The following is a 113144-nucleotide window of genomic DNA, read 5'->3' as shown; positions in this document are numbered from 1 at the left end:
AGGTCAAAATTAAGACAAAAAATAATGGAGAAAATAAGAATATTTTGTGAAAGTCAGGAGAGGAAAATATAACGAAAGCCTGTGCAACTGGAGAAACTTAATGGCTCTAATAATTACAAAAAGCATTAATCCCGACGATCAACAAGAATTGTTTGCCGGCCTACGGCAGTATAATCAGCAGTATCTCGACGCAGATCAGTTTGGCGATCTGGGCATTTACTCCCGCGATGAGCAAGCGGTGATGCGCGGCGGGCTTATCGCCAAACGCAAAGGCAACTGGCTGTGTATCGAATACCTGTGGGTGAGCGAAGCGACGCGCGGCAGCGGTCTGGGCCGCGAGCTTATGCAGGAAGCGGAACGGCAGGCGCAGGCGTTGGGCTGCAGCCATCTCCTGGTCGATACCTTCAGCTTCCAGGCGCTGCCGTTTTATCAGAAATTAGGCTATCAGTTGCAGATGTCGCTGCCCGATTTCCCGCACGCGGGTATGCAACGCCACTATTTATCGAAGACGCTGTAACGATAACCGTGGATAAGGCGCGACTTTTGCGCCGGATGGCGGCTACGCCTTATCCGGCCTACAGTTCTTTGGTAGCCCGGACAAGGCGCAACGCGCCGCCTCCGGGAAAATCCCTGCGCCAGGAGAGCCATAAGGCAGAAGCAGTATCAGCATCTGAATTAACACAAAATCACGCCTTAACCGCCGACCCCGTGGCCCATTAACGCCAGCGCGTGGCTAACAATGGTCTGCCGGGTTACCGCCTGTAAACGCGGGTCGCTATGGATGCGCGAGAACGGCACCAGCACCAGGCTAATCACCGTGGTAAACAGCAGTTCCGGCGCCAGCGCCGGGTTAATTTTCCCCTCCTGCTGCCAGCGGCGAACCGTCTCCAGCATCACCTGAAAACGCTCCTCGCCGAAGCGCGCATCCATGTGCTGGCGCAGCATCGGCATCTCGCCGATGATCTCCTGCATCCACAGCGGCGCGAACCAGGCATTTTGCTCCGCCATGTCCGCCAGCGTCTCAACCATCATCGTCAACGCCGTCACCGGATCCTGCGGATGGTCGACAAAAATGCGGCTGATATCGTTGCGCAGAGGCATAAAGCGCTCTTCCAGCAAATTCTCAATCAGCGCTTCCCGCGACGTAAAATAGTAATTCAGCATCGCCGGCGTCACCCCGGCCTCTTTGGCAATGGCATTGAGCGACACGCGGGCCGCGCCGTGACGAGCAAACAGCGCCAGGGCGATATCTATCAACTGCTCGCGGTTAGTGGTTCCCGGTTTTTTACCGCGTGGCCGACCGGGGCGGCGCGGCGCTTCATTAGCTTTTTGTGCTGGCATATGTTGGCGATCTCTTGACCCGATTCATCATTTCCCTAAATATTAATTATGCATTTAATTAATTTCAAGCGAGTGATGCAATGACATCTGAAGTCGCAAACCAACCGGCGCCCTCAATCCGCCTGCTGTTCAGCGCCCTGCTGCTGGTGATGCTGCTGTCGGCGCTGGACCAGACCATTGTCTCCACCGCCTTGCCTACTATCGTTGGCGAGCTCGGCGGGCTGGATAAACTCTCGTGGGTGGTCACCGCCTATATCCTCAGCTCGACCATCGTGGTGCCGCTGTACGGTAAATTCGGCGACCTGTTCGGGCGTAAAATCGTGCTGCAGGTGGCGATCGTGCTGTTTCTTGCCGGTTCCGCGCTCTGCGGGCTGGCGCAAAACATGACGCAATTGGTACTGATGCGCGCGCTACAGGGGCTCGGCGGCGGCGGCCTGATGGTGATCAGCATGGCGGCGGTCGCCGACGTTATCCCACCAGCCAACCGCGGACGCTATCAGGGGCTGTTCGGCGGCGTCTTCGGCCTGGCGACGGTTATCGGCCCGCTGATCGGCGGTTTCCTGGTACAGCACGCCTCGTGGCGCTGGATTTTCTATATCAACCTGCCGCTGGGTCTGTTCGCGTTGCTGGTCATCGGCGCGGTATTCCACAGCAGCAACAAACGTAGCCAGCATCAGATTGACTGGCTGGGGGCGATTTACCTCAGCATGGCGCTGTTGTGCATCATCCTGTTTACCTCCGAAGGCGGCAGCGTCCATGCGTGGAATGACCCGCAGCTGTGGTGCATTCTGGCCTTCGGCATCGTGGGGATCATCGGCTTTATCTATGAAGAACGGATCGCCGCCGAGCCGATTATTCCGCTGTCGCTATTCCGCAACCGCAGCTTCCTGCTGTGTAGTCTGATTGGCTTTGTTATCGGCATGTCGCTGTTCGGTTCGGTCACTTTCCTGCCGCTCTATCTGCAGGTGGTGAAAGAGGCGACGCCAACCGAGGCCGGGTTACAGTTAATCCCGCTGATGGGCGGCCTGTTGCTGACCTCGATCATCAGCGGCCGGGTGATTAGCCACACCGGGAAATACCGGATTTTCCCGATTATCGGTACCCTGCTCGGCGTGACCGGCATGGTGCTGCTGACCCGCATCACCATACATTCGCCAATGTGGCAGTTATACCTGTTTACCGGCGTGCTCGGCGCGGGCCTGGGGCTGGTGATGCAGGTACTGGTGCTGGCGGTACAGAATGCGATGCCGGCGCAGATGTACGGCGTCGCCACTTCCGGCGTGACTCTGTTCCGCTCGATTGGCGGCTCCATCGGCGTGGCATTGTTCGGCGCGGTCTTTACCCATGTGCTGCAAAATAACCTGCAGAAACTGCTGCCGGAGGGCGCGGTGCTGCCGCCAGCCATGAACCCGGTGGCGGTACAGCATCTGCCAGCGGCGATCCGTCTCGATTATCTCGACGCCTTCGGCGCGGCGATCCATGCGGCATTCCTGATGGCGGCCTGCATTATGGCCGTCGCGTTTGTCCTTTCCTGGCTATTGAAGGAGGCGCCGCTGAAAACCGCGGCGCATTAAGCGGCCCCGGCAATGCGTAGCAAGGACTGGCGCAGCGCCGGCGCGGCAAAATCGATAAATTTCCGCAGCTTAAGCGGAGCCAGCTCCCGCGCGGTATATAACAAATGAACCGGCGCGGGCTCCGGCTCGACGCTTTCCAGCAGCAGACGCAGTTCCCCGCAGCGCAGGCCATCCAGCGCCTGGTAGTGTAGCAAGCGGGCCACGCCAACGCCCAGCCGCGCGGCATCGGCGGCGCTCTCCGGCGTGGTGACGGCTAACACCGGCGGCAGATGAATGAGCTGGTCCTCGCGCTCAACGGCGCGAAAGCGCCAGCCGCGATAGGGCATCGGCGATTCAATACGGATGATCGGCAGCGCCGCCAGATCGCGCGGACGCTGCGGTTCGCCGTATTTCGCCAACAGCGCGGGATGGGCGCAGGCGACAATGCGCATCGCGCCGAGCCGGGTCGCCACCATGCTGCTATCAGCCAGTTCGCCAATCCGTACCGCCAGATCGATATGGTCGTCGACCAGATCGGCATTACTGTCGCTAAGTAACAAACGTACGCGAATTTGCGGATAACGGGCAATAAATTCACTAATGACTGGCAGAACGTGCTGGCGACCAAACATCGTCGGCGCGGAGATCACCAGCTCGCCCTTCGGCTCCTGGTATTCACCCGTTGCCCGGCGTTCGGCGTTTTCCACCTCTTCGAGGATTCGCCGCGCGGCGGCGACATAATCGACGCCGGCATCGGTGAGGGTGAGTTTACGGGTGGTGCGCGTCAATAAACGGACTCCCAGCGCGCTCTCCAGCTCGCCGATATTACGGCTCACGGTAGTCAACGGCGTATTCAGCGCCCGCGCCGCCGCCGACATACTGCCCAGTTCAGTGACTTTCACCAGCAGCGCCATAGCGCTTAATCGGTCCATTATTCTCCCGCTTTTCGGAAAGATGATTACCAGATAAGCAGTATTATCATTTTTCACAGCACAGTCCATGATAGCCCCCTACCTTCAGGAGGCGTTATGGCAGCAACCTTTCTCGATATCGCTATCACCCCGGATGTCATGGATGTGCAACATGAAATGGGCAGCGACCAGCTGTGGCAAACGCCGCACAGCCGCCGTCAGGCGGATCGCTTCGGCGCCAGCGAAGAGGGGATGATCGCTACCCGCGACAGTTTTTATCTGGCGACGGTGTCGCAAAGCGGCTGGCCCTACATTCAGCATCGCGGCGGCCCGCCGGGTTTTCTGCGCCTGCTGGATGACACCACGCTGGCCATGGCCGATTTCGGCGGTAATCGCCAGTACATCACCACCGGCAACCTGCGCGGCAGCGACCGGGCCTGCCTCTTTTTGATGGATTATCCGCGCCGTGCCAGGCTGAAAATCTACGCCACCGTCGAGGTGCTGGCGGCGGAAGAGCAGCCTGAGCTGCTGGCATTAGTGACGCCGACAAACTATCGCGCCCGCATCGAACGCCTGTTTCGTTTTCATCTGCAGGCTTTTGACTGGAACTGCCCGCAGCACATTACGCCGCGCTACAGCGCACAGCAGGTCGCGGAATACAGCCAGAGCCTGCAAGAGCGTATTCATGAACTGGAGCAGGAGAATCAGCGCCTGCAGCAACAATTATCCCCAAAAGGAGAGTTTTGATGAGCGAACAACGTCCCCCGTTACCGCCGTTTACCCGCGATAGCGCCGCGCAGAAGGTGCGCGCCGCCGAAGATTGCTGGAACAGCCGCGATGCGCAAAAAGTCGCGCTGGCTTATACCGTGGATAGCGAATGGCGCAACCGCAGCGAATTTGTCCACGGACGGGGGCAAATCGTGGCGTTTCTGCAGCGAAAATGGCGTAAAGAGCTGCAATACCGGCTGATTAAGGAGCTTTGGGCGTGGCAGGATAATCGCATCGCCGTACGCTTCGCCTACGAGTGGTGCGACGACAGCGGCAACTGGTTTCGTTCATACGGCAATGAAAACTGGCAGTTTGATGAGCACGGGCTAATGTCCACGCGCTACGCCTGCATCAACGATTTGCCGATCGCGGAAAGCGAGCGCCTGTTCCACTGGCCCCAGGGTCGCCGCCCTGACGATCATCCGGGGCTAAGCGAATTGGGACTGTAAACAGGCGCGCGACGACGGGTTAATCGGCTTTCGGGAAGTCCACTACCGTGTCGTTAACCCGGTTCACCATGTTGGTGAACAGGATGGCGCTGACGGCACTGATGATCTCAATCACCTGCTGGTCGCTAAAACCGGCGTGACGCAGCGCGGCGACATCCGCTTCCGGCAGCGTACCGGTGGTGGTCACCAGGGTTTGGGCGAATTTCACCAGCGCGTCCAGGTGCGCATCTTCCGTATACTCGCCGCGGCGCAGGGCGTGGATTTGCTCGCCGCTGAAGCCCGCTTTTTTGGCCATCAGGGTATGGGCGGCCAGGCAGTAATCACAGCCGGTCGCTTCGCTGACCGATAAATTAATCGCCTCCAGCTCCTGCGCGCTAAGGCTGCTTTTATGCAGCATCGCGTTGTGCGCCAGCGCCTGCTGCAGCGCCGCCGGCGAGTGGCCGCCGATGGTCAGATAGGCATTCGGCACTTTACCCATCGCTTTTTTAATTCCGGCGAAAATATCGGCGGCTTTACCGGTGGCCTCTTGTTCACGGATATCGGCTAAACGGCTCATGGTGTACTCCTGTTATTTGAGGGTATGTTGTGGCAATGGAGACATCTTAGTGGTCGGCGACGTGCTAGACTGGCGCTCTTCGTCTCATTTTTTTGTCTTATCGTCTCAGGAGTCGCATGGATAGTTTGAGCCATCTGTTGACGCTGCTGGCCCCGCGTTGCGAAGTGAATCTGCATTGCCGTTTCGGCGGCCGCTGGCAGGCCGGACACGATCAAATGCGAGCGGGCGTGGTGCCGTGGCACTTTGTGTTGCGCGGCGAAGGGCGCCTAACCGTCGGTCATCAAACCCGCCACATGCGCGCCGGCGACGTGATCCTGCTGCCGCACGGTTCGCCGCATCTGATGGAGAGCCTGGTGGAGTGGGGTCAGGTACTGCCCGTCGCCCACCGCTTTAACGGCACGCTGACGGAAGTCCGCACCGCCGAAGAGAGCGATGCGCTGGAGATGCTGTGCGGCGAGTTTTACTTCGGCCCGCACGTCAACTGGCTGTTCGCCGAAGAGTCGGCGCTGATCCATTTACATACCGATGAGCGCGAAGATTGCCCGGAACTGGATATTTTGCTTAACGTGCTGGTACGCGAAAGCCTGGCGGAACATCCCGGCGGCAGCGCTATCGTACGCAGTCTTGGCGATACGCTGCTGGTACTGCTGTTACGTACCCTGCTCGGCGCGCAGGAGCCGCCGGGCGGCCTGTTGCGCCTGATGAGCGATGCGCGGCTGATGCCGGCCGTTCTCGCGGTGCTGGCCGCGCCGGAACAGCCTTGGACTATCGAGAGCATGGCGGCGCGGGCGTTTTTATCGCGCGCCACCTTCGCCCGCCATTTTGCCCGCGTCTATCATCTGACGCCGCAGGCGTGGCTGTCGCAACTGCGGATGGCGATGGCCGCTCGCCTGCTGCATCTCGATCGCCAGGCGCGGCTGGAAGTGATTGCCGAACGCTGCGGTTTTCAATCACAGGCTTCGTTTGCGAAAACCTTTAAAAAACACTACGGCATGACGCCGGGCGAGTGGCGTCGGCATTGACATCCTCTCCGCCCTAAAGGACGGGGATTCCTACAGCTAGACGGCAATGTCCTGCCGCGAGAATGTTCTTTGCGGCGTTAACGTCGCGATCATGAGCGGTTCCGCACTCACAACAAGTCCATTCTCTTATTCGCAAACCTGCTCTACCTTTCGGACTGTTGTTGGAGATAGCCCCGCAACACGAACAAGCCTGGGTGGAATACCTTTCGTTGACCACTTCGAACACCACTGAGCGCGCAATCGCTTTATATTCCAGTTGTGTTTTGAGCATCGCCCAGCCAGCGTCCAAGACGCTTTTAGCCATTTTGGTTTTGGCTAACTTGCTGCTGCTCACATCGCCTACGAATATCGCCGCATGGCTGTTTACCAGCGCCGTGCTGAACTTGTGCAGGGCATCTTTGCGGCGATTCTTAATTTTGGCGTAGATGGCGCGTACACGGGCTTTTTTGCCTGCCTGTTGCGCCTTGCCTAATGCTGGTTGCAGGTCGCGATAAAAACGACCGGCGATCAGTTTGCTGCCATCGGATACCGTGGCGGTATCCTTTAACCCGAGGTCTATGCCGACAGCGGTCGCGCCCGTGGTATGGACGGTCGCAACCTCTACGCAGATATTGAAGTACCATCGCCCCCGGCTATCTTCGGAAAAACTGCCTGCGCGGAATTTGTAGCCCGCAAGACCGTAGCTATCCCAAACTTTAAAGTAGTGCCCGGCGAACTTAACGCAGCCGTTTTGCCACTGCGCCTGCTTTGATTTGAACGGCACCCAGCCCAGCGAACGGCGAGCGCCGCCACTGACGCGCCAGCGCAGGCGGGAACGCTTGAACTGTTTCCGCGCCTTGCCGTGGTGAGCGATCACTTCCTGCACTGTAGCGCTGCCGATGGAATAGCCGCGCTCACGCTGTATGCCGGTTGTCATCTTCTGAACATCAAACGCGGTTAACCACTTTGGAACCTGCGCACCAAAAACGCCAGCGTTGCTGTATGCCTCGCTGGTTATCTCGTTTGCCAGATTAAAGACCTGATTGACCTCAAAGGCCATCTGCCGCAAAACGGCGGCGTGGCGGTCTTTAACTCTGACTGATAAAGTTTTGGTCTGAATGCTCATAACGAGCTACGCTACTCGCATAAAATCACTTTTGCAAGGTTGGTCTATGGACTTAACATATCGAACGGGGCGACATTGCGTTTTCATGCTGCACTGTCATTTAATCTTCATAACGAAGTATCGCGGGCGTGTCTTTAATGAAGCGCACCTGGAAACGCTTGAGGGGATTTGTCGCAACGTTTGCGAGCTGTTTGAATGCGAACTGGTGGAGTTTAACGGTGAGTCGGATCACGTTCACATGCTGCTTAACTTCCCGCCGAAGGTGTCAATCAGCAAGCTAGTTAACAGCCTAAAAGGGGTTAGCAGCCGCAAGATGAAGTTGCATCATCCAGACCTGCATAAACCCGCCTGGAAGTCAGACGCTCTATGGTCGCCGTCTTATTTCGCTGGCAGCGTGGGCGGTGCGCCCCTTGAAGTGATTAAGAAATACATTGAGGATCAGAACCGGCCTCATTAGCGCCCTGGCGGGCGCTTCGCTCTACATCCCCGACCTCAAAGGAAGGGGCTTTCCGCGAAACCCCTGGTAAAACACGCGCCGCGTCGCCGCCATGCTATGATTCCTGCTTTGCGCTATTTCACGCGAGGGAAAAATGGGTTCCAGCAAAAGAGGGATGTTGAACGTATTGATCGCCGCCGTCCTGTGGGGCAGTTCCGGGGTCTGCGCGCAGTACATTATGCAGCAAAGTCAGATGTCATCGCCCTATCTGACCATGATCCGCCTGCTGTTCGCCGGGCTGATTTTGCTGATGCTCGCCTTCGTTCACGGCGACAAAATTTTCCGCGTTATGCAAAACCGCAAAGATGCCCTCAGCCTGCTGTTTTTCTCGCTGGTCGGCGCGTTAACCGTGCAGTACACCTTCCTGATGACTATCGAGAAGTCGAACGCCGCCACCGCCACGGTGCTACAGTTTTTGTCGCCGACGATTATCGTCGCCTGGTTCGCGCTGGCGCGTAAGGCGCGGCCCAGTCCCTTTGTGCTACTGGCGATTGGCACCTCGCTTGCCGGCACCTTCCTGCTGGTCACCCACGGCAACCCAACCTCGCTCTCCATCTCGCCGGCGGCGCTGTTCTGGGGGATCGCCTCAGCCTTCGCGGCGGCGTTTTATACCACCTATCCCTCAACTCTTATCGCCCGCTACGGCACGCTGCCGATCGTCGGCTGGAGCATGCTGATTGGCGGGGCGATGCTGTTGCCGTTTTATGGCAGCCAGAGCGCGAACTTTGTAGTGAACGGCCGTCTTCTGCTCGCGTTTTTCTATCTCGTGGTGATCGGCACCTCGCTGACCTTCAGCCTGTATCTCAACGGCGCTCAGAAAATTGGCGGCGCGAAAGCCGGGATCCTCAGCTGCGCCGAGCCGCTGAGCAGCGCCCTGCTCTCTCTATTGCTGTTGGGCATTACCTTTACTCTGCCGGACTGGCTGGGGACGCTGTTGATTCTCTCTTCGGTCATTCTTATCGCGGTGGATTCCCGGCGGCGGGTACGCGCGGCGTAATAGCAATCGTCTGATTTTAAACAACAAAAAGTGTCTAACATTTGCGCAATTCACCTGCTGCGCATATAGTTGACTGAAGCGAAAAGTGAAGGAGAAGCGCCATGAAAGCGTGTTGGATGTTGTGTCTGGTTACTGCCCTTAGCGCCAGCGCGGCGTGGGCCGAATCGCCGCTGCAAAGCCTGCAGTTTGAGCAGCAAAAACAGCAGGTGTTGAAAGCGGTGAAGGAAAAATGCGCCCCGGCGAGCACCCTCAGCGATACCGATTTCGCCAATAAAATCCTCGCCTCGAAAGACAACCAGAGTTACGTTCGCGAAGCGACGCTGGCGAAAGAGCGCAATAATCAAAAAGGCTATCTAGCCGCCATTGATAAAATTCGCTGCCCGGAGAAATAACGGGCTGAATTATCAGGAAAACCGTTGCCTGCCGCGACGGTTTTTTTATTTCCCCCAACGCTCGGGAATAATTAAGTCGCCGCGCAGCAGGCTGCCGCCGGGCTGCGGGCTTTTGCCGATCAGCCAGTTGACGATCCGCGAAGCCATCGCATCCATCGAATACTCAATCGCCGGGATGGTCGGAATACCCGGCATCTGCAGCGAACCCGCGAGACTGAAGACCATTACTTTTTCCGGCACCGCGCGGTTAAACGCCTGCAGCTGCGGCACTACCCGCTGCGCCTGCAGTTCATCGCTCACCAACAGCGCATTAAAGTTCAGGGTAGTGGCGTTATTCATCAACTCCTGCACCGCCACCGACGACGAGGCGCAGTCCAGGAAGACCAGGTTGCGATTAAACGGCAGGAAATTCTTCTCCAGCGCATGCTTATAGCCCAGCAGCACCTGATCGGCAAAGCCGCTCCCCTGCGGATGGATCAGCGCAATCTGCCGCCGCCCCTGATTAATCAGATAATGACAGGCGGTTTCCGCGGCGAAGGCGTGATCAAACTGAATACTGTTCTCGCCATCGCTGTCCAGACAATCAATCAGCACCACATCGGGGCGCTCGATCTGCAGCGGAAAGCGCGCGCCGATGATCAGCACGTCATCGCACAGGCCACAGGTGAGTTCATCCAGCGCGCTTAATACGTCGCCGCGGTTATTGGCGAAGCGCAGCAGTAGATGCTTCTGATGCTGGCTGAGCTGTTTTTCCAGGGCGTAGAGATAGCTGGTGGTCTGATTGATGTTGTCCTGCGCGCAAATCACGCCGATACAGCCCGTCGACTGGCTCAGTAAGGATTGGGCAATCATATTGGGCCGGTAGTTCAGCGTTTCCGCCGCCTGAAGCACCGCCTGGCGGCTGGCTTCTTTTACCCCGCGCGAACCGCTCAGCACGCGCGAAACCGTGGCTTTCGATACCCCGGCTAACCGTGATACATCATTGATTGTCGACATCTTTTTTCCCCTGGCAGGTGCGGCTTAGCCCCTGTAACGCTGTGTCCTGAATCGCTTCAATTATAACCAGCGGCAGTATAGCCGTTTCCTTTTTTATTTGGAAACCGATTTTCCATTTCGGCAAAAAACCACGCCAAATCGACATTATTTTGTGAGCGAAATCTAATTAGTAAGCCCGCTAACGGTGAGTTATTGACCGCGCTCACAGTTCTGTTTTTTATAAATGGAAACCGGTTTCCGTCTGATATCAAATCATCCTCGCAATAACTTTTTACATATGAGGAAAGCCGTCGATGTACAAGATTATGCTGTGTTGCTCCGCCGGGATGTCCACCAGTCTGCTGGTGAGGAAAATGGTGGATGCCGCAAAGGAACGCGACCTGCCGGTGCAGATTGACGCCTATGGCGTTGCCGAATTTGATATGCAGTTTCCACAATACCAGGTGGTGCTGCTTGGCCCCCAGGTCAAATACATGCTGAAAATGCTTAGCGAGAAAGCCGCTCCCCTGAATATTCCCGTCCAGCCTATCGATACGATGGATTACGGAATGCAGCGGGGAGATAACGTTCTGAATTATGCCCTGTCGCTGATCGCCGCGGCGCACTAAGAGGTGTTCAAATGAGTTCTCTGTATCAGTCGATGATTGCCGTGATCGAGCAGTCTATTACTCCGCTGGCAGGACGCCTTGGGCAACAGAAATATGTTATCGCCATCCGCGATGGCTTTACCGCCGCATTGCCGTTCATGATCATCGGCTCTTTCATGCTGGTATTTATCTTTCCGCCTTTCTCGCCGGAGACCACTAACGGTTTTGCCCGCGGCTGGCTGGATTTTTCCCAGCAGTACCGTGAACAGCTGATGCTGCCGTTTAACCTCAGCATGGGCGTTATGACCTTCTTTATCTCGGTCGGCATCGGCGCCAGCCTCGGACGCCAGTTCCAGCTCGATCCGGTCATGTCCGGCCTGCTGGCGTTTATGGCCTTCCTGCTGGTCGCCGCGCCCTATGCCGATGGCAAAATTTCTACTCAGTATTTATCCGGCCAGGGCATTTTCACCGCGCTGATCACCGCCATCTACTCCACCCGCGTTTACGCCTGGCTGAAGCAAAACAACGTGACCATTCGCCTGCCGAAAGAGGTGCCGACCGGCGTCGCCCGTTCGTTTGAGATCCTCATTCCGGTACTGGTGGTCATCGGTACTCTGCATCCGCTCAACCTGTTCATTGAGGCGCAAACCGGCATGATCCTACCGCAGGCGATTATGCATCTGCTGGAACCGCTGGTCTCCGCCTCCGATTCGCTGCCGGCGATTCTGCTGTCGGTGCTGATGTGCCAGATTTTCTGGTTCGCCGGTATTCACGGCTCGCTTATCGTCACCGGCATTATGAACCCGTTCTGGATGGCCAACCTGTCGGCAAACCAGGCGGCACTGGCGGCCGGCGCGGCGCTGCCGCACGTTTACCTGCAGGGCTTCTGGGATCACTATTTGCTGATTGGCGGCGTCGGCTCGACCCTGCCGCTGGCCTTCCTGCTGCTGCGTAGCCGGGTCACGCATCTGCGGACTATTGGTAAAATGGGCATCGTGCCGAGCTTCTTTAATATCAATGAACCGATTCTGTTCGGCGCGCCGATCATCATGAACCCAATGATGTTTATCCCCTTCGTCTGCGTGCCGATGGTCAACGCGGTGCTGGCTTACGGCGCAACCCGCCTTGGCTGGCTGAGCCAGGTGGTGTCGCTGACGCCGTGGACGACGCCCGCGCCGATTGGCGCCTCGTGGGCGGCTAACTGGACTTTAAGCCCGGTGGTGATGTGCGTTATCTGCATGGTGATGTCGGCAGTGATTTATCTGCCATTCCTGCGCGCCTATGAGCGTTCATTAATAAAGAATGAAGTCGAAAAGGCGAAAAGCGTTGCACCGGTCGCCGGGGCCGTTAGCCAGTAATTCCTGTATTACCTGAAAATATGTATTTATGCGGAAAAGGGATTTTCGCCAAATAATCTGATTATAAACGCAATAACCTCAGGAAATATATTTTGAGAAAAAATTAATACATCTGCATTTGTACTAGCCGTTAAATTTCGCCACTGAGAGTAAGATATTTATTCTCCGGCGTAGCTGTACCCTGAAAAAACAAATCAGCTTATTTTGGTTATTTTTATTTTAACCAGAATGGGGCGGTTATTGTCTGCATATATTAATTATTAAAGTGAGATAACCATGAATACAGTTAAAAAGCTGCCATTGGCCATGGCGGTTATCGCCGCGCTGTGCCCAATTTCCGTACTGGCGCAGGATTTTACCCAGGAACAGATCGACGCCATCGTCGCCAAAGCGGTTGATAAAGCGCTGGCCGACCGCCAGGCTAAAATTGATGCCGCGGCCGATAAAAAGGTCGACGTGATGACCAACCCGCAGACCACCGCCGCTTCGCCGGATATGGCGATCCCTTTCGGCCTGAAATTTAGCGGCTACGCCCGCTATGGCGCCCATTTCCAGACCGGCGACCAGAAATATGTCGGCGTCGACGGCTCCTATAACGGCGCCTCGGCGATTGGCCGTCTCGGTAACGAAAGCAACGGAGGCGAATTCCAGATCAGCAAAGCATTCAAAAGCGCGCAGGGAGCCATCTGGGATCTCAACGTCATGTTTGACCACTGGAGCGACGAGGTTAACCTGAAAAAAGCCTACGTCGGCGTCACCAACGTCCTCGAATCCAACCCCAACGCCTATATCTGGGCCGGCCGCGATTTCCACCAGCGCCCGCAACAGGGGATCAACGACTACTTCTGGATGAACCACGACGGTCAGGGCGCGGGGGTGAAGAACTTCGATATCGGCGGCGTGCAGTTCGACGTGGCGACGGTGTCGCAGGTGAAATCCTGTAGCCCGGAAGTGATGGCCGATGAGACCAACCCGTCGCGCATCACCTGTACCGGCAGCTCGGATACCGGCGATAACGGCCACTACGCGCTGACCACCAAAACCCACAACATCAAGGCCGGGCCGATCGACGTCGAGGTGTACGCCAACTACGGCTTTGACTCAAAAGCGGTGGACAGCGACGCGCGCCTCGATGCCTGGCAGGGCGGGCTGGTGCTGAGCCATAGCAACGACAGCGGGGTGAATAAGGTGATCCTGCGCTACTCCGACAACTCGGATAACAGCGTCTACAACAAAACCGACGACCTGACCACGGTCTACGCCAGCTTCGAGGGCAGCCATAAGTTCACCCAGCAGGCGCAGATCGAGTATCTGCTGGCCTTCCACGACTACGACAACGGCAAGGATAATACCGATAACCGTAAAAACTACGGCGCGATCGTCCGGCCAATGTACTTCTGGAACGATGTGCACTCGACCTGGCTGGAAGCGGGCTACCAGCGCGTTGACTACGACCAGGGCGGGGATAACCACGGCTGGAAGCTGACGCTGTCGCAGAACATCGCCATCGGTATGGGTCCGGAGTTCCGCCCGATGCTGCGCTTCTATGTGACCGGCGGCCAGGTGGATAACGAACACACCGCGAAAGTAGACGGCACCAGCGACGAGCGGCTGGATTCGCTGAACATCGGCGGTATGTTTGAGGCGTGGTTCTGAGGCAATCCGATTCCCGGCTGGCGCTACGCTGAGCCGGGCTACAGCTCCGGGTACAACTTATCTCTGGCTTAATCGGCGGGCGATGCGCTCAAGCTTCATCATCAACAGCAGCGTGACGCCCACCAGCACAATGGTCAGCGCCGAGCCATCGGCGATATTGCCGCGATCGGTGAGGCTGAAAATAGTCACCGGCAGCGTCGTCCAGCCCGGCGGATAGATCATCACCGTCGCGCCCAGTTCCCCCATCGACAGCGATAAGCTCAGCGCCAGCGCTGAAATCATCCACGGCGTCATCAGCGGCAGCGTCACATGACGCAGGCGATACCACGGCGAGGCGCCAAGACTGGAGGCGACGTTTTCAATATCGGCGGAAATCCGCGCCAGCCCGGTCGTTACGTTGCTGAAGGTAAAGGCGGAAATCAGTACAAAGTGCGCCGCCAGGACGATCCAAAAAGTACCATTCATCTGCAGCGGCCCCTGGCTGAACGCCACCAGAATGCCCAGTCCGACGGAAACCGAGGGGATAGCGCTGGGCAGATAAAACGCCAGGCCAAGATATTTCTGTAACTTCGCACCATACTGGCGCAGCGCCAGCGCCGCCCACATCCCGCACAGCAGCGCCAGAAGGCTGGCGCAGAAGCCCACCATCAGGCTCGAAAACAGCGAATCCCACGCCGCGCCGCGAAAGGCGTTAACAAAGTGGGTAAAGGTAAAGCCGGTGGGCAGCAGGCCGTTCCATTGTTTACTCAGGCTGGAGAGTAAAATCACCGCCAACGGCAGCAGGAAAATGCCGGCAAAAAGCGTCACCGCCAGCGCGCCCGCCGCCGCGCGGCCTTTACGCGACCAAATCAACATCGTTAACTCCTTACGCCAGTGCGCGCCGCCGCCAGCCGATAGAGCATAAACAGCCCCAGCGACAGCAGAATATTAATCAGCGCAATCATGCAGGCCACGCTGTAATCCGACTCCAGAATCGCCTTGCTGTAGACCATCATCGGCAGGGTATTAACCCCTTTGGCGCCAATAAACAGCACGATACCGAACTCGTTAGTGGTCAACAGCAGGCACAGGCTGCCGCCCGCCATCAGCGCCGGTAGCGCCGCCGGGAAGATAACCTGGGTAATCACCCGTAGCGGATGGGCGCCGAGAATACTCGCCGCTTCCAGCTGGCTCTTATCTATCTGCCGCAGTCCCGCCATCAGCGGGCGCATCACCAGCGGCGTAAAGACGGTAATCTCCGCCAGAATCACGCCGTTTATTGAATAGAGAAAGTCTACCGGCGGCAGTTCAAAAGCAAACAACGCCATCAGGGTGCCGTTGAGCAGCCCCGCCGAGCCGTAAATAAAGGTGAATGCGAGGGTAATCAGGAAGGTCGGCAGCGCAATAAAAGTATCAATGACCCGGCTCACCAGTTGGCTGCCGGGGAACGGAATAAAGACCAGAATCAGCGCCAGCACGCTGCCGAGCACCAGGCAGCCAAGGGTGGCGAACACTGCAATCTGTAAGGTATTGAGCAGCGCGCCAATAAAGCGTTTTGAGTCAATCACCTGCCAGAAAGTCTCGAGGCTCAGGTTGCCGCTGGCGTCACGTAATGCCTGTTCGGCGATCAACAGTAGCGGATAGAAAAATAGCGTCGCCAGCACCAGCAGCGGCAATGCCAGCCACAGGTAAGGGCGTAAGTTTCGCGCCGGACGCGCAAGCGTGAGGGTTTGCGCCATTATTGCACCTCGATCAGAACCGCATCGCCAGGTTCGAAGTAGAGCGCCAGCTTGTCCCCCGCGCGCGGCAGCGGGTTCACGTGGGTCATGACGATCCGCACCGCTTCGCCGGCAACATCGCACAGCAGATGCGTCAGATCGCCCTGCCAGTGTACCGAGGTCAGGGTAGCATTGAGACGATTACTGGTTGCCGATCGCGGCGCCAGGCTCATGTGCTGCGGGCGAATGCATAACAGCTTGTTGTTACCATGCAGGCCGCCCCGGCTGAAGGCGTTAATCAGGCCGCCGCCACAGCTCACGCTAACCAGCCCCGGCTCGGTGCTGTCTTTCAGCGCCGTCGCCTGCAGGATATTGGCGCGGCCGAGGAATTCGGCGCTAAAGCGGTTCGGCGGATAGTGATAGAGCTCGTGCGTTTCGCCGTGGGCGATCAGCGAACCGTCTTTCATGATGCCGATTTTGTCCGCCAGGGTCAGCGCTTCGGTCTGATCGTGGGTGACGTAGAGAATGGTCAGTTCCGGCAGTTCGCGATGCAGACGGGCAATCTCTTCCACCATGTTATGACGAATTTGCGCATCCAGCGCCGACAGCGGTTCATCAAGCAACAGTACCCGAGGACGCACGGCAATCGCGCGGGCTATCGCGACGCGCTGCTGCTGGCCGCCGGAAAGCTGATGCGGGTAGCGGGTGGCGTAATCCGCCATACCGACGATTTTTAAGGCTTCGGTCACCCGCTCGGCGATAAGCCCCCTGGGCTGCTTCTGCGCCCGCAGGCCGAAAGCAACGTTATCTTCCACCTTCATATGCGGGAACAGCGCGTAGTTCTGCACCACCATCGCCAGCCCGCGTTTGTACGGCGGCAGCTGGGTGACGTCAGTATCGCCGATCAGGATCCGACCGCCAGCCGGTTGCACAAAACCGGCAATCGCCCGCAGCACCGTGGTTTTCCCGGAACCGGAAGGGCCTATCAGCGCCAGCACCTCACCGGGTTCAATGGTCAATGACAGCGGTTTTAAGACCACGTTGCCGTGGTATGAAACACGCAGCGAGTCCAGGGTGATCCCGGAAGTCCCCGCCAGCGACGGGGAAGAAGTGACGGTGGTTTTCATCAACATCAGGCTTACTCGCTATCGGTCACTTTATGCCAGCGGGCAATGTCAGCCGACAGCGATACCGCGACATCATCCCAGTTCGGCTCCCAGCTCTTCACGCCGTCGAGCGCCGCTTTCGCCGCCTTAAAGTTAGCGTCATCCGGCGCCACATCGCTGCGTACCGGCAGGCCCCAGGAGAGCGCGCTGACGCTGGATTGCGCCGGTTTATCCAGCAGGAAATTGATCAGCTTCTTGCCGTTTTCGCTGTTCGGTCCGTTCTGTACCAACCCGATGGTGTAGGGCAGCGCCAGCGCGCTGCGCTCGCCTTTATCATCCGCCGGCCAAAAAATTTTAACGTTCGGGTTACGCGCCATCTGCGACAGGTTCATCTGCAAATCGCCGTTGGCGACGTACAGCTCGCCTTTATTGACCAGCGCAGTCAGCTTGCCGGTCGAGGCCGATGGGCCAACGTTATTGGCCTGCAGCTTACCCAGATACGCAAAACCGGCGTCTTTACCGCCGAGGCTGTGGAACGCCTGCAGCATCACCGCGGTACCGTCGCCCGCCTGCCCCGGCGTGGAGTACTGCAACTTGTTCTTAAAGCGGCTATCCAGCAGATCCTGCCAGCTGGCCGGCGCGGTTTTCAGCAACTGGCCGTTATAGATGAAGGTCAGATAGTTATTCACCAGCGGCGCGTAGCGGTCGTTAGCGCCGGGGATCTGCGCGCTACCTTGCGGGGTAAAGGTTGCCAGCAATTGCTCTTTCGCGGCGCGCTGGATAAACGGCGGCACCGTGACCAGCACGTCAGCCTGCGGATTGGTGCGCTCCTTCGCCAGACGTTCGACGATCGCGCCGGAGCCGCCTTCCACATACTGCACTTTGATGCCAGTCGCTTTGGTGAAGGCGTCGAACTGGCTCTGATACCAGCTGTTATCGCCATCATGCAGGCCGTCGGCGGAGTAAACCGTGACGACGCCGTCCGCCCAAACCGGAGAGCTGGTCAGCGCGAACAGGGACAGCAGAGCAAGTCGGGAGAGTTTCATCGTTTAAGCCTCATCGGATAGTCAGTTATTCTGGTGTAGACCAGATTTGCTTTCACGCTACCGGGGGTTTATGACAAAACGATGAAAGAAGTGTGTCGAAAGAGTTAAAACGAGGGGAAGTGCGTAGCCCCGGTAAGCGCTAGCGCCACCGGGGAGATCAAAAAATTTAACTAATAAAATCAATGTGTATCGACTTCGATCCGCAGGCTGTCATGCCGCCAGTATTCAATATCGTAATCGAGAATACGCCCATGCTGATCGTAATTCAGCCGGCGCAGCAGCAGCGCCGGGCGCCCTTCCATCACCCCCAATGCTTCGGCAGCCTGCGGCGGCATTGAAGTGGGATAAAACGACAGATGCATACTGGTATAGATCAGGTCGTACTGAGTTTGATAAATCTCGGTCAGACTGCCGTTAAGATCGTGGCGCAGCAGCTCCGGCACCCGCGCGGGCAGACAATGGTTTTCGCAGTAGCACACCGGCCGGCCGTCGGCATAGCGCAGCCGCGTCAGCAGGTAAACCTGATCGAAGGGCTGCAGCGCCAGCGGGGCCATCACGTCCAGCGGCACGGCGGTTAAGCGCCCTTCAAGCAGCACCGTTTTCGGTTCGCGCCCCTGCTCGAGACACAGCTTGTGGAAGTTGGTGTTCTGCGTCGGATCCAACCACAGACGCTCCGGCGTCACGAACCAGCCGCGGCGGTCGGCGCGGTAAATCACGCCGCTGGCCTCCAGCTGCGCCAGGCTCTCGCGTACCGTAATCCGGGTCGTGTTGAACAGCGCGCACAGTTCGCGCTCTGAAGGCAGCTTATCGCCGCTTTTCAACGCGCCGTTTTGAATACGCGCCTGCAGCTGCGCCTTAATCATCAGGTATTGCGGCATCTCGCCAGAGGGTGATTTCATGTTTACTCACTGCCACTTTTCGTGCGCTCATTATACATAGCCAGATGAATTTTTTGTTGCAGCGCCACATTTCCTTTGACCCTGCCCCGGCTTTGTCTCCATGATAAATATAAATCTGGTATAGACCAAATGGTGAGATAAATGACTTCACGGAACTACTTGCTGCTGACCCCCGGCCCGCTAACCACCTCCCGTACGGTAAAAGAGGCGATGTTGTTCGATAGCTGTACCTGGGATGATGATTACAATCTCGGCGTGGTACAGACCATTCGCCAGCAGCTGGTGCAGTTGGCTACCCCGGCCGACGGTTATACGGCGGTGCTACTGCAGGGTAGCGGCAGCTACGCGGTCGAAGCGGTACTCGGCAGCGTCATCGGCGAACAAGGTAAAGTGCTGATCGTCAGCAATGGCGCCTATGGCGCGCGTATGATTGAAATGGCGCAACTGATGGGTATCGCCTGCCACCCTTACGACTGCGGCGAAGTCTCCCGTCCTGACGCGGCGGCGATCGAACAGATCCTGCAGAACGACCCGGCGATCACCCATATCGCGATGGTACATAGCGAAACCACCACCGGCATGCTGAATCCGATCGAAGAGGTAGCCGAACTGGCAAAACGGTACGATAAACGCTATATCGTCGATGCGATGAGCAGCTTTGGCGGCATTCCGTTGGATATCGCCGTGCTGAATATTGATTACCTGATAAGCTCCGCCAACAAATGCATTCAGGGCGTACCGGGCTTTGCCTTCGTGATTGCTCGCGAAGCGGAACTGGCCGCTTGCAAAGGCCGTTCGCGCTCGCTATCACTGGATCTGTACGCCCAGTGGCGCTGCATGGAAGATAACCACGGTAAGTGGCGCTTCACCTCGCCGACCCATACCGTGCTGGCCTTTGCCCAGGCGCTGAAAGAGCTGGCGCAGGAGGGCGGCGTTAGCGCCCGCTATCAGCGCTACCGCAACAATCAACGCCGTCTGGTCGCCGGGATGCGCGCGCTCGGCTTCCGGCCACTGCTCGACGATAGCCTGCACTCGCCGATCATTACCGCCTTTTATTCACCGGATGCGCCGCAGTATCGCTTTCACACCTTCTACCAGAAGCTGAAAGATCAGGGCTTCGTTATCTATCCGGGCAAAGTATCGCAAAGCGATTGCTTCCGCATCGGCAACATTGGCGAAGTCTACGACGCCGATATCACCGCCCTGCTGGCGGCTATCGACAACGCCATGTACTGGAAACAATAAGGAACCGCCATGAACCGTATTAGCGCACTGATCCTTGACTGGGCAGGCACCACTGTAGACTTCGGCTCTTTCGCCCCGACGCAAATTTTCGTCGAGGCCTTCCGCCAGGCCTTCGATATTGAGATCACCCTTGAAGAGGCCCGCGTGCCGATGGGGCTTGGCAAGTGGCAGCACATTGAGGCGCTGGGCAAACTCCCTGCTGTCGATAGCCGCTGGCAGGCCAAATTCGGCCGCGCGATGACTGCCGCCGATATCGATGCGATCTACGCCGCGTTTATGCCGCTGCAAATCGCTAAGGTTGTCGATTTTTCCGCACCGATTGCCGGCGTTGTCGACACTATCGCCGCGTTTCGCGCCGAGGGCCTGAAGATCGGCTCCTGCTCGGGTTATCCACGCCCGGTGATGGAAAAGCTGGTACCGTCCGCTGCCGCTCAGGGCTACGTCCCGGACCACTGGGTCGCCACCGATGATCTTGCCGTCGGCGGTCGTCCGGGCCCGTGGATGGCGTTGCAGAACGTGATTACCCTGGGCATAGACGATGTGGCCCACTGCGTGAAGGTCGATGATGCCGCACCGGGCATCAGCGAAGGGTTACATGCCGGGATGTGGAGCGTCGGGCTGGCGGTGTCCGGTAACGAATTCGGCGCTACCTGGGAGGAGTACCAGGCGATGTCGAAAGAGGAAATCGCCACCCGTCGCGAGCGGGCGGCAGGCAAACTGTATGCCGCCGGGGCTCACTATGTGGTTGATACCCTGGCGGATCTGCCGGAAGTGATTGCCGACATCAACGCCCGGCTGGCAAAAGGCGAACGGCCGTAAGCGGGTTAATTCACCTTCACTTTGGTCGTCACCAGCAGGCCGGTAAACAGCATTAATATTCCTGACAACACCAGCGGCGACAGCAGCCCTAAGTGGTCGAGCGCAACGCCGCCGACCGCGGCGCCGCAGGTGTTGGCAAGCTGGATCACCGCCACCTGAATCGACCCGGCTTTTTCCGCCTGATCGGAGAGCGAACGGGTGATCCACGTTGACCACCCCACCGGGATCAGCGCAAACGCGAAGCCCCAGATAATCGCCACCGTCGAGGCGACGATTTTGCTTTCTCCCCACAGTACCAGCGCCGCCGCGCAGGCGGTCAGCACCAGCGGCGAAATCGCCAGCGCCGCTTTGACCGAGCGCTTCAGCACCACCGAGGAGAGCGAGGTGCCGATAAAGCTGGCGATACCAAAGCTCAGCAGCACCAGCGTCAGGCCGTCGACGTCAAAACCGGCGAGTGTCATGTATACCGGGCGAATATAGGTAAAGAAGGCGAACTGTCCGGCAAAGGCCATGAAAATGGCGCACATCCCGGCCATCACACCCGGACGCTTCAGCAGACCAAACATATTTTGCTGCTGAGCCGCCGATTCACCCGGCAGCGACGGCAGCGCTTTCAGCACCCAGAGCGTACACAGCACGCCCATCACCGCCGCGCCGTTAAAGACGTTGCGCCAGCCGATAAGCCCGCCAAGGAAACTGCCCAACGGGGCGGCGATCACCAGCGCGATTGATACCGCGCCGAAAATAATTGATAGCGCTTTCGGCACCACGCGCATCGGCACCAGACGCATGGTCAGCGATGCCGACATCGCCCAGAAACCGCCGAGCGCCAGGCCCAGACAAGCGCGCCCCAGCAGTAGCAGGGTGAAGCTATCGGCAAACGATACCAGCAGGCAAGAAAGGGTCAGCAGCAGCGAAAACAGGATAACCACGTAGCGGCGATCGGTTTTACCTATCACCGTGGTGATAAACAGGCTGGAAAACATCGCGACGAATGCCGTCGTCGTCACCGACTGCCCGGCCATCCCTTCGGAGATGCCTAAATCCAGCGCCATCGGCGTTAACAGGCTGACCGGCAAAAACTCGACGGTAATCAGGCAGGCGACGCAGAAAGCAACCGCGAAGACCGCCGACCAGTTTGGCCGCGCGAGATCGCGTGCATGGGGTTTGGTTTCATTTGAATGACTCATGAGTGACCTGCGAAGAAAGTGGCGGAAAGCTGCGCAGTGTAACATTTTGTATGTGACGTACTTAACGTTTTCGCAACTCTTCTCGCTTTTCATAAGAGGATGCGTAGCTGCTCGCATGTTTAAAAAAACGATGCTTGCTATCGCTTTAACAAATCTCAGGAGAATTTAATATAGCACTATGTGCTATACTTTTAACGACAGGATGTCAGCAATGCGTATCTTTAAAACCAAATGGTTCGCCAGAGAGGCTAGCTCTCATGGCATTTCCGACGACGAGCTCTATCAGGCAATTCAATCTGCGCTTCAGGGCAAAGTGGTTGATTTAGGAGGAGGGTTTATAAAAAGCGACTCAACAAGAATCGCGATCGCGCAATCATCCTTACCAAAAGCGCAGGGTATTGGTTTTATACCTTTCTATATGCCAAACAGGATATGGCCAATATCAACCATCGCGAATTAATGGGGTTTCGTGAGTTAGCAAAACACTATGCCAATCTCTCTGAAGAGAAAACGACGGCCTTAGTTAAAAGTAAAGAACTGGTGGAGATTTGCGATGACAGCAAAAAATAAATACAAAAGCCCGGCTTTCGAAGCGATCCATAGCGCTGCGTCGGGGCTATTCAGCGTTGGCGCAATCCCACAGGAAACAATGCGCCATTTTGATGAATCATGTCTCGGTAGCGTAGTCGCACTTCAACCCATTGAAATTAAAGCGCTACGTGAACAACTCAATGTTAGCCAACCCGTGTTCGCTCGTTATCTGAATACCAGCGTGTCTACCGTGCAAAAATGGGAGACTGGCGCTAAACGACCGAGCGGAATGTCATTAAAATTGCTTAGCGTCGTACAAAAACACGGCCTGAAAATCCTACTGTAGTCATTCTGCCGGATGGCGCTTACGCTTATCCGGCCTACAAGGAACGTAAGGGAGATATGGTTTTGAACCACAGGCCGGATAACAATGAGATCAGTGCAGCCAGTGCACGCCGTCTTCCGGGAGAAACAGGTCGTTATAGCGCTGCTGTAGGTTATGTAAATCGCTCACATCCGGGTCCAGCTCGCGCAGAAAACCTTGCGCCAGGCGGATCTGCGCGTCGGTAATCGGCGCCGCTAATCGCGCTTTTTGCATCAGGCGATACCAGTAATGCAGGTTTTTTTCGCTGGCGTCGACAATCGCGACCTGCCAGATGAGCAGCACCTGCGCGGCGTTCTGCAAATGTGCTTCATTCGGCCGCTCCAGGTAACGCAAATACTCATTACCGGCGGTTTTTCCCAGTTGATCGATCATCGATTCCAACGGAACAGGCGTAATGCCAAGGCGTTCGCTCAGGCGACGAATCGCGCGGCGTGAATCAGAGGTAAGCACCCGAAATCCCACAACAAATACCACTACCAGGGTGGCCAGTCCTATCCAGATCATGCATCCTCTCATCCAATCGCAGCCTCACTATCATAATGGGAATTTGCCTGCTGTCGACTGTCGGACCTGGCATATTACGCAAGAAATAAAAAAGCCCGGCGCAATGGCCGGGCAAGGTTACCAAATACCTGGTGAATCAGGCAGTCTGCAAAACTCGATTCTTTTTCTCGCGGCGAATTTTACGCTCTTCGAAGATAGCCACGATGGCCATCAGGCAGATACAGCCGATGGCGGCGGCGTCCAGCGCCGCAAAGGTGCCGGCCCAGCCGGTCAGGCCGAAGACCGGCGTGCCGTCGGCGATCATCCCAAGACCCAGCTTGGCGAAGCTATCGCCAATCAGATAGGCGAAAGTGCCCTTGATTCCATCGGCGGCGCCGATCGCTTTTTTCGGCACAAAGCCGACAGCGGCGACGCCGATCAACAGCTGCGGACCAAACACCAGGAAGCCCAGCGCAAACAACGAGGCCAGATAGACGTACTGGTTGCTGGCATGTTGGTAAACCCCGAGGGTGGCGATAATCAGCGCCAGTGCGACGCAGGCCACCAGCGCGCGGCGGCCGTTGGCCAAGTCCGACAACCAGCCCCACAGTAGCGTGCCAACCAGCGCGCCGACTTCAAACAGGGTAAAGCCCTGAATCGCCACCTCTTTAGACAGCTTCAGCTCCTGGAAAGCATACACGGTGGACCACTGATCGATACCGATACGCACCACGTAGAGGAAGATGTTGGAGAAGCACAGCAGCCAGATCACTTTGTTTTTCAGCACATACTCGACAAAGATCTGCCACTTGGTCATCGCATTTTCTTCGGTCTCTTTGTCCTCTTCGCTGATCGCTTCGCCAAACAGCTCTTCCGCCGTGCCAAGGCCGTAGGATTCCGGAGAGTCGCTACCGTAGCGCAGGCCAATAAAACCGACGATCAGCGCAATAATCGACGGGAAGATAAACATGCCGATCACGTGACCGTCGAACAGATAGTTGGCGCCAAACAGCGCCACGCCCGCCGCGCCCGCGCCGCCGAGGTTGTGAGAGATATTCCAGAAGCCGAGGAAGGTGCCGCGTTTGCGTCTGGGCGTCCACTTGGTGATGGTGGAATAGCTGCACGAACCGCCGGTGCTCTGGAAGAAACCGCTCAGCGCATAGAAGGCAATCATCAGGAACAGGCTGGTTGAACCCGCCCCCATGCTGGCGCTAAAGCCCAGCATACAGATGGCGGAGAGGATCAGCATAAACGGCAGGAACTGCTTGGTATTTTTACCGTCGGCATAATAAGAGACGAGCGTCTTGCCCACGCCGTAGGTAATGGAAAAGCCCAGGCCAATCATCCCCAGCTGCGTCATGCTCAACCCGTAGGTGGAGATCATGTCGTTCTGCGCGATGTTAAAGTTTTTGCGGATCAGGTACATGGTCAGGTAGCCGATGAAAACCACCAGATAGGACTGCATGAAAGGTTTGAACCACATTTTGCGCCGCACATCGAGCGGCAGATCCAGGGTCGGCTTGCGCACCTGATTCAGAAAGGCCAGCATGGGTATCTCCTGAGCTGATTTTTTTATGCCTGCGTAATAACCAGGCATTGTAAAAACCCGCGCGCCGTCTGGCCTGAGACGGCTTCCAGGTAAAACCGGGAAAATTTCTTAGTTTTGCCCCGTTCGCGGCCAAAGGGTGAGCTACATCACGCTTCGCTGGCGGTACGCGGCGCCTGCGCGTTTAAAAACGGCAGCAGCAGCAGCGCGGAAATGCCGGCGGCAATCGCAATCACCACGAAGAATCCGGTCCAGTGCCAGATATCCATCACCTGCGCCAGCGGCCAGCCGGAAAGCGAGGCGCCAAGATAAGCGAACAGGCCGACAAACCCGGTGGCCGCCCCGGCGGCTTCTTTATGCGAACATTCCGCCGCCGCCATGCCAATTAGCATTTGCGGGCCGAAAACGAAGAACCCGGTGGTGAAGAAGCAGGCCGCCTGCATGACGTAGCTGGCAAACGGCATCAGCCACAGCCCGCCAACCGACAACAAAATTCCGGCGGCGAAAATCAGATTCATCGGCCCGCGATTGCCGTTAAACAGCTTATCCGAGCCCCACCCCGCCACCAGCGCGCCGATAAAACCGCCCAGCTCAAACATGGTCACCGCCGAGTTAGCGGTCACCAGATCGACGCCAAGCGTCTCCGACATATACAGATTGCCCCAGTCGTTAATCGCCGCCCGCACCACGTACACCAGCACATAGCACAGCGACAGCAGCCAGATATAGGGATTGGCCAGCACGTAGCGGGTCAGGATCTCTTTGCGCGTCAGCCCTGCGCCTTCCTGCTGCTGGGCGATTTCCAGCGCATCGTGACGCCAGTCGCCCACGGCGGGTAACCCCACCGCCTGCGGGCGATCGCGCAGCCGCCAGCACAGATACAGTCCGGCGAGGATCGCCAGACAGCCGGCAATCGTCATCCCCATTCGCCAGCCGTAATGCAGCGCCGCCGCCCCCACCACCATTGGGATCAGCGCGCCGCCGACGTTATGCGCGGTATTCCATAGCGCCCACCAGCCGCCGCGTTCGGTCCGCGAATACCAGGCCGTCAGCAGCCGGGCGCACACCGGCGAGCCCCAGCCCTGGAAGAAGGCATTCAGCGCCCACAGCAGCGCGAAGGCCCATAGCGAAGTGGAAAAACCGAACAGAATATTCACCACCCCGGTGGCAATCAGCCCCAGCCCCATAAAATAGCGGGCGTCGGAGCGGTCGCTGACGATACCGGAGAAAAATTTCGACAGCCCGTAAGTGATGTAAAACAGCGTGGCCAGCAGGCCGATATCGCTGCGGGTCAGCACGTTACTGGCGAGGATCTCGGGAACCGCGGCATTAAAGCTTTTGCGGGTGAAATAAAACAGCGCGTAACCAAGCCAGATGGTAAGCAGAATATGGCGACGCCAGTAACGATAACGCTCGTCCAGCTCGCGTTTATCGCTAATTGGCGCGGCGTCCGGCGGCGCTTTTAAAAAGGCAAACATCGGCGCTCCTTTCAGGCGTAACGCAGCGGTAAATTGACGCACACGCGGGTACCGTGTGTGCAGGAGATAGTTAACGTACCGCCCAGCGCGGTCACGCGCTCACGCATGCCGGTCAGGCCGAACCCCTGCAGATTCGACCCCGGCGGCAGGCCGCAGCCGTCATCTTCCAGCACCAGCATCAATTGCCCATCCTGCTGCCAGCCCTGTAGGGTGACGGCGCTGGCGCTGGCGTGCTTGACGATATTATTCAGTCCCTCCTGGCAAACGCGAAACAGCGTCACACGCTGGTTTTCGCTCAGTCCCGCCTCGTTAATCCGCCATTCGAGATGACTGACGATACCGCGGTCTTCCAGTTCCATTTCACGCATCAACGAACGTACCGCCTGTTCAAGCGGCAGATCATCAAGCTGGCGCGGACGCAGACGACCAAGCAGTCTTCGCACAGAGTCGTAAACCCCCAGCGACAGCTGTTCTATCAACTGGCCGCTCTGCCGTACGCTGGCGTTGTTTGGCGCCAGACGCTGCACGATCCCCGCCTGGGTGCGAATTGCCGTGATAGTCTGGCCAATATCATCGTGGAGCTCGCGCGCCACGTCACGCCGCACGCTCTCTTCCGTTTCCAGCAGGCGTTCCGCCAGCCGCCGATTACGCGCCAGCTCGTTCTGTAGCGACAGGTTAAGCTCGCGCAATCGCTGGATCCCCGCGCCCAGCAGCAGTCCGGTCAGGCTCTGCGCCAGCAGTGAAAGCAATAAATCAACCGGGTGATCGTGCCAGGTCTGGCTGGCAATCAGCGCAATGGCGTTCATCAGGGTGGCGATCAGCGCCCCCTGCCAGCCGTAGTGCCAGGCGAGAGCGATAATCGGCAGCGCCAGACAAAAAGGGGTAAAGCGGGAGAGTTCGGCGGGCAATCCGAGCTGTAGCCACAGGCTGACGGTAAAGAGCAGCAGGTACCAGATCAGATGCCGGCCACGCCAGTTAACCGGCTGCGACACCAGCGACGGCCCCAACGGCCGCCAGACGGTACTGGTCAGATAATGCCAGATAACCAGGCAGGTCGGCGCCAGCGTCAGGCCGCCGGTCAGCGTCAACAACAGCGCGGTCAGTCCCTCACTGCCTTCTTGCGCCAGCCACGGCAGCGATTGCAGCAGCGAGGCGGCGATCAGTGCCCCGCCCTGGCGCAACAATGTCAGCCAGTCGCGCTGATGGCGATAGCGTGAAATCAATGCCACCGGCAGCAGGGTCAGCAGACTTCCGGTCATCAATATTATCGGGTGCGCCAGCGCCACTTCCTGCGCCAGCCAGAAGATAAGCAGCCACTCGGCTCCCAGCAGCACCGGCCAGTAGCCACGCGGGCATTGCAGCATCAGCCCTAAACGCAGGCCAAAGGGAAACAGCAGCACCGCTAAATCCGCGCGTTCCACCAGATGCAGACTGATACTCCACAGGCAGAACCAGGCGGCTGAGAAGATAAAGGCGCAGCCGATCACCGACAGCAATCGTGAAACGACGGTGTTCATTGCCAGCTATCGAACATGCGGCGCGCCAGCTCAACGTCGTTACTGACGCCCAGTTTTTCCAGCAGGTTGGCGCGATGAACGTGAACGGTTTTCGGCGACAGACCGAGCTCAGCGGCGATCTCTTTCACCGCCATACCCTGCGCCAGCTTTTCCGCTACCTGGCGTTCGCGTTTGGTGAGCGGATCCTGGCGCCCGGCGGCCAGCTTCATGGCGATATCCGGCGTGAGATAGCAACCGCCCGCCGCCACGGTGCGGACCGCGGCGATCAGTTCATCCGGACTGCAGCGTTTCGACAGGAAGCCGCGCGCGCCGGCGTTCAGCGCCTGCTCGATCAGCGCCGGGCTATCGTGTACCGACAGCATGATGGTCGCCATCCCCTTAGGCAGCTGGCTTAACAGCTCCAGCCCGGAAATATCCGGCATTGAGATATCGCAGATACAGACCTGTACACCGCGCCCCGGTAGCCCCGCCAGCGCCTCCCGTCCACAGCCGAATTCAGCGACAACCTGAAAATCAGCTTCCAGCCCCAGTAGCTGAGCAAAACCGGAGCGGACAATCAAATGATCGTCAATAAGGGCGATGGTAGTCATGGTGTTTCCTGGTGCCTGAAAGCGCCGGATGGCGGCGTAAACGCCTTATCCGGCCTACGGATTCACTCCCTGTAGGCCGGATAAGCGCAGCGCCATCCGGCAAAGGCGCTTACCTTAGCGGTAAGCGCGTAGCTGTTCAAGCCTTGAGCGCTATTCGAAGAACACCGCAATTTTGTTAAACATGGTGGGATCGGACTGGTTACGCGCCACATTGGTGACATCTTCCAGCTTTTCAATCTGGCTAATCATCTGCCCCAGCCGCTGGTCATCATTTACCAGCAGCCAGATGCGGCTGTACTCGCTGCCCTGGATCGGCAAGCAGAGAATGCCTTCAACGTTAAACGCGCGGCGGGCAAATAGCCCGCAGACGTGGGTCATGACGCCAGGATGGTTGCGGACGGTGAGTTCCAGAATGACGTTATCGTGTTGCTTTTGCATGGCTTATTCCCCCACCATCTCAGTATTGGCCGCACCCGGCGGTACCATCGGATACACTTTCTGCTGCGCGTCGATACGCACGTGGATCAACGCCGGACCTGGGCGGTCGATAATCGCCTGCAGCGCCGCCTGCGGATCGGATTCGTTATTTAAATCACAGGTTTGCAGACCAAAACCGGCGGCTATCTGCATAAAGTTAATCATCCCCGGATAGGTCGCGGCGAAGACGCCCTGCTGATAGAACAGGCTCTGCTGCTGATGCACCAGCCCCAGCGCTTCGTTGTTCATCAGGATAATTTTTACATCCAGCTGATTTTCGGCGGCGGTGGCCATCTCCTGAATATTCATCATCAGGCTACCGTCACCGGAGAAACAAATAACCTTACGTTGCGGATTGGCCAGCGCCGCGCCGATGGCCGCCGGCAGGCCGAAGCCCATGGTGCCGAGACCGCCGGAAGTCAGCCACTGGCGCGGACGGTTGAGCGGATAGGCCTGCGCCGTCCACATCTGATGCTGACCCACATCGGTGGTGATGATCGCCTCATCATCAACGCAGGCGGCCACGGCGTTAATCAGGCCGTAATGGGAGAGCGGATCGCTTTCCTGCGGGATGGCGCAGGGGAATTCTCTTTGTAAACCAGCCACCAGCTGGCGCCACTCATCACGCGGCTGCGCTTCAATCTGCGGAATAAGCTGGGCTAAGACCTCCGCCACATCGCCCTGAATCGCTACGTGCGGTTGCTTAATTTTGCCAAGCTCCGAGCGGTCGATATCGACGTGAATAATTTTCGCGTTCGGGCAGAACTGCTCGGTCTTGCCAATCGCCCGGTCATCAAAACGCGCGCCTAAAACAATCAGTAAATCAGCTTCTTGTAGAATAAAGTTAGTGCTGCGCGCGCCGTGCATCCCCAGCATGCCCAGCGACAAAGGATGCGCCTTCGGCAGCATACCCAGCGCCATTAAGGTCATGGTGGTCGGCAGGTTGGCTTTTTCCGCCAGGTCCCGAATCGGCTGCGGCGCGTTAATCACGCCGCCGCCCAGATACAGTACCGGGCGTTTCGCCGCGTTGATCATTGTCGCCGCTTCACGCACGCTTTCAGGCGCGAACGCTGGTGCCGGGGCGCGCTCGCCTGGCTCCGGCAGCGTTTCCAGTTCAATGGTCGCCGCCTGTACGTCCTTAGGAATGTCTATCCACACCGGCCCGGGGCGCCCGGACTGGGCAATACGGAAGGCGTCGCTCATCACCTGCGGCAGCTCGGCGATGTCGCGCACCAGGTAGTTATGCTTGGTGATGGGGATAGAGATGCCGTAGGTATCGACTTCCTGGAAGGCGTCGGTGCCGATCATTGAGGCCGGAACCTGGCCGGTGATGCAGACCAGCGGAATAGAATCGAGGCGGGCATCGGCGATGGCGGTAATCAGGTTGGTGGCGCCAGGGCCGCTACAGGCCATACAGACCGCCGGTTTACCTTCGGTACGCGCCATCCCCTGAGCGATAAAACCCGCCCCCTGCTCGTGGCGCGCCAGGATGTGGCGGATCTGCGTGCTTTGGCTCAAGGCATCGTAGATAGGCAGGATGGAGCCGCCCGGAATGCCGCTGACCATAGTGATACCCTGGCGTTCCAGTAAATGAACAACCAGCTGCGCGCCGGTAAAGCGCATTGTGTTTGATGTGGTGCCCGAACTTGCCATGCTCCAGTCCTTTTATTCTGGGCCGACTTTACCGGGGGGCTCGCCAACAAAAAACCCCGCTCGGTTTGCGCCGGCGGGGTTTGGAATTCGTGTTGTTCCGGACCCTACGGCGCATTGCCGACGACGACCACCACAGACACGACGACCACCGCGGCAGGCGCGGTTTTTAGTAGGGTCGAAGTCATCATGGCAGCGTTCATTAGGGACCTGTTGTGTCAAAAAATAAGCTGAATTTATACAAACACAGGTTTTGCGTTTTCACAATGGATTTATTTTCATCCACGAGAATTTGCGCGAAAGATCACAATTCGCGACATCAGCGGCAGAAAACAAAAAACCCCGCCGGAGCGAGGTTTTTATCAGCATTTTCACGGATGGTAGCCGCAAGCACACTGTATTACGTCAACGACAAAAGTATACGCGATCGCTGCAATTCGCGCAATTTAAGGTCGAAATTTCTCTGTCATAGAGTATGGACGACGGGTGCGAATTTGTCCAAAAAATACTGTTCATGCATACAGTATTTATCTATACTGGATGTGTTCACTTTGTGCCATTCGGGGGCCGCAAGTTTGACCGGCGCAACGAAGTCCTGGCTGAAACGGGTGGTGCCGTCAGTGCCTTAACCCCGAGAGAGCACACTGTGTTACGTCAACAATGCGTCGTGTCCGGCCCGTACGGCCACCACTGCGCAACCCCTGTGAGAACAGGGATAAGCTGGCAACAGGCAGCGGAAAGGTACGTCAGCTTATTGTGCTCCTTAACCACAGGAGACGCGCGTATGGGCGGAATGGATATTATTATTTTAATCCTGAAACTCATGGTTGCTGTGTTGCAACTACTTGATGCAGTCCTGAAACAGTTCCGCTGATTCAGGTTCAAGTCGCACCTGAGGGGGGCGGGAAACCGCCCCCCTACAGGCGTCCTGCGGGCGTTCCGGGAAGACTTGATGGAGGAACCATGCCACCGCTATTAATTGCCGCAACAACGCCGGAGGATCCGGGGTTCGTTGCGCTGCGCGCCGAAAGCCTTGAACAGCACTTCAATATGCTGCGCCGTCTGGCGGAAAACTGGCAAAGCGGCAAAAACCGCTTTAACGCCCCTGGTGAAAAGCTGCTGGGCGCGTTCGTCCGTGGCCAGTTAGTTGGGGTCTGCGGTCTGAACGTCGACCCCTTCAGCCAGCAGCCGCGGGCCGGGCGCATTCGCCATCTCTATATTCGCGATAGCCATCGCCGCCAGGGAATTGGCCAGCAGCTGCTGGTCTCGGTCATCACCCATTCCGGCGCCTGGTTCGATTTCCTTAACACCCATGCCCCGGCGCAGGCCTGGCCCTTTTATGAACGCTTTGGTTTCCGCCCGGTATACGATGAGCCGCGGGTCACGCATCGCCTGTTCTGCTCGCTGTAAGCGTGGCTGGCTGGCGGAGCGGGGTCATGTTACAGTCCGCTGACCTTAACTGCTGAATCTGCCTGCGATGACCATCACCGTATTCTGCATTTTGCTTTTCGCCGCACTGCTCCACGCCAGCTGGAACGCTATCGTCAAAGCCAGCGGCGATAAAATGTACGCGGCGATAAGCGTCAGCGGGTCGGCCTCGCTGATCGCCCTGGTGATGCTCCCCTTCGCGCCGCAGCCGACGCTGGCCAGCGCCCCCTATCTGGTGGCGTCATGTGCATTGCAGGTGGTGTATACGGTACTGGTGGCGAAGACCTATCAGGTGTCGGATATGAGCCAGACCTATCCGCTAATGCGCGGCACCGCGCCGTTGCTGGTCGCGGCTATCAGCGTGATATTTCTCGGCGATCGCTTATCGCCGCTAGCCTGGTTGGGTATTGGCGTCATCTGTCTGGCGATTCTGGCGATGGCCTTTAACGGCCGCGTCAGTTCCCGCAAAGGCATCATGCTGGCGCTGATCAACGCCTGTTTTATAGCGGGTTATACGCTGGTGGACGGCACCGGGGTACGGTTGGCGGGATCGGCGCTCGGCTATACCCTGTGGACCTTTTTTATGAACGGTTGCTGCCTGCTGTGCTGGGCGATGGTGGCGCGGCGGCGCGAAGCCAGCCGTTATTTACGCCAGCACTGGAAAAAAGGCATCCTCGGCGGCGTCGGCACCATGGGATCCTACGGCCTGGCGCTATGGGCGATGACTCAGGCGCCGCTGGCGGTGGTCGCCGCGCTGCGTGAAACCTCCATTCTGTTCGGCGCACTGATCGCGTTTATCGTCCTGAAAGAACAGGTGGTAGCGCTGCGCATCGTTGCCGCCTGCGGTATTGCCGCCGGAGCAATCCTGCTGCGCCTCTCATAGATTAAAATGGCAACATTAGTTGCCGATCCTGTTTACAAAACCTGCCTGAATTTTCCCCAACAATCGGTGCTATGTAGTTGTTCTGTCATTTTATTGTGGTAGATTCCTCCATCGTTTAAGGGGTGTGCCAGTCACATATTCTTCATTTCTCATTGCTCACGAAGTATTCATCGACATGAAACGGCATAAGAACTTCAATTTGTTGTTGATGCTGGTACTGCTGGTGGCCGTTGGCCAGATGGCGCAGACCATTTATATTCCGGCTATCGCCGACATGGCGGTATCGCTTAACGTCCGTGAAGGGGCGGTACAAAGCGTAATGGCGGCCTACCTCCTGACGTACGGCATTTCGCAGCTGTTCTACGGCCCGCTCTCTGACCGCGTGGGCCGCCGCCCGGTGATCCTCGTCGGGATGTCTATTTTTATGCTGGCGACGCTGGTTGCCATCACCACCCATAGCCTGCCGGTGTTGATCGCCGCCAGCGCCATGCAGGGGATGGGCACCGGCGTCGGCGGCGTGATGGCGCGCACCCTGCCGCGAGACCTGTATGAAGGCGCGCAGCTGCGTCACGCCAATAGTTTGTTAAATATGGGAATACTGGTCAGCCCGCTGATTGCGCCGCTGCTCGGCGGCATCCTTGATACCCTGTGGAACTGGCGCGCCTGCTACGCTTTCCTGCTCATACTGTGCGCTGGCGTGACGATTAGTATGGCGAAATGGATGCCGGAAACGCGCCCACAAGGCGCGCCGCGGACGAAACTACTGGCCAGCTACAAAACGCTGTTCGGTACCGGCGCCTTTAACTGTTACCTGTTGATGCTGGTGGGCGGGCTGGCCGGGATTGCGGTGTTCGAAGCCTGTTCCGGCGTGCTGATGGGCGCGGTCCTCGGCCTGAGCAGTATGGCGGTCAGTATTCTGTTTATTCTGCCGATCCCGGCGGCGTTCTTCGGCGCGTGGTTCGCTGGCCGTCCGAATAAACGCTTCTCAACGCTGATGTGGCAGTCGGTTATCTGCTGCCTGCTGGCGGGAATTATGATGTGGTTGCCGGGGCTGTTCGGCATTATGACCGTCTGGACACTGCTGGTGCCTGCGGCGCTGTTCTTCTTCGGCGCGGGTATGTTGTTCCCGCTGGCTACCAGCGGCGCGATGGAACCATTCCCGTTCCTCGCCGGTACCGCTGGCGCGCTGGTTGGCGGCCTGCAGAATATCGGCTCCGGCGTGCTGGCCTGGCTGTCGGCGATGATGCCGCAAACGGGGCAAAGCAGCCTCGGCCTGCTAATGATGTTAATGGGGCTGTTGATTCTGCTGTGCTGGCTGCCGCTGGCCTCGCGCTTTACCAGCCACCAGCAGCCTGTCTAAGCGCCGCTGGCGCTCCCCGGATAGCGGCTTACGCCTTATCCGGGCTACCCCCCCCAGCGGCTGCTTTTGCCTTATGTCAGGCTGTGCAACCATTCGATAAAGGCGTCGATTTTCGGCCACTGACGGCCCGGCAGGGTCGTCACATAGTAGTGCTGGTGACACTTCAGCGTCATGTCGCCGAACGGCGCGATAAGCTCCCCGCTTTCTAACCGCTTCTGCACCAGCCGTTTACGCCCCATCGCTACCCCGACGTGATTCATCGCCGCAATCACCGCTAAATCAGAACGATCGAAGCCGATACCCGACGATTGCGGCAATTCAATCGCAAATTGCTGCGCCCAACTGAACCACTCATCGGTACCGGAATCATTGCTCCATGCCTGGCGGTCATGGAGCAACGTGCAGTAGCGCAGGTTGCCTGGATTGTGGATTAACTGCTGCTGTTGCGCGTAATTCGGCGTACATACCGGCACGATCGCTTCATCCATCAGAAAATGATGGCTTAGCTGTGATGACGGCGCATCATCAAAATAGATCGCCAGATCGATACCCGCCCGCTGTAGATTGACGTTATCGTTGCCGGTGAGCACAGTCAGCGAGATGGACGGATAGCGGCGAGTGAAATCCCCCAGCGCCGGTACCAGCCAGCACTGCGCGATCGACGGGCGCGAGTACACCGTCAGCGTGCCGGAGAGCTCCTGATTTTTAATATCCAGAATCTCCTGGTTAAGGCTATCCAGCGAGGATTTCAACGCCCAGAATACCCGCCGCCCCTCGCGGGTCAGCTCCACCTTGCGGTGCGAACGTATAAATAGCTGAATACCCAGCTCTTCTTCCAGCTGGTTGATGCGATGGCTAACGGCGCTCGGCGTCAGCGACAGCTCTTCCGCCGCCAGTGCAAAGGACTCATGGCGAGCCGCGACTTCAAAGGTATACAGCTTTGACAATTGCCAGCCGTTCAGCAGCCGATTACCCATCTCTTTCATCACATCCATCACGATTCCCCGCCTTTTCTTTGCCGGTAAGTGTAAAAAAAACGCAGCCGGAGCGCGCCTGAAAGATGAATAAAAGTGACCCAATACACATTTAACGGTCTATTTAAGAACCAAATCACGCTTTTGCATCAATCTGGCTCACCTGAAAGGCGATTTATATCGTTTGTCAGCCTATGTCGCTTTTCTGTTCAATAACCACACGTTATTTACGGCGAGGTGGGGTATGGAATCTCAAATCTGGGTGGTATGCACGCTATTTATCAGTATCGTGTTAATCGTTTTAACGATCGTCAAACTGAAGTTTCATCCGTTTCTGGCGCTCCTGCTGGCGAGCTTTTTCGTCGGCGCGATGATGGGCATGGGGCCGCTGGATATGGTCAACGCCATTGAGAGCGGTATTGGCGGTACGCTTGGTTTCCTGGCGGCGGTGATCGGTCTCGGTACCATCCTCGGGAAGATGATGGAAGTCTCCGGCGCGGCGGAACGCATCGGCCTGGCGCTGCAGCGCTGTCGCTGGTTGTCGGCAGACGTAATTATGGTGCTGGTTGGCCTGATCTGCGGTATTACGCTGTTTGTTGAAGTCGGCGTGGTGCTGCTAATCCCGCTGGCGTTCTCCATTGCCAAAAAAACCAATACCTCGCTGCTGAAGCTGGCCATCCCCCTGTGTACCGCGCTGATGGCGGTGCATTGCGTGGTGCCGCCGCATCCGGCCGCGCTGTTCGTGGCGAATAAACTCGGCGCAGATATCGGTACGGTCATCGTCTATGGCCTGCTGGTGGGCCTGATTGCCTCGCTGGTTGGCGGCCCATTGTTCCTCAAGCTGCTCGGCAACCGCCTGCCGTTTAAACCGGTGCCAACCGAGTTTTCTAACCTTGAAGTACGCGAAGAATCGACGCTGCCCTCGCTCGGCGCTACGCTATTTACCGTGCTGCTACCGATTGGGCTGATGCTGGTGAAAACCGTCGCTGAATTGAACATGGCTAAAGGCGGCACGCTGTATATGTTGCTGGAATTTATCGGCAACCCGATCACCGCGATGTTTATTGCCGTCTTTGTCGCTTATTACATTCTTGGTATTCGTCGCCAAATGGGGATGGGCGTCCTGCTGACCCATACTGAAAACGGCTTCGGATCGATTGCTAATATTCTGCTAATTATTGGCGCGGGTGGCGCGTTCAACGCGATTTTGAAATCCAGCGGCCTGGCCGATAGCCTGGCGGTGATCCTCTCGAATCTGCATATGCATCCGATTCTGCTGGCCTGGCTGGTGGCGCTGATCCTTCACGCCGCCGTCGGTTCCGCTACCGTGGCCATGATGGGCGCCACCGCTATCGTCGCCCCGATGCTGCCGCTGTATCCCGGCGTAAGTCCGGAGATCATCGCTATTGCCATCGGTTCCGGCGCGATTGGCTGCACGATCGTAACGGATTCCCTGTTCTGGCTGGTGAAACAATACTGTGGCGCAAGCCTCAGCGAAACGTTCAAGTATTATACGACGGCGACATTTATCGCTTCTTTACTTGCACTCGCCGCCACCTTCCTGCTTTCTTTCATCATCTAAGCGAACGAGACGTAATATGAAAAACGCTGACCTGACCCAATTAACCGCGACCTTCCCGCTTGTACAGGAGCTGATCGCGCTGAAAGAAACCACCTGGTTTAACCCGGCGACGACGACGCTGGCGCAAGGTTTGCCCTATGTCGGCCTGACCGCCGCAGATGTAAAAGACGCTCACGAACGCCTGCAGCGCTTCGCGCCGTATCTGGCGGAAGCCTTTCCGGAAACGGCCGCCACCGGCGGGATTATCGAATCAGAAGTGGTTGCCATTCCGGCAATGAAACGCCGCCTCGAGCAACAATTCAATCAGCCGATTAATGGCGATCTGTTACTGAAAAAAGATAGCCACCTGCCGATTTCGGGTTCCATTAAGGCGCGCGGCGGCATTTATGAAGTGCTGGCCCATGCGGAAAAGCTGGCGCTGGAAGCCGGGCTGCTCACCATCGCGGATGATTATCGCAAATTGCTGACGCCGGAATTCAAACAGTTCTTCAGCCAGTACAGCATCGCCGTCGGTTCTACCGGCAACCTCGGTATGTCGATCGGCATCATGAGCGCGCGCATCGGTTTTAAGGTGACGGTGCATATGTCGGCGGATGCCCGCGCATGGAAAAAGGCCAAACTGCGCAGCCACGGCGTAACGGTCGTTGAGTATGAAGAAGATTACGGCGTGGCGGTCGAACAGGGGCGCAAGGCGGCGGAATCCGACCCAAACTGCTTTTTCATCGACGATGAAAACTCGCGCACGCTGTTCCTCGGCTATGCCGTGGCCGGCGAGCGCCTGAAAGCGCAGTTTGCCCAGGCAGGACGCGTGGTCGATGCCGATCACCCACTATTTGTCTATCTGCCATGCGGCGTTGGCGGCGGCCCCGGCGGCGTCGCATTCGGCCTGAAACTGGCGTTTGGCGACCACGTTCACTGTCTGTTCGCCGAACCGACCCATTCCCCATGCATGCTGCTCGGCATTTACACCGGGCTCCATGACCAGATTGCGGTGCAGGATTTAGGGATAGATAACCTGACCGCCGCCGATGGTCTGGCGGTCGGCCGCGCTTCCGGCTTCGTTGGCCGGGCGATGGAGCGCCTGCTCGACGGCCTGTATACCCTCGACGATCAAACGATGTACGACATGCTGGGCTGGCTGGCAACGGCGGAAAATATTCGCCTTGAGCCGTCCGCGCTGGCCGGTATGGCCGGGCCGCAGCGCGTCTGCGCCAGTAAAGCGTACCATCAGCTACAAGGACTGAGCGACGAACAGCTACGCCACTCCACCCACCTGGTATGGGCGACCGGCGGCGGCATGGTGCCGGAAGAAGAGATGGCGCAGTATCTGGCGAAGGGGCGTTAAATCGCCCGCAGCAGCGGCATCAGTTCGCCCGGTGACCGCTGCTGTTTACGCAGATCGCGCATGACCCGCATACAGGGCGCGCTGGCGACATAGAACTGGCGGTAGCCTTCACAGAGCGGATCGTCGTCGCCTGCGCATAATCGCCGCCACGCACAGACAAAACAGGCGCTATTGGCGGCCACCTGCCGTTGTTCGCGCAGCGGTTCGCCGCACCAGATACGCAGGGTTTCCTCAAATAACGTAATCGTTATGCGGCCAATATCTTCCCGCGCCCAGATGTGGAAAATGGCGCAAAGGAAATTTCCCCATGCATTGGCATCTTCCGCTCTGAGCTGTGGAATAAAACGAACGGCGCGCACGCCCTGTGCGCGTAGCTCCCGATAGAACTGCAGCGGTTGCTGGCAATGGTGGCGATAAACTTTCACCTCCTGCACTGCCGGTTCGTTATGAGCGAGGGAGTGGCATTCTGTCCGACATCCTGTCATGTCACATCCTTAAGAAATAAAATGATCTGCCGTAGATGCGTTACAGCAAACAATAATGACAGCGAAAGCACTGCGAGGGAGATCAAAAATTTGTCACGAACTGCTCCCGGCTGCAAAAAATCGCTCTCGCCGACATCCATTAAATGGCGGCTGCGGGTGTAGCGCCAGAGAATGATCGCCACCACTGCCAGTACGCCAATCGATATCCAGAACGCCAGCCCGGCGCTATGCCAGTTATGCTTAATCGCCAGCGCCATCAGCGCCCCGTAGCCCAATAGGGTACGAAACCACGCCAGCGAGGTGCGCTCCGGCTGTAAACCGGGATCGTTCTCCCGCCGCGCCCGGCGTTTATCCGCCATACAGCACCAGCAGCATCACCGCCGCCACGACCGCCAGCAGCAGGACGCTAATCACCAGCAGCGTACGGGTATAGGGAAGATCCTGCTTCAGGCGCATCGCCTTTTCGTTACTCAACCAGCGCAGATAGCCATACACCGCCAGCCCGCCGGCAAACAGGCACAGCAGCAGCGCCAGCACTTCGCGAATAAGCGGAGTGGCAAAATCCGGCGCCAGCTGATCGAGCCCGACGCCCGCGGCGAGAAAGCCGAGCGCCGTACGGATCCACGCCAGAAAGGTGCGTTCATTGGCCAGCGAAAAGCGGTAATCCGGCGCTTCGCCAATGCGGGAAATTTTCATCAGCAGTCCTTGTTCGTCACGCAAGCAGGCCACAGCATAGCCTAAATCACGAACAGGAGAGAAGAACCGGCACCCGATGGATGCCGGTAAAACGAGGGTTAATGCAGCTCAGGCCAGTACGCTTTATTGGCGGCAATCAGGTCATCAAGGATCGCTTTCGCCACCGAGGCGCTCGGTACGGTTTTCGATAGCGTAATCGCCTGCCACAGCTTGTGATATGAACGCTGCTCCCACGCATCCACCACCAGTTTTTCCACCGCCACCTGCTGGCTCATCATCCCTTTCTGGAAATGCGGAATATCGCCCACCGTCAACGGCTCCGGTCCGTTATGACCGACCAGACAAGGGATCTCTACCATCGCGTCGGCATCAAAGTTATGGATTGCGCCATTGTTCGGCACAATCAACAACATTCGTTCCTGAGTGTTAAAGGCGATAGCCGTCGCTAAATCGACGATATACGACGCGTGTTCATCGATCTCCAGATCGCCCGCGGAAGATTTACCGGCGGCAATAATCGCCCGGCAGGCGCTAAAGACGTTTTTCTCCCGATGATCCATTACCTCATTCGCGCGGGTACGCTCCGGGTTGGAGTGCGCGACCACGTAATCCGGGAACAGATAATATTTCAGGTAAGTATTTGGCATCGTTTGCGGATCCAGCGCCTGTACATCTTTCGCTTTGGCAAACGTATCGTTCCAGCTGGCTTCGGTGTGCGGGTCGTTCGATGGCGGTACATAGCCGTATTTCGCCACATACTCGCGCAGTTTCGGCATCAAATCGTTGCCGTCGAGATCTTCAATCGAGGTCCACCAGCCGAAGTGATTAAGGCCGTAGTAACGTACGCGCATCTGTTTGCGGTCTTTCAGCCCGACGATTTGCGCCATCCGCCCTTCAATGCCGATCGGCATATCGCAAATATTGAGAATTTTTGCATTAGGTCGCAGGCGGCGGGTGGCTTCAGCCACTATCGCCGCCGGGTTGGAGTAGTTAAGCATCCAGGCGTTTGGCGAATATTTCTCCATATAATCCACCAACTCCAGCACGCCGCCGATAGAGCGCATACCATAGGCAATCCCGCCCGGTCCGCAGGTTTCCTGACCCAACACGCCGTGGCGCAGCGGTATTTTTTCATCTTGCTCGCGCATCGGGTATTTGCCGACGCGGATGTGCGCCATCACGAAGTCGACATCGCTAAAGGCGGCCTGCGGGTCGGTGGTGTAGCTGAACTCAATCTCTGGCGCCTGTTCTTTGAGGATAATTTTACAGGCTTCGGCGATAGTCTCCTGACGCGCGCCGTCGTTGTCATAAAATTTTAGCGCCCGCAGCGGGAAACGATCGCGGTTTGCCAACAGCATTAAAACGATGCCAGGGGTAAAGGTACTGCCGCCGCCTGCGATAACAACTGAGAATTTTTTCATGATACTGCCTCCGTCATGGTGGTGTGTTCGGTCGATAAAGAATCTTTCATTAAGGTTTCCAGCTGGTCGCGAACCTGCGGGACATGCAGACCAACAATGACCTGAATGCCGTTGCCGCGGCGGACCACGCCGTGAGCGCCGAGTGCTTTAAACACCTCGTCGCTTTGCGTTTTCGCCATATCCACCAGCGCAATACGCAGTCGGGTGGCGCAGTTATTGATGCTTTCAATATTGCCGGCCCCGCCCAGCGCCTGCAGGAAGCCGGCGGCCTGACCCAGCTTGTTTTCCGCAGCTGCCGCCACGCTGGTTTTACCGCGCGCCTCCTGATAATCCGCTTTGCTGTAAAGCTTGATTTCGCTGTCTTCGCGACCCGGCGTTTTCAGGTTCAGGCGCAGAATCAGGGTGCGGAAGATGACGAAGTAGATGCCGGTAAAGCAGACGCCGATGCCTATCTGGATAAACATCATCGACGCGTGGTGATGGAACATCGGGATCCAGTTTTGCGGCAGGAACTGATCGAGCAGGCCACCGCCGAAGTTCCCCACGACGCCGCAGATATACATCACCGTCGCCATGGTGGCCGCCAGCAGCGCATGCACGGCAAATAGCAGCGGTGAGATAAACAAGAAGGTAAACTCGAGTGGCTCGGTAATGCCCACCAGCACCGCGGTCAGGGTGGCGGGGATCAGCAAACCCGCGACCTTCACCCGGTTTTGCGGCGCGGCGGTGAAGTAAAGCGCCAGCGCAATACCCACCGAACCAAAGACTTTCGAATTGCCATGCAGCGCAAAACCGCCCTCAGGGAACAGCGCTTTCAACGGTTCAACGCTCTGGCTAAATTCCTGCAGATGCTGCGCCCAGTAGACCTGGATGCCGCCTTCCACTACCGCCGGACCAAAGATAAATGGCCCATAGACAAAGTGATGCAGGCCGGTCGGGATCAAAATGCGCTCAAGAAAGATGTAAACCCACACCCCGAGCGCGCCGGCTGAGCGCAGGAAAGCCTGCAGCGACTCAATCCCCATCTGTACCTTCGGCCAGCCGAGCAGCGTTAGCCAGGCACAAGGGATCATCGCGAGAAAGGCAACTATCACCACGAACGACGATCCCTGAAAAATACCGAGGAACACCGGCAGCGGTTTATCGAAGTAACGATTGTGCAGCGCGGTGACGATGCCGGAGATAACGATGGCTCCGATAATGCTGGTATCCAGGGTTTTAATCCCGGCAATCATCGTCAGGCCGCTTCCCGCCGTGGGATCCAGGGTGAAATCAACGCCGAAGAAGTGGCCCCAGGTCATCCCCATGGCGTTGATGAAGTAGTTCCAGGTAAGAAAACTGACCAGTACCGCCAGGCAGGCCCGGCCCTGGGCCTGCTTCGCCAGGCCAATCGGCAGGCCGACGGCGAAAATCAGCGGCATATTACGAAAGACGGTCCAGCCGCCCTCTTCAATGATGTGAACAATTTGCGCGAACAGGCTATCAGGTGCGGTGAGCGCTTCGCCGACAAACATCGGATTACGCAGCATAATGGCGATACCCACCACAATCCCGGCGAATGGGAACAGCAAAACCGGGGTAAACATGGCGCCGCCAAAGCGTTGTATTTGACTGAGCATTTGAAAATCCTCATGTAACAACTCGTAGGGTAAGTGGCCTTTTTTTGTTCTTTACCGGCCTGCTTCGAGCATAGGAATTCGCCCCGTCGGCAACATGCTGCGCCGCTGCGATTCGTGATCGCATTCATGGTTTTAATTCGGTCAATGTTGTCTACTTTTTGCGTAAAACATAGACACGATGAATTGAGGTGACGAAATCAACGTCAGCAATAGTTTTTAATTTATTGTTTTTTATAATTTTATAATTCACGTCAGCTAACTATCGCTGATTCATCAATGACGAATAGAGGTCTACTGGTGATCTACAAATCTATTGCTGACAAACTGCGTTTACGGCTCAACTCTTCCGATTTCAACATTGGCAGCCCGTTACCGGGCGAGAAAAAACTGGCGCAGGAGTTCGGCGTGGCGCGCATGACGATTCGCAAAGCCATTGACCTGCTGGTGGAAAGTGGATTAGTGGTGCGCCGCCGCGGCTCCGGCACCTATGTCGCGCGCAAAGATGTACACCATGAGACCAGCAACCTGACCGGGCTGGCGGAAGTTCTGCGCCAGCAGGGTAAAGAAGTGGTGAGTCAGGTGTTGATATTCGAAGTGATGCCCGCGCCGCCGGCTATCGCCAGTCAGCTGCGAATTAAAATTGATGAACGGATCTATTTCTCACGCCGGGTGCGCTACGTCGATGGTAAACCGCTAATGCTGGAGGACAGTTATATGCCGGTTAAACTGTTCCGCCATCTGTCGTTGGGTCATCTGGAGGGGTCGAAGTTCGACTATATCGAGAAAGAATGCGGTATTACCATCAGCGGCAACTATGAAACCCTCACCCCGGTACTGGCGGATAAACAGTTGGCCCGCTCAATGAACGTGCCGGAACAGACGCCGCTGCTGCGCATTACCTCGCTTTCCTACAGCGATAGCGGCGAGTTTCTTAACTATTCCGTGATGTTCCGCAACGCCAGCGAGTATCAGGTGGATTATCACCTGCGCCGGGTCCAGGCACAGAGCCCGCTAACTCAGCCCCCAGAACAGCACGGCCAGTAGCTGAGGGGTGATTATCCGCAGGAACATCACCAGCGGATAAACCGTGGCGTAGGAGAGCGCCGCCGCGCCGCTGGTGGCATGCAGGTTGTTGGCGAAGGCCAGCGCCGGCGGGTCGGTCATTGAGCCCGCCAGCATGCCGCAGAGGGTCAGATAGTTCATCTTCGCCAGCATCCGCGCCAGTATGCCTACCGTCAGAAGCGGGATAGCGGTGATGAAAATACCGTAGGCGATCCAGCTGAGCCCCTCGCCGTGGAGCAGGGTGTCGACAAAATCGCCGCCGGATTTCAGCCCCACCACCGCCAGAAACAGCACAATACCGAGTTCGCGCAGCGCCAGGTTGGCGCTCGGCGGCATAAACCAGTACAACTTGCCGATGCTGCCGATACGCCCGAGGATCAGCGCCATAATCAGCGGCCCGCCGGCCAGCCCCAGTTTCAACGCCGCCGGGAAACCAGGGATAAACAGCGGAATAGACCCCAGCAGCACTCCGAGACCAATGCCGATAAACACCGGTAGCATCTGCACCTGTTGCAGCTTTTGCTGCGCGTTGCCGAGTTCATTGGCCACCGCGTCAATGGCCTGTGGACGCCCAACTAAGTTAAGAATGTCGCCAAACTGCAGGCTGGCATGGCTGCTGGCCACCAGCTCCACCCCGGCGCGATTAAGCCGCGAGATCACGACGTCATAGCGTTGTTTAAAGTGCAGATCGCGGATTTTCTTCCCTAATACCTTCTCGTTAGTGACCACCACGCGTTCCACTTTGAGATCGGTTCCGCGCGTTGAGAGCGAAGTCGCCACCTCTTTACCAATCACCAGCTGCGCATTGTGTAAATCCTCCGGCCGCCCGACCAGGTGCAGCAGATCGCCATGCTGGATAAGCGTACCCGGCGCCGGCACCATCAATAGCTCATCGCGCTTCAACCGCGAGCAGATAATTTTGTCGCTGTTGAGCATTGGCACATCCTGAATCGCCATATTATTCAGGTTCGGGTTCTCCACCCGCACGTTAATGGTATGCAGATGAGCGTGCCCGTTACCGCTGCTCTCATCAAACTGCTGCGCCTCTTTTTCCACATTAATGCGAAAGAACAGCCGCACCAGCCACATGGTCAGCAAAATGCCGCAGATACCAAACGGGTAGGCCATCGCGTAGCTCATCCCCATCTGATCGACGACATCAAACGGCAGGCCAAGATCGCGCAGGATTTGCTGCCCGGCGCCAAGCGCGGGGGTGTTAGTGACCGCCCCAGAGAAGATGCCGAGAACGACCGGAAGCGGAATATTGAACAGTTTATGCAGGATCGCCGTCACCAGCCCGCCAAGTACGACGATAAGGATCGCGAACAGATTGAGCTTAAGTCCGGAGACGCGTAACGAGGCAAAAAAGCCCGGCCCGACCTGAATACCGATGGTATAAACGAAGAGAATAAGGCCAAATTCCTGGATGAAATGCAGCATCGGGCTGCTCAGCGTAATCCCTGCCTGATCCACGAAGTGGCCCACGATAATGCCGCCAAACAGCACGCCGCCGATACCAAATCCAACGCCGCGGATTTTGACATTACCGATCCACAATCCCACCACCGCAACCAGCGCCAACACGCTGACGGTCAATGCTATATCACTCATACTATTTTCCCTGTGAATAACATTATTATTAACAGGGATTATGACTGAAGGCGGGAATACTGTATGTAGTCCCGCGCACAAAAAAGCCCCGAGTTATCGGGGCTTGAAAGCGATATTGCTTAATTAACTATTCAGCGCCGGGCGCTCGCTAATGGCGATACGCTGCGGGGCGGCGACTTCCGGCTCGTGGCGGGTTAAGTCGATATGCAATAAGCCATTGGTAAAGGTGGCGCCGGAGACTTCCATATTGTCCGCGAGGGTGAAACTCAGGCTGAAGGCCTGATTCACCAGCCCCTGATGCAGCCATTTGGTCTCTTTTTCAGCGGCCTGCGGCGTGCCTTTAACGGTCAGACGCGTACCTTCCAGCTGAATATCCAAATCCTCCTGACGGAACCCGGCTACCGCGAGGGTAATGCGGTAATGGTTATCGTCGCTTTTTTCGATGTTATAGGGCGGGAAGGTTTGGCTTTCACCGGCGGTTTGCAGGGCGTTAGCCAGTTTGTCAAAACCGATCCATTGACGCAGCAGTGGGGATAAATCGTAGTTACGCATAGTGTTTTCTCCTTCTGAGAAGCGAGTAGGTACCTGCGAATTCAGCGAATTCGCATTTGCTCCCTGACGGCGAGCAAGTTGTATATTCAGGCCGCCGCGCGGCCTGAAGAGGACGATTAGTTAATTTCGATACGGCGCGGTTTGTTCGCTTCCGGAATCACACGTTCCAGATCGATATACAGCAGGCCGTTGACCAGGTTCGCGCCGCGAATATGAATGTTATCGGCGAGCTGGAATTTACGCTCGAAGTTGCGCTCCGCGATACCCTGGTACAGGTAGGTGCGCTCTTTCTGCTCGGCGGCATGGGAGCCTTTCACCACCAGAAGATTGTCTTGCGCGGTTATCTCTAATTCGCTTTCCGCAAAACCGGCGACGGCAATCGCGATGCGGTAATTGTTTTCATCTACTAATTCAACGTTATACGGAGGGTAGCCGCCGTTGCCCTGGCTTTGATTATTTTCTAACAGGTTGAACAGACGGTCGAAACCAATAGCAGAACGATAAAGCGGGGAGAGATCGAAATTACGCATAGTAAATAGCTCCTGAAATCAGCGAGAATTCAATGGCTTTCCATCATGGACAAGCCGTTATGACCCGGAATACCCCTCAGGCGTATCCTCATTGGGTGACACTACTAAAATGGGTGTGCCCCGACGCTTTTCAAGGCCTTTTCGGCCAAATTTTTTTGCAGTTTGCTGGCGAATGCTTAGACTGGTTGCAAAGCACAAAAGGCAAAGTGCGATACTCGCCACAGTGCAGTGCAATAACGCTAGGCATTCACGGGACGGCTCGTTATAACCGAAGTAACCCCGATAAAATGACGGAAGAGTGATGAAAAGCGGATTGTTAAAGCTGGTCCTGTTCAGCGGGATGATTAGTTTGGGCGGTTGCTCCAGCGTGATGTCGCATACCGGCGGCAAGGAAGGAACCTACCCAGGCACGCGCTCCAGCGCCCATACGCTGGGCGATGACGACACTAACTGGGGCGTGAAATCGCTGGTGGCCCTCGATATGCCGTTCACCGCGGTCATGGACACGCTACTGCTGCCGTGGGATTTATTCCGCACCGATAGCTCGGTCAAATCGCGCGTCGAGAAAAGCGAGCAGGAGACGCTGGCGACCAACTCCGTCATCCCGCCAGCGCCAATGCCTTCGCGCTAAGTTAGCGCTGCGTTTCGGTTATCCACAACTGGCGATAACCGTCGACGTCTTCCATCCACGCCAGGTATTTGCCATCCGGTGAAAATACGACGGCATCCGCGGACGGCGGATTTTCGCGATCGGTCGTCAAATAACTTACCGCGCCGCTGCGGGCATCGCAGAGCGCGATTTTGTTTTCCACCACACATCCCAGCCACGCGCCCGACGGATGCCAGTTAAATGCTGACTGGATGCCCGTTACCGTATGTGTCAGCTGGCGCGGCTCGCCGCCCGCAGGCGGGATAAGCCACAGCTGTACAACGCCTGCGTCATCACGCATCAGAAAGGCGATCTCGGTGGCCTGCGGATTGGCGCGTACCCAATGGCGCGGTACATTCACCAGCCCCGGATAGCGGCGCTGGTGGGTAAAGGTCAAGCGGCGCTGGTTAATGCCTGCCGGCGGCACGGGCAGCGTCGTTGCGGTACCGGCCAGCGGCATATCGCCCTGCCGCTTCCAGCCCGCCTCATCCCGCGGCAGCGTCACCATAAACAGTTCAGGCACTTTGTCGCCGTTTTCCGCCAACGTATCGCCAATGAACGCCAGGGCATGATTACCCACCCATCCCTCTTCATAGGCGCGATTGATCTCATCGCTGCCCGGTAATGGGTTCGCCGTGGTACGGCTCACCAGCACGCACCAGTGGCTGCCGGCATATTCACGGGGATGCGTGCCCTGCGGGCTCACCGGGCCATAGGGCGCGGCCACGCCAACGTTGCGCAGATCCAGCGCCGGATCGTACTCGTGCAGTACGTGGTCGTTATAGGTGAAGCTAACAAACTGGCCGTCAGGGCTGAAGACATGAACATGGCTGCCGCCGCGCAGCGCGCCGGGGGTATAAGGCGCGGTAATATCCAGCGCATCAAGATTGCGGGTTTCACCCTGCCAGCTCACCACCCCGCGGCGGTGATGAAAATCGTAATGCCAGTTGGCATCCGGGTGTTCAGGGCCGTGAATAAAAACGTATTTATCTTGCGTCGGGTGTACGGTGACCACGCCAACGCAGGCGCCGTCAGCGGCGCGATAGAGCGTCTCAACGGCGCCGCTATGGATATTCACCCGCTCAATGGTCTCGCCGGTGAAAGAGGCCCCCGACGGGCGGACGTCGAAAACCAGCCACTGGCTGTCCGGGGTCCAGGTATTGATATTGGTAAGCTGATGGTGACGGGGAGCAAAAGTGACTTGTTTCATGACGATACCCTGATGCGAGACTTACGCATCAGGGTAGCGTATCGCCAAAATTTAGCCTACACGTTTCACATCGCCGACCAGCAGGATATAAGACAGCGCGCCTATCAGCGCCACCACGGAGATATAAACCAGCGCCGGGCCAAAGCCGTAATCCTGCGCCAGATAGCCAATCACCAGCGGTACGGTGATACCGCCCAGTCCGCCAACAAAGTTAAACACCCCGCCGGTCAGGCCGATCAGGCGCATCGGCGCCAGGGAGGAGACCAGCGACCAGGTGATAGACGCAAAACCGTTGCCGAAGAATGCCAGCGCCATCAGCGCCATGATCCACACGGGGTCGTTGGTATAGTTTGCCCCCATGATGCAGGTGGAGATCAGCAGCCCGCAGATAATCGGCGTTTTGCGCGCTACGCCCAGCGAGTAACCTTTTTTCACCAGCTTATCCGCCAGCCAGCCGGAGAGCAGGACGCCAAAAAACGCGGCGAGGAAGGGCACTGTGGTCATAAAGCCGGCCTTCAGCGCGGTGATGCCTTTTTCCTGGGTTAAGTAGTTCGGGAACCAGGTCAGGAAGAACCACAGCGTAGAGGTAACCGCGAACTGCCCAAGGTAAACGCCAACCAGCTTACGGTGAAAGACGAGCTTCCAGTCCGCTTTCGATAATGGTTGACGCGCCTCTTTCTTCAGCGGCGCATCGCCATCCACCAGGCCGCCGCCGTCGCGGATATAGTCGAGTTCGGCTTTGCTGATGCTTTTAGTCAGGCGCGGCGGTTGATAAACCTTAAACCAGATTAACGACCAGATAATGCCGATCCCGCCGGTAACGATAAATACCCAATGCCAGCTTAATAGCTCCTGGATCCAGATCAGTAGCGGCGTGAGGAAGGCCAGGCCAACAAACTGCCCCGAGGTATAAAACCCGACGGCAGAGGCGCGTTCGTGCTCCGGGAACCAGCTGGTCACCATGCGGTTATTGGTCGGGAAGGCTGGCGCTTCGAAGATGCCGGTAATGGCGCGTAAACCAATCAGCGACATTAAGCCGGTGGCGAAGCCTTGTAACAACGTCGCCACGGACCAGCCAAATATAGCGATAAAGTAGGTAAGCCGGGATCCCACGCGGTCAAGGAACCAACCGCCAGGGATCTGGCAGAGGGTATACAGCCAGGCAAAGGCGGAAAATACGTAGCCCATTTCCGCTTTGCTAATACCAAACTCCTCCTGAATATGCGCCGAGGCGACGGCGAGGTTGGCGCGGTCAACATAACAAATAACCACGGTAATAAAGATCATGATGAGCGTCAGATAACGGCGACGCCCGGTTTTTACAGCGGTAACTGAAATATCCATCGCAATCTGTCTCCAGATTTTGGGCATAGCGAAGCCGCTCACCATGCCCGGTAATTTACAGAGGGTGTTTTTGTTTTTTATTTTTTACTTACGAATGCTCTAAATAGTTCACGTCGCAGGAAGGCGGCAAGATTGCAAATCCCCAGGAGCTTACATTAGTAAGTGACTGGGGTGCGCAATCGCAGCCAACGCACCTGTGGCGTGAAATATGAAGAGCATTTACCATTCGGCGACAGATCCATCCTCATACCGCCACAACGGATTTCGCCAGTCCGGCGCATTTTTACTTAACTCAATCACGCGGGCCTCATCAATTTCCACGCCCAGCCCCGGCTTCATCAGAGGTTTAAAGAAGCCGCCTTCCATATTGAAATCTTCTTTATTTTTCACAAAATCAAGCAGTTCGGCGCCTTTGTTGTAGTGGATCCCCATGCTCTGCTCCTGGAAGACCGCGTTATGTGAAACGAAATCGACGTGCAGACAAGCCGCCAGCGCGATCGGCCCCAGCGGGCAGTGCGGCGCCAGCCCAACGTCATAGGCTTCCGCCATTCCGGCAATTTTATAGCATTCGGTAATACCGCCTGCGTGCGACAAATCGGGCTGTAAAATAGCCACCCCGCCCGCTTCCAGTACCCGTTTAAATTCAAAGCGCGAGAACATACGTTCGCCGGCGGCAATTGGAATATGCGTTTGCGCCGCCAGCCGCGGATAATATTCCGCCTGCTCGGCTAATACCGGTTCCTCAATAAATAATGGGCGATATGGCTCCAGCTCTTTAATTAATACCTTAGCCATCGGCGCGCTAACGCGGCCATGAAAATCGAGACCAAACTCAATTTCATTGCCAAACGCTTCGCGGATTTGCGCTACGGTATTCACCGCCGCGTCAACCGCGCGGGAATTATCGATGAGCCCCATCTCTTCGCAGCCGTTTAATTTAAAGGTGTCGAAACCAATGCCGCGCAGCTTCTTAATCCCGTCAATTACTTCGGCGGGGCGGTCGCCGCCCACCCAGCTGTAGGCTTTAATTTTGTCACGCACCAGCCCGCCCATCAGTTGCCAGACCGGGGCATTCAGAACCTTACCTTTAATATCCCATAGCGCCTGGTCAATACCGGCGATGGCGCTCATCATAATCGGGCCGCCGCGATAAAAGCCGCCGCGGTACATCACCTGCCACAGGTCGTTAATCCGCGCCGGATCCTGGCCAATCAGGTAGTCGCCAAATTCATGAACGGCCGCCTCCACCGTGCGGGCGCGCCCTTCAATCACCGGTTCGCCCCAGCCGACAATGCCTTCATCGGTTTCAATCTTCAGGAACATCCAACGCGGAGGTAAACGGTACGTGGTGATATTGGTTATTTTCATTTCACTGCCTCTCGATACGCTTTTACGAATGCGGCTGCCTGTTGCGCGGTACGTTCAACCGGCTGGCCAGCGCGATAGAGATCGCTACCCAGCCCAGCCCCCACACAACCGGCATTAATCCACTGCGCCAGGTTTTCCGGCGTCACGCCGCCAACGGCAAAGACCGGAACCTCAGGCGGCAGCACGGCTTTCAACGCTTTGATGTAATCCGGTCCAAAAGCCGATGACGGGAAGATTTTCAGCGCCTGCGCGCCGGCATCCAAGGCGCTGAAGGCTTCGCTGGCGGTGGCGCAGCCTGGACACACGGTCATGCCGTAACCCACCGCTCGCCGGATCACTTCCGGTTGAATGTTTGGCGTCACAATCAGCCGACAGCCCATGGCCGCCAGCCTGTCGACCTGCTCCGGTTGCAGCACGGTGCCCGCGCCGATAAGCGCCTGCTCGCCGTAAGCGTCGACGACCTGCGGAATACTTTTCTCCCACTGCGGCGAGTTCAGCGGGATTTCGACTGCGTCGAAACCGGCGTCGATAACGGCGCCAACGTGAGCCAGCGCCTCGTCTGGCGTAACGCCGCGCAGGATAGCGATAAGCGGAAGGTTAGTTTGCCACTGCATAAGCGATGCTCCTTATTCCTGTCTGAAATGCCGTATCGCCCGCAACCGCGGTGACTTCGCGGCCAATGGCGGCGAATGCCTGCTGATAGCGGGACGTTAACGATGATCCGGCGACGAGGCCGATCGCCTGCTGTCCGGCGAACGTGTCGCTGAGGGTGGCAACTTCAGCGCCAATCAGCAGGCCGGAAAGAAATTCGCTAACCTGCTCGCGAGGCAGCGCGCCCAGCACGTGCGAAGCGCGAACTTCAAACAGCTGCGGCAAGACGGCGGGGTTGTTGATACCGCGCTGCAGACCGGCCGCGAATGCGTCGGTGGACGTCTCCTGCGGCGGTAAGCCGGCGCCCACCAGCGAGTGCTGAAGCAACAGATGATGCAACTCACCGGTCAAAACGGTACGAAAATCGTGAATTTGCAGGCGATCGGCCAGTACCCATTTGCAGTGGGTTCCCGGCATCACGTAGACAGATGAAGGGGCTAAGGCGCGTGCGCCCAGCAGTTGCGTTTCTTCTCCGCGCATGACGTTATGGTTATCGTCACGGGAAACGCAAAGACCGGGAATTATCCAGATATTATCGCCAACGGCAGTTAACTGCTGGCCAATGTCCGAGAAAGCGGCAGGAAGCGGCAAATAGGGGGCGATTTTCCAGCCCACGTTGCTGCCGACCATCCCTGCCATCACCACCGGTGTGGCGCCATCGCGCCAGTGTTGGGTAATTTCCGCTAACACCGCAGCGGGAGAGCGACCGTTCAGGCGCGTTACGCCTGCTTCAGATTGCCTGCTTTCCAGGCATTCTTCGCCGTGATAAAGCCAGGCGCGTAAATTCGTCGATCCCCAATCTATTGCGATGTAGCGAGCCGTCATGTGATTTCCTTGAGCCTTCGTGTCGAGCTGGCGATCATCGTCAACGCCGCCTGCTCCGCCGCGTCGCTATCCTGATGCCGAATGGCGTCAAATAGCGCTTTATGTTCCTGGAGGGTTTTCGGCATGTTGCCTTCATCGCCCATCCAGGTCCGTTCAAATACCGCCCGCTGCAGCGAACTGATCGCCACGCTAAGCTGCTGCAAAACCGGGTTATGTACTGACTGCAGCACCGCTTCGTGGTAACGAATATCGGCCTCGTTAAAGGCATCCCGGTTTTGGTTGTTGGCGATCATGTCATTGAGCGCCGACTCGATTTCCGCCAGATCGCTCGAGGTGGCGCGCTCTGCCGCCCAGCGGGCAATGGCGGGCTCGACCAGGTTGCGCACTTCACTCATCGCGCTGATAAGACGCGGGTCATAATCATTTTCCAGTACCCACTGCAGTACCTCGGTATCGAGGTAGTTCCACTGGTTTCTCGGAGCGACAAACGCGCCTCGGTAACGCTTCATTTCGATCAGCCGCTTCGCCATTAGCGAGCGAAATACTTCGCGGATGATGTTGCGCGAAGTTTCAAACTCTTCACACAGTTCCGCTTCGGCCGGTAGCGCTGAACCCGGTACGTACTTACCGCTGACAATCTGTTTGCCCAGCGTGATCACGATGCGATCGGTCTTATTGAGAGTCATGGAGAGTCCTTATGCTCTATGTGTACTGCTCTACTTTACCGTCGCTGCTGAATTTCGCCTCACTTTTGTACTACTAGCGTGATGTCAGGCATCGTCGCCACGAGCTCAATGTAGTACAACATTATTGTGTTGTACTACAATTTAGATCACAAAAAGAACAATCCATAAAAATAAAAATGTCTGTGGCCACGCCAGATGGCGCCGTCAAAGCTGGAAAGGAGGATAAAAAAGAGTTAGAACGCTTCGCCGACCTGGAAGTAAAAGCCGCTGCTGCCCTTGCCGACACCGTAGTCGAGGCGAATATTAACGCGAGGTTTGAATTCAAAGCGGTAGCCGACGCCTGCCGAAGGTAGCCAGCGTCCGTCATTCAGGGAATCAATAGATGGCCCCATGGTGCCCGCGCCGACCCAGGCAACAACGCCGTGTCGCCACGTCAACTGACGACGATATTCCAGCTGAGAGCTGACCACGTTTTTATCGCGGTAGCGCCCCTGGTAGTAGCCGCGCATACGTTCATCGCTGCCGAGCAGCGGCATCATGCTCCACGGCACATCGCCCTGGGTGAAGGTACCATCCGCTTCCCAGGCCAGCACGCTTTTATCACTCAGGGCCTGATAGCGGCTATAGTGCAGGCGAAATTCATCAAAACGCGTGTCGCTGCCGAGTCCCGGCGCATAGTGGGTATAGCGAAAATCGGCGTATTGGCCCTTGCGTGGGTTGGGGACAAAATCGCGATCGTCCCAGTTGATATCAATACTGGCGCCGGAACTGAATACCGACGGCCCCTGCGGGGTGTTTTCTATTTTCGGCAGATCGTCATGGTCCATCTCATCGGCATTTTGCGCCGCCAGCGACCACCCCGCCCCCAGATAAACATTATCGATGAGCTGCCGGTAGAGCATCGGGCGCAATGTCAGCACCTGGGCGGTATATTTTTCTTTCTCATTGTCTTTGTCGCCGGCGTGAAAACCTTGTCCCCAGTAGTAAGTCGGTGTGTTGGCCATCGAGCCTTCAACAAATACCCGCCACAAATCGTTGTCGAAAAAAGCATAGTTTTTAACGCTGAGGCCAAATGCGCCGGTGGAGCTAACGTAGCCGCTAAGCGTCAGCGTGGAGTTCTGGCTGATGGTGTCACTTGGGTCCGGGCGATACATGCCAACGACCGCCGTGCCCAGCCCAAGCCCCAGCTCCGGCGTATAAAATGGCCCCGGCATGACGCCCCAGTCGATGCCTTTGCTGGCGTCAAACTTGTCGCTGGCGCCAAGGTTTTGCAACCAGCCGTCGATTTTTTCGCGGCTGAGCGCCTGCGCCTGCGCCTGCGCCTGCGCCTGCCCAATAACAAGGCATGTTAGCAACAGCAGGATAGGGTTAAACAGTCGGCTCAAAAGCGATACTCGCCGGCGATAAAGAAGCTGTTACGTTCGGCAAAACCAAACTCCGTGGTGATATTAAAGTTCCGGGTCATCTCATACTGCGCGCCTACCAGCACGTTCCACGGCGACTGCAGATGCTGTTTCACATCAAAGCGACCGTTGCCGTTCTTGTTGGCAAGATTGACCATGTTTTGCAGCATCGTCGACGGCATCGACAGATCGTTCAGGCTGCCCTTAAATTCCTGCTGCACATCCTGATACATACTGCCTACCCAGACATTCAGCTTCCCGTTCGGCAGATGCAGCGCATCTACCGACGGCGTATTGAAACGATAGCCCAAACGCGGCGAAAAGGTAAAAGCATCAATGCTGCCGTCGAGAATATCAAAACGCGTCTGTGTATAGTTGGCATCTAATACCGTGAACCAGTTGCCGACGCCGCCCACCAGCGTGGTACCGACGCCGTAGGTAGTGCCTTTAAAATCAAGACGAAAATCAAGATCCTGCATACCTGGCATAGGTACTACTTTACCATTCGGCCCTTTCAGACCGACGGCGATTTGCGAGATAGAATGGCCTTTAGTATGTCCAACCAGGCCATAGACGTTCATAAACGGCAGCAGCCAGGCATCCAGCTTAAGGGTCTCGGTTTTACTGCTTTCCCGCGTATTACCGACGCCAATCTGGAAGGCGTTATCCAGTGAAAAATTACCTAACGATAAGCCGGTAAAATTAATGCTATCGACATTAATATTTTGCCGCATATCCATATAGTTAACGCCGACGCCAAACGGCAGCGGCAGGACGTAGCCGTGTTTTCTGGCTTCATCACCTAAAAAGGGCAATACCGATGTCGATTCCGGCGCCGCGGCCTGACTATTGTCAGGCGCGGGCAGATCCGCCGGTTCGCTATCGTGCCAGGCGTATACGGGTTCAAGTTGGGTTGTTGGTTCTGCGGCCGCGCAGACCTGAAGAGAGGAGAAAGGCAGCGCAACCAACATCAAAAAGTGATTTTTATTCATAGGAAATATGATGTTAGTTATTAACGTATTGTTAAAAGGGGGCTGGTAGCTTATAGAATCCCCTGCGCTGATTAAGGGATTTAAATGCGGATTAACATCTATTCATGAAAAAAGAGAAGACAGACCCGGAGAATTCCGGGCCTGAGATTGATGACAAACCTCATGCAACCGTTGCACTTACAGATTGCACCAGACAAAAAACATGGAAAATCAATTTATTGATTTTCGGCTGATAACCACAAAGAAGGAAAAACCACGCTTTTTCCTTCTTTGTCAGCAGTCTGAGGCCCGGAGAATTCCGGGCCCGGAATGCGCTTAGGCTAAAACGTATTTTTCAATGGCGAAGGCAACGCCATCTTCAAGGTTCGATTTAGTGACGAAATTCGCCGCTTCTTTAACGGTCGGGATGGCGTTATCCATCGCCACGCCGACGCCGGCAAATTCAATCATCGCAATATCGTTTTCCTGATCGCCAATCGCCATAATTTCTTCCGGCTTAATACCCAGCGTATCGGCCAGCGACTTCACGCCGGTGCCTTTATTGACGCGTTTATCGAGGATTTCGAGGAAGTACGGCGCGCTTTTCAGCACGGTATACTTCTCTTTCACTTCAGCCGGAATACGGGCGATGGCCCGATCGAGAACGGCAGGCTCATCGATCATCATCACCTTCAGCAGCTGAATATTACGGTCCATCTTTTCTGCTTCGCAGAATACCAGCGGAATGGTCGCCACGTAGGATTCATGCACCGTGTAGTAGCTGATATCGCGGTTCGCGGTATAAAGCGTATTACGATCGAGCGCATGGAAATGCGAGCCAACGTCGCGAGAGAGTTGCTCAAGGAAGCGATAATCATCGTAGCTTAACGCCGTTTGCGCCACGGTGCTGCCGTCGCTGGCTTTCTGAACCAGCGCACCGTTATAGGTGATGCAGTAGTCGCCCGGCTGTTCCATGTGCAACTCTTTCAGGTAGCTATGAACACCAGCGTAAGGGCGGCCAGTCGTCAGCACCACGTTAACGCCGCGGGCGCGCGCTGCCGCGATGGCGGTTTTCACCGCCGGAGAAATGGTATGGTCCGGCAGCAACAGCGTGCCGTCCATATCAATTGCAATCAGTTTAATAGCCATGGGATCCCCGGGTAAGATGAGTCTTCACTCATGCTAACGCGATTCCGCTCAAAAAACAGCTCTCGCAACGGGAGAAAACGAGGATGGATTGCGTGGGAGGATTCCTCTTTTACCGCAAAAGAAAAACCCGGCAGCGCAACGCGTACCGGGTTTAGCAAAGCCGTGGCCCCGGTAGACATTATGTCGCCGGGGAAATACAGGCTTAGATATCGATGTTCGCCGCTTTCAGGGCGTTCTCTTCGATAAAGGCGCGACGCGGTTCAACGGCATCGCCCATCAGGGTGGTGAACAGCTGGTCGGCGGCAATCGCATCCTTCACGGTGACGCGCAGCATGCGGCGGCTGTCCGGATCCATGGTGGTTTCCCACAGCTGATCCGGGTTCATCTCGCCCAGACCTTTATAACGCTGGATAGAGAGGCCGCGACGCGACTCTTTAACCAGCCAGTCGAGCGCCTGTTCGAAGCTGGCTACCGGCTGGCGGCGCTCGCCGCGTTCGATGAACGCGTCGTCTTCGATAAGCCCACGCAGCTTCTCGCCGAGGGTGCAGATGCGGCGATATTCCGCGCCGGTGATGAACTCGTTATCCAACGGGTAGTCAGTATCGACGCCGTGAGTACGCACGCGCACGATAGGCTCGAACTGCTGCAGCTCGCTGTTTTCACGAATATCAAACTTCCACTGGCTGCCGTGCTGCTCTTTTTCGTTCAGCTCGCTGATCAGCTGGTTAATCCAGCGGGTGACGGTCTGCTCGTTGCTCAGATCGGCTTCGGCCAGCGTCGGCTGATAGATAAGCTCTTTGAGCATCGCTTTCGGGAAACGGCGCTCCATGCGGCCAATCATTTTCTGCGTCGCGTTGTACTCGGCCACCAGTTTTTCCAGTGACTCGCCGGCTAAGGCCGGTGCGCTGGCGTTGGTGTGCAGGGTCGCGCCGTCGAGTGCGATGGAGATCTGGTACTGATCCATCGCTTCGTCGTCTTTAATGTACTGTTCCTGCTTGCCTTTCTTCACTTTGTACAGCGGCGGCTGAGCAATGTAAACGTGGCCGCGTTCCACGATTTCCGGCATCTGACGATAGAAGAAGGTCAACAGCAGGGTACGAATGTGCGAGCCGTCGACGTCCGCATCGGTCATGATGATGATGCTGTGATAACGCAGTTTATCCGGGTTGTACTCATCGCGGCCGATGCCGCAGCCCAGCGCGGTAATCAGCGTGGCCACTTCCTGAGAAGAGAGCATTTTATCGAAGCGGGCTTTCTCGACGTTAAGGATTTTACCCTTCAGCGGCAGGATAGCCTGATTCTTACGGTTACGGCCCTGTTTCGCAGAGCCGCCCGCGGAGTCCCCTTCCACGAGGTACAGTTCAGACAGCGCCGGGTCGCGTTCCTGGCAATCCGCCAGTTTGCCCGGCAGGCCTGCCAGGTCCAGCGCGCCTTTACGACGGGTCATTTCACGGGCGCGACGCGCGGCTTCACGCGCACGCGCGGCATCGATAATTTTGCCGACCACGATTTTCGCATCGGACGGGTTTTCCAGCAGGTATTCGCTCAGCAGTTCGTTCATCTGCTGTTCAACCGCCGATTTCACCTCGGAGGAGACCAGCTTGTCTTTGGTCTGAGAGGAGAACTTCGGATCCGGCACCTTCACGGAAACCACGGCAATCAGGCCTTCACGCGCATCGTCGCCGGTAGCGCTGACTTTCGCCTTTTTGCTGTAGCCTTCTTTATCCATGTAGGCGTTCAGGGTACGGGTCATCGCCGCGCGGAAGCCCGCCAGGTGAGTACCGCCGTCGCGCTGCGGAATGTTGTTGGTAAAGCAGTAGATGTTTTCCTGGAAACCATCGTTCCACTGCAGCGCCACTTCAACGCCAATACCGTCTTTTTCGGTGGAGAAATAGAAGATATTCGGGTGGATCGGCGTTTTGTTCTTGTTGAGATACTCAACAAACGCCTTGATGCCGCCTTCGTAGTGGAAATGGTCTTCTTTGCCGTCGCGCTTATCGCGCAGGCGGATAGAGACCCCGGAGTTGAGGAACGACAGCTCGCGCAGACGTTTCGCCAGGATTTCGTATTCGAATTCAGTGACGTTGGTAAAGGTTTCCAGGCTTGGCCAGAAACGCACCATGGTACCGGTGCTTTCGGTTTCACCGGTTACCGCCAGCGGCGCCTGCGGCACACCGTGCTCATAAATTTGTTTGTGAACTTTGTTATCGCGTTGGATAACCAGCTCCAGCTTCTGCGACAGGGCGTTAACCACCGAGACGCCTACGCCGTGCAGACCGCCGGACACTTTATAGGAGTTATCATCGAATTTACCGCCGGCGTGCAGGACGGTCATGATAACTTCCGCCGCGGAGACGCCCTCTTCCGGGTGAATGCCGGTTGGGATGCCGCGACCGTCATCCTGTACGGAGACGGAGTTATCGCTGTGGATAGTAACAACGATGTCTTTACAGTAACCTGCGAGCGCTTCGTCGATAGCGTTATCCACAACCTCGAATACCATGTGGTGCAGACCGGTGCCGTCATCCGTGTCGCCGATATACATACCCGGGCGCTTACGCACCGCATCCAGCCCTTTCAGGACTTTGATACTGGAGGAGTCATAAGAATTCGACATCAACGTTTCTCGCTCATTTAATCTTGGGTTAATCCGTTATTTTACCCTTTTCCACGGTGAACATCTTCGAATTTTTGTCCGACATGTCCATTACGTGTTCAGCGCTGATTGCGCTGACGAAAACCTGCGATTGCGTGGCTTTTAAGCGGCTGGCAAGCAGCCCGCGCCGGGCATCGTCAAGCTCCGAGGCAAAATCATCTATCAGGTACAGGCAGCGCCGCCCGCTTTCGCGGGTCAGGAACTCGCCCTGCGCCAGTCGTAGGGCGCACATCAGCAGCTTAAGCTGCCCGCGCGACAAAGTATCTTCCACCGGCGCCCCATCGGCGCGAATGCGAAAATCCGCTTTATGCGGACCGTGGGCGGTGTAGGTTAACATTCTGTCGCGTTCGAAATTCCGCTCCAGCACCTCGGCGTAGTCCGTTTCTTTTTCCCAGCCGCGCTGGAAAGAGAAGGTGAGGGTGAATTCCGGTAAAAATTGCTGACAGGTATCCGCCATGTCTTCGACAATAGCGGCGCTGTATTCGGCACGCCAGCGGCTGATTTGTTCCGCCAGCGGGATTAATTCCAGGTCCCACGGCCGCAGTTGCGCATAGCGGCTCACCTGGCGCAGCGCGGCGTTGCGCTGTTTCAGCAGGCGCTTCAGGTTGCTCCAGGCGGTGAAGAATCCGGCTTCGTTATGAAAGCATCCCCAATCAAGGAACGCTCTTCTGTATTTGGGGCCGCCGTTGAGTAAAGTAAACCCCTCCGGCGTGATCAGCTGCATCGGCATCAGGTGCGCCAGTTCCGCCACCTTGTGGCCATCGGTGCCGTCGATACGCACTTTGCTGTCGCCCTGTTTGTCTTTGGTCAGGCCGATGGCGGTTTCCCGCTCTTCGCCCTGTAAACGCCCGTGCAGGACAAACGAATCCTGCTCGTGACGAATTACCCGGCCAATTTGCAAACTGCGAAACGCCCTGCCATGGCCGAGCGTATAGATAGCTTCCAGCACGCTGGTTTTGCCGCTGCCGTTTGCGCCAACCAGGAAGTTAAAGCTGGGGGATAAAGCGAGATCCGCATTTTCGATATTGCGGAAATCTTTGATAAGGAGTCGGGATAGCGACATATCAGCTCGTCATCATTCAAGGGGCGTGGGTGTCGCAGCCAGTTCGTCTACCGCCAGCGCGCAGAAAGCGGAGCGTACACGAAGTACGTGAGCATTTGCTCGCTCCGCTCGTCCTTCGGACCGTCTTACAGACGTCCAAAACGCATAGCGTTTTGTCGAGCACTGCCGGAAGGCGAAATGGCAAGTAAACCAGCCCCTTTGCAGATTCTACAATCTCATAGGCATGACAACATAGGCGGCGGACTGTGAAGCCGCATCCTCAATCTGCACGCTCGATACGGAATCCGTCAGCAGAATGCGCACATTCTCGCACTTCAGCGCATTGAGCACATCCAGCACGTAGCTAACGTTAAAGCCGATTTCCATCTCGCTGCCCGAATAAGTGACGTCGAGAATCTCTTCCGCCTCTTCCTGCTCCGGGTTGTTAGCGGTGATTTTCAGCTGGTTTTCGCTGACGTACAACCGCACGCCGCGGAATTTCTCGTTCGACAGAATTGCCGCGCGGGCAAAGGCCTGCTTGAGAATGTCGCAGCCGGCATCAAGGTGTTTATCCGGGTTTTTCGGCAATACGCGGCGATAGTCCGGGAAACGGCCATCAACCAGCTTCGAGGTGAAGATAAAATCGCCGACGTGAGCGCGGATATTATTACTGCCGATCTGCACGCGCAGCGGCGTATCGCCGCCATCGAGCATACGCATCAGCTCAATTACCCCTTTACGCGGCACGATCACCGAATGGTTCGGCAGCGACTCTTCCAAAGGCATTGAACAAACCGCCAGACGGTGGCCATCGGTGGCGACGGTGCGCAGTTCGCTACCTTCGGTTTCAAACAGCATGCCGTTTAAGTAGTAACGGACATCCTGGTGCGCCATCGAAAACTGGGTGGCTTCAATCAGGCGCTTCATCGTCGCCTGCGGCAGGGTAAATTCCACTTCGCTCTGCCAGTCGTCGAGATTCGGGAAATCGGCGGCAGGCAGGGTCGACAGCGAGAAGCGGCTGCGGCCGGAGCGCACCAGCATACGGTCGCCTTCAAGCTGCACGGCGATCTCCGCGCCTTCAGGCAGGCCGCGGCAGATATCAAAGAATTTACGCGCCGGAACGGTGGTGGCGCCCGCTTCGTGCGGCTGAATCAGCGACACGCGCGCGACCATTTCCATTTCCAGATCGGTACCGGTTAGCGACAGCGTGCCGTCCGCGACCTGAAGCAGCAGGTTACCGAGAATTGGCAGTGTCGGACGACCACCTAACGGACCGCTCACCTGTTGCAGCGGTTTTAATAAATGTTCACGTTCTACGGTAAATTTCATAGCGTCACGAGGATAATGTTCTGATTAAATTGGAAAAATCTTCTTTAATATCGTGGCTTTCTTCACGCAACTGCTCAATCTTACGGCAGGCGTGCAGCACGGTGGTATGGTCGCGGCCGCCAAACGCATCGCCGATTTCCGGCAGGCTGTGGTTGGTCAGCTCTTTGGCCAGCGCCATCGCCATCTGGCGTGGGCGCGCCACCGAACGGGAGCGGCGTTTGGACAGCAGGTCCGCTACCTTAATCTTGTAATACTCCGCCACCGTCTTTTGAATATTGTCGATGGTGACTAATTTTTCCTGCAGCGCCAGTAAATCGCGCAGCGCTTCGCGCACGAAATCGATGGTGATCGCCCGGCCGGTAAAGTTGGCGTTAGCAATGACGCGGTTCAGCGCCCCTTCCAGCTCACGCACGTTCGAACGCAGACGCTTAGCGATAAAGAACGCGACTTCACCCGGCAGGCGGATGTCGTTCTCATCGGCTTTCTTCATCAGGATCGCAACGCGGGTTTCCAGTTCAGGCGGCTCGATCGCCACCGTCAGGCCCCAGCCAAAGCGCGATTTCAGACGATCTTCAACGCCGTTGATCTCTTTTGGATAACGATCCGAAGTGAGGATGATCTGCTGATTACCTTCCAGCAAGGCATTGAAGGTATGGAAGAACTCTTCCTGCGAACGCTCTTTATTGGCGAAGAACTGAATATCATCGATCAGCAGGGCGTCAACGGAGCGGTAATAGCGTTTAAATTCTTCGATGGCGTTGTTTTGCAGGGCTTTAACCATGTCCTGCACGAAACGCTCGGAGTGCATATAAACCACTTTAGCATTTGGCTTACGCGCCACAATGCCGTTGCCGACGGCGTGCAACAGGTGGGTTTTACCCAGACCGGTGCCGCCATAAAGGAACAGCGGGTTATACGCGCCGCCCGGGTTATCGGCCACCTGACGCGCCGCCGCGCGTGCCAGCTGGTTAGATTTACCTTCGACGAAGTTATCAAACGTATGCTTGACGTTGACGTTGGAACGGTAGGTGGGCTCTGCCGGCGCCGGAACGTTATCCCAGCCCTGACGGGCGACAGCCGGCGCGACGCGCGCGGTTTGCACCTGAGCGGCCGGGATCGCCGTGGCGACGTTGGCCGTCCCCTGGTGGGACGGCGCCGCAGGCTTCGCGCCCACTTCAAAGCGCAGCTGTGGGGCGTCCGCACCACAAAAGTCATTGAGGAGCCCATTGATATTATTGAGGTATTTGTCCCTTACCCAATCGAGCACAAAACGGTTTGGCGCATACAGTGCCAGCGTGTTATCGCTCAGTTCCGCCTGCAATGGGCGGATCCACATGCTGAATTCTGTGGCTGGTAACTCATCCTGCAATCGGGCAAGACACTGCTGCCAAAGCGAAAGTGACACGGCGGACTCCACTCGAACATAAAATCGATATAAAAGAAAAACTGAAACAATCGTGATTGTTGGCACACGTCGCAAGACCCTGCATTAGCCGAAAAAGCCCCTGCGCAAAAGGGGTGACGTGCGAACCGCTATTTGCGGTTTTACCCGGGACGGATCCGTGGATCGCGATCGGGACCGGGGATCATAGCCTAAACTGAGAAAGAGATCTTGTGTTTCTCAACAGATTCTTCCCGATTTATCCACAGGAGGATCGAAACCGGGTAAGTGTAATCGATCCTGGCGAGAGTGCGGCACGATTTCGCCCGCATATTGGAAAAATTAATGAGCTATGCCGGTTTTGAACAGAATTGATCTAACAAAGATCCTTTACGATCCTTGCGCTTTACCCGCCAGGCCGTATAATCCCCCACCCGGCGCGTAACGCCCGTTTTCGCAACTCGTCTCAGCTTATTTTTTGTGCGGCAAGGTGCGAGAAATAAGGAAAGAGAATTGACTCCGGAGTGTACAATTATTACAATCCGGCCTCTTTAATCACCCACGCTGAGGCGTAAGTCGTTCGAAGTTCGTTCGGGTCTACGCAAAAGTCAGTGAATTTATTCAAGTTTAGGTAGAAATCGCCATGAAACGCACTTTTCAACCGTCTGTACTGAAGCGCAACCGTTCTCACGGCTTCCGTGCTCGTATGGCTAATAAAAATGGTCGTCAGGTTCTGGCACGTCGTCGTGCTAAAGGCCGCGCTCGTCTGACCGTTTCCAAGTAATAAAGCTAACCCTGCGTGGTTAAGCTAGCATTTCCCAGGGAGTTACGTTTGTTAACTCCCAGTCATTTCACTTTCGTCTTCCAGCAGCCACAACGGGCTGGCACGCCGCAAATCACCATCCTCGGCCGCCTGAATTCGCTGGGGCATCCCCGCATCGGTCTTACCGTCGCCAAGAAAAACGTTAAGCGCGCGCATGAACGCAATCGGATTAAACGTCTGACGCGTGAAAGCTTCCGTTTACGTCAACATGAACTCCCGCCAATGGATTTCGTGGTGGTGGCAAAGAAAGGGGTTGCCGACCTCGATAACCGTGCTCTCTCGGAAGCGTTGGAAAAATTATGGCGCCGCCATTGTCGCCTGGCTCGCGGGTCCTGATAGGCCTTATCAGGGTCTATCAGCGCCTGATTAGTCCGCTACTCGGGCCGCACTGTCGTTTCACGCCAACCTGTTCTCAATACGGAATTGAGGCATTGCGCAGGTTTGGAGTGATAAAAGGCAGTTGGTTGACGGTGAAACGCGTATTAAAATGCCACCCTTTACACCCTGGTGGTGACGACCCCGTCCCGCCTGGACCATTTGATACCAGAGAACACTAACGATGGATTCGCAACGCAATCTTCTTATCATCGCTTTGTTGTTCGTGTCTTTCATGATCTGGCAAGCCTGGGAGCAGGACAAAAATCCGCAAACCCAGCAGCAGACCACGCAGACTACGACCACAGCAGCGGGTAGCGCCGCAGACCAGGGCGTACCGGCCAGTGGCCAGGGGAAACTGATTACGGTTAAAACTGATGTGCTTGATCTGACCATCAACACCAGCGGTGGTGATGTTGAGCAAGCGCTGCTTCCGGCTTACCCGAAAGCGCTGAAATCTACTGAACCGTTCCAGTTACTGGAAACCACGCCACAGTTTATCTATCAGGCACAGAGCGGCTTAACTGGTCGTGACGGCCCGGATAACCCGGCTAACGGCCCGCGTCCGCTGTATAACGCTGATAAAGATGCGTATGTACTGGCTGACGGCCAGAACGAAATCGTTATTCCGCTGACCTACACCGACAAAGCGGGCAACGTCTTCACCAAAACCTTCACCCTGAAACGCGGTGATTATGCGGTGAACGTTGGCTACAACGTGAAAAACGTCGGCGAAAAACCGCTGGAGATCTCCTCCTTCGGTCAGCTGAAGCAAACAGCAGCGCTGCCATCGAGCCGCGATACGCAAACCGGCGGTCTGTCTACCATGCACACATTCCGTGGCGCGGCGTACTCCACTGCTGATTCGAAATACGAAAAATATAAATTCGATACTATCGTCGATAACGAAAACCTGAACGTCAGCACCAAAGACGGTTGGGTGGCGATGTTGCAGCAGTACTTCACCACCGCGTGGGTTCCGCATAACAACGGCACCAACAACTTCTATACCGCTAACCTCGGTAATGGCGTTGTCGCTATCGGCTATAAATCACAGCCGGTACTGGTGCAGCCAGGTCAAACCGACAAGCTGGAAAGCGTGCTGTGGGTCGGCCCGGCTCTGCAGGATAAAATGGCTGCCGTCGCGCCGCACCTGGATCTGACCGTCGACTACGGCTGGCTGTGGTTCATCTCCCAACCGCTGTTTAAGCTGCTGAAATTCATCCACGGCTTCCTCGGCAACTGGGGCTTCTCGATTATCGTCATCACCTTTATCGTTCGTGGCATCATGTACCCGCTGACTAAAGCGCAGTACACCTCCATGGCGAAGATGCGTATGCTGCAGCCGAAGATTCAGGCTATGCGCGAGCGTCTGGGCGACGATAAACAACGTCAAAGCCAGGAAATGATGGCGCTGTATAAAGCAGAAAAAGTTAACCCGCTGGGTGGCTGCTTCCCGCTGATTATTCAGATGCCAATCTTCCTTGCGCTGTACTACATGCTGAGCGCCTCGGTTGAACTGCGTCATGCGCCGTTTATCCTGTGGATCCATGACCTGTCCGCGCAAGACCCGTACTACATCCTGCCGATCATCATGGGCGCGACCATGTTCTTCATCCAGAAGATGTCGCCGACCACCGTGACCGACCCGATGCAGCAGAAGATCATGACCTTTATGCCGGTCATCTTCACGGTGTTCTTCCTGTGGTTCCCGTCTGGTCTGGTGGTGTACTACATCGTCAGCAACCTGGTAACCATTATTCAGCAGCAGCTGATTTACCGTGGTCTGGAGAAGCGTGGCCTGCATAGCCGCGAGAAGAAAAAATCCTGATTCGGTGTAGGCCGGATAAGGCGAAGCCGCCATCCGGCAATGCGCGCCGGGTTGCCTGATGGCGCTAACGCTTATCAGGCCTACAATCAAAAGGCGGTCTAATGACCGCCTTTTTTTATTGCGATTTGAAGAGACATATCATGAGCCATAACGACACTATCGTCGCCCAGGCAACCCCACCGGGACGCGGGGGTGTGGGCATCCTGCGTATCTCCGGCCTTAAGGCGCGCGACGTCGCGCAGGCGGTACTCGGCAAGCTGCCGAAGCCGCGCTATGCCGACTATCTGCCGTTCAAAGACGCCGACGGTACGCCGCTGGATCAGGGGATTGCGCTGTGGTTCCCGGGACCCAACTCCTTTACCGGCGAAGATGTCCTCGAACTACAGGGCCACGGCGGCCCGGTCATTCTGGATCTGCTGCTCAAACGTATTCTGACGTTGCCCGGCGTTCGCATCGCCAATCCGGGCGAGTTTTCCGAGCGCGCGTTCCTCAACGACAAGCTCGACCTGGCGCAGGCAGAGGCCATCGCCGACCTTATCGACGCCAGCTCAGAGCAGGCGGCCCGTTCGGCGTTGAACTCCTTGCAAGGGGCCTTCTCCGCGCGTGTGAACCATCTTGTGGAAGCGCTCACTCACCTGCGCATCTACGTGGAAGCGGCGATTGATTTCCCGGATGAAGAAATTGATTTCCTCTCCGATGGTAAAATTGAAGCCCAACTGAACGACGTGATCGCCGATCTCGATGCCGTCCGCGCCGAAGCCCGTCAGGGCAGCCTGCTGCGTGAAGGGATGAAAGTGGTGATCGCCGGACGGCCAAACGCTGGTAAATCAAGCCTGCTCAACGCGCTGGCCGGACGCGAAGCGGCGATCGTCACCGATATCGCCGGCACCACCCGCGACGTACTGCGCGAACATATTCACATCGACGGTATGCCGCTGCATATCATCGATACCGCAGGCCTGCGTGACGCCAGTGATGAAGTGGAGCGAATCGGCATTGAACGCGCCTGGCAGGAAATTGAACAGGCGGATCGGGTGCTGTTTATGGTCGACGGTACCACCACCAGCGCCGTTGACCCGGCGGAGATCTGGCCGGACTTTATCGAGCGCCTGCCCGCTAAGCTGCCGATTACCGTGGTGCGTAATAAAGCCGACGTCACCGGCGAAGCGCTGGGGCTCAGCGAAGTAAATGGCCACTCACTAATCCGCCTGTCGGCACGTACCGGTGAAGGGGTCGAGGTGCTGCGCAACCACCTTAAGCAGAGCATGGGCTTCGATACCAACATGGAAGGCGGCTTCCTCGCCCGTCGTCGCCACCTGCAAGCGCTGGAAACGGCTGCGGACCATCTGCAGCAGGGCAAAGCGCAGTTGCTGGGCGCCTGGGCCGGGGAGCTGCTGGCGGAAGAACTGCGTCTGTCGCAACAGGCATTAAGCGAAATCACCGGCGAATTTACCTCTGACGACCTGCTGGGCCGCATCTTCTCCAGTTTCTGTATTGGTAAGTAAGCCTTACTGGTAAGCATCTACTAACCCGCCATAACCATCTGTTATGGCGGGTTTTTTATTTGATTGCCTTAATCACATCAACTCTGTGAAGCAATCAACTGTTTTTCCTTTCAGGAAAAGAGTGTTGTCCAAATGGCAACTCGTACTCCCTGGCGTTAGCCACTATGCTGTACGCCATTCTTATTGCGAGGGTCCTATGGCACGCTTTCTTATCTGCAGTTTCGCATTGGTACTGCTCTATCCATCCGGCATTGATATGTATCTGGTCGGTCTACCGCGCATCGCCCAGGATCTTGGCGCCAGCGAGGCGCAACTGCATATCGCCTTTTCGGTCTATTTAGCCGGCATGGCTACCGCGATGCTTTTTGCCGGGCGAGCGGCGGATAAATCCGGGCGTAAACCGGTCGCGATTTTCGGCGCCATCACCTTCATACTGGCCTCGTTGTTGTGCTCGCAGGCGCATAACAGCACGCATTTCCTGATCGGCCGCTTTATCCAGGGGATCGGCGCGGGAAGCTGCTACGTCGTCGCTTTTGCCGTTCTGCGCGATACGCTGGACGAGCGCCGCCGCGCCAAGGTACTGTCGCTGCTTAATGGCATTACCTGCATTATTCCCGTCCTCGCGCCGGTACTTGGTCATCTGATCATGTTGAAATATCCGTGGCAGAGCCTGTTCTACACCATGACAGGCATGGGGGTGATGGTAGGGTTATTGTCGGTGGTTATGCTGCGCGAGACGCGCCCGACAACGCATCCGCAGGCAGGCGCACAGCATAATGCCACTGCTGAATCGCTGCTAAACCGGTTTTTCCTTAGCCGCATAGTCATTACGACTCTTAGCGTCACCGCAATTCTGACCTACGTGAACGTCTCTCCGGTGCTGATGATGGAAGAGATGGGTTTCGACCGCGGAACTTATTCAATGGCGATGGCGCTGATGGCGATGGTCAGCATGGCCGTGTCGTTCTCCACGCCGTTCGCCCTGACGCTGTTTAAACCACGCACCCTGATGCTGACCTCGCAGACGTTGTTCCTTATCGCTGGCGTGGTATTGAGCCTCGCCGCCAGCCAGCCCATCACCATGCTGGGATTAGGCATGATCTGCGCGGGTTTCTCGGTTGGCTTTGGCGTCGCGATGAGCCAGGCGTTGGGGCCTTTCACGCTGCGGGCGGGCGTCGCCAGCTCCGCCCTCGGCATCGCCCAGGTCTGTGGTTCTTCACTGTGGATTTGGCTGGCGGCTATCATCGGGCTTAGCGCCATGAATATGCTGATCGGGATACTCATTGCCTGTAGCATAGTCAGTATTGTTCTGATACTGGTCGTCTCACCGGCGCGCGCGACGCAAGATAATGAAGAAATCCCTGTCGAGTCTCGATCTTAACTTATTGCTATGTCTGCAGCTTCTGACCCAGGAGCGCAGCGTCACCCGCACGGCGAAACGGATGAACGTTTCGCCGTCGGCGGTGAGTAAATCATTGGCCAAGCTACGTGCCTGGTTTGACGATCCGCTGTTTGTTAAAACCCCGCTAGGGCTGGCGCCAACGCCGTTAATGAGCAGCATGGAGCAGGATCTTGCCGACTGGATGCAGATGGGCAATCAGATCCTCGATAAACCGCACCACACCATGCCAAGCGGCCTGAAGTTCGAGCTGGCGGCAGAATCACCGCTACTGATGATCCTGCTCAACACCCTCTCCCAGCAAATTTATCAACGTTATCCACAAGCGCTGATCCGTTTACGCAACTGGGATTACGACTCGCTGGATGCCATCATTCGCGGTGAGGTTGATGTCGGTTTTTGCGGCAAGGAAACCCATCCGCGTTCGCGCGAACAGCTGAGCCTGCTGCCGTGGTATATCGATTTTGATGTCCTGTTTAGCGACCTGCCGCAGGTGTGGCTGCGCGCCGATCATCCGGCGCTCAATGAAGAGTGGAACCTGGCGGCTTTCCTGCGCTATCCGCACATCAATATCTGCTGGGAACAAAGCGATACCTGGGCGCTGGATGATGTGCTGCATGACCTGGGCCACAAACGGACCGTTGCCCTGACCCTACCCGGCTTTGAGCAGTCGCTGTTTATGGCGGCACAGCCGAATCACACCATGATAGCCACCGCGCCGCGCTATTGTCAGCACTATAATCAGCAGCATCATCTGCCGCTGGTATCGCGCCCGCTGCCGCTGGAGCCGCAGCTACTGGAAAAAATGCGCGTGCCGTTCACCCTGCTGTGGCATAAGCGTAATAGCTATAATCCAAAGATCGTATGGCTCAGAGAAACCCTTAAACAGCTCTATTCCAATACGCTGTAGGGAAATTGCCCATCATCCTCACGTTGTTGCGCAAGAAATTGTAAAAGTCAGACATTATCCCTTCTCAAGGAAGAATTTCCGCATTAAAACCTGCTCATTGTGAGCGATAATATCATTCACAATTTTTATCTCTGACCATTAATCACGGAGCGACGAATGGCAACGCATTTTGCAAGAGGGATACTCAACACCAGGGAGCCGCTATCGACGCGTTTGTCGGCGGCATGTCATCAATCCGCACGTAACCTACCCGAATACCGACAGAGCCGCTATCGCGCCTCGCGTTCGCTGCTCGCAGAACTGCTTTTCATGCTTTATGGTATCGGCGAGCTGCCGGAAATCATCAGCGAACCCAATGGACGGCCCGTATTTCGCGATCCCCACCTTCCCCGCTTTTCCATCTCTTATGCCGGGAATATCGTCGGCGTAGCGCTGACGACCGAAGGTGACTGCGGTCTCGATATGGAACTGCAGCATGCCTCGCGTGGCGTCCATCCGCTACATGCCGCCGATCGCTATGTCTTCAATAGCAATGAGAATTTATGGATTAACATCCAGCACGATCCGGATGAAGCCCGCGCCCAACTGGTGGCGCTGCGCCGCAGCGTGCTGAAGCTCACCGGTGAAGCCCCCGTGCGAGTACAGCTGCTGCCGGGGTCTGGTCGCCTGCGTACCGCTGGCACCCAATCGATTGAAGCCATCTGTGATGCTGAAACGTTGCTGGTGTGGTCAATCGCCGTCACCCCGAATATCGGGCCGCTGAAGGTCTGGGAATTTGATAGTAAAGAGGGCTGGCGCTGCCTGCCTGATGCGCAAACGCGCGCCAAAGAGACTGACGCGCGCCTGATGCGCTTTACCAGCTTACCGGTAGAAAAAGTATTCTCCCTCAACTGACCGGTTTAGCCGGCCATCATGATGCAAAGGAGCACTCATGTCTGATACGTTGAAAGTTGTTACGTTACTCGGAAGTCTACGCAAAGGTTCTTTTAATGCCATGGTTGCGCGCACGCTGCCGGGCATTGCGCCTGCGGGCATGGAAATCTCCGCGCTGCCGTCAATCGGCGATATCCCGCTGTACGATGCCGATATCCAACAGGAAGAGGGATTCCCGCAGAGCGTGCAGGCGATCGCGAAACAAATCCGCGAAGCGGACGGCGTGGTGATCGTTACCCCGGAATATAACTATTCGGTACCCGGCGGCCTGAAGAACGCCATCGACTGGCTCTCGCGTCTGCCGGAACAGCCGCTGGCCGGTAAGCCGGTGCTGATCCAGACCAGCTCCATGGGCGCCATCGGCGGGGCCCGCTGCCAGTATCATCTACGCCAGATTCTGGTCTTCCTCGATGCGATGGTCATGAACAAGCCGGAATTTATGGGCGGTGTGATTCAGAACAAAGTCGATCCGCAGGCGGGTGAAGTGGTCGATCAGAGCACACTGGACCATCTGCGCGGCCAGTTGACCGCCTTTGGCGATTATATTGAGCGGGTTAAAGCATAAAAAAAGCCCGGCTGCGATGCCGGGCCTGTTCATCATGCGTGCGGATCAGTGCGCATCGATAAAGACAATTTTCAGCACGAACAGCAGCGAAACGATGATCACGCACGGGCTGAGTTCACGCAGACGGCCGGTACCAATCTTCATCACGCAGTAGGAAATAAAGCCCAGGGCGATACCTTCGGTGATCGAGAAGCTGAACGGCATCATCACCGCGGTGATAAACGCCGGTACCGCTTCCGTCAGGTCATCCCACTTCACGCGCGCCAGGCTTGAGGTCATCAGCACGCCAACGTAAATCAGCGCCCCAGCGGCGGCATAGGCCGGAACCATCCCCGCCAGCGGCGACAGGAAGATGACCAGCAGGAACAGGATACCTACGACAACGGCGGTCAGGCCAGTACGCCCGCCAACCGAAACGCCGGAGGAGGATTCGATATAGGCCGTAACCGAAGAGGTGCCAATAAAGGAGCCGGCAACAGACGACACGCTATCGACGAACAACGCCTGCTTCATGCGTGGGAATTTACCCTGCGCATCTGCCAGCCCGGCTTTATCGGTGACGCCAATCAGGGTGCCGGAGGAGTCGAACAGGTTAACCAGCATGAACGAGAAGATCACGCCCGCCAGGCCAAGGTTCAGCGAACCGGCCAGATCGACCTGACCCACAACCGAGGTTACGCTCGGCGGCGCGGAGACGATGCCGGTATAGTGCACATCGCCGAGCATCCAGCCCAACAGGGTGGTGACGACGATGGAGACCAGCACGGCGGCATGAATATTACGCGATGCCAGGATAGCGATAATAAAGAATCCGAGCACGCCCAGCAGCACGCTGTGGGAAGTCAGGTTGCCGATGCTGACCAACGTGTCCTGGTTCGCCACGATAACGCCGGCGTTCTTCAGGCCCATCATGCCGATAAACAGCCCGATACCGCTGGTGATACCCACGCGCAGGCTCACCGGGATATTGGCAATCATCCAGTAGCGTACGCGGAAGAGGGTCAGCAGCAGCAGGCCAACGGCGCCCCAGAAAATCGCGCCCATACCCACCTGCCACGGCAGGCCCATCGCCTGAACTACCACGAAGGCAAAGAAGGCATTCAGACCCATCGCTGGCGCCAGCGCCACCGGCAGATTCGCGAACAGACCCATCAGAATGCTGCCGAAGGCCGCGATCAGACAGGTGGTCACAAAGACAGCGCTGGTATCCATACCCGCCACGCCAAGAATTTGTGGGTTCACGAAGACGATGTAGACCATCGTCAGGAACGTGGTGAAACCGGCGATCGCTTCAGTGCGCACCGTGGTGCCGTGCTCGCGCAGTTTAAATACGCGCTCCAGCAGACCCTGGCCAGAAGACTGGCTGGTTGGTTGTTGACTCATTATCGGTTTCCGAACGTAAAGGAGGGAAAATTCGAGGCTATCCTATACCAAATTACGGCACCAGGCGCGGTTGTATGGTAATTTTTTTCATTTATTTTGCTTATACGGCAACGATTGCGTCGCGGCATTGAGCATTACGAAAACGTTAAACTTGTTAAACTGGAAAGAGTATGACCCAACCACAAGCAGTATTTTTCGATTGTGACGGCACGCTGGTCGATAGCGAGGTGATTTGCTCACGCGCCTATGTTCACATGTTTCAGGAATTCGGTATTACGCTGGATTTAGCCGAAATTTTTAAGCGCTTCAAGGGCGTTAAGCTGTACGAGATTATCGACACCATCAACGCTGAATATGGCGTTAACCTGCAGAAAGAGACTCTGGAGCCGGTGTATCGCGCCGAAGTCGCCCGTCTGTTCGATAGCGAGCTGGAGGTCATCCCCGGCGCCGCTGCGCTGCTGGACGCGGTGAAGATCCCCATGTGCGTGGTGTCGAATGGCCCGGTCAGTAAAATGCAGCATTCGCTCGGTAGAACGCAGATGCTGCACCACTTCCCAGACCGGCTGTACAGCGGTTACGACATTCAGCGCTGGAAACCCGACCCGGCGCTGATGTTCCATGCGGCAGAGGCCATGCAGGTACAAGTCGAAAACTGTATTCTGGTCGATGATTCCAGCGCGGGAGCCCAATCAGGAATTGCCGCGGGTATGGAAGTATTTTACTTCTGCGCCGACCCGCACAACCAACCGATCGATCATCCGAAAGTAACGACCTTTACCGATTTAGCTGAGCTGCCGGCATTGTGGAGAGCGCGTGGCTGGGATATTACTCGTTAAGACCCGACGTCACTACGCTCGGTCGGGCTACGGTTGTTCACAACGGTAGCCCCGCTGGCCAGCGGCTTTTTAGTGTTGCAATTCCGCCGCAGCCGCTTTATCCGCAATAATCACCAACGAAGGGTGCAACTTGAGTACAGAGGCCGGCACCAGTTCGCTGACCGGGCCTTCCACCACCTGCTTTAGCGCTTGCGCCTTTGCCGCGCCGCTGACAATCAGCAGCAGGTTTTTTGCCGCCATCACGCTTTTCGGCCCCATGGTGACATAGCTATCCGGCACCACATTGAAATCGCCCCCCATTTCGCCGTTCGCGACAATGCCAATCAGCTCCCCCTGAATCGGTACTTCGACCGTCTCATCATGAAAACGTGTAGTGTTCGGCAGGTTGCCGCAAAAATGGCCGTCGGCGCCCAGCCCCAGCACGACCAGGTCAAGACCGCCGGCCTCTTCGAGGCGGCGATCGTGTTGAGCCGCGTTCTCCAGCGTCAATTTATGGATGTTCTCTTCTTTGATTTGCGCTGGAGTGAAAAACAGCTGGCGCAGGTTGGAAATCGTCACTCCTTCACGCTGCTGGCCGCGAAAAGGTATCTCATCAAAGTTGTAATAGTGAACCCGATCATAGAATGATTTCCCTTTGATGGCGGCGGTCAAATGCTCATACATGCGCTTCGGCGTACTCCCCGCAGTCACCGCCAGATTCATCCGTCGCGGCACCGTGATATAGCCTAAAAGATGATGGCAGGCGACCAGGCTCATCTCTTCATAATCTTCCGTAACAATCAATTTCATCTCATCTTCCTTTACTGGTTGAGACAGGGGGCGCCATGCCCCCTGACGGTTATTTAAAGAGCTTTTGCACAAACTCGGCATAGGCCGGACGCCAGACGTCCATTTCATGATTCAGGCCAGGATAAGAGTGGTAATCAAATTTGATCTTCTGCTTTTCCAGTTCGCTTTTCAGGCCGGCAATATCTTTGCCAGTGACGGAGTCTTTTTCGCCAACCACCAGCGTAAAGTTACGCAGTTGCTTATTGATGGCGTCAGGGTTATTCAGCTGCGCCTCCACGCCAGCATCGGGAACCGTGGTTGTCGTAACCCCGCTAAAGGTGGCAAGCCACCCGAAGCTCTCAAGATGGTTCATCCCGGACACCAGCGCCTGGTAACCGCCCTGCGACAGCCCTGCCAGCGCCCGGCCGTCGGCATCTTTACGCACGTTAAATCGGGAATCGATCAGCGGAATGATGTCGTGCATCAATTCGTTGTCTGCGGCTTTCGCATTGAGTGGATAAAAATTTTTACGCCGCTCCTGCGGCGGGAAGTTTTCCGCGATCGCTTGTGGAATATCGGTTTCGGTATCCGGCACCACCACCAGCATCGGCTTGATTTTGCCCTCCGCCAGCAGGTTATCCATCATTTGCGGAATGCGTCCCTGATCGATGGCCGACAGGCCGCTATCGCCAAAACCGTGGTAGAAATAGAGCACCGGCAACGGTTCGCCGCTGCCGTTATAGCCCGGCGGCGTCCAGACGTAGACGCGGCGTTCTGACTTAAGCGCCGTCGAATGGTAGGTGACGGTACGCAGATCGCCGTGCGGGACTGCCCGATCGTCAAGAATGCTGCCGGGCACCAGGATCAGGCTGGTATTCACCTGACGCTGCGGCTTCTGATAACGGCTGCCGGTATCGACAGAACGAAAACCGTCCACGTCGAAATAGTACTCATAAAGATTGGCGGCCAGGCGATCGCTCTTCCACGTCCATACGCCCTGGGTATCTTTGGTCATGTCATGAGAGACAAAGGTATCCGGCGTCGACCCCGTGACGACGGAAACACGCCTGGCATCGGGGGCAAATAACCGGAAAGTCACACTGTTATCCGTATTCACCTGAGTAATATATTGGCTGACAGGAATGGCGGCATCAGGCATCGTCGGCAGCGGCGCGGCGTGTGCCGTAAATGTGGCGCCAGCCAGCGCCAGGGTGAAGTAGATTGCATGTCGTTTCATCTTGATTCCTTTTTACGTTTTTATGAGCAGGCGCTTGCGGCCTTACCACCAAATTTCGGCCTGCGCGCCGAGTGCGAATTGGTCGTTCTTGCCATCTTCAAAAACCGCGGTGGTATTGTTAGCGGCCTTATCCAGGTCGATATCTTCGGCTTTAATATAAGTCGCATAAAAACGAATTTCCGGGCGCGAGGTCAGCATACTGGTATTAACTTTGAAGGTATGGAATAAGGTGGTCTTATAACCGGATTCGTTATATTTCTTGCCCGTCACATCTTTGTTCTGCTGTTTGAAGTAGCCCAATTCAACGCCGGTCTGATTATATTTATTCCAGATATATGCCGGACGAATCACAGCGCGAATAGATTCAAAGTCTGAATGGGCGCCGGTTTCATAGCTATAGACGTCATTACCAAATGAGTAGACGATCGCATTCGCCATAATGACATCATCGCGCAAATAGGTTTCCCCCTGCGAGGTTAAGCGCACGGCGGTGCCGTTGGTATGATCGCCATAATAGCGCCCATTATTGGTGGTATACGGGCTCGAACCGGCATAGCGCGAGAAGCTGCTGGCGATGGAGTTATTCGCCAGTAATAATGAGAACTCGTTAAAGCCGCCGTTATCAAATTTCTGCGTTAACGAAGTTCCCACCATCCAGGTATCTTTCCATTGGTAGTAACCTTCATTCCCCTCTTTATATTTCTCTGATGAGCTTTGATTGGCGGCGACATAGCGCCCGCTGACCATCAGCGAGGCTTTGTCCCACAGCGGAATATCTTTGTAACGCACATCCAGGGTATTGGTATTAATTTGCTGCTTATTAGTCAAAGCGCGGTCGTAATCATCAATATCTTCGCGCACCAGCGCGATATCAAATTTACCGGCGCCCACTTTCCAGTTTTCAAGCCCTACGCCAGCTGCCGCATCGGTTCTTTGTGTTTTCCAGTCCAGCATCTGGATCTCGATTTTCGGCGCACCGTGCTTACCGACCCAAAAATCCGCTTCCGGGGCAAACGGCAAAAAGCCTTTGGTGTTGACGTACATATCCGAGAACTGAAGGTAGTTTTCGCCGCCGGCGTTGTCGCCAAACCAGCCGGCAGAATATTGCTGACCCACGTTGCCATCGAGCATCACGATGGCGTCCACACGTTTGTCGCCTTCCTGAAAAACACGCTGTTTAAGCTGTAAATCAAACCAGCCGGAATACTCGTTACCCAAACGGCCAAGCGAGCCGATGGCCCACGATTTTGGCGAGCCGTGCGAGGCAGTTCCCCAGCCAGAACGGTAATAGCCGTTATAGCTAAAGCCAATTTCATCTTTCACGAATTTACTAAAATCTTTCAGCGTCATGGCGCTATAGGCTGGCTCACCGCCCTGCGCCGGCTGTTCATTTTTGACCAGTACCGCGTCTGGCTTAACGGCCGCTTGGGTCGCCGTAGGCGCTTTCGCACTCTGGCTCTTCTGGCTATTTACCGGTTGCGACCAGGCGGCCCAAACCTGGTTTCTTTTTTTCTCCTGATCCTGATATTTCTTGAGTTCTTTTTGCGTGTCCTGAAGCGCTTTTTCCAGAAGCTCCAATCGTTGTTCAACCGTAAGCTGTCCGGCAATAAGATTTGTTGAATAACAAAGCGGCGCCAGCAAAACCATCGCCGAAGCGATCATATTTCTTCTAATCATAATAATCCCTTATATAAGCATTGGCGTAAATAAAACACGTAACGAATAAATAGCGTTATGTTTTTAATAAACTGCATTAATACCATTCCACGTAACTGCAGCTTTTATTTTCATGCCGAATAAGTGGCAAAAAAAACCTGAAGGAGACCATCTGCATTAACAGATAATCCTCTTCAGGTTTTGCCCGCTCATTGCGGTAGCAACCCTTATCAGCAAACCATTCAGCGTCTAAAACAAAAAAACCTGACATCGCCGTCTGGGGCAATATCAGGTTTTGCCTGCTGTCGCAGTAACAATCCATTTTAACCATCTGAGCTTCAGCGCTCAGTCAGTGAGAAGGATTGTTACGCGAGAAAATTTAAAACTCAAATAGCCAGAGTATTAATTGTGACAATAATCGCAGCAATATTTCAGAGATGCGCAAAATCATAGTCGATTCTGATAATTTCCTTTACCAGAATCGGCCACCATGATTTTTACTCTTTCGGATCTTTACCCGCGAGTAGTTTATCCAGTTCGTCGCCGCCTACGTGACGGAAATCCTGGCCTTTAACGAAGTAGAAAATATATTCGCAGATATTCTGGCAGCGATCGCCGATACGCTCGATGGAGCGCGCGCAGAACAGCGCGGTCAGAACGCTCGGAATAGTACGTGAATCTTCCATCATATAGGTCATCAGTTGACGCACGATGCCTTCATATTCCTGATCGACTTTCTTGTCTTCGCGATAGATACGTACCGCTTCATCAAGATCCATACGCGCAAAGGCATCCAGCACATCATGCAGCATCTGTACGGTATGGCGGCCTAGCGACTCCAGGCTCACCAGCAGCGGCTGGTGCTGCTGGGAAAACTTCTCCAGCGCGGTACGGCAGATTTTATCCGCCACGTCGCCAATACGTTCCAGCTCGGCGATAGTCTTGATGATCGCCATCACCAGCCGCAGGTCGCTGGCGGTCGGCTGACGTTTAGCGATGATGCGCACGCAGGCCTCGTCGATCGCCACTTCCATCATATTGACCTGCTTATCGCCATCGATTACGCGCTTCGCCAGATCGCTGTCCTGATTGTGCATCGCGGTGATCGCATCAGAAAGCTGTTGCTCCACCAGCCCACCCATGGTCATTACCTGGGTGCGAATGTACTCCAGTTCTGCGTTGAACTGGCCGGAAATATGTTTATTAAGATTTAAGTTATCCATGATGTCTCCTGATTGCCCATCGGGTTAGCACCTGAAAGCAGAAGGGCAATCAACCGTAGCGGCCAGTAATATAATCTTCAGTTTGCTTCTTAGCGGGCTTGGTAAACAGATCGTCCGTGTTGCTGAATTCAATCAGCTCGCCAAGATACATAAATGCCGTATGGTCGGAACAACGCGCAGCCTGCTGCATGTTGTGGGTAACGATAACGACGGTGTAATCCTGCTTCAACTCGGTGATAAGCTCCTCGATGCGCCCGGTGGAGATCGGGTCCAGCGCTGAGCAAGGTTCATCGAGCAGCAGCACTTCCGGGCGAATCGCGATACCGCGGGCGATACACAGACGCTGCTGCTGACCACCGGAGAGAGAATACCCGCTCTGGTGCAGTTTATCTTTGGTTTCATTCCATAATGCGGCTTTGGTCAACGCCCACTGCACGCGCTCGTCCATATCGGCGCGCGACAGCTTCTCGAACAGGCGCACGCCGAAGGCGATGTTGTCGTAGATGGACATCGGAAACGGCGTCGGCTTCTGGAATACCATCCCCACCTTCGCGCGCAGCAGCGCGATATCCTGGGTATTGGTGAGAATATTGTCGCCATCCAGCAGAATTTCGCCTTCCGCACGCTGCTCCGGGTACAGCTCAAACATCTTGTTGAACGTACGCAGCAGAGTGGATTTACCGCAGCCTGACGGGCCGATAAACGCCGTCACCTGGTTCTTAGCGATATCCAGGTTGATGTTCTTCAGGGCATGGAATTTGCCGTAGTAGAAGTTCAGGTCACGAACTGAAATTTTACCCGGATTCGCGTTCACCATACTCATCTCAATCTCTTCCTCATTCGGCGCCGCTTAGGCCGCGCCGCAAAAATTAACCGTGTTTCTTCTTCGCGAAGACAACGCGCGCCAGAATATTCAGCAGCAAGACGCACAGGGTGATAATCAATACCCCGGCCCATGCCAGTTGCTGCCATTCCGCGAACGGACTCATGGCAAATTTAAAAATGGTCACCGGCAGGTTGGCGATCGGCTGCATCATATCGGTGCTCCAGAACTGGTTGGAGAGCGCGGTGAACAGCAGCGGCGCCGTCTCCCCGGCGATACGGGCAATGGCCAGCAGGATACCGGTCATAATGCCGGATACCGACGCCTTAAGGGTGATCGCGGAAATCATCTTCCATTTCGGCGTCCCCAGCGCATAGGCTGCTTCACGCAGGCTATCCGGCACCAGCTTCAGCATGTTTTCAGTGGTACGAATCACGATTGGCACCTGCAGCAGCGCCAGCGCGATAACGCCCGCCCAGCCGGAGAAGTGCTGCATCTGCGCCACCACGATGGTGTAGACGAACAGCCCCACGACGATAGATGGCGCGGAAAGCAGAATATCGTTAATAAAGCGGATGATTTCCGCCAGTACCGACTTTCTGCCGTACTCCGCCAGATAGATACCGGCCATGATGCCAAGCGGCGTACCAAAAACGGTCGCCCACAGGATCAGCAGGCCGCTGCCCGCCAGGGCGTTCGCCAGACCGCCGCCCGCGGTATTCGGCGGCGGCGTCATTTCGGTAAACAGCGCCAGACTCATGCCGTCGATGCCACGCGTAATGGTCGACATCAGGATCCAGATAAGCCAGAAGAGGCCAAACGCCATGGTCGCCATCGACAGGGTCAGAGCGATACGGTTCTTCAGGCGGCGCTTAGCCTGCATCTTGCGACGGGATTCTGCCAGCGCGGCGGTGGTTTGCAATTCGATCGTTGCCATTAGCGTGCCCCCTCGTTCTTAGCGAGACGCATAATCATGAACTTCGACGCGGCCAGAACGATAAAGGTGATAACGAACAGGATCAGACCCAGTTCCATCAGCGCCGCTACGTGCAGGCCGCTTTCCGCTTCCGCGAATTCATTGGCCAGCGCCGAGGTAATACTGTTGCCCGGCATATACAGTGAAGCGCTGTCGAGCTGATAGGTGTTACCGATAATAAAGGTGACGGCCATGGTTTCACCCAGCGCGCGGCCCAGGCCGAGCATGACGCCGCCAATCACCCCGTTTTTGGTGAACGGCAGCACGATGCGCCAAATTACCTCCCACGTGGTGCAGCCGATCCCATATGCGGACTCTTTCATCATCACCGGCGTCTGCTCGAAGACGTCACGCATTACGGCGGCGATATAAGGAATGATCATGATGGCCAGAATGACGCCGGCCGCCAGGATGCCGATACCGAACGCCGGGCCGGCAAACAGCGCGCCGACAAACGGGATCGTCGAAAGGACGTTGCCGACTGGTTCCTGGAAGTAAGTCGCAAACAGCGGGGCAAAAATAAACAGGCCCCACATGCCGTATACGATACTCGGGATTGCCGCCAGCAGCTCAATAGCGATACCCAGCGGGCGTTTTAGCCAGGCCGGGGAGAGTTCAGTCAGGAACAGCGCGATGCCGAAGCTCACCGGAACGGCGATCAACAACGCGATAATTGAGGTAACCAGAGTCCCGTAAATCGGTACCAGCGCACCGAAGATTTCATTCGGCGCATCCCACTCTTTGGTCCACAAAAAGGAAAAGCCAAATTTCTGAATACTTGGCCATGAAGAGATGATGAGGGAAACGATGATGCCACCCAGCATCAATAGCACAATCAGCGCAGCCAGTTTCACCAGCGCGCTGAAGATCATGTCACCCTTTTTCCCCGGAGGGTTGAATGCCGGCTTGGTTGCAGCCATAGGTTACTCTTTAAGTTCGGGCCCAAAAAGCCAGCATTTTACTGAGCTTACGGGCAAAGGTAATGCTATACCCGAAATAATTCGAGCTGCTGGAAGCTAGCCGGCAGCTCGACATTCCGCGGGTATTAGTACAGCGCTTTACCGCTGCTGTCTTTCACGTTGGTTTTCCATGCGGCGCGAACCTGCTCAACCACGCTGTCCGGCAGACTGGCGTAATCCAGCGCATTCGCTTCTTTGCCGCCGTTTTTGTATGCCCAGTCGAAGAACTTCAGCACTTCCGCGGTATTCTCCGGCTTATTGGAAGCCTTGTGGACGAGGATGAAAGTGGTTGAGGTGATCGGCCATGCATTTTCACCTTTCTGGTTAGTCAGGTCCTGAGCGAAGGACTTGCTCCAGTCGATACCTTTCGCCGCATTAGCGAAGTTATCTTCCGTCGGGCTGACCGGTTTGCCGTCAGCGGACAGCAGTTTGGTGTAGGCCAGGTTATTCTGCTTAGCGTAAGCATACTCGACGTAGCCGATAGCGCCCGGCAGACGCTGAACGAAGGCTGCGATACCGTCGTTGCCTTTACCGCCCAGGCCGGTTGGCCAGTTTACGGTAGAGCCTGCGCCAATTTTAGATTTCCACTCTTCGTTCACTTTCGCCAGATAGCTGGTGAAGACGAAGGAAGTACCGGAACCATCCGCACGGCGAACCACGGCGATGTTCTGAGCCGGCAGCTTCAGGCCAGGGTTGAGTTTAGCGATCGCTTCGTCATCCCATTTTTTGATTTTGCCCAGATAGATGTCGCCGAGGGTTTTACCATCGAGCACCAGCTCGCCGGATTTAACGCCCGGCAGGTTAACCGCCAGCACCACGCCGCCGATAACGGTCGGGAACTGGAACAGGCCTTCCTGCGCCAGTTTGTCATCAGCCAGAGGAGCATCAGAAGCACCGAAATCCACGGTGTTGGCAATAATCTGTTTAACGCCGCCAGAGGAACCGATACCCTGGTAGTTAACTTTATTGCCCGTTTCTTTCTGATAGGTATCAGCCCATTTGGCATACACCGGAGCAGGGAAAGTTGCACCTGCGCCAGTCAGGCTTGCTGCTGCGAAAGCAGAGAAAGCGCTCATCGATAAGGTCGCGGCGACAACTGTTGCGACGGTGGTACGCATAACGTTCATAATGTCTCCTGCTGGGATTCGTAAACCGTTGTTTCGAAGCTATGGTGAGCAAAATAGGACAAACAGGTGACAGTAAAATGTACGAATTATGACAGTTTTATGACATGCCAGGGCAATGTAAGACAAGCCAAAATAAAATAAATTATATCAATGAATTACGATTTTATCTTTTGGTCATATGACAGGAAGATTTGGCTTTTATTACATGATTATGGATAGCGTAAAATCATCTGGCAACGTTGAGATGTTGGGCAACTCACTCCTAAAAAGATGGTTTTTTATAAGCAATGGCGGTAACGCTATCCGCAAACACACAATCAACCGCTGATAGCTGATAAAAAAATCCGGTATCCCTTGCAGAAATACCGGATTATAGCGTCACTCACAAGAGTGTCGGTCCGTACAGCCTGATTACTCTACGGTCACCGATTTCGCCAGGTTACGCGGCTGGTCAACGTCGGTGCCTTTGATCAGCGCAACGTGATAAGCCAGCAGCTGCAGCGGCACGGTGTAGAAGATCGGCGCAATCACCTCTTCGACATGTGGCATCTCGATGATGTGCATGTTGTCGCTGCCGCTGAAACCGGCGTCTCCATCGGCGAAGACGTACAGTTCACCGCCGCGGGCGCGAACTTCTTCAATATTGGATTTTAGTTTTTCCAACAGTTCGTTGTTCGGCGCCACAACGATGACCGGCATTTCGGCATCAATCAGCGCCAGCGGGCCGTGTTTCAGCTCGCCCGCCGCATAAGCTTCAGCATGAATGTAGGAGATCTCTTTCAGCTTCAGCGCCCCTTCCAGCGCGATCGGGTACTGATCGCCGCGGCCAAGGAACAGCGCGTGATGCTTATCGGAGAAACGTTCCGCCAGCTGTTCGATGCGCTTATCCTGCGACAGCATCTGCTCGATACGGTTCGGCAGCGCCTGCAGGCCATGCACGATATCCTGCTCGATAGCCGCATCCTGGCCCTTGAGACGCGCCAGCTTCGCCACCAGCATCAACAGCACGGTCAGCTGAGTGGTAAAGGCTTTGGTCGATGCCACGCCGATTTCGGTACCGGCTTTGGTCATCAACGCCAGGTCAGACTCGCGCACCAGCGAAGAGCCCGGAACGTTGCAGATGGCCAACGAACCCAGATAGCCAAGCTCTTTAGAGAGGCGCAGCGCCGCCAGAGTATCCGCCGTCTCACCGGACTGGGAGAGGGTGATCATCAGGCTGTTGCGGCGCACCGCGGATTTGCGGTAGCGGAATTCCGAAGCAATCTCGACATCGCACGGCACGCCGGCTAACGCTTCGAACCAGTAACGGGAGACCATCCCGGAGTTATACGAGGTTCCGCAGGCAACAATCTGGATATGCTCAACCTGCGACAGCAGCGCGTTGGCATTCGGCCCCAGCTCGCTGAGATCGACCTCGCCATGGCTGATGCGCCCGGTCAGGGTGTTCTTAATCGCGTTCGGCTGCTCATAAATCTCTTTCTGCATATAGTGGCGATAAATCCCCTTATCACCGGCGTCATACTGCAGATTAGATTCGATCTCCTGGCGATTCACTTCCGCGCCGGATTTATCGAAAATCACCACCGTACGACGGGTAACTTCGGCAATATCACCCTCTTCGAGGAAGATAAAGCGGCGGGTCACCGGTAGCAGCGCCAGCTGGTCAGAAGCGATAAAGTTTTCGCCCATGCCCAGGCCAATGACCAGCGGGCTGCCTGAGCGTGCCGCCAGCAGCGTCCCCGGATCGCGGGTATCCATGATCACCGTACCATAGGCGCCGCGCAGCTGCGGGATTGCACGCAGTACGGCTTCACGCAAGGTACCGCCCTGTTCCAGCTCCCAGTGCACCAGATGCGCGATAACTTCGGTATCGGTCTCAGAGACGAAGACATAGCCGCGAGACTGCAGCAGGGCGCGCAGCGGCTCATGGTTCTCGATGATCCCGTTATGGACCACCGCAATATGTTCAGAAACATGCGGATGCGCATTGCTCTCAGACGGCTCGCCGTGCGTCGCCCAGCGGGTATGGGCAATCCCGGTACCGCCGTGTAACGGTTGCTCTTCTACCGCCTGAGCCAGCATCTGAACTTTACCGAGACGACGAACGCGGGTCATATGACCTTCGTTATCGACCACAGCCAGACCGGCAGAGTCATAGCCACGGTATTCCAGACGACGTAAACCTTCGAGAAGGATTTCAGCAATATCACGCTGCGCGACTGCGCCAACAATTCCACACATAGTTAAATTTCCTGATAATGGCGATATGCCATGCGTTGTCGCTGACCTGTATTTGCCCTTTACGGGCGCCCCGAGCCTTGTAGAGAGTGGGGTTATTTTTATGGTACTGCCTGCGGACGGGGACCTATATTGATCCTCTCATCCTGGTTTGCCGGGCGATCTCTCACCCGGCGACAATCTAATCACTACTTTTTCTTCACCGGTCGCTGCCAGCCCTGTTTGTGGACCTGCGGCACGCGACTTAGCACCAGTTCGTTGTCAGCTATATTACGCGTGACGGTGGTGCCCGCGGCAATCGTCACGCCATTACCGACGCTGACCGGCGCGACCAGTTGCGTATCAGAACCGACAAACACATCATCGCCGATGATCGTTTTATGCTTATTTGCGCCATCATAGTTACAGGTGATAGTACCCGCGCCGATATTAACGTTGTCGCCAATTTCAGCATCGCCGAGGTAGGAGAGGTGTCCTGCCTTCGAACCTTTGCCCAGACGCGCTTTCTTCATTTCGACAAAGTTGCCGACGTGAGCGCCTTCCAACAGCTCAGCCCCCGGACGCAGACGCGCAAACGGGCCGATGGTGCAGGCGGCCTGCAGCTGCGCATCTTCAACCACGCTATACGGGCTGATTTCGCAGTCATCACCGATGACGCTGTCTTTGATGACGCAGCCGGCGCCGATCTTCACGCGATCGCCCAGCACGACATGACCTTGCAGAATAACGTTAGTATCAATTTCGACATCGCGCCCGTGTTTCAGCACGCCGCGCAGATCGAAACGCGCCGGATCGCGCAGCATCACGCCCGCCAACAGCAGTTTTTCCGCCTGCTCTGACTGATACACTCTTTCCAGACGCGCAAGTTGCAGGCGATTGTTCACCCCTTCAACTTCGCTCAGGCGCTGAGGATGCACCGCAACGATCTCATGACCTTCCTGATGGGCCATCGCGATAATATCGGTGATGTAGTATTCGCCCTGGGCGTTATTGTTAGTGAGCTTCGCCAGCCAGCGTTTCAGGTCCGCGCCGTTAGCAACCAGAATCCCGGTATTGATTTCCTGAATCTGGCGCTGAGCTTCGCTGGCGTCTTTATGCTCAACGATACCTGTCACCTGGCCATTTTCACGCGTGATGCGCCCATAACCGGTTGGATCATCCAGCTTCACCGTCAACAGGCCGATACCGCCCTGCGGTTTTGCGGCGCGCAGGCGCTGTAGCGTTTCAACCGAAATCAGCGGCACATCGCCATAGAGCATCAAGATATCTTCATCATCATTGAAGAACGGCGCCGCCTGCTGCATCGCATGGCCGGTACCGAGCTGCTCTGCTTGCAGCACCCAGTTGAGGTTATCTTCATGCAGCGTTTGACGCAGCAGATCGCCGCCGTGGCCGTACACCAGGTGTACCGCGGCAGCGCCTAAATCTTTAGCCGCATCAATGACGTGTTGCACCATTGGCTTCCCGGCCAGAGTATGCAGCACCTTAGGAAGATCGGAATACATGCGGGTCCCTTTGCCTGCGGCAAGGATAACCACGCTCATCGCACTGTTTGACATACGCATCCTGACAGCTGTTAGAACGAAAAGTAAAAGCCTTTCACGTTGAAATTGCTACATATTTTTCATCATGAAACGAGACGCGGAGAAAACGTCCAGGCTCAATGCTATACACCATTTTAGGGCGCTATTTTTAACCATCGTAAAACAGTTTAACGCTGAAAAACGATGATAGTGAGGGGAAAGGCCTTCTATCTCACTGCTTTTGCTGTTTTTTTGTCACCTGAATAAAGCAGTGTTTACCGTTGTCGCTGATAAACCGTAAGTTTATAACCTGACAGAATTTTAGCCTGTCCCGGGCGGGAAAGGTCAATGAGTTTGGGCTGGAAAGTGGTTAAAGAGAGGCATAAAAAGCAAAGAGGCCACCCTCGGGTGACCTCTTTTCCGTTGTTTCACATCGCATGTGTTGTCGTTTTGATGAGCGATAGTGCGTGAAAGCAGGACGGTAGCGCGGCGATCAGAAGCTCAGGGCGCTAAATTTGGCGATGATTTTGTGGAACAGTTTCATGATGATTTCCAGATTGCAGGTGCGGTTTGATAGTGTTTTTTGTGATTTGCATCACAAAAATCAGTCTACGCTTCATCATTTAACTAATCAATAACAATTAAGGGGGAGTGTGTTTTGTCCGACGTCACCGCTGTCGTATTAAGCATAAAAAAAGCCAGTCTGTTTCCAGACTGGCTTTTAGCTTTCAAGCCGGTGTTACATCGCTTTTTTGGTCAATTCGATAACGCGCAGTTTAGCGATCGCTTTGGCCAGTTCCGCGGACGCCTGAGCGTAATCCACGTCGCCGTGAGAGCTCTTGATGTGCTCTTCCGCTTTACGTTTCGCTTCCAGGGCTCGCGCTTCGTCGAGATCCTGACCACGAATTGCCGTATCGGCCAGAACGATCACGTTGCCCGGTTGCACTTCAAGAATGCCGCCGGACAGATAGATAAACTCTTCGTGACCGAACTGTTTAACGATGCGAATCATACCAGGCTTAATGGCGGTGAGCAGCGGCGCGTGACCCGGGAAAATACCCAGCTCACCTTCGCTACCCGTTACCTGGATTTTCTCGACCAGGCCAGAGAACATCTGTTTCTCTGCGCTGACGACATCCAGGTGGTAAGTCATTGCCATATCACCCTCCGATTAAGGCGTTAAAGTTTTTTGGCTTTTTCCACGGCTTCTTCGATGGAACCGACCATGTAGAACGCCTGCTCCGGCAGGTGATCGTATTCGCCTTCCATGATGCCTTTAAAGCCACGGATGGTGTCTTTCAGCGAAACGTATTTGCCCGGGGAACCGGTAAATACTTCTGCTACGAAGAACGGCTGGGACAGGAAGCGCTGGATCTTACGAGCGCGAGCTACCACCAGTTTATCTTCTTCAGACAGTTCATCCATACCCAGGATGGCGATGATGTCTTTCAGTTCCTGATAACGCTGCAGCAGGGACTGTACGCCACGCGCGGTGTCGTAGTGTTCCTGACCAACAACCAGCGGATCCAGCTGACGGCTGGTGGAATCCAGCGGGTCAACGGCCGGGTAGATACCCAGAGACGCGATCTGACGGCTCAGTACCACGGTTGCGTCAAGGTGCGCAAAGGTGGTTGCTGGGGATGGGTCAGTCAAGTCATCCGCAGGTACGTATACCGCCTGAACGGAGGTGATAGAACCGGTTTTGGTGGAGGTGATACGTTCCTGCAGAACGCCCATCTCTTCCGCCAGAGTCGGCTGATAACCTACCGCTGAAGGCATACGGCCCAGCAGTGCAGATACTTCAGTACCGGCCAGGGTGTAACGATAGATGTTATCGACGAACAGCAGAACGTCACGACCTTCGTCACGGAATTTCTCAGCCATGGTCAGGCCGGTCAGCGCAACGCGCAGACGGTTTCCCGGCGGCTCGTTCATCTGGCCGTAAACCAGGGATACTTTATCCAGAACGTTGGAATCGGTCATTTCGTGGTAGAAGTCGTTACCCTCACGAGTACGCTCACCAACGCCCGCAAACACGGAGTAACCGGAGTGCTCGATCGCGATGTTACGAATCAGCTCCATCATGTTTACGGTTTTACCTACACCCGCACCACCGAACAGACCAACTTTACCGCCCTTAGCGAACGGACACATCAAGTCGATAACTTTGATGCCGGTTTCCAGCAGTTCCTGAGAGCTGGACAGCTCTTCATAGGAAGGCGCCGCGCGGTGGATAGCCCAACGTTCTTCTTCGCCGATGTCGCCTTTCATATCGATCGGCTGACCCAGGACGTTCATGATACGGCCCAGAGTCGCTTTACCTACCGGGACTTCGATCGGGTGCTCAAGGTCTTTAACTTCCAGACCACGACGCAGACCGTCGGAAGAACCCATGGCGATAGCACGAACTACGCCACCGCCGAGCTGCTGCTGAACTTCCAGCACCAGGCTCTCATTACCATTCTGTACCTCAAGGGCATCGTACACGCGTGGTACGGCATCCTGAGGGAACTCGACGTCGACCACGGCGCCGATTACCTGGACAATCTTTCCAGTAGCCATCTTAAATCCTCTACGAAATAACCTGGTTAAACCGCGGCGGCCCCCGAGACGATCTCGGTGAGTTCCTGAGTAATGCTGGCCTGACGAGCTTTGTTGTATACCAACTGCAGCTCTTTAATCAGGCTGCCGCCATTATCGGTCGCGGCTTTCATCGCCACCATACGGGCGGCCTGCTCGCTGGCCAGGTTTTCTACCACGCCCTGATAAACCTGAGACTCCACATAACGACGCAGGAGGGTATCCAGCAGCGCTTTCGGATCGGGCTCATACAGGTAATCCCAGGACTTACGTTTCAGATCATCATCTTCTGAAGCCGGTAACGGCAGCAGCTGAGTGATGGTCGGAGCCTGAGACATGGTGTTAATAAATTTGTTGCTGACAACGTAAAGCTTGTCCAGACGGCCTTCATCGTAGGCCTGCAACATCACTTTTACCGGGCCGATCAGTTCGGACAGGGACGGGTTATCACCCATACCGGTCACCTGGGCCACAATATTGCCGCCCACGGAGTTAAAGAAAGACACGCCTTTAGAGCCGATCATTGCGAGGTCGCACTGAACGCCTTTATCGGACCATGCTTTCATATCCGCCAGCAGTTTTTTGAACAGGTTAATGTTCAAGCCACCGCACAGACCACGGTCGGTCGACACCACCAGGTAGCCCACGCGTTTAACGTCGCGTTCTTCCAGGTATGGGTGCTTATATTCCAGATTACCGTTCGCAAGGTGACCAATCACTTTGCGCATAGTATCTGCATATGGACGGCTGGCCGCCATGCGATCCTGCGTTTTACGCATTTTGGAGGCGGCGACCATCTCCATCGCTTTGGTGATCTTTTGCGTGTTCTGGACGCTTGCGATCTTACTACGTATCTCTTTTGCGCCGGCCATGAGCTTCTCCTCAATGCCTTGCGGCCTGCCCTAAGGCAAGCCGCCAGACTTTACCAGGACTGGGTTGCTTTGAAGGAGTCGAGGATGCCTTTCAGCTTGCCTTCGATCTCGTCGTTATAGCCACCGGTCTGGTTAATCTCTTGCATCAGCGGAGCGTGGTCACGGTCAACGTAAGCCAGCAGAGCGGCTTCGAAGCTACCGATTTTCGCCAGTTCCACATCTTCGAGGTAACCGCGTTCAGCAGCGAACAGTACCAGGCCCTGCTGTGCTACAGACATAGGGGCATACTGTTTCTGTTTCAGCAGTTCGGTCACTTTCTGACCGTGGCTCAGCTGCTTACGAGTCGCTTCGTCCAGATCGGATGCGAACTGAGAGAACGCAGCCAGTTCACGATACTGCGCCAGCGCGGTACGGATACCACCGGACAGTTTCTTGATGATCTTGGTCTGAGCAGCACCACCAACACGGGATACGGAGATACCCGGGTTAACCGCCGGGCGAATACCGGAGTTGAACAGGTTGGTTTCCAGGAAGATCTGACCATCGGTAATGGAAATTACGTTGGTCGGAACGAATGCGGAAACGTCACCCGCTTGCGTCTCGATAATCGGCAGCGCAGTCAGGGAGCCGGTTTTACCTTTAACTTCACCATTGGTGAACTTCTCAACGTATTCCGCGTTAACGCGGGATGCGCGCTCCAGCAGACGGGAGTGGAGGTAGAACACGTCGCCCGGGAATGCTTCACGTCCTGGCGGACGACGGAGCAGCAGGGAAACCTGACGGTAAGCAACAGCCTGTTTAGACAGGTCATCGTAAACGATCAGCGCATCTTCACCGCGGTCGCGGAAGTATTCGCCCATTGCGCAACCGGCATACGGCGCCAGGTATTGCAGCGCAGCAGATTCAGAAGCGGTCGCCACAACAACGATAGTGTTGGACAGCGCGCCGTGCTCTTCCAGTTTACGCACCACGTTAGAGATGGTGGACGCTTTCTGGCCGATAGCTACGTATACGCATTTGATGCCGGAATCACGCTGGTTGATGATCGCATCGATTGCCATCGCGGTTTTACCGGTCTGACGGTCACCGATGATCAGCTCACGCTGGCCACGGCCGATTGGAATCATGGCATCAACAGATTTGTAACCGGTCTGTACCGGCTGGTCTACGGATTGACGATCGATAACGCCCGGAGCGATAACTTCGATTGGCGAGAAACCATCGTGCTCAACAGGACCTTTACCGTCAATTGGCGCACCCAGGGTGTTCACTACGCGGCCTAACAGACCACGACCGACCGGAACTTCCAGAATACGGCCAGTACACTTAACCTTCATGCCTTCGGCGAGGTCAGCATACGGACCCATCACAACCGCACCAACGGAGTCGCGCTCCAGGTTCAGTGCGATAGCGTAACGGTTACCCGGCAGGGAGATCATTTCACCCTGCATACAATCGGCCAGGCCGTGGATGCGGATAACACCGTCACTTACAGAAACAATAGTACCTTCGTTGTGAGCTTCACTCACAACATTGAACTGAGCAATGCGCTGCTTGATCAGTTCGCTGATTTCGGTGGAATTCAGTTGCATGCTCCAGTCCCCTTAAGACTGCAAGACGTCTGCCAGGCGATCAAGACGGCCGCGTACGCTACCATCAATGACCATATCACCCGAGCGGATGATAACTCCTGCCATAACAGACTTATCGATTTTGCAATTCAGCTTAACTTTGCGTGACAGACGCTTTTCCATCGCGCCGGAGATCTTCGCAAGCTGTTCTTCACTCAGTTGGTTGGCAGAAATAACATCTACCTCTGCGATGGCCTCGCTGGCCGCACGCAGGTGAATGAACTGCTCAAGAACATCCGGGAGCACCTTCAGACGACCATTTTCAGCCATCACCCGAATCAGGTTCTGACCGTTTTCGTCAAGTTGCTCGCCGCAGATAGCGATAAACGCATCTGAGAGCGTTTCCGGCGCCAGGGCACCGGAGAGAAGCTCTGCCATTTGTTCGTTTTTAGTCACTTCAGCGGCAAACGCCAGCATATCCTGCCAGCGCTCAACACTTTTGTGTTCGACGGCAAAGTCAAAAGCTGCTTTGGCGTAGGGGCGAGCTACCGTTACAAATTCAGACATCAGCCCCTCCCTCCTTACAGTTCAGCGACAAGTTTATCCACGATGTCGCTGTTAGCAGCTTCATCCACGGAACGTTCGATGATCTTCTCGGCGCCAGCAACAGCCAGGATAGCAACCTGCTTACGCAGTTCTTCGCGAGCACGTTTACGTTCGGCATCGATTTCAGCCTGCGCCTGTGCGACGATTTTGGTGCGTTCCTGTTCTGCTTCAGCTTTAGCTTCGTCCAGAATCTGAGAGCGACGCTTGTTCGCTTGCTCGATGATTACCTGGGCTTCCGCTTTCGCTTTTTTCAGCTGGTCGGTCGCGTTGGCCTGTGCAAGGTCCAAATCTTTCTTAGCGCGTTCTGCAGAAGCTAAACCGTCAGAAATTTCTTTCTGGCGCTTTTCGATGGCAGCCATTAACGGCGGCCATACGTACTTCATGCAGAACCATACGAAGATAACAAACGCGATGGCCTGGCCGAGGATTGTTGCGTTCATGTTCACAGCACAATACCTCTTAAATTAACTCTGTGGCTTAGGTTTCTTTCGAACAACTTACTACGCGACAGCAAACATCACGTACAGACCCAGACCTACAGCGATCATCGGGATAGCATCCACCAGACCCATAACGATAAAGAACTGAGTACGCAGCAGAGGAATCAGATCCGGTTGACGCGCTGCGCCTTCCAGGAATTTACCCCCGAGGATGCCGATACCGATCGCAGCACCGATTGCCGCCAGACCCATCATCACAGCGGCAGCCATGTACAGCAGATCCATATTCAGGTTTTCCATGACAGTCTCCAGTTTGTTTCAGTTAAAACGTAGTAGTGTTGGTAAAAATCAATGCTCTTCGGATGCCATCGACAGATAGACAATCGTCAGAACCATGAAGATGAAGGCTTGCAGCGTAATAATCAGGATGTGGAAAATGGCCCAAGGCACATTCAGAATCCACTGTGACCACCACGGCAACAGACCAGCAATCAGAATGAAAATCAGCTCACCGGCATACATGTTGCCGAACAGTCGCAGACCGAGAGAAACCGGTTTGGACAGCAGGCTTACCCCTTCAAGGATTAAGTTGACAGGAATGAACGCCCAGTGATTGAACGGCTGCATGGTCAGTTCTTTAACGAACCCACCAACGCCTTTCATTTTGATGCTGTAGAAAATAATCAGGATGAACACGCCAAGCGCCATTGACAGGGTGATGTTCACGTCAGCAGACGGAACCACGCGCAGTGCAGGCAGGCCGAAAATGTGTTCGCCGATATAAGGAATCAGGTCGATTGGCAGCAGGTCCATCAGGTTCATCAGGAATACCCAGACGAACACGGTAAGCGCCAGCGGCGCGATGACCTTGCTCTTGCCATGGTACATGTCTTTGACGCTGCCATGGACGAAGCCGATGATCATTTCGATGAAGGTTTGGAATTTCCCTGGTACGCCGCTGGTCGCTCTCTTAGCAACGCTACGGAACATGGCAAGGAACAGCAGACCGAGAACCACCGAGAAAAACATGGAGTCAATATTGAGCGTCCAGAAGGTGGCTGGGGGGTTGTGCGGATCCACCAGCGAGAATGTACGTAGGTCCAACTGAAGGTTATTCAGATGGTGTCCTATGTAATCCTGCGGCGTCATATTTTCTGAAGCCATGATGCCTTTTACCCTTTGTTGTTAATTACAGCTGGAGCCAGAATTTGTACCACCAGCACCAAAACCCACGTCACTATCAGCGGCAAAAATACCACTTCAAAAACCGCCAGCGCCATCGCCAGTAGGGCGAAGGTCAGCAACACCTTGAATGCTTCACCGAAGGCGAAGGTCCAGGCCACTCGGCCTTGTGCTGGTGTATGCGCCTGATGGCGCCAGGCAAAAATCATAAACAACGCGTTTGGCAAAACAACTGCCAAACCTCCGCATATGGCGGAGATGCCCCAGAAGGGGTCTTTGAGGCTGAACAGCAGTCCACTTGCTATTACTGCCAGTAACTGAATAAACAGAAGCTTTCGAGCAACGTTTCGACTCACGAGCGACATAGACATCACGTTTTTACTCCTGCTCCCTTCGAGGTATGCCGCGTGTCGTATAAAACGTTCTTTAAGACCAAGAGTCAAGCGTCAAAAAGCGGACAAATTATACGGTGACAACACGTGATTTCAAACATTAAGTAGCAAAATAGTGAATAAATGTTTAATTATTTTCTGAGCGGCAATTTTTCATGCATTTCGTCAATCAGTGAGGGATCAACCAGAAGTGCAAATAATGAGAAAACGCGGCCATTAAAGCGTGCATCAGATCACATAATAAACATTTTCGGCGCAATCGAATTAAATCTGTACAGAATCAGTAAGTTTTCATCTTTTTGATATTCAAGATAAAAAGTGAGGTCTTTTTGTAAAACAACCCCACATACAATAAAAACCTTTTATTGACATTTATAATAAAAATTTAACATCAATATGAACTGACAGTTCATCGATTTTTAGCACCCTGATATTTTCAAAGTTGACTATTCTGCCAGTAAACCACCACGCTAAAGTTAAACACTAGAAAAGCCATAGTAAAAACAAGGTTAAAAGTGGCCAGATAATACCCGCAGGTAACTTTGATTTTTGTAACATGCGCAGGCCACATTTTTTCCACATTTTTTGATAAAAATTATAAGGCGTTTGGCTTAATGACCACCAAATGTCTCTCCCCTTCCAACTGGGGTACATGCAGTTTAATCACGTCGCAAACCTGGTAACCTTCTGGCAGGTCTGCCATTTCACTTTCCTGCGCCTGCCCTTTCAACGCGTAGAAATGCCCATCTGCCGCCGGCAGGTGGTGGCACCAGCTCACCATGTCGTTCAGCGAAGCAAAAGCGCGGCTAATGACGCCATCAAACGGCGGCTCGGCGGGAAACGCTTCCACACGGCTCTGCACGGGGGTGATGTTATCCAGTTTTAGCTCATGCTGGACCTGGCGCAGGAAGCGCACACGCTTGCCAAGGCTATCCAGTAATGTGAAATGAGATTCCGGGCGCACGATAGCCAGCGGAATACCCGGCAGGCCCGGGCCGGTTCCCACATCGATAAAGCGGGAGCCCTGTAGATATGGCGCAACGATAATGCTATCGAGGATATGGCGAACCAGCATCTCGTTAGGATCGCGAACAGAGGTCAGGTTATAGGCTTTGTTCCACTTATCCAGCAGCCCGACATACGCCACCAGCTGGTTTTTCTGGTGATCGGTGAGCGAAATACCCGCTTCATCCAGTAGACGAGAAAGTTTGTTGAGCACGGTGAGTACCTTCTAAAAATAATGAGCCCGGAGGCGCTAACGCTTACCGGGCTGTGAATTATAAAGGCGAACGCTGATTTTGCATCCGCCAAATTAACGCGCTCTGACGATTATCAGGCGCTGCGGCGCAGCATCCCCTGCTTTTTCAGCCACACCAGCAAAATAGAAATTGCCGCCGGGGTAATCCCGGAAATACGCGATGCCTGGCCGATCGATGACGGTTTATGGTCGTTCAGCTTGGCAATAACCTCGTTGGACAGGCCGGATACCTGACGGTAATCGAGCGTTGCCGGCAGCAAAGTATTCTCGTTGCGCTGCTGCTTTTCGATTTCGTCCTGCTGACGAGCGATATAGCCTTCGTACTTAACCTGAATCTCAACCTGCTCTGCCGCCTGTTGATCCTGCAGGCCCGGCGCGAACGGAGAAAGCTGAACCAGCTGTTCGTAGGTCATTTCCGGACGACGCAGCAGATCTTCGCCGCTGGCTTCACGCGATAGCGGTGCGGTCAGGTGAGCGTTCACTTCGGCAGCGCTTTCCGCCAGCGGGTTGACCCAGCTGGTTTTCAGGCGTTGGCGTTCACGCTCAATGCTTTCCAGTTTCTCGTTGAAACGCGCCCAGCGCTCATCGTCCACCAGCCCCAGCTCACGCCCCTGTTCGGTCAGGCGCAGATCGGCGTTGTCTTCACGCAGCATCAAGCGATATTCCGCACGGGAGGTAAACATGCGGTACGGTTCCTTGGTGCCAAGTGTGCACAGATCGTCCACCAACACGCCAAGGTAGGCCTGATCGCGACGCGGCGCCCAACCCTCTTTTTCCGCTGAGAAGCGGGCGGCATTAAGACCGGCAAGCAAACCCTGCGCGGCGGCTTCTTCATAGCCGGTAGTGCCGTTAATCTGGCCGGCGAAGAACAGACCCTGAATGTATTTGCTCTCCAGCGTCGGCTTCAGGTCACGCGGGTCAAAGAAATCGTACTCAATGGCATAGCCAGGGCGAACGATCTTCGCGTTTTCCATCCCCTGCATTGAGCGGACGATTTGCATTTGCACATCAAACGGCAGGCTGGTGGAGATACCGTTTGGATAAATTTCGTTTGAAGTCAGCCCTTCTGGTTCAAGGAAGATCTGATGCTGGTTGCGATCGGCAAAGCGCATGACTTTGTCTTCGATCGACGGGCAGTAACGTGGGCCGATACCTTCAATCACCCCGGCGTACATTGGGCTGCGATCGAGGTTGCTGCGGATCACATCATGGGTTTTCTCGTTGGTGTGCGTGATATAGCACGGTACCTGGCGCGGATGTTGATCCGCGGATCCCATAAACGAGAAGACCGGCATCGGATTATCGCCGTGCTGTTGCGCCAGCACGCTAAAATCGATGGTGCGTGCGTCAATACGCGGCGGAGTACCCGTTTTCAGGCGGCTTACGCGCAGCGGCAGTTCACGCAGACGGCGAGACAGTGGGATCGACGGCGGATCGCCAGCGCGACCGCCGCTGTAGTTGTCCAGCCCAATGTGGATTTTGCCATCCAGGAAGGTGCCGACGGTTAGTACCACCGACTTAGCGCGGAACTTGAGGCCCATTTGGGTCACCGCGCCGACGACACGATCGTTTTCGACAATCAGATCTTCTACCGCCTGCTGGAAGATCATCAGGTTCGGCTGGTTCTCCAGCGCGGTGCGTACCGCCTGGCGATACAGCACGCGGTCGGCCTGGGCGCGGGTAGCGCGGACAGCTGGGCCTTTGCTACCGTTTAGTATCCTAAACTGAATACCTGCCTGATCGATCGCTTTCGCCATCAGACCACCGAGCGCGTCCACTTCTTTTACCAGGTGTCCCTTCCCAATGCCGCCAATCGCCGGGTTGCAGCTCATCTGCCCCAGCGTGTCGATATTGTGTGTCAAAAGCAGGGTTTGTTGGCCCATTCGCGCTGCTGCCATCGCGGCCTCAGTGCCTGCATGACCCCCGCCAATGATGATGACGTCAAAAGGATCCTGATAAAACATGGTGATCTGCCTCGCATAACGCGGTTTGAAAATGGATTGAAGCCCGGGCCGTGGATTCTACTCAACTTTGCTCTTTCGAGAAAGGGGCCGGGATCCTGAGTATTAAAAAGAAGATCTTTTATTTAGAGATCTGTTCTATTGTGATCTCTTATTAGGATCGACTCTCTATGTGGATAAGTCGGATCCACGATTTAAGATCAAACGCTTAAGAAGGATCACAATCTGTGAATGATCGGTGATCCTGTTCCGTATAAGCTGGGATCAGAATGAAGGGTTATGCACAGCTCAAAAAGCATACTCCGGTTATTCTTTGGATAACTACCGGTTGATCCAAGCTTTTGAGCAGGGTTATCCACAGAAGAAGCTGCGGATCTTTACAAAACTCAGAGTAAATCTTTCCAGGATCCCACCCAAACCTCGGCCGGATCTTCAGGAATCTCGTGTTCGAGGACATTAATTTTCAGCGTTTCACCGATCTGTTTTGCCCCGTTGGCCTTTAATGCCGCTTCGAGTTTGTCGATTGCGCCGCAAAAAGTGTCATATTCGCGGCTACCGATACCCACCGCGCCAAAGCGAACGGCAGAAAGATCGGCCTGCTTCTCCAGCAACGCTTCATAAAAGGGGACCAGGTTGTCCGGAATATCGCCGGCGCCATGGGTAGAAGAGATAACTAACCAGATCCCTTCAGCCTGCAGATCGTCAACCAGCGGACCGTGCTGGATATCAGTGCTGTAGCCCGCTTCTTCCAGCTTTTCTGCCAGATGTTCTGCTACATATTCCGCACTGCCCAGGGTGCTGCCGCTGATAAGTGTAATGTCTGCCATGATCGCCGATCGCTCGCTCAACTATTCTGAGTGGCGTATTGTACGCTGTGAGCGAGCTGGGATCTACCTGTGGAAAAATGTGGGATTAAAAAAAACGATCAGGGCTTGATAGTACGCATGATCGGGTTTTGCAGCACGATCAGGGTTTCAGTGGACTGAATTTCATCGATTGTTTGGATCTTGTTGATAAGTACCTGCTGCAGGGCATCGATAGATTTACACATCACCTTAATAAAGATGCTGTAGTGGCCGGTGGTGTAGTAAGCCTCTGTCACCTCTTCCAGGCTCTCCAGCCGGGCGAGGGCGGAAGGATAGTCTTTAGCGCTCTTAAGAATGATGCCGATAAAACAGCCGACGTCATAACCGAGCTGTTTCGGGCTAACGTCAATTCGCGCGCCGGTAATAATGCCCGCCTGTTTCATTTTCTCTACGCGTACGTGAATCGTACCTGGACTCACGCCGAACTGTTTGGCCAGTTCGGCGTAAGCGGTGCGCGCATTCGCCATTAGGGCATCAAGAATGCCGCGGTCCAGATTGTCGATCTGATAATTTTCCATTGTTTTTTCTTATGATGTTTGATGATTCTTTCTATTTTAGCTTTTTAATTTAATGAATCAAAACTCAAGGCGTCTTTTTATTGATTGATTATTGAATTCAGTGCCATTTCTGTTGCTTAATCAATATCAACAGGACGCAGGAGTAATAAAAAATGAAAACCGCATACATCGCAAAACAACGCCAGATTAGTTTCGTTAAATCCCATTTTTCCCGTCAGCTGGAAGAGAAGCTTGGCCTGATTGAAGTGCAGGCGCCGATCTTAAGCCGCGTAGGAGATGGGACGCAGGACAACTTGTCCGGCTGCGAGAAAGCGGTTCAGGTAAAAGTGAAAACACTGCCAGACGCCCAATTCGAAGTGGTTCATTCACTGGCGAAGTGGAAGCGTCAAACCCTGGGACAACACGACTTCAGCGCGGGCGAAGGGCTGTACACGCACATGAAGGCCCTTCGCCCCGATGAAGACCGCCTCACCCCAATTCACTCTGTTTACGTTGACCAGTGGGACTGGGAACGCGTCATGGGCGACGGCGAACGCCATACTGGCACGTTGAAAGCGACCGTTGAGGCGATCTACGCCGGGATCAAAGCCACCGAGCTGGCGGTAAGTCAGGAATTTGGTCTGACGCCATTCCTGCCGGAACAGATCCACTTTATTCACAGTCAGGAGCTGCTGAGCCGTTATCCGGGTCTGGATGCCAAAGGCCGCGAGCGGGCGATCGCTAAAGAGCTTGGCGCCGTCTTCTTAATCGGTATCGGCGGTAAACTGTCTGACGGCAAGCGCCACGATGTTCGCGCGCCGGATTACGATGACTGGAGCTCGCCATCGGCGGAAGGTTTTGCCGGCCTGAACGGCGATATCCTGGTGTGGAACCCGGTGCTGGAAGACGCTTTTGAGCTTTCCTCTATGGGGATCCGCGTTGACGCCGAGGCGCTGAAGCGCCAGTTGGCGGTGACCGGCGATGAAGACCGTCTGCAGCTTGAATGGCACCAGGCGCTGCTGCGCGGCGAGATGCCGCAGACCATTGGCGGCGGTATTGGCCAGTCGCGTTTAACCATGCTGTTGCTACAGCTTGACCATATCGGCCAGGTACAGTGCGGCGTATGGCCCACGCAGGTGCGTGAAAGCGTCGCCGCTCTGTTGTAAAGATTAACGCCGCCAGCGACGCAGCAGGCGGCTACGCAATCCGGTATCAAAGCGCCAGATATGATCGAAGATGCGCATGATGCCGGGTTTGCCGTGTACCGACATCGCCACCGCGTGAAAACGGTGCTGATGTTTGTGCTGCAACTCCCCCACCTTATTGACCACCTCATCCGGCAACCGCTGGGCGATAAAATCGGAAATCACCACCGCATCGGCATCGACCCATTGCGGGCTTTGCAAACGTTCAACGATCGCGCGAAAACAGCTGGCCAGATCGGTGCCGCCGCGAAAACGCTGGCTTAAAAAACGGATCGCCTGTTCAAGCCCCTGCGGGCCGGTTAGCTCGTAGTGCACCACTTCGCTGGAGAACAGCATGATGTAGCAGCGACGGTTATCCGCCAGCGCGACGCGCATCAGCGCCAGACAAAAGGCTTTAGCGCATTGCTCGTTAAAGCCGCCCATCGAACCTGAGGTATCTACGCAGACAATAAATGGCCCCCGCGGCTGCTCATCAAAATCCTGCCGGGTTACCGGGCGTTCGGTTATTTTCTCCCGCCATGCGTCGCCATGCAGGCGATAGGTTAACAACTGTTTTTCCACCAGCTTACGGTAGAACTCGAACTCCAGTTCGGTGATGCCGAGCGTTGCCAACTCTGGCGGCAACAGACGTAGAATATCGTCGCTTTGCTGCAGGCCATCGACCTGCTCTGGTACCGTTGCCGGTTCACGAACCATCGCGCGGAAGGTCTCCATCGGCGCATCTTTCTTCGGCACCAGTTTGGCTTCCCGCGATCTGCCCAACTGCTCAGCAAGCTGCATCAGTTCCGGCTGTTGGCTGAGAAAATCGCCATAGCGCACGATCAGCTGATAATCGCCACGTTTAAGCTCGCCGGCGCTCATATCCCATAGGCGGCCGGCGGCGTTGTCGTTTTCCACCAGCACCGGCTCTAGCTGCCCGCTGAGCGTCATTCGTTCCTGCACCTCGCTGAGCAGCTGATCGCGCTCATCGTCTAATAGGTGCTGGTTGAGGGTGGTGGTCTGTACCACGAGGCTTAAGCGCCAGCGTTGTAAGAACAGAGTATGTAGCGCTGGGGTGAAGGTCGCGTTATCGTCCACCAGCTGCTGCGCCTGAGCGGCAAAGGGCGACTGTAGCTTATGCAGCTTGCCGAGGATCTGCGGCAGTTGCACAATAAATTGCGACGTTGAAAGCAGCTGAGCCTGCTGATAGATCTGCACTTCGGCGTCCAGTTCGGGAGGGATTTGCGTCTCTTTGAGCCGGGCGCGAACCGCTTCTCGCCAGCGCGGAATATCGGCGGCGATGATATTTTTCAGCCGCGGAAATTTTTCAAAGAACACCGCCAGTTGAGGAGAGGCCAGCAGCGCCAGCAGCATCTCCTCGATCATCCCTTCTTCGCTGACCGCCAGCATGACATTCAGCATGTCGAGCGTCATGGCTGGCGCGCCTGTTTAATTTGCGCGCCGACGTCCTGCAGGCTGGCTTCGATACGCCCCAGCCAGTCGCCGGGAATAAACAGGCATTTTTGCTGTTCGCTAAAGCGGTTATGTTGCTGGTGCCACTCGTCATCCAGCGCTTCCAGCTGCTGGCGGATCTCGGCTGGCATATTTTCCTGAGATTCGCTGCCTGGCAGCGACAGGCGTGAGCCTTGCAGGCTGACGTCGCGCACCACCAGGTGCTGGCTGGCATCGACATCCATCGTCAATGGCTGGGCAAAACCGATGCCGTTGAGCTTGCCGCGGATCTCGCCGCCTTTCTCCAGCCAGTTGACCAGCGCTACGCGTTCGAAGGCGATATGAATGACTTCGAGATCGTGCAATTTCAGCGGTTGCTGGAGAAGCAGCGTCAACGTCTCGCCTTCAATTCCGTCCGGCAGTTCATAATGCGGCTTACGGCTGAACATGCCGCCCACGCGCGTGACTTTAAGCGCGGTTTTATCGCTGTGCTGCTGCTGGATTTGAATACGGCGTTGGATGATAGCGCCCAGTTTAGTCAGCATCGCCTGCTGGCCCCAGGCATGGCTGGTCATCAGGGATTCCAACTGCTGCGACATCAGATTCATGCTTTCGATGTTATGCCACAGGCAATCTTTCAGCAGGATCAGGTCGATAGGCGCGATGGCGTCGCGGCCGCTAAAGAAGGCGCTGGCCTGCAGCAGACGGATGGCTTTTTTCCAGCGGCGATCGGAAACGTAAGGCGCATTAGGCAAGGCATCTAATTGCTGGCGCAGTTGGAAAACCAGCTCGAAGACATTGTCCGGCAACTTCACGGTACCAATGTCATGCTGCCACTGGGTGAACTCTTCGGTGCTGATTTGCAGGTTTTCGGGAACCGGATTGCTGTTTTCATCCTGTTGGCTCACCAGCATCGAGCGGAAGTTAGTTTTATCCTGCACTTTATCCAGCCACAGGCGGATCAGCATGCGGTCATATAAGGCTTCGAGGCTGTTATCCGCTTCGGGAAGTTCGTTCGACGCCGCAACCAGCAGGCGCATCGGGATTTTCTCTTCATGGGCGCCGTTGCGGAAGTGGCGTTCGTTGATGGCCGTCAGCAGGGTATTAAGGATAGCCGGGCCGGCTTTCCAGATTTCATCCAGGAAGACGATTTCCGCCTCTGGCAGATAGCCTGCCGTTAAACGCTCATAGCGCCCTTCATCTTTGAGCGCCTGAATAGACAGCGGGCCGAAAACTTCTTCCGGGGTGGAGAAGCGGGTCATCAGATATTCGAAAGCGCGCGCCTGCTTGAAAGCGAACTTAAGCCGGCGGGCGATCAGGCTTTTCGCGATGCCGGGTGGACCCAGCAGGAATACGCTCTCGCCGCTGAGCGCAGCCAGCAGGCACAGACGTATTGCGTGGCTGCGTTCAAAGAGTCCTTTTTCCAGGGCGGCGCTAAGTCGGGAAATTCTTTCTGCCAGTAAATGTGATTGAGCCATAATAGAGTTGCGTGCTTTGTCGTGTGTCGTTATTGCGTCGAGTATAGATGTTTGATTAGGGGTGGTAATAGCCTGAAGAATCGATTTATTTTCTTTGAGCTAAGTTAATATGGTGTCAGTTAGGGGTACGATTCAGCAAATAATCGTGCATACTGTGCGCTTTTTGTGGGCCAAGGGACTAGGCACACATTTGTTTTATAAACGAAAAGACTAGTCTATGAGCACTGATAATAAACAATCGTTGCCGGCAATAACGCTGGCGGCAATCGGCGTGGTTTACGGCGATATCGGTACCAGTCCACTGTATACTCTTCGCGAATGTCTGTCAGGCCAGTTTGGCTTTGGCGTTGAACGCGATGCGGTGTTTGGCTTTCTGTCGCTGATTTTCTGGCTGTTGATCTTTACCGTATCAATTAAATACATCACCTTCGTGATGCGGGCGGATAACGCCGGCGAGGGCGGGATCTTAACGCTGATGTCGCTGGCGGGGCGCAACACCTCGGCAAAGATGACCTCCGTGTTGGTGATCCTCGGCCTGATTGGCGGTAGCTTCTTCTATGGTGAAGTAGTAATAACCCCGGCAATATCGGTGATGTCGGCGATAGAGGGGTTGGAAATTATCGCCCCACAGCTGGATACCTGGATTGTCCCCATCTCCATTATTGTGCTGACCCTGCTATTTGCTATTCAAAAACACGGTACCGGGATGGTCGGCAAGCTGTTCGCGCCAATTATGCTGATCTGGTTCCTGTTGCTGGCGGTGCTTGGCGCGCGCAGTATCCTCGATAACCCGGAAGTTCTGCAGGCGCTGAACCCTTACTGGGCGGTACATTTCTTCCTGCAGTACAAAACGGTATCCTTTATTGCGCTTGGCGCGGTGGTGCTGTCGATTACCGGTGTGGAAGCGCTGTATGCCGATATGGGCCACTTCGGCAAACTACCGATTCGCGTGGCGTGGTTCTCGGTGGTGCTGCCATCACTGGTGCTTAACTATTTTGGCCAGGGCGCGCTGCTGCTGAAGCACCCGGAAGCCATTAAAAACCCGTTCTTCCTGCTGGCGCCGGAATGGGCGCTGATCCCGATGCTGATTATCGCGACCCTGGCGACGGTTATCGCCTCGCAGGCGGTGATTTCCGGGGTCTTCTCGCTGACTCGCCAGGCCGTGCGTCTGGGCTATCTGTCGCCAATGCGCATTATCCATACTTCGGAAATGGAGTCCGGGCAGATTTACATCCCGTTCATTAACTGGCTGCTGTACGTTTCTGTGGTCATCGTCATTGTCAGCTTCGAGCACTCTTCTAATCTGGCGGCGGCGTACGGTATTGCGGTAACGGGCACCATGGTGTTGACCTCCATTCTTTCGGCGACCGTGGCGCGCAAAAACTGGCACTGGAATAAGCTGTTTGTCGGCCTGATGCTGGTGGCCTTCCTGTGTATCGATATTCCGCTGTTCTCGGCGAACCTCGATAAAATCGTCTCCGGCGGCTGGTTGCCGTTATCGCTGGGCCTGGTGATGTTTACGGTGATGACCACCTGGAAGAGCGAGCGTTTCCGCCTGCTGCGCCGGATGCACGAGCATGGCAACTCGCTGGAAGCGATGATCTCCTCGCTGGAGAAATCGCCGCCGGTGCGCGTACCGGGTACCGCAGTCTATATGTCTCGCGCCCTGAACGTGATCCCTTTTGCTCTGCTGCATAACTTGAAACACAACAAGGTGCTGCATGAACGCGTGATCCTGCTGACTCTGCGTACCGAAGATGCCCCGTATGTGCATAACGTTCGCCGCGTGCAGATTGAGCAACTGTCGCCGTCGTTCTGGCGCGTCGTGGCAAGCTATGGCTGGCGTGAAACGCCGAACGTCGAAGAGGTGTTCCATCGCTGCGGCCTGGAAGGGTTGAGCTGCCGAATGATGGAAACGTCGTTCTTTATGTCCCATGAGTCGCTGATTATTGGCAAACGGCCATGGTATCTGCGCCTGCGTGGCAAGCTGTATCTGCTGCTGCAGCGTAACGCCCTGCGCGCGCCGGATCAGTTTGAAATCCCACCTAACCGGGTTATTGAGCTCGGTACGCAGGTGGAAATCTGATGTCGAAAAGCCCTTCAATAACGAAGGGCTTTTTTGTCTCTCACATCTTGATGTAACTTCTTGTCCCCGCGTTGCGAAACGTTTCGATGGCGATCACATTTCTCTCTTCTGCCGGTGGTTTTCTGTTCGCTGATTGACAATACTTAGGACAGCGAAACGTTTCGCTAGTGGAGCAAAAGAGACAAAATGAAAAAAGGCACTGTACTTAACGCTGATATTTCTTCCGTTATCTCCCGCCTCGGTCATACCGATACGCTGGTTGTTTGCGACGCCGGATTGCCGGTTCCCCGCAGCAGCGCGCGCATTGATATGGCGCTTACTCAGGGCGTACCTTCTTTTATGCAGGTTCTGGAAGTCGTAACGGCGGAAATGCAGGTTGAGGCGGCGGTCATCGCGGAAGAGATTAAAACCCATAATCCGCAACTCCACGCGACGTTGCTCAAGCATCTTGAGCAGCTGCAGCAGCACCAGGGAAATACGATTGAAATTCGTTACACCAGTCATGAGCAGTTCAAAAAACAAACCGCAGATAGTCAGGCGGTAATTCGCAGCGGGGAGTGTTCCCCGTATGCGAATATTATTCTTTGTGCCGGCGTCACTTTCTGAGGTCGCCGTCATGGAAGCTTTATTACAGCTGAAAGGGATCGATAAAGCGTTCCCTGGCGTCAAAGCGCTCTCCGGCGCGGCGCTGAATGTCTATGCCGGCCGGGTGATGGCGCTGGTAGGGGAAAATGGCGCCGGTAAATCTACAATGATGAAGGTACTGACCGGTATCTATACCCGTGATGCCGGTTCTTTGCTGTGGTTAGGTAAAGAAACGACCTTTAACGGCCCAAAATCCTCACAGGAAGCCGGTATCGGCATCATTCACCAGGAACTCAACCTGATCCCGCAATTAACGATTGCCGAGAACATCTTCCTCGGCCGCGAGTTCGTTAACCGCTTTGGCAAAATCGACTGGAAAAAGATGTATGCCGAAGCGGACAAGCTGCTGGCGAAGCTGAATTTACGCTTTAACAGCCAGAGGCTGGTGGGCGATCTGTCGATTGGCGATCAGCAAATGGTGGAAATCGCTAAAGTGCTGAGCTTCGAATCGAAGGTCATCATTATGGATGAGCCTACCGATGCCCTGACCGATACCGAGACCGAATCGCTGTTCCGCGTCATCCGCGAATTGAAGTCGCAGGGGCGCGGCATTGTCTATATCTCTCACCGCATGAAAGAGATCTTCGAAATCTGCGATGACGTCACCGTATTTCGCGACGGGCAATTTATTGCCGAGCGCGAAGTGGCTTCGCTGGATGAGGATCGACTGATCGAGATGATGGTTGGCCGTAAGCTGGAAGATCAATATCCGCATCTCGATAAGGCGCCGGGCGCGGTACGTCTGAAGGTCGATAATCTCTGCGGCTCCGGTGTGGAAAACGTGACGTTTACCCTGAGTCAGGGCGAAATCCTCGGCGTCGCCGGGCTGATGGGCGCCGGGCGTACTGAACTGATGAAGGTGCTGTACGGCGCGCTGCCGCGTAGCAGCGGTTCCGTGACGCTGGATGGCCATGAAGTCGTCACCCGTTCGCCGCAGGATGGCCTGGCGAACGGCATTGTCTATATCTCCGAAGACCGTAAGCGTGATGGCCTGGTGCTCGGAATGTCGGTCAAAGAAAACATGTCATTGACCGCGCTACGCTACTTCAGCCGGGCGGGCGGCAGCCTTAAGCATAAAGATGAACAGCAGGCGGTTAGTGATTTCATTCGGCTGTTTAATGTGAAGACGCCTTCAATGGAGCAGGCAATCGGCCTGCTTTCCGGCGGTAACCAGCAAAAAGTCGCTATCGCTCGCGGGCTGATGACCCGGCCGAAAGTGCTGATCCTCGATGAACCGACCCGTGGCGTCGACGTTGGGGCGAAGAAAGAGATCTACCAGCTGATTAACCAGTTTAAAGCCGATGGCCTGAGCATCATTCTCGTCTCTTCGGAGATGCCGGAAGTGCTGGGCATGAGCGATCGCATCATTGTGATGCATGAAGGGCATCTCGGCGGTGAATTCACACGCGAGCAGGCCACCCAGGAAGTATTGATGGCTGCCGCTGTGGGCAAGCTTAACCGTGTGAATCAGGAGTAAAAAAGATGACTACCCAGGCTGTTACTGGTCGCCGCTATTTCACTAAAGCGTGGCTGATGGAGCAAAAATCGCTGATCGCCCTGCTGGTGCTGATCGCGATCGTTTCGACCATGAGCCCCAACTTTTTTACCGTCAATAACCTGTTCAATATTCTGCAGCAGACTTCCGTTAACGCCATCATGGCGGTCGGGATGACGCTGGTCATTCTGACATCGGGGATCGATCTGTCCGTCGGTTCTCTGCTGGCGTTGACCGGCGCCGTCGCGGCGTCTATCGTCGGTATCGAAGTGAATGCGCTGGTGGCCGTTGCCGCCGCGCTGGCGCTCGGTGCGGCTATTGGCGCGGTGACCGGGGTGATTGTCGCGAAAGGGCGCGTGCAGGCGTTTATCGCCACTTTGGTAATGATGCTGCTGCTGCGCGGCGTGACGATGGTTTACACCAACGGCAGCCCGATCAACACCGGCTTTAGCGATAACGCCGATCTGTTCGGCTGGTTCGGTATCGGACGCCCGCTGGGGATCCCGACGCCGGTATGGATTATGGCGATTGTCTTCCTGGCGGCCTGGTACATGCTGCACCATACTCGCCTGGGTCGTTATATTTATGCCCTGGGAGGTAATGAAGCGGCGACGCGGCTTTCCGGCATCAGCGTAAATAGAGTGAAAATCATCGTCTATGCGTTATGCGGAATGTTGGCTTCACTGGCCGGGATCATCGAAGTGGCGCGTCTTTCCTCTGCGCAGCCGACGGCGGGGACGGGCTATGAATTAGATGCGATCGCAGCGGTCGTACTTGGCGGCACTAGCCTGGCCGGTGGTAAAGGTCGTATCGTCGGCACGCTGATTGGCGCGCTGATCCTTGGCTTCCTGAACAATGGTCTGAACCTTTTAGGCGTTTCTTCCTATTACCAGATGATCGTCAAAGCGGTGGTGATTTTGCTGGCGGTACTGGTAGATAACAAAAAGCAGTAACTGAGAACTCTACAGGACATCTTAACTATGAATATGAAAAAACTGGCGACCCTGGTCTCTGCTGTTGCTCTAAGCGCGACCGTTAGCGCAAACGCGATGGCGAAAGATACCATCGCACTGGTTATCTCTACCCTGAATAATCCGTTCTTCGTTTCTCTGAAAGACGGCGCGCAGAAAGAAGCCGATAAGCTGGGTTACAACCTGGTGGTGCTGGATTCTCAGAATAACCCGGCAAAAGAGCTGGCGAACGTACAAGACTTAACGGTGCGTGGCGCCAAGCTGCTGCTGATTAACCCAACCGACTCCGATGCTGTCGGCAATGCGGTGAAGATGGCGAACCAGGCTAAAATCCCGGTCATTACCCTTGACCGCCAGGCTTCTAAAGGTGATGTGGTGAGCCATATTGCTTCCGATAACGTGCTGGGCGGTAAAATGGCCGGCGACTATATTGCGAAGAAAGTTGGCGAAAGCGCGAAAGTGATTGAGCTGCAAGGTATTGCTGGTACCTCTGCGGCGCGCGAGCGTGGCGAAGGTTTCAAACAGGCCGTGGCGGCGCATAAGTTCAACGTACTGGCCAGCCAACCCGCTGACTTCGACCGTACTAAAGGTCTGAACGTGATGCAGAACCTGCTGACGGCGCATCCTGACGTGCAGGCGGTGTTTGCGCAGAACGACGAAATGGCGCTGGGCGCGCTGCGTGCGCTGCAGACTGCAGGAAAATCTGATGTGATGGTGGTTGGATTTGACGGTACTCCGGATGGCGAAAAAGCAGTAAATAGTGGCAAACTGGCAGCGACTATCGCCCAGTTGCCGGAGCAGATCGGCGTTAAAGGCGTCGAAACCGCTGATAAAGTGCTGAAGGGCGAAAAAGTGGATGCCAGCTATCCGGTTGAGCTGAAACTGGTCATTAAGCAGTAAAATGCGATTCGGGCCGGCAACGGCCCGAGGGACAACATAAAAAGAAAAGCAGGGCATGCGCCACCGGAGTCCGGTGGCGCGCTTTCCCGGGAATAAAGATGATGAAAACCGCAGGCAAACTTGTCGTCCTTGGCAGCATCAATGCCGATCACATTCTTAACCTTGAATCCTTCCCTACTCCAGGTGAGACCGTCACCGGAAACCACTATCAGGTCGCGTTCGGCGGTAAAGGCGCTAACCAGGCGGTGGCTGCCGGGCGTAGCGGCGCGGATATTGCCTTCATCGCCTGTACCGGCGATGACGATATTGGCGAACGCGTCCGCCGCCAGCTGGAGAGCGATAATATCGACGTGGCCCCGGTGCGTGCCGTTGCTGGCGAATCTACCGGCGTCGCGTTAATTTTCGTTAACGCGGAAGGTGAGAATGTCATCGGTATTCATGCCGGCGCTAATGCAGCGCTATCGGTTTCTCAGGTAGAGGCGGAGAAAGAACGTATCGCCAACGCGCAGGCATTGTTAATGCAGCTGGAGTCGCCGCTGGAGAGCGTGATGGCTGCCGCGAAAATCGCTCATGAGCATCAGACGACGGTGGTACTCAATCCCGCACCGGCGCGTGAACTTTCGGATGAGCTATTGGCGCTGGTGGATGTTATTACGCCGAATGAAACCGAAGCGGAAAAGCTGACCGGTATTCGCGTTGAGAGCGACGACGATGCCGCGAAAGCCGCCAGTGCGCTTCATGCGAAGGGAATTGGTACGGTGATGATTACTCTCGGCAGCCGCGGCGTTTGGTTAAGCTGCGAGGGCGAAAGCCGCCGGGTTCCAGGATTTAAAGTTCAGGCCATCGATACGATTGCCGCTGGCGACACTTTTAATGGCGCATTTGTCACCGCGCTGCTGGAAGGCCGTGAAGTGTCAGACGCCATCCGTTTTGCCCATGCCGCCGCCGCGATTGCCGTCACCCGTAAGGGGGCGCAACCGTCTGTGCCGTGGCGCAAAGAGATCGACGAATTCTTGCGTCAACAGGGGTAATGCTTGGCTACCATGAAGGATGTGGCCCGCGTCGCGGGCGTTTCCACCTCGACCGTTTCTCACGTCATTAATAAAGACCGCTTTGTCAGCGAGGCGATTACCGCCAAAGTTGATGCGGCGATCAAAAGTCTTAACTACGCGCCTTCGGCGCTGGCGCGCAGCCTCAAGTTAAATCAGACGCGAACCATCGGCATGCTGATCACCGCCAGTACTAACCCGTTTTATTCGGAGCTGGTGCGCGGCGTGGAACGCAGCTGTTTCGAGCGCGGCTACAGCCTGGTGCTATGTAATACCGAAGGCGATGAGCAGCGGATGAATCGCAATCTGGAAACGCTGATGCAAAAACGCGTCGATGGTCTGCTGCTGCTGTGCACCGAAACGCATCAACCTTCCCAGGAGATCATGCAGCGTTATCCGTCGGTGCCGACGGTGATGATGGATTGGGCGCCGTTCGACGGCGACAGCGATCTCATTCAGGATAATTCGTTGCTCGGTGGCGATATGGCGACCCAATATCTGATCGATCGCGGTCATACCCGTATTGCCTGCATTGCCGGGCCGCTGGATAAAACGCCGTCGCGACTGCGGCTGGAGGGCTATCATGCGGCGATGGCGCGCGCCGGGCTGGATGTCGCCGAAGGTTATGTCATTACCAGCGATTTTGAATTTGGCGGCGGTTTTACTGCGATGCAGCAACTGCTGGCGTTAACGCCACGGCCGCAGGCGGTCTTTGTCGGTAATGATGCGATGGCGGTCGGCGCGTATCAGGCGCTGTATCAGTCCGGCTTGCGTATTCCGCAGGATATGGCGCTGGTGGGGTATGACGATATTGAACTGGCGCGCTATATGACCCCGCCGCTCACCACCATTCATCAACCTAAAGATGAACTGGGAGAGCTCGCTATCGATGTGCTGATTCACCGCATGGCGGATCCCGGGCAAAAACAGCAGCGCGTGCAGCTCACTCCAGAGCTGGTGATTCGCGGTTCAGCTTAGTGCTTGTGCCGCTCCGTTATCAGGTTGCGGCCATCTTTGGCTCTGAGCAGCATAAACATCAACGCTGACACCACGGTGATCGCACCCATCGTGATAAAGGTATAGTGGAATTGTTCGATGGTACTGGCGTTATCAAACCCTTCATAAAAACGCAGAACCGCCGCGCTGATGGCTACGCCAAGGCTAATCGACAGCTGCTGGGTTACCGCGAGCAGGCTGTTGCCGCTACTGGCATTGTCATCGGTTAAATCAGCAAGCGTAATGGTGTTCATCGAGGTGAACTGCGTGGACATCGCCATCCCCAGTACAAATAGCGGCAGTAGTAGCAGCCACAGCGGCATTCCCGGCGACTGCAGCGCAAACTGCGCGATCATCAAACCAATAAAGATGGTGACTCCCACCAACGTTTTGCGATAACCAAACCAGCGCAGGATCTGCGTGACGGTCGACTTGGCGATTATCGAGCCGATGGCCGTCGGCGCAATCATGCAGCCGGCGATAATGGCCGGGTAGCCGAAACCGACTTGTAGCATCAGCGGCATCAGGAACGGCACGCAGCCGGTACCTAACCGTGTCGCCAGGTTACCGGCGATCCCGACAGAGAAGGTATGGGTCTTAAAGAGAGAGAGCGAAATCAGCGGCGTGGGATGGCGACGAGCATGCCGAATATAGGCCAGCATGAGCACGACGCTCAGGGCGATGACGGCCAGCGCTATCCAGCTGGCGACGATTTTCTCGCCAAAGAGCTCAATACCGCTGGAGAACAGCACCAGGCTTAAACCAAAAAGCACAAAACCGCTGGTGTCGAAACGACGGCGGGGCGTGGTGAAGTCCGGCATATATTTGCGGGCGTAGAGAATGCCGATGATGCCAATCGGGATGTTAATCAAGAAAATCCAGTGCCAACTGGCCCAGGTGACTAACACGCCGCCGAGTACAGGGCCGAGGATGGGGCCGACCAGTCCGGGCATGGTAACGAAGTTGAGTACCGGCAGCAGTTCGCTACGCGGATAGGCGCGTAACAGCGCCAGGCGCGCAACCGGCATCATCATTGCGCCGCCGATCCCCTGGATGACGCGGAAGACAACCAATTCGGGAAGCGAAGTGGAAAGCGCGCAGGCGAGGGAGCCCAGGGTAAACAGGCTAACGGCAACGATAAAGACCTTGCGGGTGCCAAAGCGATCGGCCAACCAGCCGCTCACTGGAATCAGCATCGCTACCGTCAGGGTGTAGCTGATAATGGCGGATTGCATCGCCAGCGGGGAGTGACCAAGGCTATGCGCAATCGCGGGAAGCGCGGTATTAAGAATAGTGGCGTCCAGCGCCTGCATAAAGAAAGCCATGGCCGCAATCCACGGCAGTCCGGCCATACTCAGCCCTTTCTTCCCGGTCATGCCATTTCCTTCTTTATTTACCTGTGTGGTTTGGGGTGTTCAATAATGTCTGGCAGGCAAGCTGCGCGCGTGGACCGTCGCTTTCCTGAATGGCGTCAACAATAGCCTGGTGTAGATCGAGTTTAACGACTTCATTTTGCGTAATCGAGGTGAAATAAGTCTGATATACCGAATGGAATAACGACGCGAAAGAGGTGAGAAACGGGTTGCCGCTCATCGCATAAATATGTTCATGCCAGGCCATATCGACTTCAATCCAGCGTTCGCGGATAAAATGTCTTTTCAGCTCGATCATTTCTTCCATTAGCGTATTGAGCTGCGCTTTCTGCTCGGAGGTGCCGTTTATCGCCGCCAGAAAACAGGCCTGAGGCTCCAGGCTGCTGCGCATCACCAGAAAATGGCTAACCACCTCGGCAAAATTATCTTCCGTCAGCCACCAGGCAAGCAGCTCTTTATCCAGAAAGTTCCAGCTGCTGCGTGCCAGAACGCGAGTTCCGATACGCGGGCGCGGAAGCAGCATGCCTTTAGCTGCCAGCGTTTTTACCGCTTCTCGTACTGCCGTCCGGCTCACGCCAAACTGTTCGCCCAGTTCCATTTCACCAGGAAGAATGCTCTCTGGCGGATATTCGCCGGTGAGAATTTTTTGGGCGATCTTCTCCGCGATGACCCAGGAGATGTTTTTTTGTGCCGCCAGCTGCTGTGCGCTTATAGACATAAATGCCGTTCCTTTCTCTTTTCTACTTCATCAGTATGCCACCTGGCGGCTTGTTTCGGTGGTTAAAACAGCAAAAGGGCGATTTTTTACGGTTTTGACACCGCCTTTGGTGAAAAAAGAGACGGTTGAAAAGTTTTTTGAAAACAGGGCTTGTCAACGTCTCAGAACTCCCTATAATGCGCCTCCACTGACACGGAACAACGGCAAGCAAGCCGCCGGGTCAGCAGGGTTTCAGCGGTAAATAACAACGCTGAAAACCGACAGAGAAAAGTGAAAATAAACGCTTGACTCTGAATGAGGAAAACGTAATATACGTGACCTCGCAACGGTGAGCTGAAAGCCGCGTTGCAACTGCTCTTTAACAATTTATCAGACAATCTGTGTGGGCACTCAAAGTGACATGGATTCTTAACGTCCTCGGACG

At 55.6% G+C, this 113144-nt stretch carries 109 protein-coding genes, 3 pseudogenes and 1 other annotated feature; of the genes and pseudogenes, 43 read left to right on the top strand and 69 right to left on the bottom strand.

Going from position 1 to position 113144, the window contains the following annotated elements; translation table 11 throughout:
* Window positions 1-100: 100 nt before the first annotated feature.
* Window positions 101-517, top strand: coding sequence for a GNAT family N-acetyltransferase (locus AC2CGP_RS07565; protein ID WP_048231450.1), 417 nt, complete (start codon window positions 101-103; stop codon window positions 515-517).
* 176 nt (window positions 518-693) lie between these two features.
* On the opposite strand, the gene AC2CGP_RS07560 is transcribed toward AC2CGP_RS07565, so the two are convergent.
* Complete coding sequence (locus AC2CGP_RS07560; protein WP_196521953.1) at window positions 694-1341, bottom strand: TetR/AcrR family transcriptional regulator; 648 nt, start codon at window positions 1339-1341, stop codon at window positions 694-696.
* A gap of 80 nt (window positions 1342-1421) precedes the next feature.
* Between AC2CGP_RS07560 and AC2CGP_RS07555 the strand changes: the two genes are divergently transcribed.
* A complete protein-coding gene (locus AC2CGP_RS07555) occupies window positions 1422-2915 on the top strand; it encodes an MDR family MFS transporter (RefSeq protein WP_015369093.1) in 1494 nt (497 codons plus the stop codon).
* Here AC2CGP_RS07555 and AC2CGP_RS07550 read toward each other — a convergent pair.
* Window positions 2912-3883 (bottom strand): LysR substrate-binding domain-containing protein, encoded by a 972-nt coding sequence (locus AC2CGP_RS07550; RefSeq protein WP_162619651.1) that lies wholly within the window; start codon window positions 3881-3883, stop codon window positions 2912-2914. The genes AC2CGP_RS07555 and AC2CGP_RS07550 overlap by 4 nt on opposite strands.
* 39 nt (window positions 3884-3922) lie before the next feature.
* Between AC2CGP_RS07550 and AC2CGP_RS07545 the strand changes: the two genes are divergently transcribed.
* A complete protein-coding gene (locus AC2CGP_RS07545; protein WP_032709456.1) occupies window positions 3923-4552 on the top strand; it encodes a pyridoxamine 5'-phosphate oxidase family protein in 630 nt (209 codons plus the stop codon).
* Window positions 4552-5022 (top strand): nuclear transport factor 2 family protein, encoded by a 471-nt coding sequence (locus AC2CGP_RS07540; RefSeq protein ID WP_171829737.1) that lies wholly within the window; start codon window positions 4552-4554, stop codon window positions 5020-5022. The genes AC2CGP_RS07545 and AC2CGP_RS07540 overlap by 1 nt, the downstream gene beginning before the upstream one ends.
* Window positions 5023-5041: 19 nt before the next feature.
* On the opposite strand, the gene AC2CGP_RS07535 is transcribed toward AC2CGP_RS07540, so the two are convergent.
* Window positions 5042-5578: a carboxymuconolactone decarboxylase family protein gene (locus AC2CGP_RS07535; RefSeq protein ID WP_063410216.1), complete on the bottom strand. Its 537-nt coding sequence runs from the start codon at window positions 5576-5578 to the stop codon at window positions 5042-5044.
* A gap of 116 nt (window positions 5579-5694) precedes the next feature.
* Here AC2CGP_RS07535 and AC2CGP_RS07530 point away from each other — a divergent pair, with 116 nt between their 5' ends.
* Window positions 5695-6600 carry an AraC family transcriptional regulator gene (locus tag AC2CGP_RS07530; protein WP_015703863.1) on the top strand — a complete coding sequence of 302 codons (906 nt, stop codon included), beginning with the start codon at window positions 5695-5697 and terminating at the stop codon, window positions 6598-6600.
* A gap of 13 nt (window positions 6601-6613) precedes the next feature.
* Here the strand turns inward: AC2CGP_RS07530 and AC2CGP_RS07525 are convergent, their stop codons facing one another.
* Entirely contained in the window at window positions 6614-7705 is a 1092-nt protein-coding gene (locus AC2CGP_RS07525; protein WP_015703864.1) for an RNA-guided endonuclease InsQ/TnpB family protein, read from the bottom strand.
* Between the two features lie 46 nt (window positions 7706-7751).
* On the opposite strand from AC2CGP_RS07525, the gene tnpA reads away from it, so the two are divergent.
* From tnpA to AC2CGP_RS07510, 3 genes are all read left to right on the top strand, one after another.
* Window positions 7752-8162: an IS200/IS605 family transposase gene (gene tnpA / locus AC2CGP_RS07520; RefSeq protein ID WP_015703865.1), complete on the top strand. Its 411-nt coding sequence runs from the start codon at window positions 7752-7754 to the stop codon at window positions 8160-8162.
* A gap of 133 nt (window positions 8163-8295) precedes the next feature.
* On the top strand, window positions 8296-9198 hold the full coding sequence (locus AC2CGP_RS07515; RefSeq protein WP_015369087.1) for an EamA family transporter: 903 nt from the start codon (window positions 8296-8298) through the stop codon (window positions 9196-9198).
* Between the two features lie 101 nt (window positions 9199-9299).
* Entirely contained in the window at window positions 9300-9590 is a 291-nt protein-coding gene (locus tag AC2CGP_RS07510; protein WP_015369086.1) for a YicS family protein, read from the top strand.
* A 45-nt stretch (window positions 9591-9635) separates the two neighbouring features.
* On the opposite strand, the gene AC2CGP_RS07505 is transcribed toward AC2CGP_RS07510, so the two are convergent.
* Window positions 9636-10586 (bottom strand): LacI family DNA-binding transcriptional regulator, encoded by a 951-nt coding sequence (locus AC2CGP_RS07505; RefSeq protein WP_484502320.1) that lies wholly within the window; start codon window positions 10584-10586, stop codon window positions 9636-9638.
* Window positions 10587-10879: 293 nt separating this feature from the next.
* On the opposite strand from AC2CGP_RS07505, the gene AC2CGP_RS07500 reads away from it, so the two are divergent.
* From AC2CGP_RS07500 to AC2CGP_RS07490, 3 genes are all read left to right on the top strand, one after another.
* Complete coding sequence (locus AC2CGP_RS07500; RefSeq protein WP_015369080.1) at window positions 10880-11194, top strand: PTS sugar transporter subunit IIB; 315 nt, start codon at window positions 10880-10882, stop codon at window positions 11192-11194.
* 11 nt (window positions 11195-11205) lie between these two features.
* Window positions 11206-12531 (top strand): PTS cellobiose transporter subunit IIC, encoded by a 1326-nt coding sequence (locus AC2CGP_RS07495; RefSeq protein ID WP_015703869.1) that lies wholly within the window; start codon window positions 11206-11208, stop codon window positions 12529-12531.
* Between the two features lie 276 nt (window positions 12532-12807).
* Entirely contained in the window at window positions 12808-14187 is a 1380-nt protein-coding gene (locus AC2CGP_RS07490; RefSeq protein ID WP_484502319.1) for a carbohydrate porin, read from the top strand.
* A gap of 57 nt (window positions 14188-14244) precedes the next feature.
* Here AC2CGP_RS07490 and phnV read toward each other — a convergent pair whose 3' ends face one another.
* The 5 genes from phnV to phnR all read right to left on the bottom strand — a co-directional run bounded on the left by phnV (window position 14245) and on the right by phnR (window position 18935).
* Entirely contained in the window at window positions 14245-15042 is a 798-nt protein-coding gene (phnV, locus tag AC2CGP_RS07485) for a 2-aminoethylphosphonate ABC transport system, membrane component PhnV (protein WP_047064056.1), read from the bottom strand.
* Window positions 15043-15044: 2 nt separating this feature from the next.
* The gene (gene phnU, locus AC2CGP_RS07480) at window positions 15045-15905 is read right to left on the bottom strand and encodes a 2-aminoethylphosphonate ABC transporter permease subunit (protein ID WP_002923191.1); all 861 of its coding nucleotides are present in this window, start codon (window positions 15903-15905) and stop codon (window positions 15045-15047) included.
* The gene (phnT, locus tag AC2CGP_RS07475) at window positions 15905-17017 is read right to left on the bottom strand and encodes a 2-aminoethylphosphonate ABC transport system ATP-binding subunit PhnT (protein ID WP_015369074.1); all 1113 of its coding nucleotides are present in this window, start codon (window positions 17015-17017) and stop codon (window positions 15905-15907) included. The genes phnU and phnT overlap by 1 nt, the downstream gene beginning before the upstream one ends.
* 5 nt (window positions 17018-17022) lie before the next feature.
* Window positions 17023-18036 (bottom strand): 2-aminoethylphosphonate ABC transporter substrate-binding protein, encoded by a 1014-nt coding sequence (gene phnS, locus AC2CGP_RS07470; protein ID WP_045412613.1) that lies wholly within the window; start codon window positions 18034-18036, stop codon window positions 17023-17025.
* A 179-nt stretch (window positions 18037-18215) separates the two neighbouring features.
* The gene (phnR, locus tag AC2CGP_RS07465; RefSeq protein ID WP_015369072.1) at window positions 18216-18935 is read right to left on the bottom strand and encodes a phosphonate utilization transcriptional regulator PhnR; all 720 of its coding nucleotides are present in this window, start codon (window positions 18933-18935) and stop codon (window positions 18216-18218) included.
* 141 nt (window positions 18936-19076) lie between these two features.
* On the opposite strand from phnR, the gene phnW reads away from it, so the two are divergent.
* Together phnW and phnX are read left to right on the top strand one after the other, a co-directional pair.
* Window positions 19077-20180, top strand: a complete 1104-nt coding sequence (gene phnW / locus AC2CGP_RS07460) for a 2-aminoethylphosphonate--pyruvate transaminase (protein WP_484502318.1) — start codon at window positions 19077-19079, stop codon at window positions 20178-20180.
* Between the two features lie 9 nt (window positions 20181-20189).
* Complete coding sequence (phnX, locus tag AC2CGP_RS07455; protein ID WP_020077638.1) at window positions 20190-20999, top strand: phosphonoacetaldehyde hydrolase; 810 nt, start codon at window positions 20190-20192, stop codon at window positions 20997-20999.
* Between the two features lie 5 nt (window positions 21000-21004).
* Here phnX and nepI read toward each other — a convergent pair whose 3' ends face one another.
* The gene (gene nepI / locus AC2CGP_RS07450) at window positions 21005-22189 is read right to left on the bottom strand and encodes a purine ribonucleoside efflux pump NepI (RefSeq protein WP_015369069.1); all 1185 of its coding nucleotides are present in this window, start codon (window positions 22187-22189) and stop codon (window positions 21005-21007) included.
* A 211-nt stretch (window positions 22190-22400) separates the two neighbouring features.
* Here nepI and AC2CGP_RS07445 point away from each other — a divergent pair.
* Both AC2CGP_RS07445 and AC2CGP_RS07440 read left to right on the top strand, forming a co-directional pair.
* Window positions 22401-22759 (top strand): annotated as a pseudogene (locus AC2CGP_RS07445) (type II toxin-antitoxin system RelE/ParE family toxin).
* Window positions 22743-23066: a helix-turn-helix domain-containing protein gene (locus tag AC2CGP_RS07440; RefSeq protein WP_020077637.1), complete on the top strand. Its 324-nt coding sequence runs from the start codon at window positions 22743-22745 to the stop codon at window positions 23064-23066. Before AC2CGP_RS07445 ends, AC2CGP_RS07440 begins: the two are co-directional and overlap by 17 nt.
* Before the next feature lie 90 nt (window positions 23067-23156).
* Here the strand turns inward: AC2CGP_RS07440 and AC2CGP_RS07435 are convergent, their stop codons facing one another.
* The 8 genes from AC2CGP_RS07435 to ivbL form a co-directional block, all read right to left on the bottom strand.
* Window positions 23157-23609, bottom strand: a complete 453-nt coding sequence (locus tag AC2CGP_RS07435) for a DUF1198 family protein (RefSeq protein WP_004901545.1) — start codon at window positions 23607-23609, stop codon at window positions 23157-23159.
* A gap of 136 nt (window positions 23610-23745) precedes the next feature.
* Window positions 23746-25137, bottom strand: a complete 1392-nt coding sequence (uhpT, locus tag AC2CGP_RS07430; RefSeq protein WP_015369067.1) for a hexose-6-phosphate:phosphate antiporter — start codon at window positions 25135-25137, stop codon at window positions 23746-23748.
* 146 nt (window positions 25138-25283) lie between these two features.
* Entirely contained in the window at window positions 25284-26612 is a 1329-nt protein-coding gene (uhpC, locus tag AC2CGP_RS07425) for an MFS transporter (protein ID WP_015369066.1), read from the bottom strand.
* Window positions 26613-26623: 11 nt separating this feature from the next.
* Window positions 26624-28108, bottom strand: a complete 1485-nt coding sequence (uhpB, locus tag AC2CGP_RS07420) for a signal transduction histidine-protein kinase/phosphatase UhpB (RefSeq protein ID WP_163366375.1) — start codon at window positions 28106-28108, stop codon at window positions 26624-26626.
* Window positions 28109-28125: 17 nt separating this feature from the next.
* A complete protein-coding gene (gene uhpA / locus AC2CGP_RS07415) occupies window positions 28126-28719 on the bottom strand; it encodes a response regulator transcription factor UhpA (protein ID WP_015369064.1) in 594 nt (197 codons plus the stop codon).
* 150 nt (window positions 28720-28869) lie between these two features.
* The gene (ilvN, locus tag AC2CGP_RS07410; protein WP_015703881.1) at window positions 28870-29157 is read right to left on the bottom strand and encodes an acetolactate synthase small subunit; all 288 of its coding nucleotides are present in this window, start codon (window positions 29155-29157) and stop codon (window positions 28870-28872) included.
* Between the two features lie 3 nt (window positions 29158-29160).
* Entirely contained in the window at window positions 29161-30849 is a 1689-nt protein-coding gene (ilvB, locus tag AC2CGP_RS07405; RefSeq protein WP_171829739.1) for an acetolactate synthase large subunit, read from the bottom strand.
* A gap of 104 nt (window positions 30850-30953) precedes the next feature.
* Window positions 30954-31049, bottom strand: a complete 96-nt coding sequence (gene ivbL / locus AC2CGP_RS07400; protein ID WP_016162016.1) for an ilvB operon leader peptide IvbL — start codon at window positions 31047-31049, stop codon at window positions 30954-30956.
* Window positions 31050-31061: 12 nt separating this feature from the next.
* Here ivbL and AC2CGP_RS07395 point away from each other — a divergent pair.
* From AC2CGP_RS07395 to emrD, 5 genes and pseudogenes are all read left to right on the top strand, one after another.
* Window positions 31062-31230: pseudogene (locus tag AC2CGP_RS07395) on the top strand (hypothetical protein).
* A gap of 370 nt (window positions 31231-31600) precedes the next feature.
* Window positions 31601-31720 (top strand): type I toxin-antitoxin system toxin TisB, encoded by a 120-nt coding sequence (gene tisB / locus AC2CGP_RS07390; RefSeq protein ID WP_004145059.1) that lies wholly within the window; start codon window positions 31601-31603, stop codon window positions 31718-31720.
* A gap of 89 nt (window positions 31721-31809) precedes the next feature.
* On the top strand, window positions 31810-32256 hold the full coding sequence (locus AC2CGP_RS07385; RefSeq protein WP_015703883.1) for a GNAT family N-acetyltransferase: 447 nt from the start codon (window positions 31810-31812) through the stop codon (window positions 32254-32256).
* A gap of 67 nt (window positions 32257-32323) precedes the next feature.
* On the top strand, window positions 32324-33157 hold the full coding sequence (locus AC2CGP_RS07380) for a DMT family transporter (protein WP_015369060.1): 834 nt from the start codon (window positions 32324-32326) through the stop codon (window positions 33155-33157).
* Window positions 33158-33332: 175 nt separating this feature from the next.
* Window positions 33333-34517 (top strand): multidrug efflux MFS transporter EmrD, encoded by a 1185-nt coding sequence (gene emrD / locus AC2CGP_RS07375; RefSeq protein WP_015369059.1) that lies wholly within the window; start codon window positions 33333-33335, stop codon window positions 34515-34517.
* Between the two features lie 71 nt (window positions 34518-34588).
* Here the strand turns inward: emrD and dsdC are convergent, their stop codons facing one another.
* Window positions 34589-35512 (bottom strand): DNA-binding transcriptional regulator DsdC, encoded by a 924-nt coding sequence (gene dsdC, locus AC2CGP_RS07370; RefSeq protein ID WP_032715348.1) that lies wholly within the window; start codon window positions 35510-35512, stop codon window positions 34589-34591.
* A gap of 223 nt (window positions 35513-35735) precedes the next feature.
* On the opposite strand from dsdC, the gene dsdX reads away from it, so the two are divergent.
* Window positions 35736-37073, top strand: coding sequence for a D-serine transporter DsdX (gene dsdX / locus AC2CGP_RS07365; RefSeq protein ID WP_015369057.1), 1338 nt, complete (start codon window positions 35736-35738; stop codon window positions 37071-37073).
* A gap of 16 nt (window positions 37074-37089) precedes the next feature.
* Window positions 37090-38418, top strand: a complete 1329-nt coding sequence (dsdA, locus tag AC2CGP_RS07360; protein WP_047077104.1) for a D-serine ammonia-lyase — start codon at window positions 37090-37092, stop codon at window positions 38416-38418.
* Here dsdA and AC2CGP_RS07355 read toward each other — a convergent pair.
* The 5 genes from AC2CGP_RS07355 to AC2CGP_RS07335 form a co-directional block, all read right to left on the bottom strand.
* On the bottom strand, window positions 38415-38903 hold the full coding sequence (locus tag AC2CGP_RS07355) for a radical SAM protein (protein WP_063443605.1): 489 nt from the start codon (window positions 38901-38903) through the stop codon (window positions 38415-38417). The two genes, dsdA and AC2CGP_RS07355, sit on opposite strands and share 4 nt — an antisense overlap.
* Window positions 38900-39262, bottom strand: a complete 363-nt coding sequence (locus tag AC2CGP_RS07350) for a DUF202 domain-containing protein (RefSeq protein WP_020077629.1) — start codon at window positions 39260-39262, stop codon at window positions 38900-38902. The genes AC2CGP_RS07355 and AC2CGP_RS07350 overlap by 4 nt, the downstream gene beginning before the upstream one ends.
* On the bottom strand, window positions 39252-39599 hold the full coding sequence (locus AC2CGP_RS07345) for a YidH family protein (protein ID WP_015369053.1): 348 nt from the start codon (window positions 39597-39599) through the stop codon (window positions 39252-39254). Before AC2CGP_RS07345 ends, AC2CGP_RS07350 begins: the two co-directional genes overlap by 11 nt.
* 98 nt (window positions 39600-39697) lie before the next feature.
* Window positions 39698-41020: a 6-phospho-alpha-glucosidase gene (locus tag AC2CGP_RS07340; protein ID WP_020077628.1), complete on the bottom strand. Its 1323-nt coding sequence runs from the start codon at window positions 41018-41020 to the stop codon at window positions 39698-39700.
* Window positions 41017-42639 carry an alpha-glucoside-specific PTS transporter subunit IIBC gene (locus tag AC2CGP_RS07335; protein WP_020077627.1) on the bottom strand — a complete coding sequence of 541 codons (1623 nt, stop codon included), beginning with the start codon at window positions 42637-42639 and terminating at the stop codon, window positions 41017-41019. Before AC2CGP_RS07335 ends, AC2CGP_RS07340 begins: the two co-directional genes overlap by 4 nt.
* 297 nt (window positions 42640-42936) lie before the next feature.
* On the opposite strand from AC2CGP_RS07335, the gene AC2CGP_RS07330 reads away from it, so the two are divergent.
* A complete protein-coding gene (locus tag AC2CGP_RS07330; protein ID WP_026612191.1) occupies window positions 42937-43683 on the top strand; it encodes a GntR family transcriptional regulator in 747 nt (248 codons plus the stop codon).
* Here the strand turns inward: AC2CGP_RS07330 and AC2CGP_RS07325 are convergent.
* The 3 genes from AC2CGP_RS07325 to ibpA form a co-directional block, all read right to left on the bottom strand.
* Window positions 43651-45312 carry a putative transporter gene (locus AC2CGP_RS07325; protein WP_032713024.1) on the bottom strand — a complete coding sequence of 554 codons (1662 nt, stop codon included), beginning with the start codon at window positions 45310-45312 and terminating at the stop codon, window positions 43651-43653. The genes AC2CGP_RS07330 and AC2CGP_RS07325 overlap by 33 nt on opposite strands.
* A 123-nt stretch (window positions 45313-45435) precedes the next feature.
* The gene (ibpB, locus tag AC2CGP_RS07320) at window positions 45436-45864 is read right to left on the bottom strand and encodes a small heat shock chaperone IbpB (RefSeq protein ID WP_015369047.1); all 429 of its coding nucleotides are present in this window, start codon (window positions 45862-45864) and stop codon (window positions 45436-45438) included.
* A gap of 116 nt (window positions 45865-45980) precedes the next feature.
* The gene (gene ibpA / locus AC2CGP_RS07315; RefSeq protein ID WP_015703892.1) at window positions 45981-46394 is read right to left on the bottom strand and encodes a small heat shock chaperone IbpA; all 414 of its coding nucleotides are present in this window, start codon (window positions 46392-46394) and stop codon (window positions 45981-45983) included.
* Window positions 46388-46462, bottom strand: a sequence feature (ROSE (Repression Of Heat Shock gene Expression) occurs in the 5'-region of heat shock genes and acts as an RNA thermometer to modulate expression.). (Overlaps the previous gene by 7 nt.)
* 233 nt (window positions 46463-46695) lie before the next feature.
* On the opposite strand from ibpA, the gene AC2CGP_RS07310 reads away from it, so the two are divergent.
* Window positions 46696-47025, top strand: coding sequence for a YceK/YidQ family lipoprotein (locus AC2CGP_RS07310; protein WP_015369045.1), 330 nt, complete (start codon window positions 46696-46698; stop codon window positions 47023-47025).
* A 1-nt stretch (window position 47026) separates the two neighbouring features.
* Here the strand turns inward: AC2CGP_RS07310 and AC2CGP_RS07305 are convergent, their stop codons facing one another.
* From AC2CGP_RS07305 to dnaA, 13 genes are all read right to left on the bottom strand, one after another.
* Window positions 47027-48253: a YidR family protein gene (locus tag AC2CGP_RS07305; protein WP_370611416.1), complete on the bottom strand. Its 1227-nt coding sequence runs from the start codon at window positions 48251-48253 to the stop codon at window positions 47027-47029.
* Window positions 48254-48304: 51 nt separating this feature from the next.
* The gene (locus AC2CGP_RS07300) at window positions 48305-49642 is read right to left on the bottom strand and encodes an MFS transporter (protein WP_032706561.1); all 1338 of its coding nucleotides are present in this window, start codon (window positions 49640-49642) and stop codon (window positions 48305-48307) included.
* 174 nt (window positions 49643-49816) lie between these two features.
* Window positions 49817-50965 (bottom strand): galactonate dehydratase, encoded by a 1149-nt coding sequence (dgoD, locus tag AC2CGP_RS07295; protein WP_016946147.1) that lies wholly within the window; start codon window positions 50963-50965, stop codon window positions 49817-49819.
* On the bottom strand, window positions 50962-51579 hold the full coding sequence (locus tag AC2CGP_RS07290; protein ID WP_047080118.1) for a 2-dehydro-3-deoxy-6-phosphogalactonate aldolase: 618 nt from the start codon (window positions 51577-51579) through the stop codon (window positions 50962-50964). The genes dgoD and AC2CGP_RS07290 overlap by 4 nt, the downstream gene beginning before the upstream one ends.
* On the bottom strand, window positions 51563-52441 hold the full coding sequence (locus tag AC2CGP_RS07285; RefSeq protein WP_260841999.1) for a 2-dehydro-3-deoxygalactonokinase: 879 nt from the start codon (window positions 52439-52441) through the stop codon (window positions 51563-51565). The genes AC2CGP_RS07290 and AC2CGP_RS07285 overlap by 17 nt, the downstream gene beginning before the upstream one ends.
* The gene (dgoR, locus tag AC2CGP_RS07280; protein ID WP_015369039.1) at window positions 52438-53127 is read right to left on the bottom strand and encodes a D-galactonate utilization transcriptional regulator DgoR; all 690 of its coding nucleotides are present in this window, start codon (window positions 53125-53127) and stop codon (window positions 52438-52440) included. The genes AC2CGP_RS07285 and dgoR overlap by 4 nt, the downstream gene beginning before the upstream one ends.
* 233 nt (window positions 53128-53360) lie before the next feature.
* Complete coding sequence (locus tag AC2CGP_RS07275; RefSeq protein ID WP_484502317.1) at window positions 53361-54512, bottom strand: BamA/TamA family outer membrane protein; 1152 nt, start codon at window positions 54510-54512, stop codon at window positions 53361-53363.
* Window positions 54509-55522: a hypothetical protein gene (locus AC2CGP_RS07270; RefSeq protein WP_072251479.1), complete on the bottom strand. Its 1014-nt coding sequence runs from the start codon at window positions 55520-55522 to the stop codon at window positions 54509-54511. The genes AC2CGP_RS07275 and AC2CGP_RS07270 overlap by 4 nt, the downstream gene beginning before the upstream one ends.
* A 315-nt stretch (window positions 55523-55837) precedes the next feature.
* The gene (yidA, locus tag AC2CGP_RS07265; protein WP_015369035.1) at window positions 55838-56650 is read right to left on the bottom strand and encodes a sugar-phosphatase; all 813 of its coding nucleotides are present in this window, start codon (window positions 56648-56650) and stop codon (window positions 55838-55840) included.
* Between the two features lie 202 nt (window positions 56651-56852).
* Window positions 56853-59267 (bottom strand): DNA topoisomerase (ATP-hydrolyzing) subunit B, encoded by a 2415-nt coding sequence (gene gyrB, locus AC2CGP_RS07260; protein WP_032706564.1) that lies wholly within the window; start codon window positions 59265-59267, stop codon window positions 56853-56855.
* A 28-nt stretch (window positions 59268-59295) separates the two neighbouring features.
* Window positions 59296-60369: a DNA replication/repair protein RecF gene (gene recF / locus AC2CGP_RS07255; protein ID WP_015369033.1), complete on the bottom strand. Its 1074-nt coding sequence runs from the start codon at window positions 60367-60369 to the stop codon at window positions 59296-59298.
* Between the two features lie 207 nt (window positions 60370-60576).
* Window positions 60577-61677, bottom strand: coding sequence for a DNA polymerase III subunit beta (gene dnaN, locus AC2CGP_RS07250; protein ID WP_015369032.1), 1101 nt, complete (start codon window positions 61675-61677; stop codon window positions 60577-60579).
* Between the two features lie 4 nt (window positions 61678-61681).
* Window positions 61682-63082, bottom strand: coding sequence for a chromosomal replication initiator protein DnaA (dnaA, locus tag AC2CGP_RS07245; RefSeq protein ID WP_015703901.1), 1401 nt, complete (start codon window positions 63080-63082; stop codon window positions 61682-61684).
* Window positions 63083-63433: 351 nt separating this feature from the next.
* On the opposite strand from dnaA, the pseudogene AC2CGP_RS07240 reads away from it, so the two are divergent.
* From AC2CGP_RS07240 to AC2CGP_RS07195, 10 genes and pseudogenes are all read left to right on the top strand, one after another.
* A pseudogene (locus AC2CGP_RS07240) lies at window positions 63434-63484 on the top strand (hypothetical protein); the annotation flags it as partial.
* Window positions 63485-63701: 217 nt separating this feature from the next.
* Complete coding sequence (gene rpmH, locus AC2CGP_RS07235) at window positions 63702-63842, top strand: 50S ribosomal protein L34 (protein WP_015369029.1); 141 nt, start codon at window positions 63702-63704, stop codon at window positions 63840-63842.
* Between the two features lie 15 nt (window positions 63843-63857).
* Window positions 63858-64217, top strand: a complete 360-nt coding sequence (gene rnpA / locus AC2CGP_RS07230) for a ribonuclease P protein component (RefSeq protein ID WP_015703902.1) — start codon at window positions 63858-63860, stop codon at window positions 64215-64217.
* On the top strand, window positions 64181-64438 hold the full coding sequence (yidD, locus tag AC2CGP_RS07225) for a membrane protein insertion efficiency factor YidD (RefSeq protein WP_015703903.1): 258 nt from the start codon (window positions 64181-64183) through the stop codon (window positions 64436-64438). The genes rnpA and yidD overlap by 37 nt, the downstream gene beginning before the upstream one ends.
* A 2-nt stretch (window positions 64439-64440) precedes the next feature.
* Window positions 64441-66087 carry a membrane protein insertase YidC gene (gene yidC, locus AC2CGP_RS07220; RefSeq protein ID WP_015369027.1) on the top strand — a complete coding sequence of 549 codons (1647 nt, stop codon included), beginning with the start codon at window positions 64441-64443 and terminating at the stop codon, window positions 66085-66087.
* Between the two features lie 140 nt (window positions 66088-66227).
* A complete protein-coding gene (gene mnmE / locus AC2CGP_RS07215) occupies window positions 66228-67592 on the top strand; it encodes a tRNA uridine-5-carboxymethylaminomethyl(34) synthesis GTPase MnmE (protein ID WP_015703904.1) in 1365 nt (454 codons plus the stop codon).
* Window positions 67593-67788: 196 nt separating this feature from the next.
* Entirely contained in the window at window positions 67789-68973 is a 1185-nt protein-coding gene (locus tag AC2CGP_RS07210; RefSeq protein ID WP_047052990.1) for an MFS transporter, read from the top strand.
* Window positions 68942-69901, top strand: a complete 960-nt coding sequence (gene yidZ, locus AC2CGP_RS07205; protein ID WP_020077619.1) for an HTH-type transcriptional regulator YidZ — start codon at window positions 68942-68944, stop codon at window positions 69899-69901. Before AC2CGP_RS07210 ends, yidZ begins: the two co-directional genes overlap by 32 nt.
* Before the next feature lie 309 nt (window positions 69902-70210).
* A complete protein-coding gene (locus tag AC2CGP_RS07200; protein ID WP_161798780.1) occupies window positions 70211-70795 on the top strand; it encodes a 4'-phosphopantetheinyl transferase family protein in 585 nt (194 codons plus the stop codon).
* A gap of 37 nt (window positions 70796-70832) precedes the next feature.
* Window positions 70833-71399, top strand: coding sequence for an NADPH-dependent FMN reductase (locus AC2CGP_RS07195; protein WP_020077618.1), 567 nt, complete (start codon window positions 70833-70835; stop codon window positions 71397-71399).
* A 45-nt stretch (window positions 71400-71444) separates the two neighbouring features.
* Here AC2CGP_RS07195 and AC2CGP_RS07190 read toward each other — a convergent pair whose 3' ends face one another.
* Window positions 71445-72782: an NCS2 family permease gene (locus AC2CGP_RS07190; RefSeq protein WP_015369021.1), complete on the bottom strand. Its 1338-nt coding sequence runs from the start codon at window positions 72780-72782 to the stop codon at window positions 71445-71447.
* A 170-nt stretch (window positions 72783-72952) separates the two neighbouring features.
* Here AC2CGP_RS07190 and yieH point away from each other — a divergent pair, with 170 nt between their 5' ends.
* Window positions 72953-73618: a 6-phosphogluconate phosphatase gene (gene yieH / locus AC2CGP_RS07185; RefSeq protein ID WP_032713001.1), complete on the top strand. Its 666-nt coding sequence runs from the start codon at window positions 72953-72955 to the stop codon at window positions 73616-73618.
* 69 nt (window positions 73619-73687) lie between these two features.
* On the opposite strand, the gene AC2CGP_RS07180 is transcribed toward yieH, so the two are convergent.
* The 23 genes from AC2CGP_RS07180 to asnC form a co-directional block, all read right to left on the bottom strand.
* Complete coding sequence (locus AC2CGP_RS07180) at window positions 73688-74407, bottom strand: glucosamine-6-phosphate deaminase (RefSeq protein ID WP_047058295.1); 720 nt, start codon at window positions 74405-74407, stop codon at window positions 73688-73690.
* Between the two features lie 49 nt (window positions 74408-74456).
* The gene (locus tag AC2CGP_RS07175; protein WP_045367086.1) at window positions 74457-75623 is read right to left on the bottom strand and encodes an alpha/beta hydrolase-fold protein; all 1167 of its coding nucleotides are present in this window, start codon (window positions 75621-75623) and stop codon (window positions 74457-74459) included.
* A gap of 42 nt (window positions 75624-75665) precedes the next feature.
* The gene (locus AC2CGP_RS07170; RefSeq protein ID WP_059444187.1) at window positions 75666-77300 is read right to left on the bottom strand and encodes a carbohydrate porin; all 1635 of its coding nucleotides are present in this window, start codon (window positions 77298-77300) and stop codon (window positions 75666-75668) included.
* A 476-nt stretch (window positions 77301-77776) separates the two neighbouring features.
* Window positions 77777-78502 carry a phosphate signaling complex protein PhoU gene (gene phoU / locus AC2CGP_RS07165; protein WP_004145007.1) on the bottom strand — a complete coding sequence of 242 codons (726 nt, stop codon included), beginning with the start codon at window positions 78500-78502 and terminating at the stop codon, window positions 77777-77779.
* A gap of 49 nt (window positions 78503-78551) precedes the next feature.
* A complete protein-coding gene (gene pstB / locus AC2CGP_RS07160; protein WP_015369015.1) occupies window positions 78552-79325 on the bottom strand; it encodes a phosphate ABC transporter ATP-binding protein PstB in 774 nt (257 codons plus the stop codon).
* Window positions 79326-79371: 46 nt separating this feature from the next.
* Entirely contained in the window at window positions 79372-80262 is an 891-nt protein-coding gene (gene pstA / locus AC2CGP_RS07155; protein ID WP_015369014.1) for a phosphate ABC transporter permease PstA, read from the bottom strand.
* Entirely contained in the window at window positions 80262-81221 is a 960-nt protein-coding gene (pstC, locus tag AC2CGP_RS07150) for a phosphate ABC transporter permease PstC (RefSeq protein WP_015703914.1), read from the bottom strand. The genes pstA and pstC overlap by 1 nt, the downstream gene beginning before the upstream one ends.
* A 125-nt stretch (window positions 81222-81346) precedes the next feature.
* Window positions 81347-82387 (bottom strand): phosphate ABC transporter substrate-binding protein PstS, encoded by a 1041-nt coding sequence (gene pstS, locus AC2CGP_RS07145; RefSeq protein ID WP_015369012.1) that lies wholly within the window; start codon window positions 82385-82387, stop codon window positions 81347-81349.
* A gap of 411 nt (window positions 82388-82798) precedes the next feature.
* Window positions 82799-84628, bottom strand: a complete 1830-nt coding sequence (gene glmS / locus AC2CGP_RS07140; protein ID WP_015703916.1) for a glutamine--fructose-6-phosphate transaminase (isomerizing) — start codon at window positions 84626-84628, stop codon at window positions 82799-82801.
* Between the two features lie 185 nt (window positions 84629-84813).
* The gene (gene glmU / locus AC2CGP_RS07135; protein ID WP_015369010.1) at window positions 84814-86184 is read right to left on the bottom strand and encodes a bifunctional UDP-N-acetylglucosamine diphosphorylase/glucosamine-1-phosphate N-acetyltransferase GlmU; all 1371 of its coding nucleotides are present in this window, start codon (window positions 86182-86184) and stop codon (window positions 84814-84816) included.
* 703 nt (window positions 86185-86887) lie between these two features.
* Window positions 86888-87307 carry a F0F1 ATP synthase subunit epsilon gene (locus AC2CGP_RS07130; protein ID WP_015703917.1) on the bottom strand — a complete coding sequence of 140 codons (420 nt, stop codon included), beginning with the start codon at window positions 87305-87307 and terminating at the stop codon, window positions 86888-86890.
* 20 nt (window positions 87308-87327) lie between these two features.
* Window positions 87328-88710 carry a F0F1 ATP synthase subunit beta gene (gene atpD, locus AC2CGP_RS07125; protein ID WP_015369008.1) on the bottom strand — a complete coding sequence of 461 codons (1383 nt, stop codon included), beginning with the start codon at window positions 88708-88710 and terminating at the stop codon, window positions 87328-87330.
* A 26-nt stretch (window positions 88711-88736) separates the two neighbouring features.
* Window positions 88737-89600 (bottom strand): F0F1 ATP synthase subunit gamma, encoded by an 864-nt coding sequence (gene atpG / locus AC2CGP_RS07120; protein ID WP_015369007.1) that lies wholly within the window; start codon window positions 89598-89600, stop codon window positions 88737-88739.
* Between the two features lie 50 nt (window positions 89601-89650).
* The gene (gene atpA, locus AC2CGP_RS07115) at window positions 89651-91192 is read right to left on the bottom strand and encodes a F0F1 ATP synthase subunit alpha (protein WP_015369006.1); all 1542 of its coding nucleotides are present in this window, start codon (window positions 91190-91192) and stop codon (window positions 89651-89653) included.
* 12 nt (window positions 91193-91204) lie between these two features.
* Complete coding sequence (atpH, locus tag AC2CGP_RS07110; protein ID WP_015369005.1) at window positions 91205-91738, bottom strand: F0F1 ATP synthase subunit delta; 534 nt, start codon at window positions 91736-91738, stop codon at window positions 91205-91207.
* Between the two features lie 14 nt (window positions 91739-91752).
* Window positions 91753-92223: a F0F1 ATP synthase subunit B gene (gene atpF / locus AC2CGP_RS07105; RefSeq protein WP_004107293.1), complete on the bottom strand. Its 471-nt coding sequence runs from the start codon at window positions 92221-92223 to the stop codon at window positions 91753-91755.
* Window positions 92224-92277: 54 nt separating this feature from the next.
* Window positions 92278-92517: a F0F1 ATP synthase subunit C gene (gene atpE, locus AC2CGP_RS07100; protein WP_000429386.1), complete on the bottom strand. Its 240-nt coding sequence runs from the start codon at window positions 92515-92517 to the stop codon at window positions 92278-92280.
* Window positions 92518-92565: 48 nt separating this feature from the next.
* The gene (gene atpB / locus AC2CGP_RS07095) at window positions 92566-93381 is read right to left on the bottom strand and encodes a F0F1 ATP synthase subunit A (protein ID WP_015369004.1); all 816 of its coding nucleotides are present in this window, start codon (window positions 93379-93381) and stop codon (window positions 92566-92568) included.
* 8 nt (window positions 93382-93389) lie between these two features.
* Window positions 93390-93770 carry a F0F1 ATP synthase subunit I gene (gene atpI, locus AC2CGP_RS07090; RefSeq protein ID WP_015703918.1) on the bottom strand — a complete coding sequence of 127 codons (381 nt, stop codon included), beginning with the start codon at window positions 93768-93770 and terminating at the stop codon, window positions 93390-93392.
* Window positions 93771-94386: 616 nt separating this feature from the next.
* Window positions 94387-95010 (bottom strand): 16S rRNA (guanine(527)-N(7))-methyltransferase RsmG, encoded by a 624-nt coding sequence (gene rsmG, locus AC2CGP_RS07085; protein ID WP_015369001.1) that lies wholly within the window; start codon window positions 95008-95010, stop codon window positions 94387-94389.
* A 113-nt stretch (window positions 95011-95123) separates the two neighbouring features.
* Entirely contained in the window at window positions 95124-97013 is a 1890-nt protein-coding gene (gene mnmG, locus AC2CGP_RS07080) for a tRNA uridine-5-carboxymethylaminomethyl(34) synthesis enzyme MnmG (protein ID WP_015369000.1), read from the bottom strand.
* Window positions 97014-97396: 383 nt separating this feature from the next.
* Entirely contained in the window at window positions 97397-97837 is a 441-nt protein-coding gene (mioC, locus tag AC2CGP_RS07075; protein ID WP_015368999.1) for an FMN-binding protein MioC, read from the bottom strand.
* A gap of 98 nt (window positions 97838-97935) precedes the next feature.
* Complete coding sequence (gene asnC, locus AC2CGP_RS07070) at window positions 97936-98394, bottom strand: transcriptional regulator AsnC (RefSeq protein WP_015368998.1); 459 nt, start codon at window positions 98392-98394, stop codon at window positions 97936-97938.
* 152 nt (window positions 98395-98546) lie between these two features.
* Here asnC and asnA point away from each other — a divergent pair, with 152 nt between their 5' ends.
* Window positions 98547-99539: an aspartate--ammonia ligase gene (asnA, locus tag AC2CGP_RS07065; RefSeq protein WP_015368997.1), complete on the top strand. Its 993-nt coding sequence runs from the start codon at window positions 98547-98549 to the stop codon at window positions 99537-99539.
* Window positions 99540-99542: 3 nt separating this feature from the next.
* Here the strand turns inward: asnA and viaA are convergent, their stop codons facing one another.
* Both viaA and ravA read right to left on the bottom strand, forming a co-directional pair.
* Window positions 99543-100991 carry an ATPase RavA stimulator ViaA gene (gene viaA, locus AC2CGP_RS07060; protein WP_015703920.1) on the bottom strand — a complete coding sequence of 483 codons (1449 nt, stop codon included), beginning with the start codon at window positions 100989-100991 and terminating at the stop codon, window positions 99543-99545.
* Window positions 100988-102487 carry an ATPase RavA gene (gene ravA, locus AC2CGP_RS07055; protein WP_047036362.1) on the bottom strand — a complete coding sequence of 500 codons (1500 nt, stop codon included), beginning with the start codon at window positions 102485-102487 and terminating at the stop codon, window positions 100988-100990. Before ravA ends, viaA begins: the two co-directional genes overlap by 4 nt.
* 217 nt (window positions 102488-102704) lie before the next feature.
* Between ravA and kup the strand changes: the two genes are divergently transcribed.
* The 7 genes from kup (at window position 102705) to rbsR (ending at window position 110611) form a co-directional block, all read left to right on the top strand.
* The gene (gene kup, locus AC2CGP_RS07050) at window positions 102705-104573 is read left to right on the top strand and encodes a low affinity potassium transporter Kup (protein WP_015368994.1); all 1869 of its coding nucleotides are present in this window, start codon (window positions 102705-102707) and stop codon (window positions 104571-104573) included.
* A 186-nt stretch (window positions 104574-104759) separates the two neighbouring features.
* Window positions 104760-105179 carry a D-ribose pyranase gene (gene rbsD / locus AC2CGP_RS07045; protein WP_063443854.1) on the top strand — a complete coding sequence of 140 codons (420 nt, stop codon included), beginning with the start codon at window positions 104760-104762 and terminating at the stop codon, window positions 105177-105179.
* Window positions 105180-105189: 10 nt separating this feature from the next.
* Complete coding sequence (rbsA, locus tag AC2CGP_RS07040; RefSeq protein WP_213759947.1) at window positions 105190-106695, top strand: ribose ABC transporter ATP-binding protein RbsA; 1506 nt, start codon at window positions 105190-105192, stop codon at window positions 106693-106695.
* 5 nt (window positions 106696-106700) lie between these two features.
* Complete coding sequence (rbsC, locus tag AC2CGP_RS07035; protein ID WP_015368991.1) at window positions 106701-107666, top strand: ribose ABC transporter permease; 966 nt, start codon at window positions 106701-106703, stop codon at window positions 107664-107666.
* Between the two features lie 27 nt (window positions 107667-107693).
* The gene (gene rbsB, locus AC2CGP_RS07030; RefSeq protein ID WP_015368990.1) at window positions 107694-108584 is read left to right on the top strand and encodes a ribose ABC transporter substrate-binding protein RbsB; all 891 of its coding nucleotides are present in this window, start codon (window positions 107694-107696) and stop codon (window positions 108582-108584) included.
* 98 nt (window positions 108585-108682) lie between these two features.
* Window positions 108683-109615: a ribokinase gene (rbsK, locus tag AC2CGP_RS07025; RefSeq protein WP_162198570.1), complete on the top strand. Its 933-nt coding sequence runs from the start codon at window positions 108683-108685 to the stop codon at window positions 109613-109615.
* A gap of 3 nt (window positions 109616-109618) precedes the next feature.
* Complete coding sequence (gene rbsR / locus AC2CGP_RS07020; protein ID WP_072206472.1) at window positions 109619-110611, top strand: ribose operon transcriptional repressor RbsR; 993 nt, start codon at window positions 109619-109621, stop codon at window positions 110609-110611.
* Here rbsR and mdtD read toward each other — a convergent pair.
* Window positions 110608-112005: a multidrug transporter subunit MdtD gene (gene mdtD, locus AC2CGP_RS07015; protein WP_015368987.1), complete on the bottom strand. Its 1398-nt coding sequence runs from the start codon at window positions 112003-112005 to the stop codon at window positions 110608-110610. The genes rbsR and mdtD overlap by 4 nt on opposite strands.
* A gap of 13 nt (window positions 112006-112018) precedes the next feature.
* A complete protein-coding gene (locus tag AC2CGP_RS07010) occupies window positions 112019-112720 on the bottom strand; it encodes a FadR/GntR family transcriptional regulator (protein WP_015368986.1) in 702 nt (233 codons plus the stop codon).
* Between the last annotated feature and the right edge of the window lie 424 nt (window positions 112721-113144).

The organism is Klebsiella sp. SYXHC3 (assembly GCF_057196925.1).
The sequence above is the reverse complement of the archived record's forward strand: the minus strand, read 5'-3'. Positions and strand labels throughout refer to the sequence as shown.

What these genes read in the sequence shown, in the direction of transcription:
- AC2CGP_RS07565 (WP_048231450.1), top strand. Translation starts at nt 101, where the DNA reads ATGGCTCTAATAATTACAAAAAGCATTAATCCCGACGATCAACAAGAA.
- AC2CGP_RS07560 (WP_196521953.1), bottom strand. Translation starts at nt 1,341, where the DNA reads ATGCCAGCACAAAAAGCTAATGAAGCGCCGCGCCGCCCCGGTCGGCCA.
- AC2CGP_RS07555 (WP_015369093.1), top strand. Translation starts at nt 1,422, where the DNA reads ATGACATCTGAAGTCGCAAACCAACCGGCGCCCTCAATCCGCCTGCTG.
- AC2CGP_RS07545 (WP_032709456.1), top strand. Translation starts at nt 3,923, where the DNA reads ATGGCAGCAACCTTTCTCGATATCGCTATCACCCCGGATGTCATGGAT.
- AC2CGP_RS07540 (WP_171829737.1), top strand. Translation starts at nt 4,552, where the DNA reads ATGAGCGAACAACGTCCCCCGTTACCGCCGTTTACCCGCGATAGCGCC.
- AC2CGP_RS07535 (WP_063410216.1), bottom strand. Translation starts at nt 5,578, where the DNA reads ATGAGCCGTTTAGCCGATATCCGTGAACAAGAGGCCACCGGTAAAGCC.
- AC2CGP_RS07530 (WP_015703863.1), top strand. Translation starts at nt 5,695, where the DNA reads ATGGATAGTTTGAGCCATCTGTTGACGCTGCTGGCCCCGCGTTGCGAA.
- AC2CGP_RS07525 (WP_015703864.1), bottom strand. Translation starts at nt 7,705, where the DNA reads ATGAGCATTCAGACCAAAACTTTATCAGTCAGAGTTAAAGACCGCCAC.
- tnpA (WP_015703865.1), top strand. Translation starts at nt 7,752, where the DNA reads ATGGACTTAACATATCGAACGGGGCGACATTGCGTTTTCATGCTGCAC.
- AC2CGP_RS07515 (WP_015369087.1), top strand. Translation starts at nt 8,296, where the DNA reads ATGGGTTCCAGCAAAAGAGGGATGTTGAACGTATTGATCGCCGCCGTC.
- AC2CGP_RS07510 (WP_015369086.1), top strand. Translation starts at nt 9,300, where the DNA reads ATGAAAGCGTGTTGGATGTTGTGTCTGGTTACTGCCCTTAGCGCCAGC.
- AC2CGP_RS07505 (WP_484502320.1), bottom strand. Translation starts at nt 10,586, where the DNA reads ATGTCGACAATCAATGATGTATCACGGTTAGCCGGGGTATCGAAAGCC.
- AC2CGP_RS07500 (WP_015369080.1), top strand. Translation starts at nt 10,880, where the DNA reads ATGTACAAGATTATGCTGTGTTGCTCCGCCGGGATGTCCACCAGTCTG.
- AC2CGP_RS07495 (WP_015703869.1), top strand. Translation starts at nt 11,206, where the DNA reads ATGAGTTCTCTGTATCAGTCGATGATTGCCGTGATCGAGCAGTCTATT.
- AC2CGP_RS07490 (WP_484502319.1), top strand. Translation starts at nt 12,808, where the DNA reads ATGAATACAGTTAAAAAGCTGCCATTGGCCATGGCGGTTATCGCCGCG.
- phnV (WP_047064056.1), bottom strand. Translation starts at nt 15,042, where the DNA reads ATGTTGATTTGGTCGCGTAAAGGCCGCGCGGCGGCGGGCGCGCTGGCG.
- phnU (WP_002923191.1), bottom strand. Translation starts at nt 15,905, where the DNA reads ATGGCGCAAACCCTCACGCTTGCGCGTCCGGCGCGAAACTTACGCCCT.
- phnT (WP_015369074.1), bottom strand. Translation starts at nt 17,017, where the DNA reads ATGTTGATGAAAACCACCGTCACTTCTTCCCCGTCGCTGGCGGGGACT.
- phnS (WP_045412613.1), bottom strand. Translation starts at nt 18,036, where the DNA reads ATGAAACTCTCCCGACTTGCTCTGCTGTCCCTGTTCGCGCTGACCAGC.
- phnR (WP_015369072.1), bottom strand. Translation starts at nt 18,935, where the DNA reads ATGAAATCACCCTCTGGCGAGATGCCGCAATACCTGATGATTAAGGCG.
- phnW (WP_484502318.1), top strand. Translation starts at nt 19,077, where the DNA reads ATGACTTCACGGAACTACTTGCTGCTGACCCCCGGCCCGCTAACCACC.
- phnX (WP_020077638.1), top strand. Translation starts at nt 20,190, where the DNA reads ATGAACCGTATTAGCGCACTGATCCTTGACTGGGCAGGCACCACTGTA.
- nepI (WP_015369069.1), bottom strand. Translation starts at nt 22,189, where the DNA reads ATGAGTCATTCAAATGAAACCAAACCCCATGCACGCGATCTCGCGCGG.
- AC2CGP_RS07440 (WP_020077637.1), top strand. Translation starts at nt 22,743, where the DNA reads ATGACAGCAAAAAATAAATACAAAAGCCCGGCTTTCGAAGCGATCCAT.
- AC2CGP_RS07435 (WP_004901545.1), bottom strand. Translation starts at nt 23,609, where the DNA reads ATGATCTGGATAGGACTGGCCACCCTGGTAGTGGTATTTGTTGTGGGA.
- uhpT (WP_015369067.1), bottom strand. Translation starts at nt 25,137, where the DNA reads ATGCTGGCCTTTCTGAATCAGGTGCGCAAGCCGACCCTGGATCTGCCG.
- uhpC (WP_015369066.1), bottom strand. Translation starts at nt 26,612, where the DNA reads ATGTTTGCCTTTTTAAAAGCGCCGCCGGACGCCGCGCCAATTAGCGAT.
- uhpA (WP_015369064.1), bottom strand. Translation starts at nt 28,719, where the DNA reads ATGACTACCATCGCCCTTATTGACGATCATTTGATTGTCCGCTCCGGT.
- ilvN (WP_015703881.1), bottom strand. Translation starts at nt 29,157, where the DNA reads ATGCAAAAGCAACACGATAACGTCATTCTGGAACTCACCGTCCGCAAC.
- ilvB (WP_171829739.1), bottom strand. Translation starts at nt 30,849, where the DNA reads ATGGCAAGTTCGGGCACCACATCAAACACAATGCGCTTTACCGGCGCG.
- ivbL (WP_016162016.1), bottom strand. Translation starts at nt 31,049, where the DNA reads ATGAACGCTGCCATGATGACTTCGACCCTACTAAAAACCGCGCCTGCC.
- AC2CGP_RS07385 (WP_015703883.1), top strand. Translation starts at nt 31,810, where the DNA reads ATGCCACCGCTATTAATTGCCGCAACAACGCCGGAGGATCCGGGGTTC.
- AC2CGP_RS07380 (WP_015369060.1), top strand. Translation starts at nt 32,324, where the DNA reads ATGACCATCACCGTATTCTGCATTTTGCTTTTCGCCGCACTGCTCCAC.
- emrD (WP_015369059.1), top strand. Translation starts at nt 33,333, where the DNA reads ATGAAACGGCATAAGAACTTCAATTTGTTGTTGATGCTGGTACTGCTG.
- dsdC (WP_032715348.1), bottom strand. Translation starts at nt 35,512, where the DNA reads ATGGATGTGATGAAAGAGATGGGTAATCGGCTGCTGAACGGCTGGCAA.
- dsdX (WP_015369057.1), top strand. Translation starts at nt 35,736, where the DNA reads ATGGAATCTCAAATCTGGGTGGTATGCACGCTATTTATCAGTATCGTG.
- dsdA (WP_047077104.1), top strand. Translation starts at nt 37,090, where the DNA reads ATGAAAAACGCTGACCTGACCCAATTAACCGCGACCTTCCCGCTTGTA.
- AC2CGP_RS07355 (WP_063443605.1), bottom strand. Translation starts at nt 38,903, where the DNA reads ATGACAGGATGTCGGACAGAATGCCACTCCCTCGCTCATAACGAACCG.
- AC2CGP_RS07350 (WP_020077629.1), bottom strand. Translation starts at nt 39,262, where the DNA reads ATGGCGGATAAACGCCGGGCGCGGCGGGAGAACGATCCCGGTTTACAG.
- AC2CGP_RS07345 (WP_015369053.1), bottom strand. Translation starts at nt 39,599, where the DNA reads ATGAAAATTTCCCGCATTGGCGAAGCGCCGGATTACCGCTTTTCGCTG.
- AC2CGP_RS07340 (WP_020077628.1), bottom strand. Translation starts at nt 41,020, where the DNA reads ATGAAAAAATTCTCAGTTGTTATCGCAGGCGGCGGCAGTACCTTTACC.
- AC2CGP_RS07335 (WP_020077627.1), bottom strand. Translation starts at nt 42,639, where the DNA reads ATGCTCAGTCAAATACAACGCTTTGGCGGCGCCATGTTTACCCCGGTT.
- AC2CGP_RS07325 (WP_032713024.1), bottom strand. Translation starts at nt 45,312, where the DNA reads ATGAGTGATATAGCATTGACCGTCAGCGTGTTGGCGCTGGTTGCGGTG.
- ibpB (WP_015369047.1), bottom strand. Translation starts at nt 45,864, where the DNA reads ATGCGTAACTACGATTTATCCCCACTGCTGCGTCAATGGATCGGTTTT.
- ibpA (WP_015703892.1), bottom strand. Translation starts at nt 46,394, where the DNA reads ATGCGTAATTTCGATCTCTCCCCGCTTTATCGTTCTGCTATTGGTTTC.
- AC2CGP_RS07310 (WP_015369045.1), top strand. Translation starts at nt 46,696, where the DNA reads ATGAAAAGCGGATTGTTAAAGCTGGTCCTGTTCAGCGGGATGATTAGT.
- AC2CGP_RS07305 (WP_370611416.1), bottom strand. Translation starts at nt 48,253, where the DNA reads ATGAAACAAGTCACTTTTGCTCCCCGTCACCATCAGCTTACCAATATC.
- AC2CGP_RS07300 (WP_032706561.1), bottom strand. Translation starts at nt 49,642, where the DNA reads ATGGTGAGCGGCTTCGCTATGCCCAAAATCTGGAGACAGATTGCGATG.
- dgoD (WP_016946147.1), bottom strand. Translation starts at nt 50,965, where the DNA reads ATGAAAATAACCAATATCACCACGTACCGTTTACCTCCGCGTTGGATG.
- AC2CGP_RS07290 (WP_047080118.1), bottom strand. Translation starts at nt 51,579, where the DNA reads ATGCAGTGGCAAACTAACCTTCCGCTTATCGCTATCCTGCGCGGCGTT.
- AC2CGP_RS07285 (WP_260841999.1), bottom strand. Translation starts at nt 52,441, where the DNA reads ATGACGGCTCGCTACATCGCAATAGATTGGGGATCGACGAATTTACGC.
- dgoR (WP_015369039.1), bottom strand. Translation starts at nt 53,127, where the DNA reads ATGACTCTCAATAAGACCGATCGCATCGTGATCACGCTGGGCAAACAG.
- AC2CGP_RS07270 (WP_072251479.1), bottom strand. Translation starts at nt 55,522, where the DNA reads ATGAATAAAAATCACTTTTTGATGTTGGTTGCGCTGCCTTTCTCCTCT.
- yidA (WP_015369035.1), bottom strand. Translation starts at nt 56,650, where the DNA reads ATGGCTATTAAACTGATTGCAATTGATATGGACGGCACGCTGTTGCTG.
- gyrB (WP_032706564.1), bottom strand. Translation starts at nt 59,267, where the DNA reads ATGTCGAATTCTTATGACTCCTCCAGTATCAAAGTCCTGAAAGGGCTG.
- recF (WP_015369033.1), bottom strand. Translation starts at nt 60,369, where the DNA reads ATGTCGCTATCCCGACTCCTTATCAAAGATTTCCGCAATATCGAAAAT.
- dnaN (WP_015369032.1), bottom strand. Translation starts at nt 61,677, where the DNA reads ATGAAATTTACCGTAGAACGTGAACATTTATTAAAACCGCTGCAACAG.
- rpmH (WP_015369029.1), top strand. Translation starts at nt 63,702, where the DNA reads ATGAAACGCACTTTTCAACCGTCTGTACTGAAGCGCAACCGTTCTCAC.
- yidD (WP_015703903.1), top strand. Translation starts at nt 64,181, where the DNA reads ATGGCGCCGCCATTGTCGCCTGGCTCGCGGGTCCTGATAGGCCTTATC.
- yidC (WP_015369027.1), top strand. Translation starts at nt 64,441, where the DNA reads ATGGATTCGCAACGCAATCTTCTTATCATCGCTTTGTTGTTCGTGTCT.
- mnmE (WP_015703904.1), top strand. Translation starts at nt 66,228, where the DNA reads ATGAGCCATAACGACACTATCGTCGCCCAGGCAACCCCACCGGGACGC.
- AC2CGP_RS07210 (WP_047052990.1), top strand. Translation starts at nt 67,789, where the DNA reads ATGGCACGCTTTCTTATCTGCAGTTTCGCATTGGTACTGCTCTATCCA.
- yidZ (WP_020077619.1), top strand. Translation starts at nt 68,942, where the DNA reads ATGAAGAAATCCCTGTCGAGTCTCGATCTTAACTTATTGCTATGTCTG.
- AC2CGP_RS07200 (WP_161798780.1), top strand. Translation starts at nt 70,211, where the DNA reads ATGCTTTATGGTATCGGCGAGCTGCCGGAAATCATCAGCGAACCCAAT.
- AC2CGP_RS07195 (WP_020077618.1), top strand. Translation starts at nt 70,833, where the DNA reads ATGTCTGATACGTTGAAAGTTGTTACGTTACTCGGAAGTCTACGCAAA.
- AC2CGP_RS07190 (WP_015369021.1), bottom strand. Translation starts at nt 72,782, where the DNA reads ATGAGTCAACAACCAACCAGCCAGTCTTCTGGCCAGGGTCTGCTGGAG.
- yieH (WP_032713001.1), top strand. Translation starts at nt 72,953, where the DNA reads ATGACCCAACCACAAGCAGTATTTTTCGATTGTGACGGCACGCTGGTC.
- AC2CGP_RS07180 (WP_047058295.1), bottom strand. Translation starts at nt 74,407, where the DNA reads ATGAAATTGATTGTTACGGAAGATTATGAAGAGATGAGCCTGGTCGCC.
- AC2CGP_RS07175 (WP_045367086.1), bottom strand. Translation starts at nt 75,623, where the DNA reads ATGAAACGACATGCAATCTACTTCACCCTGGCGCTGGCTGGCGCCACA.
- AC2CGP_RS07170 (WP_059444187.1), bottom strand. Translation starts at nt 77,300, where the DNA reads ATGATTAGAAGAAATATGATCGCTTCGGCGATGGTTTTGCTGGCGCCG.
- phoU (WP_004145007.1), bottom strand. Translation starts at nt 78,502, where the DNA reads ATGGATAACTTAAATCTTAATAAACATATTTCCGGCCAGTTCAACGCA.
- pstB (WP_015369015.1), bottom strand. Translation starts at nt 79,325, where the DNA reads ATGAGTATGGTGAACGCGAATCCGGGTAAAATTTCAGTTCGTGACCTG.
- pstA (WP_015369014.1), bottom strand. Translation starts at nt 80,262, where the DNA reads ATGGCAACGATCGAATTGCAAACCACCGCCGCGCTGGCAGAATCCCGT.
- pstC (WP_015703914.1), bottom strand. Translation starts at nt 81,221, where the DNA reads ATGGCTGCAACCAAGCCGGCATTCAACCCTCCGGGGAAAAAGGGTGAC.
- pstS (WP_015369012.1), bottom strand. Translation starts at nt 82,387, where the DNA reads ATGAACGTTATGCGTACCACCGTCGCAACAGTTGTCGCCGCGACCTTA.
- glmS (WP_015703916.1), bottom strand. Translation starts at nt 84,628, where the DNA reads ATGTGTGGAATTGTTGGCGCAGTCGCGCAGCGTGATATTGCTGAAATC.
- glmU (WP_015369010.1), bottom strand. Translation starts at nt 86,184, where the DNA reads ATGTCAAACAGTGCGATGAGCGTGGTTATCCTTGCCGCAGGCAAAGGG.
- AC2CGP_RS07130 (WP_015703917.1), bottom strand. Translation starts at nt 87,307, where the DNA reads ATGGCAATGACTTACCACCTGGATGTCGTCAGCGCAGAGAAACAGATG.
- atpD (WP_015369008.1), bottom strand. Translation starts at nt 88,710, where the DNA reads ATGGCTACTGGAAAGATTGTCCAGGTAATCGGCGCCGTGGTCGACGTC.
- atpG (WP_015369007.1), bottom strand. Translation starts at nt 89,600, where the DNA reads ATGGCCGGCGCAAAAGAGATACGTAGTAAGATCGCAAGCGTCCAGAAC.
- atpA (WP_015369006.1), bottom strand. Translation starts at nt 91,192, where the DNA reads ATGCAACTGAATTCCACCGAAATCAGCGAACTGATCAAGCAGCGCATT.
- atpH (WP_015369005.1), bottom strand. Translation starts at nt 91,738, where the DNA reads ATGTCTGAATTTGTAACGGTAGCTCGCCCCTACGCCAAAGCAGCTTTT.
- atpE (WP_000429386.1), bottom strand. Translation starts at nt 92,517, where the DNA reads ATGGAAAACCTGAATATGGATCTGCTGTACATGGCTGCCGCTGTGATG.
- atpB (WP_015369004.1), bottom strand. Translation starts at nt 93,381, where the DNA reads ATGGCTTCAGAAAATATGACGCCGCAGGATTACATAGGACACCATCTG.
- atpI (WP_015703918.1), bottom strand. Translation starts at nt 93,770, where the DNA reads ATGTCTATGTCGCTCGTGAGTCGAAACGTTGCTCGAAAGCTTCTGTTT.
- mnmG (WP_015369000.1), bottom strand. Translation starts at nt 97,013, where the DNA reads ATGTTTTATCAGGATCCTTTTGACGTCATCATCATTGGCGGGGGTCAT.
- mioC (WP_015368999.1), bottom strand. Translation starts at nt 97,837, where the DNA reads ATGGCAGACATTACACTTATCAGCGGCAGCACCCTGGGCAGTGCGGAA.
- asnC (WP_015368998.1), bottom strand. Translation starts at nt 98,394, where the DNA reads ATGGAAAATTATCAGATCGACAATCTGGACCGCGGCATTCTTGATGCC.
- asnA (WP_015368997.1), top strand. Translation starts at nt 98,547, where the DNA reads ATGAAAACCGCATACATCGCAAAACAACGCCAGATTAGTTTCGTTAAA.
- viaA (WP_015703920.1), bottom strand. Translation starts at nt 100,991, where the DNA reads ATGACGCTCGACATGCTGAATGTCATGCTGGCGGTCAGCGAAGAAGGG.
- ravA (WP_047036362.1), bottom strand. Translation starts at nt 102,487, where the DNA reads ATGGCTCAATCACATTTACTGGCAGAAAGAATTTCCCGACTTAGCGCC.
- kup (WP_015368994.1), top strand. Translation starts at nt 102,705, where the DNA reads ATGAGCACTGATAATAAACAATCGTTGCCGGCAATAACGCTGGCGGCA.
- rbsD (WP_063443854.1), top strand. Translation starts at nt 104,760, where the DNA reads ATGAAAAAAGGCACTGTACTTAACGCTGATATTTCTTCCGTTATCTCC.
- rbsA (WP_213759947.1), top strand. Translation starts at nt 105,190, where the DNA reads ATGGAAGCTTTATTACAGCTGAAAGGGATCGATAAAGCGTTCCCTGGC.
- rbsC (WP_015368991.1), top strand. Translation starts at nt 106,701, where the DNA reads ATGACTACCCAGGCTGTTACTGGTCGCCGCTATTTCACTAAAGCGTGG.
- rbsB (WP_015368990.1), top strand. Translation starts at nt 107,694, where the DNA reads ATGAATATGAAAAAACTGGCGACCCTGGTCTCTGCTGTTGCTCTAAGC.
- rbsK (WP_162198570.1), top strand. Translation starts at nt 108,683, where the DNA reads ATGATGAAAACCGCAGGCAAACTTGTCGTCCTTGGCAGCATCAATGCC.
- mdtD (WP_015368987.1), bottom strand. Translation starts at nt 112,005, where the DNA reads ATGACCGGGAAGAAAGGGCTGAGTATGGCCGGACTGCCGTGGATTGCG.
- AC2CGP_RS07010 (WP_015368986.1), bottom strand. Translation starts at nt 112,720, where the DNA reads ATGTCTATAAGCGCACAGCAGCTGGCGGCACAAAAAAACATCTCCTGG.